Here is a 112704-nt window from a genome sequence, read left to right on the forward strand (position 1 = left end):
CGCCAACCCTGGCGCCGGGTAGGCAGTCCTTCGTTCAAGCGGTTTGATAGAGGCGGCGTTCGAGCAAGGCATGGCCTTGCAGGTGAGTGGCGCGTTTGGCCAGGGCCAGTACCCCCAGGTCGACCAGGGGTTCGAGCAGGATGACACTCAGATAGGCACCCCCGAAGCTGGTGATGGCGACCAGGTTGCTGCTGCTGAAGCCTTGGCCATAGAGCGCCCAGAAGGCCACCCAGGCGACGATGCCGGCCTGGAAGGCGGTGGACAGCGCCAGCGCCTGGCGGTACGTGAGGGCTACGTAGGGCGTACCGGGGGCGATCAGGCGCTTGGCCAGCGCCGCCGTGGCGAACAGGGGCACCAGCAGGGTGGTGACGTTCATGCCGTACTGCGGCAGATCGAAGGGGGCGAAGAACAGGCCCTGTAGCAACAGGCCCAAGGCCAGGCCCAGGGCCGCGGGCGCGGCGCCGAAGAGCAGGAACAGTGTCGAACCGAGGATGAGATGGACCTCGGAGACGCCGACCGGGTAATGCGGCAGCACCTCGAAGAAGGCGAACACCAAGGCGGTGGTCGCCAGGCTGCGTGCCAGCAGCGACACCAGGCCACGTTCGCGTAGCGTCGCTCCCAGCAGTTTCAGGCCGTAGGCGCCGGCACCGGCGGCGGTCAGGTAGCTCAGGCCGATCTTGCCGGCATCCACGAGTCCAGGTTCGATATGCATGACGATCTCCAGGCCGCCATGGGGCGGCGCAAGGGTGGGGGGAGTGCTAGTGCGCCTGGCTGACGGCTACGGGCGCGCGGCGAGGCGGGTGGTGGTGGTGCCCGGTGGCCGGCGGACAGCTGGCGTGGCTCAGGGCCACCGCCTGGCCATGGGGCGTGTTGAGATAGGCCTGGCGCCATGCTTCGGTACGCTCGGCGATGGCCGCCGCCGTGGTCAGGCCCAGGCTTTCCACCAGGCGCTCCGTCGCCAGCAACCATTGCCGGTAGTAGGCGTCGTTGACGCTTTCGGTGGCGGTAGCCGGTGCTTCCTTTATTACGACGCTGAAGATCGCCACCCAGTCCTGCCAGGGAAAGAGCCCACCGCGGTGCAGATGAACCACTAGGGAAAAGGCCTGGGCCTGCCAGGGACTGTCGAAGGTCGGGCCCTCTCCACTGGGCGACAGGGGCTGTTCGAGTACAGGAGTCGTCATACCGCCTCCAGATAGCTGTCCCACAGATCGATGCAGATGGAATCGGAGCTGTCGTTGCCCCAGAGCTCCCGGGCGCTGAAGCGCACCGCGTAGACCTGCTGCGGTTGTTCGCCCAGCCCATGGGCGACGGTGTCCGGCGTGACGAACAGCCCTTGCACCCGTTCGATGGTGCCGAGCTTGCCGCGGGCATAGCGCGGCAGGCGGGTGTGGCCCTCAGGGTTGAGATTGCGGGTGCGCACCTGATCGCCAAGCTGGAAGCGTCCCGGCTCGCCATGGGTGGTGCGGGCCGAGGCCCCGCCCAGCACCACCGGCTGGACCAGCTCGGGCGTCAGCACCGTGACCGGCTGGGTCGGCGCTGTCGGCTTGGCCTGGCCTTGCAGCTCCTCGACGCTGATCACGCCCTTTTCCAGCAGGAGCGTCTCGAAGGCGTGCAGCCAGTGTTCGTAGTAGCTCGATTCCAGGTACTCGCTGGGCGCCATGCGTTCGATGGCGTGACGGAATTCGTCGACATTGAAATAGCCGCCGACGAACAGCGAAGGAAAGAGCGCGAACACCCGCCGCTCCCACTCTGCATGGAACACCGGCTCGCTGGCGGGTGGGGCGATGGGGCCGAGGCCGTGCATGCCGCCGAGATCGTGGATACCGTTCATGGGCGAAGCTCCTCTGCTAGGCGGCCGCGGGCGTCAGTGCCAGCCCGGTGCCGATCATGGAATCGCGGGTGACCAGGGCGGCCAGTTGCTCCTCGCTCCAGCCAGCGGTGCCGTCCGGGCGCTGCGGCAGCACCAGGTAGCGCAGTTCGGCGCTGCTGTCCCAGACGCGGATCTCCCGGTCCGCGGCGATGCTCAGCCCGAACTCGGCCAATACCCCGCGCGGGTCCATGACGATGCGCGAGCGATAGGGCGCGGACTTGTACCAGACGGGCGGCAACCCCAGGGTCGGCCAGGGGTAGCAGGAGCAGAGGGTACAAACGGTCACGTTGTGCACCGCCGGGGTGTTCTCCACCACCACCATGTCCTCGCCCTGGACGCCGGAAAAGCCCAGCTCGGCGATGGCGGCGGTGGCGTCCTCCAGCAAGCGACGGCGGTACTCGGGATCGGCCCAGGCCTTGGCCACCACCTGGGCGCCATTGCGCGGGCCGATCTGGTGCTCGTAGGTATCGATCAGGGCGTCCATGGCGACCGGATCGATCAGGCCCTTCTCGAGCAGTATCGATTCCAGCGCCTTGACGCGCAGGGCGACGTCTTCCGGCGGCTCGGTGTGATCGTGGTGGGCGTCAGTCATGGCGGGTCTCTCCAAGGTTGGGTGAGCTGCTTTCTTCGCGGGTTATCAGTTCTAATCAGTCAAGAAGCGTGGGCGGCAGGATCTACCGTCATCGAGTGACTGTCCTGGACGACTCCGGCCTCGAATTCACCGGCGTGGGTGAGCCGTGTCCAGGCATCGGGGCCCGCTTCTATCTCCGTGACCTCCAGCAGGCAGGCGTCCAGTTCCTCCTTGAGCCTTGCCCAGTCGATCGCCTGCCCGATGAAGACGATCTCCTGCCGGCAATCACCGGTCTGCTCGTTCCACTTCGCCAGAATGGCCTGCCGTCGGTAGTCATCCTGCGGCCACTCTGCGGCGGCGATGAACTGCCACCAGCGTCCGACGTAGCCCCATTCGAAGCGCCCACCGCTTTGCACGAGCATGCCGATGTCCCGGTAGCGGTGGGCGAGCCAGATATAACCCTTGCAGCGCAACAGTCGGCCGTTGCGCCAGGATTTCTCCAGCCAGGCGAGGAGGCGTCCGGGATGGAAGGGCGCGCGTTCGCAATAGACCCAGGAGGCGATGCCGTAGGTATCCGATTCCGCCGGATGTTGGTCGCCAGCCTCCAGCCGTCTGTTCCAACCTGGCGCGCGGACCAGACTCGGCAGATCGAAGCGACCTGTGTTCAGGATGGCCGCAAGGTCCACCTCACCCTGCGTCATGGGCAGGATCCGCGCAGTGGGATTCAACGCCGCCAACAGGGCCTGCAAGCGGGCAAAGCCGCTGTCGCCGATCTGATCATGGCGGCTGACCAGGATGACGTTGGCATACTCCACCTGTTCGATCAGCAGATCGGACAAGGGTCGTGGTGAGCCCTCTTCGGTTCCGCCGCTGAGCACCCTGTCCGTCGAGTCCAGGAGTGTTGCGAAACGGCTGCCATCGACCACCGTGACGAGGGTGTCGAGCCGGGCCAGCTCGCTCAGGCTGAACCCGGACTGATCGAGAAAGGCGAAGGTCTCGGCCACCGGCATGGGTTCGGAGATTCCCGTGGACTCGATCAGCAGATAGTCGAAGCGCTGTTGCCGGGCGAGGGCGCTGACCTGCTCCAGCAAGTCGGCGCGCAGCGTGCAGCAGATGCAGCCGTTGCTCATCTCGACCAGTTCGTCGCGACCACGCTGCAACTCGACGCCACGTTGCACTTCGTTGGCGTCGATGTTGATCTCGCTCATGTCGTTGACGATCACGGCCACCTTCATGCCTGCGCGATTGCGCAGGACATGATTGAGCAGCGTGGTCTTGCCTGCGCCCAGGAAGCCCGAGAGCACCGTCACCGGCAGGCGAGCCGAGGCGTTTGCTCGCCTCATGCGCTCGCTTCCGATGGCTCGGTCACCTTGTCCAGGTAGCTTTCGAACAGGTCGACCACCACCAGGCCGTCGTCGGCGGCATCGCCCCAAAGATCCTTCACCCGAAACTCTACGTGGTAGGTGGGCTGGTGAGCGGCGCTGGTATCGCCATGCCCGATGGCATCGGGGAAGGGCCAGGTTTCCGTGGTCCGATGCAGAATGACGCCCTGCTTGCCACGCACGTAGCCAGGCATGCGGATGTGGCCGGTGACGTGTTCGTCGCGCACCACGACCCGATCACCGACCTCGAAGGACGGTCGGCCGGTGATGGCCGGGCGACCCTTGGAGAGTGCCGGATTGGCCAGCTTGAAGGGTGAGCCCAGGGCCTCGTCGAGTTCGGCCTGGGTCAGCACGCCGGTTTCCACCAGCAGCGAGGCAGTGGCGATAACGTAGCGTTCGTAATAAAGGGTATTGGCATGCTGGCGAACGTCGATCCGCTCGACGGCGTGGCGCACCTCATCGACACTGAATTTCTTTAGTTGATCGACACCGACGAACATCAGGCCGTAGGCCAGGTGTTCCCAGTCGTACTTGAATACCGGCTTGTAGCTCAGGGTGTTGATGGTGTGCGGAATCTTGCCGAAACCCTGGAATCCGCCGAGATCGTGAAAACCGTTCATGAAATTGTCTCCAATAGCTGAATGATGCCGGGCTGTTCTCGAGACTGATCACGCTCTGTTGTGCGTCGGCATGGCCGCCAGGTAACCCTTCTGGAGCGCCAGCCTGTCTCGCTGCCCTGGCCGTTTCCTGGGGCTGCCCAGGCTTGGCGTGTCGCTCGCAGGCGAGAGCGTGCGTTGGGTTTCAGGGTTTGCCGGGCAGGGCGACGCCGATCAGCACGTCCTTGGTCACCAGGCCGCGCAGTTGCTCCTCGCTCAGGTGCTCGGTGCCAGCGGGGCGCATCGGCAGGACCAGGTAACGCGTTTCCGCCGTGGTGTCCCAGACCTTGACGGTCATGCCCGCTGGCAGCTCGGTACCCAGTTCGCGCAGCACGGTGCGGCCCTCGCGGACCAGCCGGGCACGGAATTCGAAGCTCTTGTACCACTCCGGCGGCAGCCCAAGGACTGGCCAGTTGGTGCAGGAACACAGGCTGCAGACGATTACGTTCTTGACCGTCGGGGTGTCTTCCAACGCGACGATGTACTCACCCTGGGGGCCGGTATAACCGAACTGGGCGCAGGCGGCCGTGCCATCGCGCAGCAGCAGATCCCGATACTCGGGGTCGACCCAGGCTTTGGCCACCACGTGGGCGCCGTTGGCCGGGTCGAATTGGTTCGACATAAGGTCGTTCATGCCTTCCAGATAGCCCTCGGGAATCAGGTTCTTGTCCTTCATGACCTTGAACAGCGCCCAGGCGCGCTCACCGGGTGTGGACGTTTGGTATGCAGAGGTACTCATCGGGTCACTCCTTCGATCTACACGGTTGGGAAAAACACTTTGGTTGTGGGGTGGGGCTGCACGCTCACAGGGTTCGCCAGTCCACGCTGGCCTCGAAGGCCGCGGCGGCCTGGTAGATCGTGCTTTCGGCGTAATGCCGGCCCACCAACATCGCCCCGACCGGCAGGCCATCCACGGTGCCGCACGGCAGCGACATGGCCGGATGACCGGTGATGTCGAGGGGAGCGGTGTTGCCGATCATCTCGAAGGCGCGGGCGACGTATTCGGCCAGCGGAGCATCCGCCGGCGGCAGCGGCTGGGCGACGATGGGCAGGGTGGGTAGCAGCAGCAGGTCGTAGCGCTCCAGGGCTTGGTCATAGCCGGCCCGGGCCCGACGGGCGATGTTCTGGGCCTTGGCGTAGAAGCGCCCGCGATAGCGCTCGAGACCGTACTGGCCGACGAACATGCACAGCTTGAGGGTGGGCGACAGCGCATCGGCCCGCTCGCGCCAGGCGCTGTGGGCATCCAGCAGGCCGACGTCATAGAGACCCTTCCAGTTAAAGCCCATGCCGTTGCCGTGCATCATCTGGGCGGTAAGGCCCTCGCAGCCGATGGGCTGCCAGAGCGCGCCGGCCAGCAGGTGCTCGGGTACCGAGACCTCCTCGACCCGGGCGCCTAGGCTTTCCAGCCGCGCGGCGGCCTCTCGCACCCGGTCCGCCACCCGCGGATCCAGGTTGGCCAGCCCGAAACCTTCGCTGAGCAACCCGATGCGCAGGCCTGCCACCCCGCGTTCCAGGGCCTGGGTATAGGGGGCCACCGGCGGCGCGTACTGGCGCGGATCGAAGCCATCGGCGCCGGCGATCACTTCCAGCATCAGGGCGTTGTCGGCCACGTTGGCGGTGATGGGGCCGAGGTGATCCACGGTCGCCTCGATGGGCATGGCCCCGGTGTAGGGCACCAGGCCGTGGGTGGGCTTCATGCCATAGGTGCCGCAGAAGGCCGAGGGGATACGGACGGAGCCGCCCTGGTCGCCACCGATGGCCATGTCCACCACCCCGGCGCCCACCAAGGCGGCGCTGCCGGACGAGGAGCCGCCGGCGCTGTAGCCATGCCGACGAGGGTTGTGCACTGGCGCCGGATCCGAGGTGTGGCTGCCGCCGGACAGGCAGAAGTGCTCGCAGGTAGCCTTGCCCAGGATGGTGGCGCCGGCCTCCAGCAGGCGGGTCACCACGGTGGCGTCGTAACTCGGTACGAAGCCTTCGAGGGTGGTGGAGCCGTTCATCATCGGCACCCCGGCCAGGGCGATGTTGTCCTTGAGCGCCACGGTGCGCCCGGCCAGTTTGCCGCTGCTGGCACCCTGGACTTCGGCCCGGTAGTACCAGGCGTTGAGCGGATTTTCCGCGGCAACGGGCCGGTGGCCGGCGCCGCGGGCGAAGCGTACCGGCGGGACTTCGTCGGGGAGATCGTCGATCAGGTCGTAGGCGTCGAAACTAGCCTGCATCAGCGCCAGGTAATCCTGCGCCTGGTCGGTGCTCAACTGCATGTGCAGACGCCCGGCAAGGGCCTGGAGTTGGGCGGGAGTGGGGCGGGTGATGGCCATGTGGGTGTCCTTTAGTTGCGCCGCTACCGTCCGGCGGCGGGCTTTCGAAGAGGTTTCGCAGGCTCCGGCGAGCGGAGCGGTGAGGGTCTGGCGCTAGCCTTTCTTGCCTGGCGCTGGCCAGGTGATGCCTACGCTCTGCATGCCCTTGGCTACGTCCATTTCGGGGTGGGCCAGGACCACGTCGCGATACGACGGGCTGCCGATGACCGCCGGCTTGAACTTGGTCAGGAAGGCGTTGACCTCTTCGCGGATGTCGGCCGGCACCTTGGCGTCTTCGTAGCAGGCGTCGAGGCATTCGAAGACCGCTTGCCAGTGGACTTCGGTCAGGCCCATGCCGCGGTGGGCGGTCACCATGTCCCGACCGCGGTACTTGGCCTGGCCGCCCCAGTGCTCGGACAGGAAGTCGACGAAGTTGATGTGTTCCTTCTGGAACGTCGACTCGGACATGTGACTCCAGATATGCCCGATGGCCGGATGTTCCATGCACTTGCGCAGGATCAGGCCGGCGAAGCTATAGATGGCGTCATAGCCGCCGAGGCGTTCGTAGAGTGAAGGCTGTAGTGCGCTGGTCATGGGTTCTCTCCTAAATCGATACGGTGGGTCGTCTTCTGGTCGCCGCCCGGATTTCCGTGGCTGCATTCACACTAGGGCAGATCGAGGCGGGCAGGCTTGGCTGGGAAGGACAGGCAGTTGTCCGAGAGGGACTGCAGGTGCCCGCGAGGACCCGCTCGCCTTGTCCTGCGCTCATCAAAAAACGTGGACGTAGCGCAAGTTCATCCGGAAGTCCTCGCGGAAGCCGTTGTCGACCGCCAGGTCGCGCCCCAGCTGGAGCTGCACCTGGTCGGTGGCGGTGAGAAAGGTCGTGGCGGTGACGCGGAAATTGGTGGTTTTCGTGCGGTCGTCCTGGGCGACCCCAGCGATCCGGTTTTCACCGCCCCAGTTATGGCCGACGCCGAGCCCGAAGTTGGTGCGCGCATCGAACTGATAGCGGCCCATGAGCTGGACGGCATAGGACGTGTCCTGCTCGCGCCGCACGCCTGAAGAGCCGTAGTCGTCGTTGTCGCCGTACCAGATGGCGTCCGCGACCAGATCCATCGCCCACTTGTCGTTGAAGTGCTTGACGTAGGCGGCCTGGAGATCGAGCTTCCAGCGGTTCTCGCCAAGGTTGAGCGCGTCGTCGCGGTCATAGCTGCCCGTGGGGGCGTAGAGATAGGGCGTGATGGCGAGGATGTCGCGCGCCGGGTTGAGCCGCCAACGCAGCGGCGCGGCGAAGATGAGGTCACCGGTGCCATTGGTACTGCCCAAGGTCGCGACATCGCCGCTGGCGTCGAGATGGCCGAAAGGCAACAGCACCTGCGGATCCAGGGTGACGGTATCGCTCAGTCCGAGAACATGGACCAGACGCAGGATGCCGATGTCCGAGGTCAGTCGGGCGTCGGACTGGACCTGGTGACCCTTGGCATAGAGGCGGTCGGTGGTCGCATGTTGGTAATAGAGCACGCCCAGATTGGTACCGGCTGGGAGCTGTTCGTAGTCGCCGGGTGCCACCTCGAGCGCTTGGGCTTGGTTGGCGAGCAGCAGCGCCAGAGGCGCATAGCGGAGCGTCTTCATGGTGGAAGGTCCTTTTCGGTGAGAGGGTTGGCGTCAGGATGGGCTTCAGGCCGATAGGGGACGCGCGTCGCGCAGCATTCCCGTGGCGGGGTGGCAGTTGATGTACTCGAACTGCTGGCTGTTGCCGTCCGCGACCGACACCTCGTGGTACAGCCGCAGCTTGGAGAGGCCACCGATCACCCGGAAGAAGGTGGTGAAGATGCGCAGGTGCGTCGGATGGGACTCTGCCCAGCGCTCCAGCTTGTCCAGCGAGTGCCAGTGGCCGATGTCGTAGGCGATGTCCAGCAGATTGCCGTCCAGATCGATGTTGCGGACGAATCTGTTGCTGTAGCAGCCGAGTGCCTGGCCTTCATCGCGCAGGAAATCCATGCCCGCCTGCAGCGGCGGCAGCAGCTCATTGAAGTAGATGTCGCGCTCTTCCTGGCCGGCCTCGACCCAATCCTGGCCAGAGCGGATCAGCGTCAGGTTGTCGTGGCCGCGGATCACCACCCGTCCGCCCTGCTGGGGATCGCCGGAGATCACCTGGAGCTCGGCGTCGGGCTGCATCCAACTGGTCTGGGAGACCGGAAAGCGATCCCGCGCCGAGCCCCAATAGCCGTGTTCCTGGATATCACCGCTGATGCCATCCATCAGGGCGCCGACCCCGGGCAGATCCTCCGTGAAGGCATACAGCGTCTCGAACTGCTCGGCTCGCGGCGCTATCACCTCGCGGAAATACCCCAGGTCTTCCTGCAGGCGGGCGTCGGCCGCCCACCAGTCGGCGACCTCAGGCGAACGCAGCCAGCGACAGTAGGCGGCGGGATCACGCCAATAACCCACCACGATGAAGTTGCCGTAGCCCTGGGCATCTTCGTGATAGGTGAGATCGTGATTGCCGGGCCCGTCGGCGGCCGCGAAGCTGGCCACCAGGGTACGGAGTGCCTGCAAGGCCGCAGCACGCCGTTCCTGGCGGAACTGCACGCCTAAGTAGGCCATGACGACTTGAGTCAGGTCCTCGCCTGCGCGGGCGACGAACATGGGGTAGGGCGGCTCGTACTCGTCATGCACGCGACGACTCAAGGTACGGGGGCATTGCAGGTGCTTGGCGATGGCGGATTCCATGGTGAACTCCTCGAAACGCGGCTGGATAGGCTGTTACCAGCGAACCCTGGTTCGGCTTCTCAGCCGCAGCACCAGGTGCTGCCAGGCCGTTACGATCAGTAGCGCCATGGCTTCTTCGGCCACCAGCTCGCCGGGATGAGCACTGGCCCATTCGGCGGTTGAAAGAGGGGGAGCAGTGCTGATCATCTCGATACCTGCGGGTCTAGGTTTCGCTGGTAGCCAAGGTAAGGCGCAGCCGTCTGGACCGGCTTGTTTCAGCCGGACAGGTGCTTGACTGGGAGGGACAGCAGGAGCGATCCGCCGCGGTTTGCACCAAAGCGGAACCGGCGGGCGTGGCCGCTGCCTGCCTTGGGTGCAGCGTCGGCAAGCGGCGGATGGGCGAGAGCTAGGTAGCGATAGCCACCTGGCGGCCTTCAGGCCGTGCGGGTGGCGTGCCGAGGCAATGGCGCTAAGCCGTCTAGGCCGGGGATGGCATGGTTGTTGCCGTCTTCGTTGCCCGATGGGGTCGGTCACAATGAGGATGAGCAGCATGAGCAGCACGCGCTACTCCACCCTGGTCGTTTCTGCGGAACGGCGCTTCGAGTACTGGAAAGAAGTGGTCTGCCGGCATTGCATTCCGGCATCCAGCCGGCATGAGTCCGGACTGGACTTCGACGCCCGACTCCAGGTAACGCCGCTGGGTTTGCTGGACGTCTGCACGCTGTCCGCGCCACTGCACCACTGGCGCCGTACTGCCAACCACCTGCGGACCGGGCCCGACGACGATCTCTGGCTCGGCTTCAGCCAAGGCGGTCATGGGCAATTGGAGCAGGGCGGACGGCAGGCGGTCTTGGCGCCGAATCGCCTGTTTCTCTACGACGCCGATCAGGCCTTCGATTTCAGCCTCGGCGGCGACAACCGCCTGGTGCGCATTCCGCGCTACCTGCTCAGTACCCGGTTACCGGGTGTGGAGCGGCTTACCGCCACGGTGCTCGACGAAGCCCGGCCTGGCATCGTGCCGCTGCGGGAAATGCTGCGTCAGGCCGCCGATGGCTCGCCGGCGCTGGAAGACGAAACCTACGCCCTGCGCTTCTCCCAGACCCTGCTCGACCTGCTGGTGCTGAGTCTCGAACTGCAGGGCTCGGAGCGGGCCGTGGCTGAGCGGGATCTCTATCCCCGGCTGATGAACCATGTCCTGAGACATCTTAGCGATCCGCAACTGAATCTGGAGAGCGTCGCCCAGGCGCACCACGTCTCGACTCGCACCGTGACCCGGGCCTTTGCCCGTCATCAGAAAACCCTGATGAGCGTGATTCTCCAGGAGCGGCTCCTGGCCAGCCGCCAGGCCATGGAGCAGGGCCGTTGCCGTAGCGTGTCCCAGGCAGCGCTGGATTTCGGCTTTTCCGATTTCTCGCATTATAGCCGCGCCTTTCGCAAAGCCTTTGGGGTCGCGCCCCACTCGCTGCTACAGCGGCACTGACGCACCCTCGCGCTCAGCCGCCTGCTTGCCCGGCCGGTAGGCCAGGTGATAACCCAGGCCGACGAACACCGCGCCGCCGACCAGATTGCCGAGGAACACCGCGCCGAGATTGGGCAGCAGCTGCGCCCACTCCAGTGTCCCGGCGAAGACGGCGGCCGGCAGGATGAACATGTTCGCCACCACGTGCTGGAAGCCGATGGCGACGAAGGCCATGATCGGGAACCACATCGCCAGGATCTTGCCGGTCACGTCCTTACCGGCGAAGGCCAGCCAGACGGCGAGGCATACCAGCCAGTTGCAGCCCACCCCGGAAATGAACGCCTGCATGAAGCTGGCGGCTGTCTTCGCCTGGGCGATGGCGGTGGTCTTGGCCAGGAAGGCGCCTTCGGTGAGCCCCAGCAGGTGTCCGAAGCAGTAGGCCACCGCCAGCGCGCCGAGCAGATTGGCCAGGGTCACCCAGAAGAAGTTGCGCAGGACCGCCAGCAGGCGGATGCGCCGGGCGAACCAGGCCATGGGCAGCAGCAACATATTGCCGGTGAGCAATTCGCCGCCGGCCAGCACGGTGAGAATCAGACCCAGCGGAAACACCATCGCCCCGAGCAGGGCGCTCAGCGAGCCCCAACTGCCGGGCAGGGTGCCTATGACATGGATGTCCAACAGGAAACCCAGGGCAATGAAGGCGCCGGCGAGAAAACCCAGCACCAGCAGATTACCAATGGACAGCCGACTCTTGGCGACGCCTGCCTGCACGGCGAGAAGCGCGATTTCCTTGGGAGTATTCAGAGACATGGTGACTCGGGGGAGGGGAACGACGCGCGGACTGTAAGAAGGTTGTAACAGCAGTCACAAGGTGGCGTTGGCTATAGAGGTCATAGGCTGATGCTATGACATACCTACCCCTGCCGCTGGTCGGCGCGCACGCAAATTTCGTGACTCCGCCGCTTTGCGCGGCGTAGGTTTGCGGCCACAATCTCGAAACTACTTTAAGTTCGCTTGCGCTGCGGCTCTGGCCGGGGCGCTGGATTCACTCGTCCTCCGGCTCGCCGATGGGAAACTTTGCATGAAGCTGATCAAATCCACCACCCTTATCCTCTGCATGGGCGTATCCGCCTGCAGTTCCTTCCAAGGTCATGGCGACCAGGCTGCTACGCCTGCCAAGCCCGCTAACGCCCAAGCCAGCAACGCTGCCAGCGGCAGCCACTGGTGGTGGCCCTTCGGCGGTAGCGAGAAGCCTGCCGAGCCGGTCAAGCCGGTAGCCAAGGCCGAACCCAAGGTCACGGCCAAGGCGCCAGCCGCCAAGCCCGAGCAGGCCGCGGCGGCCGACACCAAGGGTGGCCACTGGTGGTGGCCGTTCGGCGGCGATGACGTCAAGCCCGTCGCCCAGGCGGAAGCCCTTAAGCCGGTACCGGTCAAGGTCAGCAAGGCCTGGCTGGATGAGCACGAGCAGAAACTGCGCGTCGCCGTGGCTGGCAGCAACGTCAGGGTCGAGCGTCGTGACGACGCCCTGGTACTGGTGACCCCGGTGGACGGCTCCTTCAACCCGGATCGCGCCGAGCTGCTGCTGCCGGCGATGCTCGGCCCGCTGTCGCGCTCCGCCAAGTCGGTCAGCACCGACGACGACAGCGCCGTCATCGTGCTCGGCTTCAGCGACAGCACCGGCGCCGCGGCGCTCAACGACAAGATCAGCCTGCAGCGTGCGCAAGCCGTGGCAGCGATCTTCCGCCTCAGCGGCTACAGCGGCAATCGCCTGATCGTGCGTGGCCTGGCCGCTGCCCATCCGCGTGCCGACAACGCCACCGCGGCCGGTCGCGCTGCCAATCGTCGCGTCGAGGTGCTGATCCAACCGCGCGCTACCGTATTGGCCAGCCTGCAGTCCCTGGCCGCACGCTAGTTCGGCAAAGCTTGTCCTGAAGCAGGCGACCGGGGCGGGACTTGGTTAAGCTAGGTCGATAACGATCCAGCAGGAGACCCACCATGTCACCGTCCCTCGCCGATATGCGTCGCGACTACACCCGCGACGGCCTGACCGAAGCTCAGGCGCCCACCGATCCCTATGCACTCTTCGGCCAGTGGTTCGAAGAGGCGGTGCGCACCGAGCAACCTCCCGTCGAAGCCAATGCCTGTTGGCTCGCCACCGTCGATGCCGAGGGGCAGCCCCACTGTCGCGTGCTGCTGCTCAAGGGCGTCGATGCCCAGGGCTTCGTCTTCTATACCAACTACGACAGCGCCAAGGGCCAGCAAATGGCCGCCCAGCCGCGCGCGGCCATGACCTTCTTCTGGCCGGCGCTGGAGCGTCAGGTACGTATCGAAGGGACGGTGGAACAGGTGTCCGGCGAAGAGTCCGACGCCTACTATCGCGTACGTCCCCTGGGCAGTCGGCTGGGCGCCTGGGCCTCGCCCCAGAGCCAGCCCATCGCCGATCGCCATGAGCTGGAGCAGCGTCTAGCCGCCGTGCACGAGCGCTTCGCCGATGGTGAGCCGAGTCGTCCTCCGTTCTGGGGTGGCTATCGCCTCAAGCCCCGGCGCATCGAGTTCTGGCAAGGGCGCTCCAGTCGCCTGCATGATCGGCTGGACTACCAGTGGGTCGAGGGCGCTTGGCAGCGCCAGCGCCTGGCACCTTAAGGGATTCGCAAGGTAGCGTCTTTACAGTCGCCGGAAACCTCCCCAGGTACTCTGGGTCAAGGGTAATGGCGATCCGCATCCTAGGGCCTGCCCAGTGCGATCCAGTGTCTTTCAACTGCCTTCGGAGTAGCGCTATGAAAAGAATCTTCCAACTCGCCGCCTCGCTGACCGCCGTCGCTCTGTTGGCCGGTTGCGTCTCCAATCAGTCCGGCGATGTCTATTCGCGCGCTGAGGCCAGGCAGGTTCAAACGGTCCGCACCGGTACTATCACCGCCTTACGTCCGGTGACTATCGAAGGCACCCAGTCGCCCATTGGCGCTGGTGCAGGCGCCGTCGTCGGCGGGATCGGCGGCAGTGCCATCGGCGGCGGTCGTGGCAGCTTCGTCACCGCCATCATCGGTGCGGTGGCTGGCGGTCTGCTGGGCGCGGCGACCGAGGAAGGCTTCACCAAGGCCAACGGCGTGGAGATCACCGTGAAGGAAGACGATGGCAGCACCCGCGCCTACGTCCAGGCGGTGAGCAAGGGTGAGATGTTCCGCGTCGGCGAACGCGTGCGCATCCTGACCGTCGACGGCACCAGCCGCGTCGCGCCCAACTGATCTTCAGGGCGTATTCACCACACAGATACGTCCACACCCTTCCAGAACGGGCGGCCGAATCGCTAGACTGCGAATCGGACGCCCGTTTGCGTTTTCGTCCGTAAATAGTTGTCGCCTGGGCGCAATGCCGCCCTAATGGCTCGTCCTACAATCCCCTTCAGTGACCGCCGTGATCGGCAGGAGTACCCCGATGTCCGCTGCTCAACCCAATGTGCAACGCGCCGCCTTCGACGAGGTGATGGTTCCGACCTACGCCCCTGCCGCGTTCATCCCGGTGCGAGGAGAGGGCTCCCGCGTCTGGGACCAGGCCGACCGCGAATACGTCGACTTTGCCGGCGGCATCGCCGTCAGTGCCCTGGGGCATGGACATCCTGCGCTTATCAATGCCCTGACCGAGCAGGCCGGCAAGCTCTGGCACGTCTCCAACATCTACACCAACGAGCCCGCCCTGCGCCTGGCGCGCAAGTTGGTGGACCACACCTTCGCCGACCGGGTGTTCTTCGCCAACTCCGGTGCCGAGGCGAACGAGGCGGCCTGCAAGCTGGCCCGCCGCTATGGCCACGATGTGAGTGGCGGCAGCCGCTACGAGATCGTCGCTGCCACCAACAGCTTCCACGGCCGTACCCTGTTCACCGTCAGCGTGGGTGGTCAGCCCAAGTATTCCGATGGCTTCGGTCCCAAGATCGAAGGCATCCGCCATGTGCCCTACAACGACCTGGCGGCCCTCGAAGCCGTGGTGTCGGACAAGACCTGCGCGGTCATCCTCGAGCCCATCCAGGGCGAGGGTGGCGTGCTGCCGGCCGACCAGGCCTACCTCGAAGGCGCCCGTCGCCTGTGCGACACCCATGGCGCCCTGTTGATCTTCGACGAGGTACAGAGTGGCGTGGGCCGTAGCGGTCACCTCTACGCCTATCAGCACTACGGCGTGGTGCCGGACATCCTCACCACCGCCAAGAGCATCGGCGGCGGCTTCCCGCTGGCGGCCATGCTGACCACCGACAAACTCGCCAAGCATTTCAGCGCCGGCGTACACGGCAGCACCTATGGTGGCAACCCGCTGGGTTGCGCCGTCGGCGCCGCGCTGCTGGACATCGTCGCCGCGCCCGAGACCCTGGGCGGCGTCGCTGCCCGGCACCAACGCTTCGTCGCGGGCCTGGAGCGTCTCAACGCCCGCTACGGTCTGTTCGAGCAGGTCCGCGGCATGGGCCTGCTGATCGGCGCGGTACTCAACGACAGCTGGAAGGGTCGCGCCAAGGACATCGTCACCGCCGCCAACGAGGAGGGCCTGATGATCCTGCAAGCCGGTCCGGACGTGCTGCGTATCGCGCCGAGCCTGATCATTCCCGAGGCCGATATCGACGAAGGTCTGGTGCGCCTGGATCGCGCCCTGGCGCGCCTCACGCAAGGCTAATCTCCGGACGCGGGACGCGTACCGCTCGCATCCAGGGATGGATCCGTACACAAGGAGTTCTCATGCTGGTAATGCGCCCTGCGCGCGCGGCGGACCTACCTTTGGTCCAGCGGCTCGCCGCAGATAGCCCGGTCGGCGTCACCTCGCTGCCCGACAACCCCGAGCGCCTGCGCGACAAGATCCGCGCCTCGGAGTCGTCGCTGGCGGCCGAGGTGGGCTTCCACGGCGAGGAGAGCTATTTCTTCGTGCTCGAAGACACTGCCAGCGGCGAGCTGCTGGGGTGTTCGGCCATCGTCGCCTCGGCCGGTTTTTCCGAGCCCTTCTACAGCTTTCGCAACGAGACCTTCATCCACGCCTCGCGCGAGCTGAAGATCCATAACAAGGTGCATGTGCTGTCGCTCTGTCACGACCTGACCGGCAACAGCCTCCTGAGCAGCTTCTATGTCCAGCGACCGCTGCTGGATACCCCCCACGCCGAACTCAACTCCCGTGCCCGGCTGCTGTTCATGGCCGCCCATCCGGAGCGGTTCGCCGAGTCGGTGGTGGTGGAGATCGTCGGTCTGTCGGACGACGCCGGCGAATCGCCGTTCTGGAACGGGGTAGGGCGCAACTTCTTCGACCTGGACTACGCCGCGGCCGAGCGCCTGTCCGGGCAGAAGAGCCGCACCTTCCTCGCCGAATTGATGCCGACCTATCCGCTCTATGTCCCCCTGCTGCCGGACAACGCCCAGGAGGCCATGGGCCAGGTGCATCCGCGGGCCCAGATCACCTTCGACATCCTCAGTCGCGAAGGCTTCGAGACCGACAACTACATCGACATCTTCGATGGCGGCCCGACCCTGCACGCCCGTACTACCGCCATCCGTTCCATTGCCGAGAGTCGTCTGGCGCCAGTCAGCGAAGGCGAGCCGGCCGCTGACGATGCGCCATGGTTCCTCATCGCCAACGACGGCCTGGAGAACTTCCGGGCGCTGGCCACGCCGCTGCGCTGGGCACCCGGCGAGACCCTTGCCCTTTCCGCCGAGCAGATCGCCGCCCTGGAAATCGCCGAAGGCGATCGGGTCCGTCTGGTAGCGCTGTAGCCGATCCTAGCGTCTTTGGAGGTCCGATGATCGTCCGTCCCATCACCCGTGCCGATGTGCCCGCGCTGCTGCAATTGGCGCAAGCGGCCGGCGCCGGCCTCACCACGCTGCCCGCCAGCGAAGAGCGTCTGCTGCAGCGGGTGGAAAATGCCGAGCGCAGCTTCCTGCAGCAGGCCCAGCCCGCCGATGCGGATTATCTCTTCGCCCTGGAAGACGACGGCGAGGTCATCGGCATCGCCGGCATCGCCGCTGCCCTGGGCCTGCGCGAGCCTTGGTACAACTACCGCGTCGGACTGACGGTGAGCGCCTCGCGCGAGCTGGACATCCACCGGCAGATTCCCACGCTGTTCCTCGCCAACGACATGACCGGCAGCTCCGAACTCTGCTCACTGTTCCTGCGCGCCGATCGCCGTGGCGGGGCTGCGGGGCGCCTGCTGTCCAAGTCGCGCTTCCTGTTCATCGCCGAATTCCGCGAGTTGTTCGCCGAGCGCCTCATCGCCGAGCTGCGTGGCATGTCCGATAGCAACGGCCAGTCGCCCTTCTGGGAAGGCCTGGGCCGGCACTTCTTCAAGATGGAATTCTCCCAGGCGGATTACCTCACCGGCATCGGCAACCGCGGCTTCATCGCCGAGCTGATGCCGCGCTTCCCGCTCTACACCTGCTTCCTCACCCCCGAGGCGCGCCAGGTGATCGGCCGGGTACACCCGGACACCGAGGCCGCGCGCCGGCTGTTGGAGGCCGAGGGGTTCAATTACCAGGGCTACGTCGACATCTTCGATGCCGGCCCTACCTTGGAAGCTGAGACCGCCAAGGTCAGAGCGATCCGCGACAGCCAGCGTCTGGTGCTGGCCGTGGGCACGCCGGGCGATGATGCCGAGGTCTACCTGGTCCATAACCGCAAGTGCCAGGACTGCCGCATCACCAGCGCCCGCGCCCGGCTGGCCGCGGGCACCCTGGTGGTGGACCTGGCCACTGCCCGCGAGTTGCGGCTGATGGCCGGCGCCCAGGTCCGTGCCGTGCGGCTGATGCCCTGAGGAGACCCTATGGACAGCCTGTACATTGCTGGACAATGGCGCCCCGGCCAGGGCGCAGCCTTTTCCTCGGTCGACCCCTATGAGGGCGTCACGCTCTGGCAGGGCGCGGCGGCCGACGCGGCGGATGTCGATCAGGCCATAGCGGCGGCACGCCAGGCCTTTCCCGCCTGGGAAAGACGCGGCCAGGCCGCGCGACTGGAAATCCTCCAGGCCTTCGCCCAGGTGCTGCAGCAGCGTCGCCCCGAGCTGACCCGCGCGCTCGCCGAGGAAACCGGCAAGCCGCTCTGGGAAGCCGATACCGAGATCGGCAGCATGATCGCCAAGGTGGCCATCTCCGCCCAGGCGGAGGAGGCCCGTAGCGGCGAGCGATCAGCCGCCATGGGCGATGCCCGCAGCGTGACGCGCCATCGCCCGCACGGGGTACTGGCGGTATTCGGTCCCTACAACTTCCCCGGCCATCTGCCCAATGGCCATATCGTGCCGGCGCTGCTGGCCGGCAATACGGTGGTGTTCAAGCCCAGCGAGCTGACGCCGCGCTTCGCCGCCCTGACCCTGGACTGCTGGATCGCCGCCGAGCTGCCGGCCGGAGTGCTCAATCTCGTCCAGGGCGGCCGCACCACTGGCGAAGCCCTAGCGGGCCACGCCGGCCTGGACGGCATCCTCTTCACCGGTTCCAGTGCCACGGGCGCCGCCCTGCATCGGCTCAACGCGGAGCGTCCCCAGCGGCTGCTGGCGCTGGAGATGGGCGGCAACAATCCGCTGGTGGTGGCGCCGGTAGCCGATCTCGATGCGGCCGTGCTGACCATCGTCCAGTCCGCTTTTCTTTCCGCCGGGCAGCGCTGCACCTGCGCCCGGCGCCTGCTCGTGCCCCAGGGTGCCTGGGGCGATGCGCTACTTGCGCGCCTGGTCACGGTCAGCGCCGGGCTCAGGGTCGGGCGCTTCGACGCCGAGCCGGCCCCCTTCATGGGCACGGTCATCTCCCTGGCGACCGCCGAGGCCCTGCTGCGCACCCAGGCCCAGCGCCTGGCGCAGGGTGGGCGGGCGCTGCTGGAGATGCGTCAGCCGGAAGCGGGTCGCGCGCTGCTCACGCCGGGGATCCTAGAGGTATCGGAAATCGCTGAGCTGCCCGATGAAGAGGTCTTCGGTCCGCTGTTGCAGGTCCAGCGCTATGACGACTTCGACGATGCCCTGGCACTGGCCAACGCCACCCGTTTCGGCCTGGCAGCCGGGCTGCTGGCCGACGATCCGGCCACCTACGAAAGGTTCTGGCTGGGCGTACGCGCCGGCATCGTCAACTGGAACCGTCCTCTTACCGGTGCGGCCAGCGCGGCACCCTTCGGCGGTGTCGGGGCCTCCGGCAACCATCGGCCCAGCGCCTACTACGCGGCGGATTATTGCGCCTTTCCAGTCGCCTCGTTGGAAAGTGAAACCCTGCGTCTGCCCGCCCAACTGCCTCCAGGACTATCGCTATGAGTCACGTCGCCCCCGCTGCTCGGGAGGTCAACTTCGACGGCCTGGTCGGCCCGACCCACAATTATGCCGGGCTGTCCTACGGCAACGTCGCCTCCCAGGCCAGCAAGCAGCAGCGCTCCAATCCGCGTGAGGCCGCGCGGCAGGGCCTGGCCAAGATGCAGGCGCTGATGGAGCTGGGCTTCGAGCAGGGCGTCTTGGCGCCTCACGAGCGGCCCGACATCGCCTCGCTGCGGCGCCTGGGTTTCGCCGGCAGCGATGCCCAGGTACTGGAAAGCGCCGCTCGCGAAGCCCTGCCGCTGCTGCTCTCGGCCAGTTCGGCCTCGGCTATGTGGACGGCGAATGCCGCCACCGTCAGCCCCAGCGCCGACACCCGCGACGGCCGGGTGCACTTCACCCCCGCCAACCTAGCCTGCAAATTCCATCGCAGCCTTGAGCCCAGCACTACGGCGCGCATCCTCCAGGCCATGTTTCGCGATCCTGCGCATTTCCAGCACCACGTACCGCTACCCTCGGTAGCCCAGTTCGGTGACGAAGGCGCGGCCAACCACACGAGATTCAGCCGCGATCACGGCGCCCCGGGCGTGGAATTCTTCGTCTTCGGTCGCAGTGCCTTCGATCCGCGCTATCCCGAACCCCATCGCTACCCGGCGCGGCAGACCCTGGAGGCTTCCCAGGCCATCGCCCGGCTGCATGGGCTGAGCGAGGAGGGGGTAGTCTTCGCCCAGCAGAATCCGGCGGTGGTGGACCAGGGCGTCTTCCATAACGACGTCATCTCGGTGGGCAATGCCCAGGTGCTGTTCCATCACGAGGATGCCTTCCTCGACAGCGATCGGGTGCTGGACGAACTGGAACTCAAGCTCGGACAGCGGGGCGGCCGGTTGCAGCGTCTCTGCGTGCGCCGCAGCGAGATCAGCGTCGGTGATGCCGTACGCTCCTACCTGTTCAATAGCCAGCTGCTGGATCGTCCGGGGCAGGGCGCCCTCTTGGTGGTGCCCGACGAATGCCGACAGAACGCCGCGGTCTGGGACTACCTGCAAGCCCAGGTGAGCGGCCAGGGGCCGCTGGGCGAGGTCAAGGTCTTCGATCTCAAGCAGAGCATGCAGAACGGCGGTGGGCCGGCCTGCCTGCGCCTGCGCGTTGCGCTCAAGGCCGACGAGCTGGCTGCGGTTAATCCAGCGGTACGCTTCACACCGGCGCTGCATGCCCAGTTGCTGGACTGGGTGGATCGCCACTACCGTGATCGCCTGGAGCCGGCCGATCTCGCCGATCCGCAATTGCTGGGTGAGGTCCGTACCGCGCTGGACGAACTGACCCAGTTGCTGGGCCTCGGCTCGGTTTACCCCTTTCAACTTTCCTGACGCCCGGAGTCTCCATGAGCGACCGCCTCGACCTCATCCTCGAATCCAACGCCGACCAGCAACAGGAGGTCCAGGTCCAGCGCCTAGCTATACGCCTGGCTGGCCGCGACCTCTGGCTGGAGGCCGATGGTGTGGGTGGTCTGAATATCTTCGCCGACTCCCAGGACGACGAAGAGCAGACGCCGGTGCTGGTATTACGGCCTCAGGCCCTGAATGCCCTCGGTCTGACCATCGCCCTGGAGACCTTCGCCGACGACGGCGATGAGAATCATGTGCATGACGCCGATTGCGGTTGCGGCCACGATCATTGAGTATCTAGCCCCGACACGTCGCTCAGTGGAGTAGAGCATGGCTGCATCTGAACGTTATCGGTTGGCGCTTGGCCGCCTGCTGGACCTGACCCTGGCCGGCCGTGAGCCGACCGAGAAGATTCAATTGACCGCCGACGGTACCCGTCTCCATTGGCTCGCCGAGGGGGTGTTGGAAGTCACCCCGCCGGTCGCGCGCGACAACCAGATGGACCTGCTGCTCTCGGCCGGCATCCATGGCAATGAAACCGCGCCCATGGAGTTGCTCGACGAACTGCTCGGCGGCATCGCCAGCGGCGCCCTGCGTCCTGCCAGCCGCCTGCTGTTCCTGTACGGCAACCCCGACGCCATGCGCCGCGGGACCCGCTATATCGAGCAGGACCTGAATCGCCTGTTCAATGGGCGCCATGCCCAGGCCGAAGGCCCCGAGGCCCAGCGCGCCAACGATCTCGAGCGGCTGTCCGCGCAGTTCTTCAGCAAGCCGGATCGCGCCCGCCTGCATTACGACCTGCACACCGCCCTGCGCGCCTCGGCGCTGCCGCGCTTCGCCCTCTATCCCTGGAGTGCCGGTCGCCAGCATTCCGAAGCCGAGCTGCAGCGCCTCGAAGCCGCCGGGATCGAAGCCGTACTGCTCTATGACAAACCAGGCATCACCTTCAGCGCCTATACCTATGCCGAATGCCAGGCCGAGGCCCTGACCCTGGAGCTGGGCCAGGCGCGACCCTTCGGCGAGAATAGCGAACTCGATCTGAGTCGCCTGCGCCTGATGCTCGAAGCCCTGATCGAGGGCCGTGAAGCCGAGTTGCCGCCGCCCGAGTCGTCGCTGCTGAGATTCCGCGTGGCGCGCCAGGTCTTCAAGTCCAGTTCGCGTTTCCAGCTGCACCTGGCGGATGACGTGGCCAACTTCTCGCCGCTGCGGCAGGGTTCACTGCTGGCCGAGGACGGTAGCGAGCGCTGGATCGTCGACGAGGCCGAGGCGCGCATCATCTTCCCCAATCCCAAGGTGGCCGTGGGGCTGCGGGCCGGGCTCATCGTAGTCCCGGCATGAGAGGCAACTCGTGATCGATCTGCGCAGCGACACCGTCACCCGTCCCACCCAGGCGATGCGCCAGGCCATGCTGGACGCCGAGGTCGGGGACGACGTCTATGGCGAAGATCCCACCGTCAGCCGTCTGGAACAACGGCTCGCCGGCGATCTCGGGCTGGCGGCCGGGCTCTTCGTGCCCAGCGGTACCATGAGCAATCTGCTCGGTCTGCTGGCGCACTGCGAGCGCGGCGACGAATACCTGGTCGGGCAGCAGGCCCATACCTACAAGTACGAGGGCGGTGGTGCCGCCGTGCTCGGCTCGATCCAGCCGCAGCCCATCGAGATGGAGGCCGACGGCAGCCTGGATCTCGAGCGGGTACGCAGCTACATCAAGGCCGACGATTTCCACTTCGCCCGCACCCGCCTGCTGGCGTTGGAAAACACCATGCACGGCAAGGTGCTGCCGCTCGACTATCTCGCCGCGGCGCGGGTCTTCACCCGCGAGCACGATCTGGCGCTGCACCTCGATGGCGCGCGGCTGTACAACGCCGTGGTCAAGCTCGGTGTCCCGGTGCGCGAGATCACCCGGCATTTCGATTCGGTGTCGGTTTGCCTGTCCAAGGGCCTCGGCGCTCCGGTCGGCTCGGTGCTCTGCGGTGATGCCGCGCTCATCGCCAAGGCGCGTCGCTGGCGCAAGGTGGTCGGCGGTGGCATGCGCCAGGCCGGCATGCTGGCGGCGGCAGGGCTGCATGCGCTGGATAACCACGTCGAGCGGCTGGCCGAAGACCATCGCCATGCCGCGCAGTTGGGAGCCGCCTTGACCGAACTAGGCTTCCAGGTGGAGCCGGTGCAGACCAACATGGTCTACCTCGCCATGGGCGACGAAGCCCCCGCTCTGCAGGCCTTCCTGGCCGAGCACGGCATCCGCATCAGTCCGGCGCCACGCCTGCGGCTGGTCACCCATCTGGACGTCAGTGCGGCCGATATCGACGCGGTGATCGCCGCGTTCGCCGCCTACCGCCGCCGTTAGGCCTGCCGACGGCGTTTTTTCCTGCGCAACCGGGCGACAGCTGGGCGCGGGCGTCGATATACTCCCGAACATGCGTGTCCGTTTTCCGCACGTGCCGCGTCTGCGGCGCCCGCTCCGTTCGTCTCGTCTGCGATCCAGTCGGATGCCCGTCACGCGCGTCGAAAAGCCCATTGTCTGGAATGAATATGAAAAGCGCCGAAATCCGTGAAGCCTTCCTCCGCTTCTTCGAAGAGAAGGGGCACACCCGGGTCGCCTCCAGTTCGCTGATCCCCGCGAACGACCCCACTCTGTTGTTCACCAATGCCGGGATGAACCAGTTCAAGGACTGCTTCCTCGGCATGGAAAAGCGCAGCTACACCCGCGCCGCCACCAGCCAGAAGTGCGTCCGCGCCGGCGGCAAGCACAACGACCTGGAGAACGTCGGCTACACGGCGCGTCACCACACCTTCTTCGAGATGCTGGGCAACTTCAGCTTCGGCGACTACTTCAAGCGCGATGCCATCCACTTCGCCTGGGAATTCCTCACCTCGCCGCAGTGGCTGGGTCTGCCCCGGGAAAAACTCTGGGTCACCGTCTATGCCACCGACGACGAGGCCTACGACATCTGGACCAAGGAAGTCGGGGTGCCGGCCGCGCAGATGGTGCGTATCGGCGACAACAAGGGCGCGCCCTACGCCTCGGACAACTTCTGGACCATGGGCGACACCGGTCCCTGCGGTCCCTGCACCGAGATCTTCTTCGACCACGGTCCCGAGATCTGGGGTGGCCCGCCTGGTTCGCCGGAAGAAGACGGTGATCGCTACATCGAGATCTGGAACAACGTCTTCATGCAGTTCAACCGTACCGCCGATGGCGTCCTGCATCCGCTGCCGGCGCCCAGCGTCGACACCGGCATGGGCCTGGAGCGGGTGAGCGCCGTGCTGCAGCACGTGCACTCGAACTACGAGATCGACCTGTTCCAGAATCTGCTGGCGGCCTCCGCCGAGGCCATCGGCTGCGCCAACGACGAGGCTCCGTCGCTCAAGGTAGTGGCCGACCACATCCGCTCCTGCAGCTTCCTGATCGCCGACGGTGTGCTGCCGTCCAACGAAGGCCGTGGCTACGTGCTGCGCCGCATCATTCGTCGCGCCTGCCGCCACGGCAACAAGCTGGGCGCCAAGGGCACCTTCTTCCACAAGATCGTCGCCGCCCTGGTGGCCGAGATGGGCCAGGCCTATCCCGAGCTGGTCCAGCAGCAGGCACACATCGAACGCGTGCTGCGCACCGAGGAAGAACAATTCGCCAAGACCCTGGAGCAGGGCCTGAAGATCCTCGAGCAGGATCTGGCGCAACTCCAGGGCGACACCATTCCCGGTGACGTGGTGTTCAAGCTCTACGACACCTACGGCTTCCCGGTGGACCTGACCAACGACATCGCCCGCGAGCGCAACCTCACCCTCGACGAGGAAGGTTTCGAGCGCGAGATGGAGGCCCAGCGCGAGCGTGCCCGTTCCGCCAGCGCCTTCGGCGTGGACTACAACAGCCTGGTCAAGGTCGAGGGCGAGACCCGCTTCCTCGGCTACGACACCACCAGCGCCTCGGGCACCATCGTCGCCCTGTATCGCGCCGGTCAGCCGGTGGACAGCCTGGCCGAAGGCGAGGAGGGCGTGGTCATCCTCGACCAGACGCCGTTCTACGGCGAGTCCGGTGGCCAGGTGGGCGATACCGGTACCCTGGAGAGCGCCGGCGTCAGCTTCGCCGTGCGCGACACCACCAAGACCCAGGGTGCCTTCCTGCACCACGGCGTGGTGACCAAGGGCAGCCTCAACGTCGGCACCGCCCTGCTGGCCCAGGTCGACGCCGGTCGTCGTCAGGGCATCGCCTTGAACCACTCCGGGACCCACCTGCTGCACGCTGCGCTGCGTCAGGTGCTGGGTGACCACGTCCACCAGAAGGGCTCCCTGGTCAACGACCAGCGTCTGAGATTCGACTTCAGCCACTTCGAGGCCATCAAGCCCGAGGAGCTCAAGCGCATCGAGGCCATCGTCAACGAAGAAATCCGCAAGAACAGCGCCGTGACCACCGAAGTTATGGCCATCGACGAAGCCAAGGCCCGGGGCGCCATGGCGCTGTTCGGTGAGAAGTACGGCGACGTGGTGCGCGTGGTCGGCATGGGCGGTGAATTCTCCGTCGAGCTGTGCGGCGGCACCCATGTGGCCCAGACCGGCGACATCGGCTTGCTCAAGCTGGTCAGCGAAGGCGGCGTGGCCTCCGGCGTACGCCGCGTGGAAGCCATCACCGGCACCGCGGCCCTGGCCTACCTGAACGGCGCCGAGGAGCAACTGCGCGAAGCCGCCAGCCTGCTCAAGGGCAGCCGCGACAACGTGCTGGACAAGCTGGCCGCGCTGGTCGAGCGCAATCGCCAGCTGGAAAAGGAAATCGAGCAGCTCAAGGCCAAGGCCGCCAGTGCCTCCGCCGGTGACCTGGTCAACCAGGCGGTGGACATCAAGGGCGCCAAGGTCCTCACCGCGCGCCTGGACGGTCTCGATGGCAAGGCCTTGCTGGCCCTGGTCGACCAACTCAAGAACAAGCTGGGCAGCGGCATCATCCTGCTGGGTGGCGAAGCCGAGGGCAAGGTGGTACTGGTGGCTGGCGTCACCGCCGACCTGACCGCCAAGCTCAAGGCCGGCGAGCTGATGAAGCGCGCCGCAGCCGTGGTCGGTGGCAAGGGCGGCGGTCGCCCCGACATGGCTCAGGGCGGCGGCACCGATGCCAGCCAGCTCGAAGCGGCCCTGGCCTGTGCCGGTCAGTACGCCGAGGAAGTCCTTTAACGCCTGCAAGGCGAGGTCGGGTCGCCGGGGAGGGCGGCCCGACACCTCATCCAACAATGTAAATCAGATTTTTCTGCGGACGGGCAGCAAGCAATGGCATTGATCGTACAGAAATTCGGCGGTACCTCCGTGGGTACGGTAGAGCGTATCGAACAGGTCGCCGAGAAGGTGAAACGCTTCCACGAAGCGGGTGACGAGATCGTGGTGGTGGTATCGGCCATGAGTGGCGAGACCAATCGCCTGATCGGCCTCGCCAAGCAGATCATGGAACAACCCGATCCGCGCGAGCTGGACGTCATGGTCTCCACCGGCGAGCAGGTCACCATCGGCCTGCTGGCCATGGCGCTGCTCAAGCGTGGTGTGCAGGCGGTGTCCTACACCGGCAGTCAGGTGCGCATCCTCACCGACAGCGCCCACACCAAGGCGCGTATCCAGCAGATCGACGACGCCCGTATCCGGGCCGACCTCAAGGCCCGCAAGGTCGTGGTCGTGGCCGGCTTCCAGGGCGTCGACGAGCAGGGCAACATCACCACCCTGGGCCGCGGTGGCTCCGACACCACCGGCGTGGCCCTGGCGGCCGCGCTGAAGGCCGACGAGTGCCAGATCTACACCGACGTCGACGGCGTCTACACCACCGATCCGCGCGTTGTGCCCCAGGCGCAGCGCCTGGACAAGATCACCTTCGAGGAGATGCTGGAAATGGCCAGCCTCGGCTCCAAGGTACTGCAGATCCGCTCGGTGGAGTTCGCCGGCAAGTACAACGTGCCGCTGCGTGTGCTGCACAGCTTCCAGGAGGGTCCGGGTACCCTCATTACCCTTGATGAAGAGGAATCCATGGAACAGCCGATCATCTCCGGCATCGCCTTCAACCGTGACGAAGCCAAGCTCACCATTCGCGGTGTGCCGGATACCCCCGGCGTGGCCTTCAAGATCCTCGGCCCGATCAGCGCCGCCAACATCGAAGTCGACATGATCGTGCAGAACGTGGCGCACGATAACACCACCGACTTCACCTTCACCGTGCATCGTAACGACTACCAGAGCGCCCTGGAGATCCTCAAGCGCACCGGCGTCGAGATCGGCGCCCGTGAATCCGTGGGCGACACCAAGATCGCCAAGGTCTCCATCGTCGGCGTCGGCATGAGATCCCACGCCGGGGTGGCCAGCCAGATGTTCGAAGCCCTGGCCAAGGAGAGCATCAACATCCAGATGATCTCCACCTCCGAGATCAAGGTGTCGGTCGTCATCGAGGAGAAATACCTCGAGCTGGCCGTACGTGCGCTGCATACCGCCTTCGAGCTCGATGCACCGGCTCGCGGCGCCGAGTAATCAATGAAGCGAGGTCTCTGCCACAGGGACCTCATCTATCGCCCTGGCTGCGGAACTTTACTTGCCTGCAGACAGGTCAATAGCGACTAGAGGGTCCATTCAGGGATCGTTCCGGTTTATACATGCAGACTGAGTTAAAGCTGAAGGAGAATGGAATGCTTATTTTGACTCGTCGGGTTGGTGAGACCCTGATGGTGGGTGACGAAGTCACCGTGACGGTGCTGGGAGTCAAGGGCAACCAGGTCCGGATCGGCGTCAATGCACCCAAGGAAGTCGCGGTTCATCGCGAGGAAATCTACCAGCGCATCCAGAAGGAAAAGGACCAGGAACCAAACCACTGATTTTTTTTGAATTTTTCTCTTTGCAAACGGGCAAACCTTCGATATAGTTTCGCCCCGTTGCGGTGAGGTGGCCGAGTGGCCGAAGGCGCTCCCCTGCTAAGGGAGTACACCTCAAAAGGGTGTCGAGGGTTCGAATCCCTCCCTCACCGCCATTTGCAAGACCTGGCTCCGCTGTACTGACCTACGAAGGTAAGTACCTGATAAACAAGCAAATTTGCTTGACAGATCAGAAACGGTAGCTAGAATACGCAGCTTCAACGCACTCGTAGCTCAGCTGGATAGAGTACTCGGCTACGAACCGAGCGGTCGGAGGTTCGAATCCTCCCGAGTGCGCCAAATCGACGAAGCCTCTGGCTTCAGCAGTACCAGCGGTGTTCTGGTTAAACTCACCGAAACGCACTCGTAGCTCAGCTGGATAGAGTACTCGGCTACGAACCGAGCGGTCGGAGGTTCGAATCCTCCCGAGTGCGCCAAAAAGTGAAAAGGGCCTGCAGCGATGCAGGCCCTTTTTCGTTTGGGCCGTTTTCCTGGCTTGGAGGTGCACGATCATGCAGTGGGACAGACCCGAGCCCCATACCCTGGCGCTGGCCGTCACGGCCGAGCACATCGATGGCCTCGGCCATGCCAACAACGCGGTCTATGTCGCCTGGCTCGAACGCTGCGCCTGGCAGCACTCCAGCGCCCTGGGCCTGGACCTGGCCACCTTCCAGCGCCTGGATCGGGCCATGGCGGTAGTGCGCCACGAGATCGATTACCTGGCCAGCGCCCGCCTCGGCGACGAATTGGTGCTGGGCACCTGGCTGGTGGACTGGGATCGGCGTCTGCGCATGACCCGCCAGTTCCAGCTGCTGCGCCCGGCCGATGGCGCCACCCTGGTTCGCGCCACCACCACCTTCGCCTGCATCGAGCTCTCCAGCGGCCGCCCAAGGCGCATGCCGGCCGAATTCCTGGCTGGCTATGGTCAGGCCTTGCCCGATTAGGAAAACGCCCATGCAGATCGCTCTGGCCCCCATGGAGGGGCTCGTCGACGACATCCTTCGCGAATTGCTCACCGAGGTGGGTGGGGTGGACTGGTGTGTCAGCGAATTCATTCGCGTGTGTGACCGGCTGCTGCCGGCCAACGCCTTCACCAAGCTGGCCCCCGAGCTGGCCCGTGGCTCGCGCACTGCAGCGGGTACGCCGCTGCGTCTGCAACTGCTCGGATCCGATCCCGCCTGCCTCGCCGACAACGCCGCCTTCGCCTGTACCCTGGGCGCTCCGGTGATCGACCTCAACTTCGGCTGCCCGGCCAAGACCGTGAACAAGTCCCGCGGCGGGGCGGTGCTGCTCAAGGAGCCGGAACTGCTCAACCGCATCGTCGAGAGCGTGCGCCAGGCCGTGCCAGCGCATATTCCGGTGACCGCGAAGATGCGTTTGGGCTACGACAGCCCGAATGCGGCTCTGGCCTGTGCCGAGGCCCTGGCCGAGGGTGGCGCCGCGCAACTGGTGGTGCATGCGCGGACCAAGGTCGAGGGCTACAAACCGCCAGCGCATTGGGAATGGGTGGCGCGGGTGGCGGAGCGGGTACAGGTGCCGGTACTGGCCAATGGCGAGATCTGGTCCCTGGAGGACTACCATCGCTGCCGTAGCGTCAGCGGCCAGGCATCGGTGATGCTCGGTCGGGGTCTGGTGTCACGCCCTGACCTGGCCCGGCAGATCGCTGCCGCGACCCGTGGCGAGGCCGTACAGCCACTGGCCTGGCCGGCCATCCTGGAGTTGCTGCGCCGCTTCTGGCTGCTGGCCCGGCGCAAGTTGGCGCCGCGCTATGCGCCGGGGCGCCTCAAGCAGTGGCTGGGCATGTTGACGCGCAGCTATCCGGAGGCGGAGCTGCTGTTCGCCCAGATCCGACGCGAATCCTCCTGTGCCTTGATCGATGTTCTGCTCGGTTTCGCGCCGCTGGATGCCGTGGGCATTGATCTGGATCAAGGTGTGGAATCCAGGCTGGCCTAGGCTGGTTACCCATGGAGGCAGCAAAGGCTTGCCTCCATCTCGAGCACGCAAGGCACTTCAGGCGACCTCCGGGTCGCCTTTTTTCGTGGCTCGGGCTGGAACTTCCGGAATAGACGGGTAGCCTATGCGGGTTTGCTCAGGACCCGTAATCCTCGTGCGTCTACCCTGGACGGCTTTTCTCGCACCTTCTTCCGCCGCGCTGCAGTTCGCGTGCAAGACGCTGTTCGCGGCGGGGCTCGCGTTGTGGCTGGCCTATCGCTTCGATCTCGAACAGCCGGCCTGGGCCTGTATGACGGTGATCGTGGTGTCTCAACCGCTGTCAGGCATGGTCGTGGCCAAGGGCCTTTTTCGCTTGCTGGGGACCCTGGTCGGTACCAGCATGGCAGTGGTGCTGATGGCGCTGTTCGCGCAAACGCCCTGGCTGTTCCTCGTCGCCCTGTCCCTTTGGTTGGCCCTTTGCACTGCGGCTTCAACGCTGCTGCGTAACCATGTCGCCTATGGCTTCGTGCTGGCGGGCTATACGGCGGCCATCATCTGCCTGCCGTCGATCGCCCAACCGCTGGACGTCTTCGACCATGCCATCGCCCGCTGCACCGAGATCTGTCTGGGGCTGCTGGTCGGCTCTGCGGTGCATGCGCTGCTCTGGCCGCAGCGGGTCGAAGCGAACCTGTTCGCCGAGGCGACCAGGACCTGGCGCCAGGCGGTAACCGCCGCTCGGGCGGAGCTGGCGGGGACGGAGAATGCCGTCCAGGGCCTGTTGGCGCTGCTGGGTCAGATGGTCGCCATCGATTCGCAGCGCGACCATGCCTGGTTCGAAGGTTATCGCGGGCGCCAGCGTGCCCGCGCCTTGCGCCTGCTGTCACGGGACCTGCTCAGCGTCTTGCGCACCGCACGCGGCGCTGCCCGTCAGGTGCGCAATCTCGAAGAGTCGCAACGGCCGCTCGTACAGCCGTGGCTGGACGCGGTGCTCGCGACGCTCAACGAGCCGGACCGCGAGCAGCTGGAGGCGCTCACGTACAGACTGCGCGAGGCGGTTGCCGCTGAACCGCTGGATAGCGATCAGCGCTATCTACTGACGCGTCTGGCGATCCTGTTGGATAAGATCGCCGCCGCGCGCCAGTCGCTGGAGAGCGTCGATACCACCCGCCTTGAGGCGGCCGCGCCTTCCGCCCTGGCCCATCACCGCGACGTGCAGACGGCCTTGCTCTATGGTCTACGCAGTGCCTTGGCGCTGCTGGGGCTCGGTCTGTTCTGGATGGGCAGCGCCTGGCCGGCGGGGCCGGGCGCCATGCTCATTGCGGGTGTGGTCTGCAGCCTGTTCGCCAATCGTGACAACGCCTTCGCCGTGGGCCTGGGTTTTCTCCGGGGGATTTTCTACGCCTGTTTGGTCGCGATTCCGATCTCGCAGTTACTAATGCCGCAGGCAGATAGTTTTCCCTTGCTGTGCCTGGTACTAGGCGGACCCTTGTTCTTCGCCACCCTGGGTATGGCCGGTCCGCTGGCCGGCAGAGGGACGGCGACCGCCTTCGCGCTGTTCTTGCTATCGCTGACCGTGCCCCGTAACGAGGTCATGACCGAGCTGGATACCTTGCTCAATAAGGAACTCGGCCTGTTGATCGGTGCGGGCTGGGCGGTACTGATGTTTCGGCTGTTCACCTTGAGCGCACCACGGCGGACCACCAAACGCATCCTTGAGGCCACGCTCTATGACCTGCAGCGGCTGACGTCGCTGCCGCTGCGCAATGCCGAGCCCTGGTTCGGTGGGCGCATGGCCGACCGTCTACTGTTGCTGGCGCGCCACGTCGACCTGTTGCCATCCCACGAGCGGCATCGCTGGGCGCTGGGCTTGCTCGCCCTGGATCTGGGCAATGAACTCCTGCACCTGCGTGCCTGCCTGGCCCAGGCCAAGGGAGAGCTCAGAAGCGCGCAGGAGGCCCTTCTCGGGCGTTTCGCCGAGAGCCTGGCCGAAGGGGTGGACGGATTACAGCCGAATCGGCTGGACGACGCGGGAGAGCGCCTGCGTCACGCCCTGATCGAAGCCGCGGATGGCGAGTCCAATCGGCTGGCCTGGAGCGCGGTAGGGCAGCTCCAGCAAACCTGGCGTAGTTTCTGTCTGGAACGGGAGGCGAGCAGTGTATCTGCATGAGTGGTCGCTGGGCGGGGTCTATGTCAGTCCCCTGCTGATCTATTGCCTGTTAGCCCTGGTACCTACGGCCTTGTCGCTGTGGTTGCTGCAATGGAGTGGCCTGATGCGTTACCTCTGGCACGACACCCTGTTCGCCTGCGCCCTCTTTGTTATCTGTCTGGCCGGGATCGTCGGCCTGCTCGCCACCTGATTTAAGTATCCGCTGCAAGGAACGACGACAATGCCCAAAGCCCTGCGCGTGGCCCTGACCCTGCTGGTGGTGTTGCTGGCCGTGCTGGCCGGTACCTGGCTCTGGCACTTCTATCTCTACACGCCATGGACGCGCGATGCGCGCATCCGCGCCGACGTGGTGGTGATCGCGCCGGACGTCTCCGGCTGGGTCACGCGCCTGGCGGTACAGGACAACCAATTGGTGCACCGGGGCGACCTGCTGCTGCAGATCGATCAGGAGCGCTACCAGGCCGAGCTGGCCCACGCCCAGGCGGTGGCCGCCACACGCCAGGAGCAGTTGCGTCAGCGTGAAAGCGAGGCCGCCCGGCGCCTGCGCCTGGGCACCAGCGCCATCAGCGCCGAGGATCGCGAAACCGCCCAGGTCAACGTGGCCATCGCCCGCAGCCAATACCAGGAGGCGCTGAGCGACGTCCGCCTGGCGCAGATCAACCTGGACCGTAGCCACGTTGTGGCGCCGCGCGAAGGGCGGATCACCAATCTGCAATTCGCCCAGGGCAACTATGTGCGTAGCGGCCAGGCGGTCACGGCACTGGTCGATACCCGGTCCTTCTACGTGCTGGCCTATTTCGAGGAGACCAAGATCCCGCACATCCACCCGGGCGACGCGGTGCGGGTCCGCCTGATGAATCGTTCCGAACCCCTGAAGGGCAGGGTGGCGAGTATCAGCAGCGGCATCGCCGATCTGAATGACACGGATAATGCCCTGTTGCTGGCCAAGGTCGCGCCGACCTTCAACTGGGTGCGCCTGGCGCAACGCATTCCGGTACGCATCGAACTGCTGGAGGTGCCTTCGGAGGTACACCTGAGCGCCGGCATGACGGCCAGCGTCTCGGTGATCGATGCCGAGGGTCATCAGCCGCTGGCCGGGTGGCGACGGATCTGGGATTACTGAGCCAGCGCCGGGGCGGGTCGTTACGACTAAAGTCGTCTGGAAGCTGCACGGGGCGGGCCTAGAGTAGAGTTCGACGCTCCCGTCACGCTGTAAGGAACAACAATAATGAATGACAGCACCTACCGGCGGATTGAAGCCAGTCCGCGTTTCAAAGAACTGGTGGCCAAGCGCGAGCGATTCGCCTGGACGCTCTCCGCCATCATGCTCGGGCTCTACGCCGCCTTCATCCTCCTGATCGCCTTCGCGCCCAAGGTCCTCGGCACCCGCATCCATGCGGAGACGGCCATGACCTGGGGGATTCCGCTGGGCGTCGGCCTGATCCTCTCGGCCTTCATCCTGACCGGCATCTATGTGCGGCGGGCCAATGGCGAGTTCGATCGGCTCAACCAGGAAATTCTGCGGGAGGTGCAGGTATGAGACGTCTACTCGTAGCTACCGGGCTGCTCGCGCTCGCGCCGTCACTCTGGGCCGCCGATGCCATCAGCGGCGCGGTGCAGCGCCAGCCGTTGAACGTGCATGCCATCCTCATGTTCGTGGCCTTCGTCGGGGCCACCCTGGGCATCACCTATTGGGCCTCCAAGCGCAATCGCTCGGCGGCGGACTACTACGCGGCGGGCGGTCGTATCACCGGCTTCCAGAACGGCCTGGCGATCGCCGGCGACTACATGTCGGCGGCTTCCTTCCTGGGTATTTCCGCGCTGGTGTTCAGCTCGGGCTATGACGGCCTGATCTACTCCATCGGCTTCCTGGTGGGCTGGCCAATCATCCTGTTCCTGATCGCCGAGCGCCTGCGCAACCTGGGCAAGTACACCTTCGCCGATGTGGCATCCTATCGCCTCAAGCAAAAGGACATCCGGACCCTGTCCGCCTGTGGCTCCTTGGTAGTGGTCGCCCTCTACCTGATCGCCCAGATGGTCGGTGCCGGCAAGCTGATCCAGCTGCTGTTCGGCCTCGATTACAATGTCGCCGTGGTGCTGGTAGGCATCCTCATGGTGCTCTATGTGCTCTTCGGCGGCATGCTGGCCACCACCTGGGTGCAGATCATCAAGGCGGTGCTGCTGCTGTCCGGCGCCAGCTTCATGGCCTTCATGGTGATGAAGCACGTCGGGTTCGACTTCAACCGGCTGTTCGCCGAAGCCATCGCCGTGCATCCCAAGGGCGAAGCCATCATGAGCCCCGGTGGCCTGGTGAAGGATCCGATCTCGGCCTTTTCCCTGGGTCTGGCGCTGATGTTCGGCACTGCCGGCTTGCCGCACATCCTGATGCGCTTCTTCACCGTCAGCGACGCCAAGGAAGCCCGCAAGAGCGTGTTCTACGCGACCGGCTTCATCGGCTACTTCTACATCCTCACCTTCATCATCGGCTTCGGTGCCATCCTGCTGGTCAGCACCAATCCGGCCTTCAAGGACGCCGCCGGCGCCTTGCTGGGTGGTAACAACATGGCGGCGGTGCACCTCGCCAATGCCGTGGGCGGCAGCGTCTTCCTGGGCTTCATCTCGGCAGTGGCCTTCGCCACCATCCTGGCGGTAGTGGCTGGCCTCACCCTGGCCGGCGCTTCGGCGGTGTCCCATGACCTCTACGCCAGTGTGATCAAGAAGGGCCACGCCAACGAGAAGGACGAGATCCGCGTCTCCAAGATGACCACGGTAGCGCTGGGCGTCGTGGCCATCGCCCTGGGTATTCTCTTCGAGAAGCAGAACATCGCCTTCATGGTGGGTCTGGCGTTCTCCATCGCCGCCAGCTGCAACTTCCCCATCCTGCTGCTCTCGATGTACTGGAAGCGTCTGACCACCCGGGGTGCCATGATCGGTGGCTGGCTCGGCCTGATCACCGCGGTGGCCCTGATGGTGCTCGGTCCGACCATCTGGGTGACCATCCTCGGTCATGCCAAGCCGATCTACCCCTATGAATACCCGGCGCTGTTCTCCATCGCCGTGGCCTTCATCGGTATCTGGTTCTTCTCCATCACCGACAAGTCGGCGGCGGGCGAGGAAGAGCGTGCACGCTTCTATCCGCAGTTCGTGAGATCCCAGACCGGTCTGGGTGCCAGCGGCGCCGTCGCGCACTGATAGCCTGAGCGGTAAGACAAAGCCCGGATCGAGTCATCGATCCGGGCTTTTCATTGGGCGCGAAAAAGAGTGCCAGCGAGGATTCCATGCGTGGGGTAGAACAACGGGATTTTTCTACCCGGAATGCAGGTCCATTAAGGAAGCCCGTCGCTTCGTATCGTGATGTTACGGCGGCGGCCGATCTTTGGACTTCATGGAGAATGGCAGATGACTCTTTCGACCATCCTGGTTCTGGTACTGCTGGTCCTGCTCATCGGCGGACTTCCGGTGTTTCCTCATTCGCGCAGCTGGGGCTACGGCCCGTCCGGCATCGTCGGCGCCATCCTGGTCGTCCTGCTGGTGCTACTCCTGCTCGGCATGATCTAGCCTAAAATGCCCCGAAATGGTGCTCTAGACAAAGTTCTTGCCCATAGCGGTGCATAAGAGTAACTTCAGCTCTACGGCCTGCCTTGCCGAGTGATGTAAACAAAACCGGAGTCTGCGTGAGCAGACTCCGGTTTTGTTTTTCCGGCTCAGTTGGCCGAGCCGTCCTGGCGACTGCGCTGATAGAGGTCCATGACCACTTCATCCAGGATGGACGAGGCGCCCCAGGGGCGGTTGCTGTTGAGGATGGCAACCACCACCCAGCTGCGCGCGTTCGCATCCCTGACGAAACCCGCCAGCGCTCGTACGTTGTTCAGGGTGCCGGTCTTCATGTGCGCCTGGCCGGTCAGTGGCGAATTCTTCATACGCTTGCGCAGGGTGCCATCCATGCCCGCCAGCGGCAGGGAGGAGATGAACTCCGGTGCGTACGGACTCTGCCAGGCCGCTCTCAGGATCTCCGCCATCTCGCGCGCGCTGACGCGCTCCGTGCGCGACAGGCCCGAACCGTTCTCCATGATCAGGTGACTGGCATTGATGCCCTTGCGCGCCAGCCACTGGCGAATCACCCGCAGCGCCGCCTTGCCATCGTCCGCATCCGCCGAGGTGCGGAATTGCGCCCCGATGGAGAGGAACAGCTGTTGCGCCATGGTGTTGTTGCTGTACTTGTTGATGTCGCGAATGATCTCGACCAGGTCGGGCGAGAAGGCCCGCGCCAACAGCTCGGCATTGCGCGGTACGCTGCCTTCGCGGGTGCGGCCCTTGATGGTGCCGCCCAGTTCTTGCCAGATGGCCCTGACCGCGCCAGCGGTATAGGCGGGATGGTCGAGCAGCGACAGATAGCTCTGGGCATTGCAGCCATCCGGCAACTGGCCACTGACCACCAGGCTGGTGCTGCCATCGGCCTGGGGCACCGGGTTGAAGCGAACGTCAGGCCAGGCCGGGCAGCCACTCTTGCCGGTCGCGCGCATCTGGTTGTCGATGTTGACGTTGGTCAGTGGCGGGTCCATGGACACGCTGACCCGGCCATCCGCCGAGCGCACCACCATGCGTACCGATTTGAGATTCACCAGCAGCGAATCCGGGCCTACCAGGAAGGTCTTGTTTTCGTCTTCGCCGTCATCGTTGAAGGCGGGTAGTTCAGGCTTCACGAAGCGGCCGCGATCCAGGACCAGGTCACCGGTGACTTCCAGCACGCCGTTGGCGCGCAGATCCCGCATGAGCAGCCACAGCCGCTCCATGTTCAGCTTGGGATCGCCACCGCCCTTGAGATAGAGATTGCCGTTGAGGATGCCGTTATGCACGGTGCCATCGGTGTAGAACTCGGTCTTCCACTGGTAGGTGGGCCCCAGTAGTTCCAAGGCGGCGTAGGTGGTGATCAGCTTCATGGTAGAGGCCGGATTCACCGAGACGTCGGCGTTGTAGTAGTCATTCTCGCCCGGGCCATCGAGCGGCAGCATCACCAGTGACAGATCGTTATTGGGGATCTTGTTGGTTTGCATGGCCTTGTCGATCCGTGGCGGCAGGAAGGACATATCGGCATGGACGGGCAAGGCAAAACCCAGGGCGCAGCAACTCAGCAGCAGGCCCAGGGAACGGAAAGGATTTCGCATCGGGACACACACCTTGGCAGGGTACCGGCCTAGTTGAAGAGAAAAGGGGCCGATAGACGTCGGAGTGTGGGCATTATGCAGTAAGGAGGGAGTACCGAGCCAACCCCTCTGGGCGTGGCTCCGTTAAAGAAACGACCGCCAGGGCGGTCGTTCGCAAAAGCGTGGGATCAGTTGTAGCCCGTGGCGTCCTTGGTGCGGTCCGGACTGTTGGGCGAAGGCGGATCGCGTCCGTCATCGGTCTTGGCGTGCTCACTGCGCACGGGCTTCTCATCCTTGGGCAGTTTGCGTTCGTCGGCTTTGCGCTGTTCTTCGGCCATGGAATCCTCGTCTGCGTGATTACCGGTCAAGGTGTGACCTGGGCCGGTGTTTCGCCGTTCCCCTGGGCCGAGGAGCGGTCAGCGAAGGCGCCGTCGGCCTGTAGCTGTTTCAGGACATCGTTGACCTGGCGACGGAAGGTTTCTTCGATGGCGGTGCCGGCCGAATGGCTGGCGGCCAGCGGCAGGAACCAGATGCCCATCCAGGTGCGTACCGAGGCGGCGTTCTTGGCGCGTAGGGGTGTTTGGCTGGCGGGTGGGAGCCATTCGGCGGTCAGCACGTAGTCGTCCTTGGCCGTGCCCGGGACGAGAAAGAAGGTGGCGCCGGTGATCAGGCCGCTGGCGATGGCGGCGGCGTAGGAGGTGCTGTTGTAGAGCTTCAGGCGGAGCAGGGCGTCATCGGGTTGGCCGATTGCGGGTACCAGGGTGATACGGTCGAAGAGGCCGGAGCGCTCGAGCACCTGGCGCAACGTGGGCTTCAAGCCTTCACGGGCCACGGCGATGGAGGTGGCGTCCTTGTCCTGGGCTTCACCGCGATAGAAGTTGAATTCCACCAGAACGTTGGGGCGATGCTGTTGCTCGCTGGCAGGGGCGCGGAAGGGTTGGGAGGAAAGTTCGTCACCCGGAAAGGCGGCGCAACCGGCGAGCAGGAGCAGGCAGAGCAGAGCGGCTAGGTTTTTCACGAAACGCACCTCATCCCTAAGTGGCGATAGCGAATCTGGCTACAATCTGACCAAAAAAAAGCCCAACCTGGGGTTGGGCTTTTTCGAGAAGGCGGGTGATTAGATCACCTGCACCTCATCGGCCTGCAGGCCTTTCTGGCCTTGCACGACCAGGAAGGAAACAGCCTGGCCTTCTTGCAGGCTCTTGAAGCCGTTACCCTGGATGGAACGGTAGTGAACGAAAACGTCCGGGCCGCTCTGGGGGGTGATGAAGCCGAAGCCTTTCTCGTCGTTGAACCACTTGACGGTGCCAGTTTGGCGAGTAGACATGGATTTCTCCTTGAACAAAGTTGGACAACGGCACTGGACCGCCCAGGCCGCGACTGAGTGCAAAGAGTCAAAGAACCGAGCCGTAAGTGGATCGAGACGAACCAGGTCGATTTTCGGTACACGAGCAACACAGTGCGGGCACTCTAACCCTTTCCGTGGCCCTGTGCGACTGTTTTTACGGTGAATTTTACCTATCAAGACAGCGGCTTTGATGCTCGCGGTAAAATGGTTCGCTTTTCACAGGAGTCTTAATTCATGGCCTTGTTGGGTCGCTTCAACAGCTTGCAGATCTTACGTAATACGCCCATCGGTCTGTTCCTCGATGCCGGCAGCGATGGCGAAGTCTTGCTGCCACGTCGCTATGCCCCTCGCGACGAACCCTGCGCCGAAGGCGACTGGCTCAACGTCTTCCTTTATCTGGACAGCGAAGACCGCTTGATCGCCACCACCGAGAAGCCACGGGTACAGGTCGGCGGTTTCGCCAGCCTGCGGGTGGTGGAGGTGGGCCGGGTGGGGATCTTCCTCGATTGGGGCCTACCCAAGGACCTGCTGTTGCCGCATTCCGAAGAGAAGCGGCCGTTGCAGGTGGGTGATCACTGCGTGGTGCACGTCCACCTGGATGCCCGTACCCGGCGGATCGTCGCCACCGCGCGGCTGGATCGCTACCTGGACCGCGAGCCACCGCGCTACAAGGCTGGCCAGCCGGTGCCCCTGCTGGTGGTCGAGCAGACCGACCTCGGCTACAAGGTGATCGTCGACAACAAGCACTGGGGGCTGGTGCATCGGAACGAGGCGTTCAAGCCACTACGTCCGGGGCAACGCGAGCGTGGCTTCATTCGCGAAGTGCGCGCGGACGGCAAGATCAGCCTGACGCTGCAACCCCAGGGCGCCGCGGCAGGGGCCGATCTGGCCGAGCAGATCCTCGGCCTGGCGAAGGCCCGCGGCGGCGTGCTGGAGGTCAGCGATGCGAGTCCGCCGGCGCTGATCCATCAGCTGTTTGGCGTGAGCAAGGGCAACTTCAAGAAAGCCATCGGCCATCTCTATCGCCAGGGCCGCATCGTCATCGAGGACGACCGGATTTCTGTACGCGAGGACGCCGCGGACTAGCGGAGCGCCGTGGGGTGAGGTCGCTATCGTGGGTCGGCTGTACCAGGGATTCGGGGTCGAAGGCGCGGGCGCGCTCGTCCGGGCCGGCTTCGCGTTCCAGGTCGCCGACCAGGCGGGTGATGCGGTCGGCCAGCTTCTCCGAGCTCAGGCTTTCGCGTAGGCGCTCGACCATGAGCGGCAGGGCGAAGGGCGAGGGACGCTCCAGGGCCACCAAACGCAAGGGCAGAGCGCCGGTGCGGATCAGCGTCTGCTGGAGCCGGTCCGCATCGAGTTCCTGGCGCAGGACTTCGTTCTGCGCCTGGCCGAGCAGCAGGTTATCCGGGTCGTATTGGCGGAAGACCTGGTAGAAGAGGCTGCTGCTGGCCTGCAGTTGACGGTTGCTCTTGTGGGCGCCGGGATAGCCGGAAAAGATCAGCCCGGAAATACGCGCGATCTCGCGAAAGCGCCGCTGGGCGAGTTCGGCAGCGTTGAGGCTGGCGAGCGTATCGCTGAGCAGGTCGTCAGTGCTGAACAGGCTGGCGTCGAGCAGTTGTTCCCATTCCAGGCTGACCGGGGAGACCAATTCCAGGCCATAGTCGTTGACGGCGATGGAAAAGGTACAGGGTCGCCGCTGCGCCAGGCGCCAGGCCAGCAGACTGGCCAGCCCCAGGTGGGCGTGACGACCGGCGAAGGGATAGAGGAAGAGATGCGAGCCCTCACGGGATTCGAGGGTTTCGGCGAGCAGGTAATGAGCGCTGGGTAGCGCCGACCATTGCCGCTGGATGTCCAGCAGCGGTTGCAGCAGGCGCATTTCCGGACTCTCGTAGCGATTGGCCTCGGCGTCTTCGAGCAGTGTCAGGACATGCTTGGCGAGGGTGTCCGACAGCGGCATGCGGCTGCCGCTCCAGCGCGGGATGGCGGCCTTGCGCCCGCTGGCGCGCCGCACGTAGACCGTCATGTTTTCCACCCGCACCAACTCCAGGGTGCGGCCGGCGAAGAGGAAGTGATCGCCGGGTCGCAGCCGGGCGATGAAGCCTTCTTCGATGTTGCCCAGGCGATTGCCCCCGCCGCCCTTGGACCAGAACTGCACGTTGAGGCTGGTTTCGCTGACGATGGTGCCGATGCCCAGTCGATGGCGCTTGGCCAACTGCTTGTCGGGGACACGCCAGATACCCTCGGCATCCGGTTCGGCGCGGCGGTAATCCGGGTAGGCGGACAACGAGGCGCCGCCATTGCGGACGAACGCCAGGGCCCAGGCCCATTCGCCTTCGCTGAGGTCGCGATAGGCCCAGGCGCTGCGGACCTCCGGCAGCAGGTCGTCCGGTTGGAAGCCGCCGCCCAGGGCCACGGTTACCAGATGCTGCACCAGGACATCCAGCGGCTTGAGCGGCGCGCTACGGGCCTCGATCTCGCCGGCGGCTATGGCATGGCGCGTGGCCGCGGCATCCAGCAGGTCGAGGCTGTAGGTAGGCACCAAGGTGGCGCGCGAGGCGCGTCCGGGCGCGTGGCCGCTACGGCCGGCCCGTTGCAGCAAGCGCGCGATGCTCTTGGGCGAACCGATCTGCAGCACTCGTTCCACGGGCAGGAAATCCACGCCGAGGTCCAGGCTGGAGGTACAGATCACCGCCTTGAGCTGGCCATTCTTTAGGCCGGCCTCGACCCATTCGCGGGCCTGTTTCTCGATGGAGCCGTGGTGCAGGGCGATCAGGCCGGCCCACTCGGGGCGGGCCTGCAGCAGCGCCTGGTACCAGAGTTCGGTCTGGGCGCGGGTGTTGGTGAAGACCAGGGTGGTGGGGCTGTCTTCCAACTCGCGGATCACCTGCTGCAGCAGGCGCATGCCCAGGTGACCCGCCCAGGCGAAACGCTCGACCCCGCCCTCGGGTAGCAAGGTATCCACCTCTAGGCGCTTGTCCTGCCGGCCCTGCACCAGATGGCCGGGGGCGCCGGCTAGCAGCACGTCGAGCGCATGAGCCTGGTTGCCCAGAGTCGCCGACAGGCCCCAGGTGAGCAATTCCGGATTCCAACGGCGCAGGCGGGCCAGGGCGAGTTGCGTCTGGGTGCCGCGCTTGTTGCCGAGCAGTTCGTGCCATTCATCGATCACCACCAGGCGGATGCTGCCCAGGGTTTCCTCGGCATCTTCGCGGGACAGCAGCAAGGAGAGGCTTTCTGGAGTAGTGACCAAGGCGGTCGGCAGGCGACGATTCTGTTTGGCTCGCTCACTGCTACCGGTATCGCCGGTACGCAGGCCCAGGGTCCACTCCAGCTCCTGGTCGAGCACCGGACGCTCCAGGGCGCGCAGGGTATCCGCCGCCAGGGCGCGCATGGGCGTCAGCCACAGTACGGTGAGCGGTGGCGGAGCCTGCTTGCGCTTGCTGGGCAGACCCTTGGCGGTCATCGGCTTGGGGGCGACGAAGGCATCCAGGGCGGCGAGCCAGACCGCATAGGTCTTGCCCGAGCCGGTGGTGGCGTGGAGCAAGCCGGATTCACCTGCGGCGATGGCCTTGGCCACCTCGCGCTGGAAGGGAAAGGCCTTCCAGCCCTGGGCCGCCAGCCAGCGGCTGCCAGGGCCTTTGCGCGTTCGTGTAGCGGTGGCCATCTGCACTCCTCAGACCGGACTGGAGCGCCCGGTCATCTCGGCCGCCATGGCGGTGGCGTAGCTGTCGGTCATGCCGGCGATGAAGTCGATCACCCGCATGAAGGCCTGGTGCAGCGTCCACGACGGATCGGGCGCGCTGTTACCCAGCAGGTCGAGGATGCGCCGACTCTTGAACGAGGGTTCGCGGCCACGATGCTGTTCCAGGGCGGCACCGCAGAAGGCATTGAGCAGGATCTCCAGGGTGGTGTAGGCACCGATCTCGTGCAGTGTCTTGCGCTTGTCGTGGAAGATCTTTTCCCGGGCCAGGGCCTTGGCCCGCTGCACGCAGAGCTTGGCCGGGCCGTCCATGTGCTCGACCAGGTCATCACCGAGGGTGCCGGCGAGCAGGGTGTCCTGCTGCTGGACGAAAGCCCGGGCGGTGGCATTGGTCAGGTGTTCGATGGCCTTGCCGCGCAGGATCGCCAGCTTGCGCCGCCGGGAGTCGCGCGGACCCAATTGCCGATAGGTCTCCGGCAGGTCATCGCCGACCAGGCCCAGCAGCAGTGCCTCGACCTCGGCGTAGTCCAGCAACTCCATTTCGAGGCCGTCTTCCAGGTCGATGAGGCCGTAGCAGATGTCGTCGGCGGCTTCCATCAGGTAGACCAGGGGGTGCCGGGCCCAGCGCTCGGGGCCTAGCAGGGGCAACTCGAGCTTTTCGGCGATCTGCTCCAGCAAGGGCAGCTCGCTCTGGTAGCAGCCGAACTTGTGCTTCTTGTAGCCGGGGGCCGCCGCATAGCGCGAGGTCCAGGGATACTTGAGGTAGGTGCCGAGGGTGGCGTAGGTCAGGCGGGTGCCGCCGTCGAACTGGTGATATTCCAGCTGGGTGAGTACGCGGAAACCCTGCGCGTTGCCTTCGAAATGCAGGAAATCCTGGCGTTCCGGTTCGCTCATGTCGTCCAGCCAGCCGCGCCCAGCGGCCTGGGTGAACCAGTAGCGGATGGCGTCTTCGCCGGAGTGACCGAAGGGCGGATTGCCGATGTCATGGGCCAGGCAGGCGGACTGGACCACCATGCCGAGGTCGCTCGGGTCGCACCAGTCGGGCAGGGCGCCCCTGAGGCTTTCGCCGACCCGCATGCCCAGGGAGCGGCCGACGCAGCTGACCTCCAGGCTATGGGTCAGGCGGGTATGGATGTGATCGTTGCTGGTGACGGGATGCACCTGGGTCTTGCGGCCCAGCCGGCGGAAGGCACCGGAGAAGATGATGCGGTCGTGGTCCTTGTGAAAGGGGCTGCGCCCCAGTTCATCCGGGCTGTGCAACGGTTTGCCCAGCCGTTCGCGGATAAGAAGTGTCTGCCAGTCCAAGGCCGTCCTCGAGCTATCACCGGTAAGGGGAGCGCCGACGGAGGCCGTGCGACGCTTATGCGTTCTGACCTCGGCAACATACGATCATCACCGCTTACTTGGCAAAGCCCGGTAGCAGACTGGCATCCAGGTCGATGAGCAGCAGGCGCTGGCCGTTTTCCATGAACTGGCTGGCGGTCAGGCAGTACTGGTTGGTGGTGGCGTCGCGATAGACCGTCGAGAGCGTCAGCCGGCGTTCGTTCCAACCTTCGGCCAGCAGCGCATAGAAGTAGGGCCGCCACGACCAATTGTGGTTGAGGTAGCGGCGATTCTCGCGCCAGAACATGCCGTTCCACTCCAGATTGGGCGTGATCTGGGTGCCGGCGCGATCGCATTGGTAGATCCGCAGCAGGCCGGGGAATTCATGGGGGTCGGGCAGGGCGCTCAGGGGGCCACCCTGTTCCGCCCAAGGCTTCAAGCGCGTGACGAAGTCCGCCAAGCGATGACGCAACTCCAGCAGTTGGGTCTGCTGCGCCAACTTGCCATCGACGAAGCGACTGCGCAGGGCGGCGAAACGGTCTTGATACTGATTGCTCGGAGCCAGCTCGTAGGTCGCCTGGGCGAAGAGGAAGCCCTGGATATAGCGCGCACCGCACTCCAGGGCGAAGTCGAGTTCGGTCTCGGTCTCCACCCCCTCGGCGATGAGCCAGCAGCCGGTCTTTTCCGCCATCTGTGCCAGCGCCTTGACCACGTCACCGCGGGCGCCCCCGCGCGCGGCCGCCTGAAACAGGCGCATGTCCAGTTTGAGGATGTCGGGTTGCAGGTCCAGGACGCGATCCAGTTGCGAATAGCCGGAGCCGAAGTCGTCGATGGCGATACGGATGCCCATCTCACGATAGCGCGCGACGGCGTCGATGAGACGCGGCAAATCTCCTGCCGCTTCGGTGATCTCGTAGACGATGCGCTCGGGAGCGATACCCGACTGCTCCAGTTGCGACAGACTCGGCAGGCTCGCACCGGGCTCAAGCTGGCTGATCCAGCGGGGGGAGAGATTGATGCTCAGAAACCAGTCGGCGGGAGCATTGGCGAAGCGGCGCAGGGCGTCTTCGCGCAGGGTCCGATCCAGGCTCAGCAAGGCGGTGGTCGGGGTATCCGGATCGGCGAACAGTGGACCGACGGAAACATGGGAGCCATCCGCCTGACGCAGACGACCGAGTGCCTCGACCCCAGCGATGCGACCGGTAGCCGTATCGATGAAGGGTTGAAAGAAGGCAACTGGCTGGCCTTGCAACACGTTGGAATCCTTATCTTTGGCAAAGGCGATTGCCCAGAGGCAAACAAGGAGCCATGCGAGAAGAATGCCAGAAACCAGAACGGCTCCCTGGGGAGCCGTTCGCGGTCAACGCGGAGGCGGCAGGGGGTGGTCCGTCTGTTGCTGTTCGCGATGTCTGGTCTGCAGGCGATTGACTAGAGGGTAGAGTGCCAGGCCAATGCGGGCGAGTCGACCTACGGCGCCCAGTCGTTTGCCGAACAGCGACAGAAACACCGTGGCGCCCAGCATCAGCGGCTTCTTCGCGGAGCTGGCGACCTTGTCCTTATTGGGGCGCATCAGGTCACCGATGAGGCTGATGGGGTTGTGCAGCGGCTGGGCGTTATAGATCAGCTGCTGGCGGTACATCTCCATACGCAGCCTAACCAGCTCCTTGCGCTTCTCGCGACTCGTGGCGGACGTCAATGGCTGATTCATGGCAGTAGACGCTCCCGGTTGCGATTCAACTCTTCCAGGGTGGCATGGAAGGGGGCTGCGCCCTTCACCAGGCTCAGGGCCCGCACGATGCAGATCACCAGCGCCAGGGCATAAAAGGCACAGAGCGCCAGGGTCGCGGTCATGCGGTGGGTATCCCAGAAGGCGATGATGATCGCCGCCGAAACTCCGACCAGCACCAGCAGGCCGAAAATAAGGCTCAACCCGGTGAAGAGGAACAGCTGGAAGGTACGGACCTTCTCTTCCTGAACCTCGATGCCCAGCAGTTCGAGATGGCTCTGCAGCAATCCAACCACAGCACCGGCCAGACGCTTGACCGAAGGCTTGGGCGCCTCGTCAGGCAGCTCCCGTGGAGGTGAGGTGTCCATGGTGTTCCCCCAGCCTTAGCGGCGCGAAGCCAAGAGGCCGATCAGGAAGCCGACACCGGCCGCGATTCCCAACGCCTTGAAAGGATTGTCGACCACATACTCTTCGGTGGTCTCCTTGGCTGCGACGCCTTGGCGGTAGAGGTCTTCATGCTTGCTCTTGAGGACTTCGCGCGACCGCTCCAGGCTGGAGCTCAATTTGGCTCGCAGTTCGTCCGCCTGCTCGCCGGCCATGCTCGCGGTGTGCTTGAGCAACTGCTCGGCATCGGCCAGCAGGGTATGGAATTCATCGGTCAGCGCCTGCTCGGCTTCGCCCAGGTGACGACGAACCCGCTCAGCATTGTGCTTGTGTGCCTGCTGGTCGATGTCAGCGGCCAGTTCATCTTTGATGACGGGGGGAGTTTTGTCGGTCATGGCGTGCTCCTATGAGGCGATGGGTATCCGTTTCAGGCCTTTCGAGTGACCTGCCAGATCAAAGGTTCCACGTTTTAGAGCTGTCCGTGCAAGACCTGGCGAGGCGGCGTCGAGTCTGGAATACACCTCTGTCCAGGCTCGAGAGGCGACGAAGTGTCTTCGATGGAAAGTTCCGCGGTCGTCCTCAGGAAATGAGGTCGCTCACAAAACAGAGCGGTAGCGCCATTAGTCGCCTTATTCAAGTAGTGGCTTAGAACTTTGCTGTTTCTATCACTGTCAGTTGCGTCGTATTTACTCATCCACGCACTTCTAGACAAATAAAAGGGGGAAAGATGGAAAACGCCATAGATAGACTGACAGCCGCTTTCAGTACCTATAAATGCTCGGTCACGGCGCCTCGCCCCGACGGTAGCATCGTACTGACGGTACAGGATCGGCAATGCGATGACGCCCGGGTCAATCGCGTGATCAGCGCGCGTCAGCTGGGCGAAAGCCAGTTGTTGAAAACGGTGATCGATGAGGTGCGCAAGGATGTTTCGCTGCGTGCCGGTGCGTTGGCTCCGCAATCGATGGCCGTGTTGCGTGCCACCGGCGCCAACATGTTGAGATATTCCGAGTAGGATTGCCCGTTCGGGTAACGTTCAGATCGAGACTTGCAGTACGGATGCGCCCGCATTCGTTGGTCTCGAATGCTGAACAATAGAGATACAGATCAGTTAATTAAGGATTCTTTGAAAGCGCTCATGTCAGCCTTTGCACTTCAATAGGCGACAGTTTGCGCAAGGCAATTGTTTGGCTGGCAACTCGTACATGGGGCAGGCTACCTCTGCTACACCCCAGGACGGAAAGCCTTGTCCTGCCTGAGTGGCTGCGAGTCGAGCACTGGCGATCACGCCGTTGAAGAGGTCTTCTTCGCGATACAGTGCCTGGCGCAAAGCCGGCGAGCGATAGAGGATGCGACCACAGCGGTCGAGTAGCGTGAAACAAAATCGCCCTGTGCGATCCGGCAAGGTTGGCCAGACCTTGAGCGGCGCCAGTGCCTCATCGAGTCGGGCACAAGCCAGTTGATACGGCGAGACAATGGCGGATTGCGCGATCGGGGCCGGGTTCAATCCATCGAATAGCGTGGCCGGGCTCACTGCGGACGGTGCTGGCGACAACAGATTGGCAATCACGCCTTCCACGGTGCCTGCCTCCCTGGTCTGGTTCAGTTGGCAATGGACAGGCGATTCAGCGAATTCCCGCCGCTGGCCAGCAAAGCTGTGACGCCATGGCCTTCGTCAATGGCGATCCCCAGGCGAATGCTGTCGATCAAGCGGGCGAGACGGGCCTGGTCATGCAATTGTTGCTTGCTGATCAACCGCTTCACCTTGATCCCCGTATCGTCTGACAGCGTGAGGCTGACGCTGCCGTCGAGGCGCTCTATGCGGAAATTGACCCGAAAGTCCTGCTCGAAGGCCGCGGCGATGAGTTGGAAAGGGTTGTTCATGGCATACCTGACTGGCGTGAACGGGGTCAGAGCCATTGACTTCAAGGGGGCGGGGGAGTTCTGAGCTTTGCTTCAGAAGTATGACCGACGGCCCGTTTCAGCTCCCAACCTGACTTGGCTGCTCATCCCAGCACTGGGCGAAAGCCGCTTGCCATTCGGGCAGCGGTTGTCCGAGGACGGCAGCGAGCTTGTCGGTGGACAGCCGGGAATTGCTCGGTCGATAGGCCGGCGTGGGATAGGAGCTGCTGGGAATAGGGTTGAGCCGAGCCTTGAGCCGGCCTTGTTCGCGCAGCCGCTGGGCGATCTGCTCGGCGAAGCCGAACCAGGAGGTGGCTCCATTGGCGGTCAGGTGATAGGTACCCCAGAGGTCATCCCGTTGACGACTACAGGCCAGCAGTCGCTCGGTGGCCTCGGCGATGGTCCGGGTCCAGGTCGGCGCGCCCACCTGGTCGTCGACGATGTTCAGCTCGTCTCGCTCGCTGAGCAAGCGGACCATGGTGCGCAGGAAGTTGTTGCCCTGCCAGGAGTAGACCCAACTGGTCCGCAGGATGAGGTGCCGTTCGACGCCTTCGCGCACGGCATTCTCACCGGCCAGCTTGGTGCGGCCGTAGACGTTGAGCGGGCAGGTGGGGGCGTCTTCCCGATAGCGGCCTTCCTGGGTGCCATCGAACACGTAATCGGTGGAGTAGTGAACCAGGGGAATGCCCAGGTGCTGGGCGGCCTGGGCGAAGACGCGGGGCACGCTCTCGTTGATCAAGGTCGCGGTCTCGGCGTCGCTTTCGGCGGCATCGACGGCGGTGTAGGCCGCTGCATTGATGATGACATCGGGGCGCGCGGCCAGGACGCGTCGGTAGAGTTCATCCAGTTGGCTGAAGTCCACCTGGGCACGTCCGACGACGGTTACCTGGGCCTTGGTGGCCAGTAGCGCCTGTAGCGCCTGTAGCGCCTGAGAGAGTTGTCCGTGTTGACCCGCGATGAAAACGTTCATGTGACCGAGTTATTCCAGAAGGGCTGGCGTGTCCGTGCCTGAGTGACCGGTGGGCGTCGCCATGACAGCCCTGAACAAAAGGGGCTCAGTCTAACCGATGATCGGTGTAGAACAAGGATAGCGATTGGCCTGCCCTTGCCGGATAGCCAGGGCTCTAATCCGCGGCCCTGCGGGTAAGCGTCGACTAGCGGTTGGGCAGAAAAAATTTATTTTACGAATACTTGACAACTGAGCTGTGGATGACAGGTTTCCGTTGGTCATTTGCCTCTAGAGTTGTGCACAACCTGTGCTAGCGGTTGTCAAGTCCTCCATGAGACCGCTTTGGCAACGCCCAAAACCGCACTTTTGAATTAAGTTGTTGATTACGTTGAACTTATCAAAGTGTTCAAAAAATGATCAACTTGTTTGCGGGGCCCGCAGAGCAAGGCTCCCGGTTCTTTTCCACCACGTTTTCAACAAAGTTATCAACAGAAGCTGTGGATTGTTCCGGAAAGCCGCGTCCCTGCAAGCTTAATCGCGGCTGAACGAAAGCCACTCGAAGAGACGGCGTCCAGGCGCCATGGACGCTCACCTGCCATTCAACCCGAGAGCGCTAACTGGCGGCTCAACAAGGCCCGTAGCGAGGCCGGCTTTACCGGTTTGGGCAGGAAGTCCAGGCGGGCCTCGCGCACCTTGGCCAGGCATTCTGGACGACCGTCCGCACTGATGACGATGCCCGGAATTTCCCGCCCCAGGCGCTGACGAATCCATTCGGCGACATCCGGACCGGTGTCCGCGTCGCTGAGGTGGTAGTCGACGATGAGCAGCCGCGGCGCCACGCCCTGCTCGAGCAGGGCGGCGCATTCCTCGCGACTGCGAGCGGTCCAGACCTGGCAGCCCCAGCGCCGCAGCAGGCTGCTCAGACCCAGCAGGATGCTGTCTTCGTTGTCGATGCACAGCACGGGATCGCCCGGTAGCGGCTGGTTGGCTTCGCTGGCCGCAGCGGCCTGGATGGCCAAGGGCGGGGCCAGGGGCACCTTGACGCTGAAGACGCTGCCGTGACCCGGCCAGGAGCGTACCGACAACTCGTGACCCAGCACCCGGCAAAGACGGTCGGCGATGGCCAGACCCAGCCCCAGGCCCTTTTCTGCGCGGGTCTGGTGGCTGTCCAGGCGCTTGAATTCCTCGAAGATCAGCTCGAGCTTGTCCGGCGGGATGCCGGGTCCGCGGTCCCAGACCTCCAGGCTCACGCTCTGAGCCTGGCGCCGCACGCCGAGCAGCACGCGACCGTCGGCGTATCTCAGGGCGTTGGTGAGGAAATTCTGCAGCACCCGGCGCAGCAGCTTGCTGTCGCTGTTGACGACCAGCCGGCTGTTGCGAATGCGCAGGGACGTGCCCTGGTCTTGCGCCAGGGCCTTGAATTCGACGCCCAGGGCGTCGAACAGCGTCGTCAGGGGGAAAGGTGCCGGGGCGGCGAGGATACGGCCGTTCTCCAGCCGCGAAATGTCCAGCAGGTCGGCGATGAGGTCTTCGCTTGATCTCAGGGCGCTGTCCATGTTGCGCACCAGTTCCTGGGCTTCCTGAGCCAGGCCGTCCTGGTGGGCGAGGGCGGCGGTGAACAGCCGGGCGGCACTGAGCGGCTGCATGAGGTCATGGCTGACCGCGGTGAGGAAGCGGCTCTTGGACTGGTTGGCCGCCTCGGCGTGGGCCTTGGCTTCCACCAGCGCCTGGTTGAGCTGGGACAATTCGCGAGTCCGCTCCTCCACGCGCTGCTCCAGCCTTTCGTTGGCTTCGCGCAGGGCACGTTCGGCATCGCGGAAAGCGGTGATGTCGGTGAAGCTCATGACGAAGCCACGCCCCGGCATGGGGCTGCCGATCAACTCGATCACCCGGCCGTTGGGAAAGGTGCGCTCCGAGGTGTGGGGGATGCCCTGGCGCATCCGCTCCACCCGGCGCGCCACGTGCTCGTCGGGATCACCCGGGCCGCAGAGGCCGCGCAGGGCGTTGTAGCGGATGATCTCGGCGATGGGGCGGCCCACCTGGATCATGCCGTCGGGATAGTCGAACAACTCCAGGTAGCGCTGGTTCCAGGCCACCAGGCGCAACGATTGGTCGACCACGCTGATGCCCTGGGAGATGTTCTCGATGGCGCCCTGCAAGAGCGCCCGGTTGAATTCGAGCACCTCCGAGGCTTCGTCGGCGATGCGTACCACGTCGTCGACCTGCATGTCGCGCCCTTCGATGGCTGCCTTGACCACGGCCCGCGCCGAGGAGGCACCGATGACGCCGGCGAGCAGGCGCTCAGTCTGGGCGATCCATTCGCTGTTGGCATTGCTGCCGGGGCGGTAGGTCAGGCCGCTCTGTTCGGCGAAGCGACTGAAGCTCAGACGCGCACGCTCGTCACCGACGAAACGGGCGGCGAGCAGGCGCAGGTCCTCCAGCTTCACCGCCAGCAGCGCGCGGTTGCGCGGTCGGGGCAGGGCGTACTGGGCGATGAAGCGACCGGCCTGCCAGTATTCCGCGACCCGGGTGCGCGATAGCAGGGACACCAGGGCGAACAACAGGAAATTGCCGGCCAGGGGGACCAGAGCGCCGACCGCGGTGGGTTGCAGCATACGGTCGCTGCTGGGTTGTTCGAACCAGGCGAGGCCCGGGAAGGCGTCCAGCGGCCATTGCAGGCTGACGGCGACCACTGGCAGCACCATGAGATAGCCCCACAGCAGCGCCCCGGTGGTGAGGCCGGCGAAGACGCCGCGGCGGTTGGCGGCTTTCCAGAACAACGCCCCGACCATGGCCGGGCCGAGTTGGGCGATGGCGGCGAAGGCGATCTGGCCGATGGTGGCGAGACTGGCGCTGGAGCCGAGCAGGCGATAGCTGCAATAGGCCAGGGCCAGGATCACCACGATGCTGACGCGGCGCACCGTGAGCATCCAGTGGCTGAACACCTCGTGGCCGCTCTCCACCTGGCCGCGCCGCTTGAGCAGCCAGGGCAACACGATGTCGTTGGAGACCATGGTCGACAGGGCCACGCAGGCGACGATCACCATGCCGGTGGCGGCGGAGGCGCCGCCCAAGAAGGCCAGCAGCGCGAGCCAAGGCCGGTGCTGGTCCAGCGGCAGGCTGATGACGAAGGAGTCGGGCAGCACACCACCTGGCAGATGCAGCTGGCCCGCCAGGGCGATGGGAATGACGAACAGGGCCGCCAGCGCCAGATAGAGGGGGAAGACCCAGCGCGCCAGGTTGATGTCGTGGGTATGGGTGTTTTCCACCACGGTGACGTGGAACTGGCGGGGCAGGCACATCACGGCGATGAAGGCGATCCCGGTCTGGATCAGCAGGCCGGGCCAGTCCAGCGTCTCGCGCCAGTATTCCTGCAACTGGGGCGCCTGTTGCGAGCGACTGAGCAGATCGGCGAAACCATTGTGGAGATCGTAGGTGACCCAGAGACCCACGGCGAGAAAGGCGGCGAGTTTGACCAGGGATTCGAAGGCGATGGCCAGCATCATGCCGCGATGATGCTCGGTGACGTCGAGGTTGCGGGTGCCGAACAGGATGGCGAACAGCGCCAGTATGAGGGAGACGAAGAGGGCGGTGTCCTGGGCGCGAGTACCCTGGGTTTCGGCATTGATGCCGGTCAGCAGGTTGACGCCGATGACGATGCCCTTGAGTTGCAGGGCGAGGTAGGGCAGGACGCCGACCAAGCAGATCAGGGCGACCACGACGGCCAGGGTCTGCGACTTGCCGTAGCGCGCCGCGATGAAGTCGGCGATGGAGGTGATGTTTTCCTGCTTGCTGATCAAGACCATCTTCTTGACCAGTTGCGGCGCCAGCAGCAGGAAGAGGATGGGGCCCAGGTAGATGGGCAGGAACGACCAGAGCTGGTCGGCGGCCTGGCCGACCGCGCCGAAGAAGGTCCAACTGGTGCAGTACACGGCCAGCGACAGGCTGTAGACCCAGGCGCGCAGGCGTGGCTTGAGCGGCGGGCGGCGGTCGCCATAGAAGGCGATGGCGAACAGCAGGGCCAGGTAGCCGAAGGTAACGCTGATGATGAGTCCGCTGGGCAGGGACATGATGACTCCCGACGTTCCAGGCGCCCGTCGCGCCGGGGCGAAGTGTCGCACCTCGGCATGCCGGACGTCAGGTGTCGTACTGTGGACGCCGCCACGGGTTGAGCCACGCCGCCAGCCCTGTTAGGTTGGCGGGCTGATTCGAGTGAGAGAGAGTGCCATGTTTCAAGCGCAGCCCATTTCCCTGCAACGTGGTGCGCTGCGCCTGGACCCCCTGGCGGAAGGCGACGTCCTGGAGCTGGTCGGCTTGGCCGAGCGCAACCGCGAGGCGTTGCACTACCTGAGCGGTCCGTTGCGACCGGACTGGTATCGTCAGGCCTTGGCCGAGCAGCGCGAAGGACGGGCGCTGCCCTTCGCCGTGCGCATAGCGGATCGCCTGGTCGGCACCACCCGCTTCGCTGACTTCTTGCCGGCGCTGCCCGCGGCCGAGATCGGCTGGACCTGGCTCGACGGCGAACAGCATGGCAGCGGTCTGAATGGCACCATCAAGTACCTGATGCTCAGGCATGCTTTCGAGCACTGGCAACTGGTGCGGGTCCAGCTCAAGACCGCGGCGACCAATCTGAGATCGCAAGGCGCCATCGAGAAGCTCGGCGCGGTGCGCGAAGGCCTACTGCGCAATCACCGACGCCTGGCGGACGGGCGCCTGGACGATACCGTGATGTACAGCATCACCGACCGCGAATGGCCTGAGGTGAAGGCGCGATTGGAGGCGTCCTTCAGCTGATCCGGTAGCTGTTCCTGCCGTTCGTCGGCGGACGAACAGCAGGGAAAATTCTGGGTGGGTCTACGTCGCTACTTTGGCGCCGGTATTCCAACCGCCCCCTTTTTGCGATCAACAGTTTTGCGCAGGACGGTCGACATGCTTGCCAACTGGCAAGAGTTCGCCTGCATTTACCTGCGGATCGCTGTATGTCTTCAACCTCGCCCTCTTCTGCGCTACGCACGCTCAAGGTCGTCTGGCCCTTCGTCATCCTCCTGTCATGCCAGGCGCTGGTGGCCATCGTCAGCCTGCAACTGCTGTCGACCGTAAGAGCCTATGTCACCGCGGAAAGCCTGTGGAGCAAAAGCCTGGGAAATGCCCTGCTGTCGCTGGGTGCCTATCTGGACGAAGGGCGGGCCGAGTCTTATCAGGAATACCTCGCCTCGATCAGCGTCAACGAGCTCGACCGCCGGGCGCGCGAGGAGCTGGACGGGGGCGGCAGCCGAGCCGAGGCCGCGCGACTGCTGCGGTTGGCGGGCAACAGCCCTGACGATATCGATGGCCTCATCAGACTCTTTCTGCTGGCTCGTCACAGCGAGCCGTTTAAGGGCGTGATCACGCGTTGGCAGATCACCGATCCCTACATGGATGAGTTTCAGACGCTGGCGCGTACCAGCTTTTTCCTGATCAAACAGCAGGGGCCGGGACCGGCGCTGGTGCCCTTGAAACGGCAGCTGCTGGATTTGCACGACCGGATGATGCCGGAGACGGTGGCCTTCTCGGAGCGGCTTGGCCAGGCCTCCCGGCAATTGGTCAGGGTGTTGCTCATCGCCAATATGCTGGTCGGAGCGCTGCTGGTGCTCTTGGCCGTCTGGCGCATGCACGGTCTGGTGCAGCAACGCTGGCGCTCCGAGCGGGCATTGCAGGCCGAGAAGGAGCGGGTGCAGGTCATCCTCGCCTCCATCGGGGATGCCGTGCTCGCCCTGAACGCCGAGGGGCGCCTGCTCTACCACAATCCAGCCGCGGAGCGGTTGCTCGAGCGATCAGGGCTTGCCGCCGGTACGCCCGTCACCCAGCTCTTCGACATCCAGTCCGAGGATCTGCCGGGGTCAGCCAAGCCCCTGGCCGAGCGGCTGCTGAGCGAAGACTGGCTCGCCAGCAATGAATCCCTGGGTCATCAACTGGTGCGTGCGGACGGCGCCTGCATTCCCGTGGCCCTGACCGTGACGGCGCTGCCCAGGGGCGAGTCGGGAACTGGCGTGGTGCTGGTGATGCACGACCAGACCCGCGAGCGCGCCTTCCTGCGCGATCTCGCCTGGCAGGCCAGCCACGATGCCCTGACTGGCCTGCTCAACCGCCGCGAATTCGAAACCCGCCTGGAGCGCCTGCTGGCCCGGGAAGGGCTGGCGCAGGCGTCGCTGCTATTCATCGATCTGGATCAGTTCAAGATCGTCAACGACACCTCCGGGCACTGCCATGGCGACCGTCTGTTGCGCCAGCTGTGCGAGCTACTGGCCAGCCAACTGGACGAGGACGACTGCCTGGCGCGGCTGGGCGGCGACGAGTTCGGGGTGCTGCTCGAAAGGCGCACGCCAGACGCGGTCGAGGCGCTGGCGGAGCGGCTGCGTCTGTGCGTCTGCGCGTTGCAATTCGAAGCGGCGGGCCAGGGCTTTCGGGTCGGCCTGAGTATCGGCGTGGTCCACCTTGGTGGCCAGGCGCTGACGCCCGAGGAGGCCCTGCGCCTGGCGGATCTGGCCTGCTATGCGGCCAAGGACAAGGGCCGCAATCGCGTTCAGGTATTCGCGCCGGGTGATATGGAGCTGGACCGGCGCCATGACGAGATGACCTGGGTGCAACGCTTGCATCGGGCGCTGGGCGAGGACAGGTTCCGGCTGTACCTCCAGCCGATCCTCGGCTTGGGTAGCCGGACCGCGGCGGATCGCCATGTGGAGGTGCTGATGCGATTGGAGGAGGAGGGCAAGCTGATCGCCCCAGGTGCCTTCATTCCCGCCGCCGAGCGTTACGGCCTGATGGCAGATCTGGATCGCTGGGTGATCGCGGCGGCCCTGGCGCGCTTCGCCGAAATACCGGGTGGGCTGCTCGATACCCTGGCCATCAACCTCTCGGGTCACTCGCTCGGCGAGGCGGGCCTGACGGTGTTCGTCAAGGAGCAACTGCAGCGCTGGCGGATCGCGCCGGCGCGTATCTGTTTCGAGATCACCGAAACCAGCGCCGTGGCCAACCTGGATGCGGCGCGGCAGTTCATGGAAGAGTTGCGTGGCCTGGGGGTACGGTTTTCCCTGGACGACTTCGGTGCCGGCATGTCGTCCTTCACCTACCTCAAGCACCTGCCGGTGGACTACCTGAAGATCGACGGCAGCTTCGTCCGTCACCTGCTTGAAGATCCGGTGGACAGTGCCATGGTGGAGGCGATCAACCGGCTGGGGCATCTCACCGGCAAGAAGACCATCGCCGAATTCGCCGAGAACGAGGCAGTGGTGGCCGCCCTGGGGGCGCTGGGGGTCGACTATGCCCAGGGCTACGGCATCGCCCGGCCGCAGCCCTTTACCGCAGAAACCTGCCGGGCCTGGAGCCGGCAGGTGTGGCGCGCGGGATCAGGGACGGGGCTCGCCGTCCTTGAAGCGCCGGAAGACGGTCGCCAGTAGCGCACCGGAGATGTTGTGCCAGACGCTGAACAGGGCGCTGTGCCCGCTGTACTTAACTTTAATTCCTGATTCATAGGCTGCGCGCTTTGGCCAATGCGTAGCGCGGCGGGGATTTTGTAGTGGCTAGTGTTTAGATGTTATTGAGCATATCAGTACATTGTTTTGGTGAAAATTAGCCTAAAGAAGCATAGGTCAATCGGGTTCTATCAATTGCGAAAATAAACGAATAAACCATAAGCTAGTCCAATAATAAAGACGGCTACGGATAGAGTGTTTATGTAATTCAAGCGCCTGCGGGCCTTATCTATGAGGTTCAGAAGCTCTTCTTTTGCAGCTTCGGCTGATACTCTGACATCTTGTTCATTTTTTATAATCTCATAGCGATTCAGTGATCTTTTGATTTGTGAGCTCAACGCATTATAGGCTTCGCATTGGATATTGTTTGCTACAATAGTTAAGAACGATACGCTTAGTAATCCGAAACAGATCAGGATCATGGATAAGAGGTCTGCACTTTTTAAAAGTGCAGCAATTGCTATTAGTGCGCCTGGAATGGCAAAAGCTTTTCCTTGGCTAGAAGAAACCGAGTCATTTATTTTTGCTATATAGTCTGTGGATTTTTCTTCTATTTCAGCAAGTAATTTGTTTACTGAAAATTTGTGAAGATAAACATCGTAATTTTCTTGATACTTTTTCTTTAGTTTAACAGTTTGCGTTATTAGCCATTTAGCCGTTGATTCAGAGTGCTCTTCCTCCAAGATTTCTGCTAGTGAGGTTCTCAGAGTGTCTTTGCGTTCTGACTGGTGAGCATCATCCAGGCTTATCAAGCCATTGAGTTTTTCTAGTGCCCTATGATGTTCAAGGCTGATATCTGTTTTCTGAATAACTTCATATGTTATATCTCTAGGGTTTATTTCATATTTTTTTGCACCTTTTTCAGTTCCTATGAATAGTATTATTCGAGGATTCTGAGCTTCACCTCCATGGTCCTTCAGTGAGTTTATAAACTTTAGCCAATCAACATAAAATTCAAATTTCTTCAGAATTTTATTGGAAGAGCCCCCGCTGTAATGATTTCCCTCCATTACAAAATAGTTTTCTGGGATTCGCTGCTTTTTCTGGATGTCGGCCCACAGCTCAGAAAGATTTCGGTAAAAAGGTGGGTTTCCGGTCCAAGAGTCGGCAGATAGGTCAATCGAAAATCCTACAAGCGCCGCGGTGCTGTGGATAAGATTCATATCCCCACTAAAGCCGAGGCGCCTAAAGCCTTCCTCAAGAGCATCCTTGGACGTCGAGCTACAGGTGATAGCTAAAAAGCCTGCATCCCATTCAAGTTTAGAGCTTTTCAGAATTTCAGCTATCGTCAGTATCTGATTCATCTGGATTGCCTATCGTAGCGCGAATTAGCTCCCTGTCGTCATCCGTTAAAGGAATCATCAGATAGGCTAGATCGGTATCAACAATAACTGGCTTTTCTGAGCCTTCATAACCAATCGAGCTGGCTTTCACGGATAGCGCGTAGTTTCGCTTATCGTCATTTATTTTTAGTGAGATGCTTGACTCAAGAGCGGTTCTAGTGGCTTCGAATACCGCGTTTATTTGATATCCGTGAGTATTGGAGAACTCAGAGAAACTTCCTGTTGATGCATGTCCGGGTGGAAGCTCTTTGTCAATAACATGTTGTATGTCGCTTATGGGGACCTGTTTTCCAATATTATCCCTAATATGCTCGGCTACCTTTTCTTTTATTTTCTCGGTTACAGCTCTGTTTAAGTTGTGCGCAAGTGAAAATGCGGCAATAGCTAAGAAAATATTTGAAACGCTTTGCTTGTTTGAGATAGAGCTATCGCAGCCTAGAGCCTCTTTGAAGAAGTCTGATTTGGATTTTCCTTCAATGAAGTGGAGGTAGGTTTCGCCATCTTTATTAGGGTATATCGTTTGGAAAAGCGTCAAGTCGAACATTGCCGCTTGTCTTAAAGCATCTGTATCAACTGGGTTCAGCTTTCTCGGTTCCAGCTTTTCGTCAAATTCAAAAGCGCCTTTTAAGTCAACCATCACTATAAGGAGTCGTCCAGAATCATCTTCGTCGTCTTTGGTTTTATAGTGTATAAAGACTAAGTTTCCGCCTCGAAGAGATTTTCTACTTTGCTCATTAGCTGATTGCGTGATTTGAATAATTTGCGATTTCGCAAGCTCGACGAATTCTATTGTGCCAGCTAGGTAATTTTGAATAGGGCTGACATTCGACGGTAGGCCTGAAAAGTAGCTATGAAACTTGTTTTTTCTATCGAATTTTCTCTCGATCTGGTCAATGAAATCAGTAGCGGCTTTGTTTCCCAGATTCCAAGAATTGCCGATTTTGTACTTAAATGGATTGCCTGTCAGTGTGGTATCACGTTCCAGCGAGCCCGTTATCGCTGCAACAGCGACAAATTTTCCAGACGTCGCTAATGACTCGTCTAACTCTTCATCCAATTCAAGCTCATCGCTTGGATTTTCGTTGACAGCTGAGTCATTCATTCGGTTTACCTCTACGCCATTGGTGATCGTCTGTAATGAAAAAGACGTGGAAGCATGGAGGGTCAACGTCCATGCCGACGCACCAGTATAGGACGCTTGGCTTGGCACTGCCGTGTTTTCGTGACCCACGTCCCATTGCGGCTCAGATCGGCTAGATACGCATGGGGTAGTGTACATGCATACAGTAATGATTCAAGGGCCCCTGTCTAAACAAAGAGGTGGGTTAGTCCCCGCGTGGCGGTTCTATCAGCTATAAAGCCATGATATGAAGCTTTAGCCAGCGAGGCGGTTGCCGCCTGCTATTCAACCCGGTACTGACGCGGTAACCGAGCAAGCGTTGAGTGATTGGGCAAGGGCAAATGGGGGGGCGACTATGCCCAAGCCTACGGCATCGCCCGGCCGCAGCCCTTCACTGAGGACACCTGCCAGGCGCTAGTCCGGCAGGTGTGGCACGAGGCTTCAGGGGCGCGCGTCGTCGTTCTTGAAGCGGCGGAAGAGGGTGGCGAGTAGCGCGCCCGAAATGTTGTGCCAGACGCTGAACAGGGCGCTGGGCACCGCCGCCAGCGGCGAGAAGTGCGCGGTGGCCAGGGCCGCACCGAGGCCGGAGTTCTGCATGCCGACTTCCAGCGCCAGGGATTTGCGCTGGGCCACCGGCAGTTTGCAGAACTTGCCGGTGAGGTAGCCGAGCAGGAAGCCGAAGCCGTTGTGCAGGATCACCACTGCCATGATCAACAGGCCGGACTCGGCGATGCGCGCCTGACTGGCGGCCACCACGGCGGCGACGATCACCACGATGCTGATCACCGAGGCCAGGGGCAGCACCTCGACCACGGCGCCGACGCGATTGCCCAGTACCCGCTGGGCGATCAGCCCCAGGGCGATGGGCAAGAGCACCACCTGCAGGATCGACCAGAACAGGCCGGCGAAGGAGATCGGCAGCCAGGTGGAGGCCAGCAGCCAGATCAGCGCCGGGGTCAGCAGCGGGGCGAGCAGGGTGGTCACCGCGGCGATGGCCACCGACAGCGCCAGGTCACCCTTGGCCAGCCAGGTCATGACGTTGGAGGCCGTCCCGCTGGGGCAGCAGCCGACCAGGATGACGCCCACGGCGATCTCCGGCGGCAGGTGGAACAGCTGGCACAGTGCCCAGGCCACCCCCGGCATGATGACGAAGTGGGCCACCACGCCCAGCAGCACCCGCCAGGGATGCCGGCCGAGGGCGGCGAAGTCTTCCAGCTTGAGGGTCAGGCCCATGCCGAACATGATCACCCCCAGCAGCGGCACGATGGCCACGCTGAGGGGCTTGAACACTTCGGGAGCGAAGAACGCCAGCAGGGCGGCGAACAGCACCCAGAAGGCGAAGGTATTGCCGACGAAGCGGCTGAAGGCGGCCAGGGCACGCATGGCAAACTCCTTTTCAAGTAGGCAGAAAAAAGGCCGGTCTGCGCCGGCCTGGATTTGGGCTTACAAGCCCTGGGGCAGCTCTTCGCCGCCGAGGGCTTCGATCAGCTGTGGCAGGAATTCCGCCAGGGTCATCATCATCAGTACGAAGCTGGCGTCCTGCTGGCCGAGGGCGTCTTCGCCACCGTCCTGCTCGGCCTGATCCTGCAAGAGGTCCTCGAACTTGAGGCGCTTGATGGTGACCTTGTCGTCCAGCAGCAGGGCCAGCTTGTCCTGCCAGGCCAGCGCCAGCTTGGTGACCAGCTTGCCGGCACCCAGGTGGTTCTGGATCTCTTCGCTGGTGAGGTCCTGGCCTTTGCAGCGCACCACGCCGCCGTCTTCGCCGGCATCGCGCAGTTCGCACTCGTCGAGGATATAGAGGCCATGGGTGGCGTCACCGGCCTTGACCCAGTCGGTGAAGGTGGCCATAGGCGCCTGCTTCACGCCCAGCGGGCGTACCGGCAGCGAGCCCAGGGCATCGCGCAGGGTGGAGAGCAGGTCTTCGGCGCGCTTGGCACTGGAGGCGTCCACCAGAATCCAGCCCTGCTTGGGATCGATGGCGGCATAGGTGGTCTGGCGACGAATGAAGGCGCGCGGCAGGAAGGCCTGGACGATCTCGTCCTTGATCTGCTCCTTTTCCTTCTTGTAGACCTTGCGCATCTGCTGGGTCTCGATCTCGTCGACCTTCTCCTGCACGGCTTCCTTGACCACGCTGCTGGGCAGGATGCGTTCTTCCTTGCGCGCGGCGATCAGGAAGAAGCCCTGGCTTTCGTGCACCAGTGGCAGGTCCGGGCCCTTGCCGAAGGGCGCGACGAAACCATAGGTGGACAGCTCCTGGCTGGCACAGGGACGCGCCGGCTTGGCGGCGAGGGCGGCTTCGAGAGCTTCGGTCTCGAAGGCGACTTCCTGGGTGAGACGGTAGACGAGCAGATTACGGAACCACATGGTGTCACTCCCAAAAACGAAGCGCGCATTATCCGCGCCGCCTGCCCAGGAGGCCAACCCCGGATCGCGGTGGTCGTCGGGAATGCCCGCTCGGGCACGCTTTCTCCAGGGGTCGAAGGGGCAGCGCTAAGCCTTTGGAAGTGCTGGGAAATTTTTTTTCAAAAAGGGGTTGCCAGGTAGGGAACCCCTCCGTAGAATGCGCCCCACTTCGAGAGCAAACGGGTGATTAGCTCAGCTGGGAGAGCATCTGCCTTACAAGCAGAGGGTCGGCGGTTCGATCCCGTCATCACCCACCACTCGAGGTAATGCGCAGCGGTAGTTCAGTCGGTTAGAATACCGGCCTGTCACGCCGGGGGTCGCGGGTTCGAGTCCCGTCCGCTGCGCCATTTAAAGGTTGTTTGGTCCTGAACGCCAGCAGCCATCGAGAAGCGGCCCTGGTGGCCGCTTTTTCGTTTGGGCGCGATTTTTTCCGCTGCGCTCTGCGTGATTCCCTTCCTTCTATTAGTGCCTGCGTCGTCCGACGCGCTAAGCGCTGCCTGGTGATTTCCTTTTTGAGCTATCCGTTGATGGCTTGGTATGGGCTGTTGGGCTTCGACGATGGAGCCGTCTCAACCCAACCTACGAAGCGGGTACGCACTGTAGGTTGGGTTGAGCGCAGCGAAGCCCAACAGGGAGGTCAGAGCCGTAGCGTGGAAAACGGCGCAGCCTTTTCCACTGGAGACTTTTCGGCGGGGGCGCCCTCACCCCAACCCTCTCCCGAGGGGAGAGGGTGCTATCCGAGCAGGCGTTCAATTACATCAGCCCGGCGGAATCGCGATAAACCGTCGTGCCTCCACCTGTATGAGTGGCCGCATCGGCGGACTGCCAGGGTTGCGCTAAGGAATTGTCCGGCTCAGCGGATATCAGCCCCGCACCGCATCCAACACCGCCTCCAGCGGATGGCGCAGGCGGCGGTCGTCGAGGCGTTTGACCTGGCTGCGGCAGGAATAGCCGGTGGCCAGGGCTTCGCCTTGTTCGGCGGGGACGGCGACGGCGCGGGCCCAGGATTGGTCGTAGATGGTCTTGGAGGTCGCCAGATTGCGCGCTTCGTGGCCGTAGGTGCCGGACATGCCGCAGCAGCCGGTGCTCTCCGGCTTGAGGCCCAGACCCAGGCGTTCGAACACCTGCTGCCACTGGCTGACGCTGGCCGGGGCGTTGGTCTTCTCGGTGCAGTGGCCGAGCAGGCGGTAGACCTTGTCGCCGACTACCTTCTGCTCTTTCGGCAGCACCTGCAGGAGCCACTCCTGGGGCAGGAGCACCTCGGGCATCCGGGCGATGCCGGGGACCTTGGGGTACTCCTGGCGATAGACCAGGGTCATGGCCGGATCGAGGCCCACCAGCTTGATGCCGAAGCCCGCCAGGCTGGCGAGCTGGGCCGCATTGCGCCGCGCGGTACTCTCGAAGGCGCCGAGGAAGCCCTGCACCTGCAACGGCTTGCCGTTGGCGCGATAGGGGGCGAGGAACACCCGCTGGCCGAGGCGCGCGGCGAGTTCCAGGAAGGCCGCGGTGAGCGGAGTCTCGAAGTAGCGGGTGAAGGCGTCCTGCACCAGCACGATGGTCTTGGCGCGTTCTTCATCGCTCAGGGCCAGCAGCCGCTCGGGGGTGGCGATCTGCACCTGCCACTGGTGCATGACTGGCACCAGGTCGAAACGGCTGAGCAGGGGGCTGTCGACCATGCCGATGCGCTCGGCGAACAGCCGCTGGATCGGCGTCGCGCCCATCACGGTGTTGTAGAGGCCGGGCGCCCGGGCGAACAGCGGCAGGCTGAATTCCAGGGAGCCGATCAGGTAGTCGCGTAGCGGGCGCAGGTAGCGTCTGTGGTAGAGCTCGAGAAAGCGCGAGCGGAATTCCGGCACGTTGACCTTGATCGGGCACTGGCCCGCGCAGGACTTGCAGGCCAGGCACCCGGCCATGGCGTCGTAGACCTCATGGGAGAAGTCCGCTTCGGCGGCACGACCATTGCGCCAACGCTGGGGCAGGGCCTTGAGCCAGTTCAGGGCACCCCGGGGGGCCGGAGCCAGGACATCGATACCGGCCTGGCCCTGCAGGCGCAGCCATTCGCGGATCAGCGAGGCCCGACCCTTGGGCGAGTGGATGCGCTGGCGGGTGGCCTTCCACGAGGGGCACATGGCGTCGTCGGGATCGTAGTTGTAGCAGGCGCCGTTGCCGTTGCAGTGCATGGCGGTGCCGTAGCTCTGCCAGACCCGCTCGTCGAGGGTACGGTCCAGTTCGCCGCGGAGGGTCACGCCGTCGATCTTCAGCAGTTCGGCACCGCTGGCCAGCGGGGTGGCGATCTTGCCGGGGTTGAGTTGGTTGTGTGGATCGAAGGCGCCCTTGAGCGCCTGCAGGGCGGGGTAGAGGTCGCCGAAGAAGGCCGGCGCATATTCCGAGCGCACGCCCTTGCCGTGCTCGCCCCACAGCAGGCCGCCATATTTCTGGGTCAGCTCGGCCACCTGGTCGGAGATCGGGCGCACCAGTGCCGCCTGGCGCGGGTCCTTGAGATCCAGCGCCGGGCGCACGTGCAGCACCCCGGCGTCGACGTGGCCGAACATGCCGTATTGCAGGTTGTGGCCGTCGAGCAGGGCGCGGAATTCGGCGATGAAATCGGCCAGGCGCTCCGGCGGCACCGCGGTGTCCTCGACGAAGGGCTGCGGACGGATCTCGCCCTGAACGTTGCCGAGCAGGCCCACGGCGCGCTTGCGCATGGCGTAGACGCGGGTCACGGCGCTGCGGCCCACGGCCAGGGTATGGCCCAGGCGTTCCACGGTGGCGTCCTGGCGCAGGTGGTCGAGGAAGCCCTGGACGCGGGCGTCCACGTCCTCAGGATCGTCGCCACTGAATTCCACCAGGTTGATGCCCAGGGTGGGACGCTCAATGTCTTCGGGGAAGTATTCCGCCACGCTGTGCCAGACGATGTCCTGCATGGCCAGCAGCAGGACCTTGGAGTCCACCGTCTCGATGGAGAGCGGCTTGAGTTCGATCAGGGCGCGGGCGTCGCGCAGGGCGTCCATGAAGCTGCCATAGCGGACGTTGACCAGCACCGAATACTTGGGAATCGGCAAGACGTTGAGCTTGGCCTCGGCGATGAAGGCCAGGGAGCCCTCGGCGCCGCAGAGCACGCTGTTGAGGTTGAAGCGGCCATCGGGCTCGACCAGGTGCGCCAGGTCATAGCCGGTGAGGCAGCGGTTGAGCTTGGGAAAGCGCGCCTCGATCAGCTCGGCCTGGTTCGTGGCGATGTCCCGCGCACAGCGGTAGACGGCGCCGGTGCGGTCCGGCCGGGCGCAGAGGGCGTCCAGCTCGGCACTGTCCACCGGGCGGCTTTCCAGGCGTTCGCCGCCGATCAGGTAGGCGTCCAGTTCCAGCACATGGTTGCGTGTCTTGCCGTAGGTCACACTGCCCTGGCCGCTGGCATCGGTGTTGATCATGCCGCCGATGGTGGCGCGGTTGGAGGTGGACAGCTCCGGGGCGAAGAACAGCCCATGGGGCCGGAGCGCGGCGTTGAGCTGGTCCTTGACCACCCCGGCCTGGACCCGCACCCAACCCTGCTCGGCATTGATCTCGAGGATCTGGTTCAGGTGGCGGGAGAGGTCGACCACGATGCCGTCGGTGAGCGACTGGCCGTTGGTGCCGGTGCCGCCACCGCGCGGGGTGAGCACTACGCCCTGGAAGCGCGGCTCGCCCATCAGCTGGGCCAGGCGCTGGATGTCGGTGCTGTCCTTGGGGAAGACCGCCGCCTGGGGCAGGCGCTGGTAGATGGAGTTGTCGGTGGCCATGACCGTGCGGCTGGCGTAGTCCGGTGCGATCTCGCCCTGGAAGCCGCTGGCGGCGAGGGCGGTGAGGAAGTCGGTGTAGGCGACGGCGAGGGGCGCCGGGGCCGGCAGGCGGGCGATCATGTTCATCAGGCGGGCTCTTTGGCAGCGGACGGCCATCTCCTTCGGGGAGCGAAGGAATGGCGTCGACCTTTTCTGGCTATAGTAGGCATTCTCACCACAGCGCGCCGGGGCCACAACCGAAGATTCCGCCGCCTATGCCGGAAGAACATGAATGAATCACCGTCGGCTGACGCCGTCCATGTCGCTGCTGCTGGCCTTCGAGGCGGCGGCACGCCACGAGAGCTACACCCGGGCGGCGGAAGAGTTGTCGCTGACCCAGAGCGCCGTGGGTCGCCAGGTGCAGGCGCTCGAACAGTTGCTGGGGCTGACGCTGTTCCGGCGCGAGGGCCGGCAGATCGTGCTTACCGACGTGGGGCGGGCCTACAGCCGCGAACTGGGCCTGGCCCTCGGGCAGATCCGCAGCGCCACGCTGCAGGCCATGGCCTTCGCCTCGGGCCAGGGTACCCTGCGCCTGGCGGTGCTGCCGACCTTCGGCTCCAAATGGCTGCTGCCGCGCCTGGGCAGCTTCTATGCCGCCCATCCCGGCATGCTGGTGCACCTGCATTCGCGCATCCAGGCAGTGGACTTCGCCGCCAGTGAGATCGATGCCGCCATCAGTGTCGGCAGTGGCGACTGGCCTGGGCTCCGTGCCCATCCGCTGCAAGCCGAACAACTGGTCGTGATCGCCAGTCCGGCCACCCTGGCCGACTTGCCGGACGCGACCCCGGCCACCCTGGCCGGGCAACTGCTGCTCGGCGTGGCCAACAACCCCCAGGCCTGGGGCGAGTGGTTCGTCCATCACGAATTGCCGCACCGGGCGATGCGGCCGGGACCGAGTTTCGAGCTGACCTCGCACCTGATCCAGGCGGTGCGCGCCGGCATCGGCATCGGCCTGGTGCCGCGAGTACTGGTGGAAGACGAATTGGCCCAGGGTGACCTGCTCGCCTGCGGTACGCCCCTGGTCAGTCGCCGCAGCTATTACCTGGTCTATCCGCCGCGCAACGAGGGACTGCCGTCGCTGCAGGCGTTTCGCCAGTGGCTGCTGGCCGAGATCAATGAAGGAGAGGCCCAGCCATGAGCAAGCCGGGACAGCGGGTACTGGCCGCGCTACGGCAGATGATCCTGTCCGGCGAACTGACGGCGGGCGAACGGCTGGCGGAGATTCCCACCGCCGAGCGCTTCGCCGTGTCGCGCATGCCGGTGCGGCTGGCCTTGCGCACCCTGGCCCAGGAGGGCTTGCTGGAAAGTAGTGGCGCCCGTGGCTATCAGGTGCGGGCGCTCACGAGCGCGGATCTAGAAGGCGCGGTGGAAGTGCGCGGCGTGCTGGAAGGCCTGGCTGCGCGCCAGGCGGCCGAACGCGGCCTCGATGAGGCGACGCGGACCGTGCTGGAAGACTGCCTGCGCCGTGGCGATCGCCTGTTCGCCAAGGGGCATGTGCTGCTGGAGGATCTGGAGGAATACCACGACCTCAATCGCGGCTTCCACCAGGCCATCGTCGCGGCCAGTGGCAATCCGGCCATCGCCGTGGCCCTGGGGCGCCATGAGCATCTGCCCTTCGCCTCGGTGAGCGCCCTGGCGGTGGATGCGCAGAATCTCGAGCGCGAATACCGCCGCTTCAACTTCGCCCACCTGCAGCACCATGCGGTCTTCGACGCCCTGGTGCGCGGCCAGGGTGCGCGGGCCGAGGGCATCATGCGCGAGCATGCCCAGGCGACCCTGGGCTATGCGCGGTGGTTTGGTGGGGAAGAGGGGGCGGCGGGGGAGGTTAAGGTGTTGGTGTGAGGCTAAGCGGCCCTCACCCCGGCCCTCTCCCTGAGGGAGAGGGGGAGGTTAGGTGTGCTTGGGGCGTCAGAGATCCAGCACCAGGCGCTCGCCCTTGGCGCGGGAGCAACAGGGGGTGAAGCGGTCGTTGGCGGCGTGCTCGGCCGCGGAGAGAAAGAGGTCGTGGTGCTCGGGTTCGCCAGCCAGTACCGGGGTCACGCAGGTGCCACAGAGGCCCTGGCCGCAGGACACCGGCAGGACGATGCCGAGGTCGGCCAGCACCTGGACCACGCTGCGCTCGGCCGGTACCTGGACGCAGCGTCCGCTACGCGCCAGCTCCACCTCGAAGGGCCGCTGTTCGCCCTGAGCGGCGGGATCGGCGGCGAAGAATTCGCGATGGATCTGTCCGGGTTGCCAGCCCTGGGCCTGGGCGGCCTCGACCACGGCGGCCATGAAGCCGGCGGGACCGCAGACATAGAGGTGGTCGTCCGGCGCCGCCGGACCGAGCAGGTGCTGGAAGTTGGGTCTCAGCGCCGGCTCCTGTTGGTCGAAATGCACCTTGACCCGGTCGGCATAGGGACGCGCCTTGAGCCAGGGAATGAAGGCGGCGTGTTCGCGATCCCGCACCAGATAGCGCAGCTGGAAATGGGCGCCCTGCTGGTGGAGCTGTTCGGCCATGGCCAGGAGCGGGGTGATGCCGATGCCGCCGGCCAGCAGCTGGGTACGGCGCGCGCTCGGGACCAGGGCGAACAGATTGCGTGGCTCGCTTACCTGCAGGCGGTCGCCCACCTGCAAGCTATGCATGGCCTGGGAACCTCCGCGAGAATCGGGCACGAGCAGGACGGCGATGCGATAGCGGGTGGGTGCCGGTTCGGGCGTGATGCACAGGGAGTAATGACGGATCAGGCCGTCGCCCAGGGTGACTTCCAAATGGGCACCGGCCGTGAAGCCGGGCAGGGGGCTGCCGTCGGCGCGGGCCAGGTCGAAGGCCAGGATGCTGGGCGCCTCGCGCTGCACGGCAGTGACGATCAGATCGAGCATGAGGCGTCTCCTAGGCGATCTGCCGGACCGGGATGCCGGTGGCGGCCTGTTCCGTGGCCAGCAGGCGGTCGATGATCTGCCGCGATTGCACGCCGCCGGCATCGATATTGAGCTTGAGCAGGCCACGTTCCGGATAGCGCAACAGGTTCTGCTGCTGGCGTTCGAGCATCTCCAGGTCTTCGCTGAAGATCTTGCCCTGGCCTTCGCGGATGCTGGCGGTGAGTTCGGCATCCTGCGGCTTGAAGTTGCGCGCCATGCCCCAGAAGTACCAGATGGAGGTCTCGGTCTCGGGGGTGATGAAGTCCACCACCACGCTGGCCGCCTTGACCGCCGCCGGGGCGTGGTAGCCGCCATGGCCGGCATGGGCCACGCCCACCTCGATCATCACGTGGCTCGGCGGGGTGAAGCGGCAGATCTGCCAGCGATCCACCGGGACGTCGTCGGCCAGGCCGTTGCCGCGCAGGGCCATGCGCCAGAAGGGCGGGGCGGAGATATTCTCCATGTGCCGGCTGGTGATGACCTCGTCGCCCTCGACGCGGGTGGCGGGTGGCGCCTCGTCGATCTCCTTCTGGCCGATGCTGGAGGCATGGACATAGGTCTCGTGGGTGAGGTCCATGAGGTTGTCGATCATCAGCCGATAGTCGCACTGGATGTGGTAGAGACCGCCGCCATAGGCCCAGTCGGGGCTCTCGGCCCATTCGAGGTAGGGAATCAGCGCCGGATCGGCCTTGGCCTGGTCGCCTGGCCAGACCCAGATGAAGCCATGGCGCTCGACGGCGGCATAGGCGCGCACGGCGGGAAAGACGCCGACCCGCTGGCCGGGCATGCCCAGGGTCTTGCCGCCGCAGCCCATCTCCAGGCCGTGATAGCCACAGACCAGGGTGCCTTCGCGCAAGAAGCCCAGTGACAGCGGCGCACCCCGGTGTGGGCAGAAGTCTTCCAGCGCCACTACCTGCCGGTTGGCGTCGCGGTAGAACACCAGCGGCTCGCCGCAGATCTGCCGGCCGAGGGGCTTGTCGGTGAGTTCGTCGGGGGTGCAGGCGACGTACCAGGCGTTCTTCGGGTACATGATGGGATCTCTTGTTGTTATCTATTGGATCCAATAGTTATGAGGGTTAACTATGACTGTCAATGCGATTTTGTGTGGAGCAGGCCATAAAGGACGAATGGTTGGGTGAGCGATCCCGGATTCCTGTTCGATTGGATCCCATCGAGGGTAAAGCCGCTATCGTTCATCGAACTCGTACAAGGCCGATAAAATAGTTAATTGACGTAACTAATTTCGCGGCGTAGCTTCTTGTCCATACCCCAAACAACAAGAGGCACACGCCATGGGCAGCTACGACGGACGCTGGCAGACGGTCAAGGTGGATATCGAAGACGGTATCGCCTGGGTGACGCTCAACCGGCCGGAGAAACGCAACGCCATGAGTCCCACCCTCAACCGTGAGATGGTCGAGGTGCTGGAAACCCTGGAGCAGGACGCCAGCGCCGGCGTGCTGGTCTTGACCGGTGCCGGTGACGCCTGGACTGCCGGGATGGACCTCAAGGAATACTTCCGCGAGACCGATGCCGGCCCGGAGATCCTGCAGGAAAAGATCCGCCGCGAGGCCTCCCAGTGGCAATGGAAGCTGCTGCGCATGTACGCCAAGCCGACCATCGCCATGGTCAACGGCTGGTGCTTCGGCGGTGGCTTCAGCCCGCTGGTGGCCTGCGACCTGGCCATCACCGCCGACGAGGCCACCTTCGGCCTGTCCGAGATCAACTGGGGCATCCCGCCGGGCAACCTGGTGAGCAAGGCCTTGGCCGATACCGTCGGCCACCGCACCGCCCTCTACTATGTGATGACCGGCAAGACCTTCAGCGGGCCCGAGGCGGCCGCCATGGGGCTGGTCAATCAGAGCGTGCCGCGCGCCCAATTGCGCGAGGTGACCACCGCCCTGGCTCAGGAACTGCTGCAGAAGAATCCGGTGGTGCTGCGCGCCGCCAAGGTCGGCTTCAAGCGCTGCCGCGAGCTGACCTGGGAGCAGAACGAGGACTATCTCTACGCCAAGCTCGACCAGTCGCGCCTGCAGGATCCGGAAGGCGGTCGCGAGCAGGGCATGAAGCAATTCCTCGACGACAAGAGCATCAAGCCCGGTTTGCAGACCTACAAGCGCTGAAGCGCCAGGACTTGTCGAACGGTCGCCGAGCGTAGCTGCCGTTCAGACGAGCCCGGTTCCCATAAAGACAACAATAAGAGGTAGCGTCATGGTCGAGGTATCCCTGCTCATTGGCGGTGCCAGCCGCCCAGCCGGCGACGGTCGCAGCTATCAGCGGCGCCATCCGGTGACCGGCGAGGTGGTCTCCACGGTAGCTGCCGCCACCCTGGAGGATGCCGACGCCGCCGTGGCAGCCGCCCAGGCCGCCTATCCCGCCTGGGCGGCGCTGCCGCCCGGCGAACGCCGGCGTCGCCTGCTGGCCGCCGCCGATGGCCTGACAGCGCGCAGTGGCGAGTTCATCGCCCTGGCCGGGGAGACCGGGGCCATGGCCAACTGGTATGGCTTCAACGTGCACCTGGCGGCCAACATGCTGCGCGAGGCGGCGGCCATGACCACCCAGATCCAGGGCGAGGTCATTCCCTCCGACGTCCCCGGCAGCTTCGCCATGGCGCTACGCCAGCCCTGTGGCGTGGTCCTCGGCATCGCGCCCTGGAACGCCCCGGTGATTCTCGGCACCCGCGCCCTGGCCATGCCGCTGGCCTGCGGCAATACCGTGGTGCTCAAGGCGTCGGAGCAAAGTCCTGGCGTACACCGGCTGATCGGCCAGGTGCTGCAGGATGCCGGCCTGGGCGACGGCGTGGTCAACGTGGTCACCAATGCGCCGGAGGATGCCCCGGCCATCGTCGAGCGGCTGATCGCCAATCCGGCGGTGCGGCGGGTCAACTTCACCGGCTCCACCCGGGTCGGTCGGATCGTCGGCGAACTGTCCGCCCGCCATCTGAAGCCGGCCGTGCTGGAGCTGGGTGGCAAGGCGCCGCTGCTGGTGCTGGAAGACGCCGACCTGGACGCCGCCGTGGCCGCGGCGGCCTTTGGTGCCTACTTCAACCAGGGGCAGATCTGCATGTCCACCGAGCGCCTGCTGGTGGACAGCCGCATCGCCGACGCCTTCGTCGAGCGCCTGGCGGCCAAGGTGCGCACCCTCAAGGCTGGCGATCCGAGTGCGCCCGATTCGGTACTGGGTTCCCTGATCGACGCCAGCGCCGGAACCCGCATCAAGGCCCTGATCGACGACGCCGTGGGCAAGGGCGCGCGGCTGGTCTGCGGTGGTGGACTCGATGGCAGCATCCTGCAACCGACGCTGCTGGATGGCGTCACCGCCGAGATGAAGCTCTATGCCGAGGAGTCCTTCGGGCCGGTGGCGGTGGTGATCCGCGCCGAGGGCGACGAGGCCCTGCTGCGCCTGGCCAACGATTCCGAATTCGGCCTCTCGTCGGCCATCTTCAGCCGCGATACCGCCCGCGCCCTGGCGCTGGCCCAGCGGGTGGAAAGCGGCATCTGCCACATCAACGGCCCCACGGTGCACGACGAGGCGCAGATGCCCTTCGGTGGCGTCAAGGCCAGTGGCTATGGGAGCTTCGGCTCACGGGCCTCCATCGAACATTTCACCCAGTTGCGCTGGGTGACACTGCAGACGGGGCCGCGCCACTACCCGATCTAGCCAGCGCCGTTTCCATCGCTTCTGACGCAACAAGAATAAGAGGCGCCTCTGGGCGCCAGCCCAGAGGAGAATTCAAGGTGAGCCATGTCACGCAAACCCGTGCGCCCGCGGATCGGCCGCTGCGCTATCGACCGGTGGCCCTGGGGCAACCCGGCGTCACCGTGGAAGAGCGGGGTGGGCTGCTCTACATGGCCTCCCAGGAGCGCCTAAGTCCACCGCCGCCGCGACTGCTGGATCGCCTGCTGCACTGGGCCGAGGCGGCACCCGACCGTACCTTTTTCGCCGCGCGGGAAGCCGGCGGCGCCTGGCGCGAGTTCTCCTACGGCGAGATGTTGCAGCGGGTGCGCCAACTGGCCGCCGCGCTGCTGGAGTTCGGTCTGTCGGCCGAGCGCCCCCTGGCGATCCTCTCCGGCAACGATCCCGAACACCTTCAATTGGCCCTGGCGGCGCTCTATGCCGGCATTCCCTTCTGCCCGGTATCGCCCGGCTATTCGTTGCTGTCCCAGGACCATGCCAAGTTGCGCCACGTCTGCGGCCTGCTGCAACCGGGGCTGGTCTTCGTCAGCGATGCGCCGGCCTACCAGAAGGCGCTGGACGCCGTGCTGTCGGCCGACGTGCCGGTGATCGCGACCCGCGGTCAGGCGCAGGGACGCATTACGCTGGCCTTCGAGGCGCTGCTTGCCCGTGGCGAGCTGGCCGCAGCCGACCAGGCCTTTACAACCACCGGGCCGGATAGCATCGCCAAATTTCTCTTCACCTCTGGCTCCACCAAGCTGCCCAAGGCGGTGACCACCACCCAGCGCATGCTCTGCGCCAACCAGCAGATGCTGTTGCAGACCTTTCCGGTGTTCGGCGAGGAACCGCCGGTGCTGGTGGACTGGCTGCCCTGGAACCACACCTTCGGCGGCAGCCACAACCTGGGCATCGTGCTCTACAACGGCGGCAGCTTCTACCTGGATGACGGCAAGCCGACGCCCCAGGGCTTTGGCGAGACCCTGCGCAACCTGCGCGAGGTCTCGCCCACGGCCTACCTGACGGTGCCGCGCGGCTGGGAAGAACTGGCCAATGCCCTGGAGCGCGACGCCGAGCTACGCGAGCGTTTCTTCGCACGCATGCGGCTGTTCTTCTTTGCTGCGGCGGGGCTGTCGCAAAGCGTCTGGGATCGCCTGGATCGCATCGCCGAGGCCCACTGCGGCGAACGCATCCGCATGATGGCCGGCCTGGGTATGACCGAGGCCTCGCCCAGTTGCACCTTCACCACCGGTCCGCTCTCCGTGGCCGGCTACGTCGGGGTGCCGGCGCCGGGCTGCGAGCTCAAGCTGGTGCCGGTGGACGGCAAGCTGGAAGGGCGCTTCCGCGGTCCGCACATCATGCCCGGCTATTGGCGTGATCCGGTGCAGACCGCCGCCTGTTTCGACGAGGAAGGTTTCTACTGCTCCGGCGACGCCCTCAAGCTGGTCGATCCGGCCAATCCGCAACTGGGCCTGATGTTCGATGGCCGTATCGCCGAGGATTTCAAGCTGTCCTCCGGGGTGTTCGTCAGCGTCGGTCCGCTGCGCAATCGCGCGGTGCTGGAGGGTACGCCCCTGGTGCAGGACGTGGTGGTGGCGGCGCCGGATCGCGAGTGCCTGGGCCTACTAGTTTTTCCGCGCCTGGCGGATTGCCGGCAACTGGCGGGGTTGGACGAGGCCGCTGATGCAGCAACGGTATTGGCCAGCGCGCCGGTGCAGCGCTGGTTCGCCGACTGGCTGGGGCGCCTGAATCGCGACGCCTCGGGCAACGCCAGCCGCCTGGAGTGGATCGCCCTGCAGGAAGAGCCGCCGTCCGCCGACCGTGGCGAGATCACCGACAAGGGCTCGCTCAACCAGCGCAGCGTCCTGACCCATCGCGCGGAACGGGTCGCGGCCTGTTATGGCGGGACGGCGCCACTGCTGATTCGGGCCTAGCGGCGGGAGTTGGGCTTCCCTTACCCCAGCCCTCTCCCGGAGGGAGGGGGCATTGAGTGCCACTGCACGACTTCCGTTGGTTGCGGTTGAGCGTAGCGAAGCCCAACAAAAACGCCACCTCTATAAGCGTAGCCTGGCCAAGCCTTCTTACCCCAGCTCCCCATTGAGCTTGCGCAACAGCCGCAGCAACTCGGCACGCTCGGCATCGTCCAACGGAGCGCTGGCGGCGCGGTCGCTGGCGGCGGCGCGCGTCTTGAGTTCGCCCACCAGGGCGCGGCCTCGGTCGGTGAGGTACAGGGCATAGGCGCGGCGATCCTGGGTGCCACGCACGCGCTCGGCCAGGCCCTGGCCTTCGAGTTTGTTCAGCAGCAGCACCAGTTGCGGTGGCTCGATGGCCAGGCGGCGCGCCAGGTCGGCCTGCATCAGGCCCGGCTCCTGTTCGAGGATCACCAGGGCGGTGAACTGGGCAGGGCGCAGGTCGTATTCGGCCAGGCTATCGACCAGGTGCTGGAACATCTTCATCTGGGCACGGCGCAGGGCATAGCCTACGGCGGTGTCCAGCCAGGGGGCGGCGGTGTCCAGGGGCGCGGCGTCGTTGAGTGAAGTCATCGGCGGGAAGGGCTTCCGTCGGATAGGGCGGGAGTAGGGCTCTGAGCCTTCATTCTAGTCCAGATCCCGTCTGGCGCGCTGATGACGATAGGCGAATTGGGCGCGGCTCAGACCCAGCAGCCGCGCCGCGGCGGCGACGTTGCCACGGCTGAGTGCCAGGGCTTCGTCCAGCAGCTCGGCTTCCAGCGCGCCCAGGTGCAAAGGGCGCTCGACATCCACGCCCAGGCGTTGCAGCCAGCCTGCCGCCGCCGGTGCCTGTTCCACGAGATCGGTCGGTAGCGGTTCGCCACGAAACAGGTGGGGCAGGTCGATGAGTTCGCCGGGATCGCTGGCGATCACTCCGCGCTCCACCAGATTCTGCAATTCACGCACGTTGCCGGGAAAGTCGTAGCGCAACAGTGCCTTGAGGGCGCGCATGGTCAGGCCCACCGGCGGCCGGTCGTAGGCTGCGCAGAAGCGCCGCAGGAAGAGATCTACCAGCAGCGGGACGTCATCACGGCGATCACGCAGCGGTGGGATGCCGATGGGATAGACGTTGAGGCGATAGAAGAGGTCTTCGCGAAAATCACCACGGCGTACCGCCTGGCGCAGGTCCAGGTTGGTGGCGGCGATCACCCGCACGTCCACCTGGAGGGTGCGGCTACCGCCGACCCGCTCGATCTCGCGTTCCTGCAGGGCGCGCAGCAGCTTGCCCTGGCCGGGCAGGCTCAGGCAGGCGATCTCGTCGAGGAACAGGGTGCCGCCCTGGGCGCGTTCGAAGCGTCCGGCGCGCGACTGGTTGGCACCGGTGAAGGCGCCGCGCTCCACGCCGAACAGCTCGGCCTCGATGAGGTTTTCGGGGATGGCCGCGCAATTCAGCGCAACGAAGGGGGCGTCGGCACGCTGGCTCAGGCGATGCAGGTGACTGGCGAACAGCTCCTTGCCCACCCCTGATTCGCCGGTGAGTAGTACCGTAGCCGGGGTAGGGGCGACTCTTTGCAGCGCCTGGAAGGCACTGTTGAAGGCGGCCGAGGCGCCCACCAGCGGTTGCTGACCGTCGACGGCGTGGGGCAGGGGCGCGGGCAGGCGTTCGGCGGCGCTGGTCTCGGCGGTGCCATCGCCGGCGGCATTGAGATAGCGCAGGTCCTCCGCCACATCGGGCCAGCGCTCGGCGTTGCGGCCTTCGACCCGGCACACGCCATGGCCCATGGCGCGGCATTCCACCTCGCGAAAGATCACTAGGCGGCCGAATAGGCTGCTGACGTAGCCGATGGCGTAGCCGGTTTCCATCCAGCAGGCCGGGTCGCTGCCCTGGCCATGGGCGATCAGGTGCTCGTCGCATTCGGCGGAATGGTGCCAGAGGAATTCGCCGCCGTAGCGACCCTGGTCGACATCGAATTCGAAATGCAGCGGCTCGACGCGCACCAGGCCTTCCAACCCGTGCAGACGGGTGCCGGCGGCGAAGATGGCCGCGGCATCGGCCTGCGGCCAGCGCTTGCGTACCAGCTCGGCATCGCGCACCCCGGAGAGATAGCCGACCCGGGTCAGGAGTCCGCGGGCGCGCTCCTGGCCCAGGGCGCCGATCAGTTCGCGGCGCAGGGCGCCGAAGGCGGAGGCGTGCATCAGCAACATGCGCTGGTCGTTGAGCCAGATGCGCCCATCGCCGGGGGAGAAGAACAGGCACTCGGCCAGTTCCGCCTGGGTCGGGGTGACACTGCCGTCCAAGGCCCGGCTGTCGCCACTGTGCAAACCCGCTGTGCCCTGTTGCAGATCAGTGAGAGACAGGCGCTCGGCCATGGCACGACTCCGCGAGAGTTGCGCAAATGCGCAATCGAGGAAATGGTTATATCTCATAACTTTATCTTTTGAGCAGGGCTTTCGCGATGCGAGCGCCCGGCGCTCTCCCTGTCTCGTCCCTAACTACTTGACCAGGCAGGTCTTTCTCCGCGTTGGCGCGCTTGGGCACAGGCCTTGCTCCCCTGCTGTTGCCCCCGAGGCCCTACAACAATAAGGAGAAGGCTATGAGCGAACACCCGATCCCCTTCCTGAACGCTGCGCCCTGGCGCGAGCGGCTCTTCGATGGCGACTGGATCGCCGCCCAGGGTGGCATCCTGGAGGTCACCGAACCCGCCACTGGCCGGCTGTTGCATCGCACGGGGCTGGCCAACGCCGCCGACGTCGACCAGGCCTGTACCAAGGCCGCCCAGGCGCAACCCTATTGGGCAGGGTGGACCGCGCGGCGGCGGGCGGCGCTGTTTCTCGCCGCCGCCGACCGGCTCGCACGGCACCACGCCGAGCTGGCACCGCTGATCGCTCGCGAGACCGGCGGCATCCTGCCCAAGGCCGAGCTGGAACTGCGCGAGGCCGGGGTCATCCTGCAACAGGTCGCCGGCCAGCTGCTGCAGCCCCATGGCGTGGTCTTGCCCAGTGAGCGTGGTGCCCTGTCCTATGCCCGCCGACTGCCCCATGGCGTGGTGGGCGTGATCTCGCCCTTCAATTTCCCGCTGATCCTCTCGCTACGTGCCGTGGCGCCGGCGCTGGCCTGCGGCAATGCCGTGGTGCTCAAGCCGGATCACCAGACCCCGCTGAGCGGCGGGGTGCTCATCGCCCGGCTGTTCGAAGCGGTCGGCCTGCCCAAGGGCGTGCTGCAACTGGTGCCGGGGCCGGCTGAGGCGGGCGCGGCTCTCTGTGCCCATACGCGGGTACGCATGATCGCCTTCACCGGGTCGACCCAGGCCGGGCGCCAGGTGGCCGAAGCCGCCGGGCGGCATTTGAAGAAGGTGGCCCTGGAACTGGGCGGCAAGAATCCGCTGATCGTGCTGGACGACACCGATCTCGACCGCGCGGTGGGCTGCGCCGCCTGGGGCAGCTTCCTGCACCAGGGCCAGATCTGCATGGCCACCGGCCTGATCCTGGTACAGCAGGATGTCGCCGCGGCCTTCACCGAGCGCCTGGCGATCCGCGCCGCAGGCCTGCGGGTAGGCGATCCGCTCAGCCCCGGTACTCAACTCGGCCCGCTGATCAACGCCCGGCAGTTGCAACGGGTGCAAGCCATCGTCGCGGACAGTCTGGCCGCCGGTGCCCGGCTGGAGCAGGGCGGTAGCCACGAAGGCCTGTTCTATGCCCCGACCGTGCTGAGCGGCGTGCGCCCCGGCATGCGCGCCTTCGATGAAGAGATCTTCGGGCCGGTGGCCAGCGTGGTGACCTTCACCGACGAGGCCGAGGCCGTCGCCCTGGCCAACCGTACCCCCTACGGCCTGGCCGCCGGGGTGCTCTCCGGCTCCCTGGCCCGCGCTCGTGCCCTGGGCGCGCAGCTCAACTGCGGAATGCTGCACCTCAACGACCAGACGGTGAACGACGAGGTGGTCAACCCCTTCGGCGGCCGCGGCCAGTCCGGCAATGGCGGCAGCGTCGGCGGCCTGTGCAACTGGGACGACTACAGCCAGTGGCAGTGGGTGACGGAGCACGAGGAGCCGCCGCGCTATCCCTTCTAGCCCGCTTCATTCCATCAATAACAACAAGAGGAAAATCCCATGACCCTGAATGGCAAGACGCTGGTGATCACCGGTGTGGCCTCCGGTATTGGTGCCGAACTGGCGCGCCTGGCCCGCTTCCACGGCGCCCTCGTGATCGGCGTCGACCGCAATCAACCCCAGCTCAGTCTGGATGAATTCCACCAGGCCGACCTGGGCGATCCGGACAGCATCGCTACCCTGGTCGGCCGTCTACCGGAGCGCCTGCACGGTCTCTGCAACATCGCCGGGGTACCGGGCACGGCGCCGGCAGAGACGGTGGCGCGGGTCAACTACCTCGGGCCGCGCCTGCTCAGCCAGCAACTGGTCGAGCGATTGGGGCAGGGCGGGGCCATCGTCAACGTCGCCTCCATCCTCGGCGCCGAATGGCCGCAGCGCCTGGAGCGGCACCGCGAGCTGGCGCGGATCGCCGACTTCGCCGAGGCCCGGGCCTGGCTGGCGGCGCACCCGGTGGAGCAGGCGACCTGCTACCAGTATTTCAAGGAAGCGCTGATCGTCTGGAGCTTCGTGCAATCCCAGACCTGGCTGCGCGAATTCGGCGTGCGTCTGAATTGCGTGGCGCCGGGACCGGTGTTCACGCCCATCCTCGGCGACTTCGTCAGCATGCTCGGCGAGGAGCGTGTCGCCCGCGACAGCCAGCGCATGCTGCGCCCGGCGCTGGCCGACGAGGTGGCCGAGGTGATCGCCTTTCTCTGCAGCGATGCCTCGCGCTGGATCAACGGCGCCAACCTGCCGGTGGATGGCGGTCTGGCCGCCAGTTACGTCTGACCCCGGTCGCCGCGCTCGTCTGGGCGCGGCGATCACGTTCTCCCACAACAAGAACAATCCAAGGATGACGTCATGCGCAAAACCCTTAGCCTCGGTCTGTTGGCGGCGGCCAGTCTCTGTTCCACCCTGGCCCAGGCCTACGACCTGCCCGGTCTCAACCTCGGTTCCACCAGTTTCTACGATGGCACGCCCGCGCCGGACGGCCCAGGTTGGTACCTGTCGGAATACCTCCTCTATGGCAAGACCAGTCGCTTCAACGACCAGGATGGCCGCAAGCTACCGTTGCCCACGCAGGAACTGACCACCTTCGCCCCGGTGACCCAACTGATCTATGTTGGCCAGCCGCTGGCCAATGGCGCCATGCCCGGTTTCACCGCCATCCTGCCCTGGCTGGCCAAGGCCGATGTCGACGACGGCCTCGGTGGCCAGGCGCTGAGTTCACGCGAAGGGGTGGGCGACCTGACCCTGGGCGCCTTCTTGCAATTGCCCACCAGCCTGCGGCCGGACGGTGGGCCGCGCCTGGCCCAGCGTGTGGAGGTCGACATCCTGGCGCCCACCGGCCGCTACGACCGGGAGCGGGCGATCAATCCGGGCAGCAACTTCTGGTCGTTCAATCCCTACTACGCGGCGACCTACTGGCTGACCCCCCAGTGGTCGGTATCGGGGCGTTTCTACTATCTGTGGAATGGCAAGAACGACCAGCCGCTACGCAGCTTCGGCGATGTCTCCGACACCCAGGCCGGCCAGGCGCTGCATGCCAACCTGACCACTCAGTACGCGCTGAACGAGCGCCTCAGCGTCGGCCTGAACGGCTATTGGCTCAGGCAGATCACCGATTCCCAGGTAGATGGCCATGACGTGAGCGGGCGCCGCGAGAAGGTCTGGGCCTGGGGGCCGGGCCTCACCTACGCCTTCTCCAAGCAGAACCTGATCACCTTCAACAGCTACTTCGAGCAGGATGCCGAGAACCGCACCGAGGGACGCAAGTTCGTCATTAACTTCTTGCACAAGCTGTAGTGAAAGACCCGATCGACCGTACCTAGCGGTCGATCGGGATACCCGGGCTCGGCGGCGGGGGCGGGGGTTGCATGGCCTGGGGATGAGGCACCATGTGCCAGGTCTCGTGGCGCGGCCGTTCGATGTACACCGGGTAGGGCTGGTAGATCACCCTGGGCCTCTGTGTCTCTATTCCCTGCTGGTGCAGAGTCGAGGAAGAAGAAAAGGAGGAAGAAGAGGAAGACCCGCCAACGATGGTGATGTCGTCGGCCGGACGCGGCGCCTGGGGGATCATGACGATGTTCTGCTGGGGCGCCACGGTTGCCGGTGGCGTATTGGCCGGGGGCGGGGCCATATTGAAGCCGTTGGAGGAGGGCTGCAGCGGAATGACGCTGACCTGGCTACCCGCGGGGCAGGCGCCCTGGGTGTAGGTAGTCTGGCCTTGGGTGTCCACGCATTTGAAGACATCCTGAGCCATGGCGGTACTGGTGATGGCGAGCAACAGGCAACACAGCAAGGACCGCATGGCGAGGATGACTCCGACGCATGTTCTCGTAGCTGGCAGAATACTGGAGCCATGGCTCTAGTCCCAGTGATCGACCTTCCCTGACTATGGAAGGATAGCGACTGCTCAGCAAAAAGGCAGACTGTAAAGACTGGGCCTTGGCTTAAGGGAGGCGTATAACATCCGGATACATTTACTTTTCGGGATCGCGACACGTGAAGTGGCTCGTACTGGCACTGTTTTTTCTGTGTGTTCTCTATGTGCATTTCCGGGGTCGGGTGCGCCACAGGTTCCTGCGCCAGCTGAGTGACCATTCGACCTTCCTGGCGCCGCTCAACACCTTCATGTTTCTCACCTCGCGGGTGCCCAATGCGCCCTATCACGAGGTGGCGCGCTTCCCCGAGCTGCAGGTGCTGCAGGACAATTGGCCGCTCATCCGTGACGAAGCCCTGAATCTGTTGCGCGCCGGCCAGATCAAGAAATCCGCCGAGCACAACGACGCTGGTTTCAACTCCTTCTTCAAGAGTGGCTGGAAGCGCTTCTATCTGAAGTGGTATGGCGACAGCCATCCCTCCGCCATGCAGCTCTGCCCGCGCACCACCGAATTGCTCAAGGGCATCGGCACGGTCAAGGCGGCCATGTTCGCTGAGCTGCCGCCTGGTTCGCGCCTGGTCCGGCATCGTGATCCCTACGGCGGTTCGTTGCGCTACCACCTGGGCCTGGTCACCCCCCAACGATCCGCGCTGCTTCATCGAGGTGGACGGCCAGCGCTATCATTGGCGCGATGGCCAGGCGGTGGTGTTCGACGAAACCTTCATCCACTACGCCGAGAACACCACCGACCAGGATCGCATCATCCTGTTCTGCGACGTGGAGCGGCCCTTGCGTTATCGCTGGGCCGGCGCCTTCAATCGCTGGGTCAGCGGTACCCTGCTGGCCTCGGCTGCCTCGCCCAACGACGCTGGCGACAAAACCGGCGGGCTCAATCGCGCCTTCAAGCATCTCTATCGCATTCGCCAGCGCGGCAAGGCGCTGAAGAAGCGCAATCGCTTCCGCTACTACCTCGAGCAGTGGTTGCTGCTGGCGGTACTGGTCGGCGTGATTATCTGGATCTGAACGAACGACGCTCGTCAGCCGGCTCTGACGTTCGACTTGACCCCGGCCTGGATCACCGTCAATACTGATACTGTATAAATATACATATCAGGGCGATGGCCATGGACAATATCCTTGCGAGTTCGGCGGCATGAGCGGCGGCGCCAGCCTGGCCCGGCTGTTCGAGGAGCGGCGCCTCTGGAGGGGGCAGACCAGCCCCGAGGCCCGGCGCAGTGGGCAGCCCACGGGCGTCGCGGCGCTCGATGCCCATCTGCCCGGCGGCGGGTGGCCGGAAGCGGCCCTGACCGAATTGCTGCTGGCTGGGCCCGGCCACGGTGAATTGCGTCTGCTCTGGCCGACGCTGGCCCGGCTGAGCCAGGCCGCCGAGCGCATCGCCCTGATCGCTCCGCCACTGCTGCCCTATCCACTGGCCTGGCAGGCTGCCGGGGTGGCGCTGGAAGCCCTGGTGGTGATCCGCGCCCAAGGCGCCGAGGTGCTCTGGGCTGCCGAGCAATGTCTGCGTTCCGGCTGCTTCGGCGCGGTGCTCTGTTGGCCCGAGCGGGCCGACGATCGCCAATTGCGGCGCCTGCAGGTCGCCGCCGAGAGCGGTCGTACCCTGGCCTTCGCCCTGCGGCCAGCCGCGGCCCTGGACAATCCTTCACCGGCGGCCTTGCGCCTGGAACTCAAGGCGCCCCTCGAACGGGTGCACATCCGCAAATGTCGGGGCGGTCAACCCGGTCTCCTCAGTCTGGCCGGCGGCGTTTGAGCGGGCCATGCGCTGGGCCTGCATCCTCTTTCCGCAACTGGCGCTGGATGCCGTCTTGCGGCGCCATCCGGAGCCGGAGCGACCCCTGGTGCTGCTCGCCGGGCCGCCGCAGCGACGGGTGTTGCAGGCGGTCAATCCAGCCGCGCGAGCCCTGGGGCTGCGTCCTGGCCTGACGCTCGCCGCGGCCCAGGCGCTGAGCCGCGACTTCGAACAGCAGGAACACGATCCGGCGCTCATCGAGGCCGCCGAGGCGCTGCTGGCGGCCTGGGGCTACGGCTTCAGCTCCCAGGTCAGTCGCCACTATCCCCGAGCGCTGCTACTGGAGGTGCAGTCCAGCCTGCCGCTGCTGGGCCCCTGGCCGCGCCTCGAGCGACGCCTGCGCGACGAACTCCAGGCGTTGGGCTTTCGCCATCGCCTGGCCCTGGCGCCCAATCCGATAGCGGCGCGGATGCTGACCAACGTCGCCGATGGCCTGGTCGCCTCCCTCGATGACCTGCCGCATCTGCTCGCCCGTCTGCCCGTGGACCGCGCAGGCTTCGCTCCACAGCAGGCCCAGGCTCTGGCACGCATGGGCATCCGGCGGTTGGAGCAACTACTGGCCTTGCCCAGGGCCGCCCTGGCGCGACGCTTCACCCCGGAGTTGCTGCAGCAGCTGGATCTGTTGCGCGGCAGCCGCAATCTGGCGCTGGAGTTCTACCGGCCGCCGGATCGCTTCGTCACGCGGGTGGAGCTCAACTTCGAGGTGGAATCGCACCAGGCCCTGCTGTTTCCCTTGCGGCGTCTCACCGCTGACCTGGCCGTCTGGCTGGCCAGTCGCGACCGTGGGGTGCAGCGTTTCCTGCTGTGGCTGGAGCACCGCCAGGGCCCGGCCACCGCGCTCACCATAGGGCTGCTGGCCCCCGAGCGCGATGCCGCCTTGCTGTTCGAATTCGCCCGTGGCCGGCTCGAACAGTTGCAGGTGGTGGCTCCGGTCCTGGCGCTGCGCCTGGAAAGCGAAGAGTTGCCGCTGTTCGTACCCGAACGCCATGGCCTGTTCGACGAGCGCTCGGCCCAGGCCGTGGGCTGGGAGGTGCTGCGCGAGCGCCTACGCGCGCGCCTCGGCGAGGAGGCGGTGCTCGGTCTCGGCATCCAGGCCGATCACCGGCCCGAACGGGCCCTGGTCTGGCGGCACGAGCGACGGCTGGAGGCCAGGCTGCCCGCGGTACGTCCGGGCTGGCTGCTGAGCGAACCGCGTCCGCTCGACGGCCAACCGAGCCGCATCCTCGCCGGACCCGAGCGTATCGAAAGCGGCTGGTGGGACGGCGATGATCAGCGGCGTGACTACTATCGCATCGAGGTGGCCGATGGGCGCCAGGCCTGGGCCTTCCGCCGCTATGGTGAAGAGACGCCCTGGTGGGTCCAGGGCTGGTTCGCATGAGCGGCTATGCCGAGCTGCACTGCCTGTCGAACTTCAGTTTCCAGCGCGGTGCCTCCAGCGCCCTCGAGTTGTTCGAGCGGGCCAAGGCGTTGGGCTACGCGGCGCTGGCCATCACCGACGAATGCACCCTGAGCGGTATCGTACGGGCCTGGCAGGCCGCGCGGCAGGTCGGCCTGCCGCTGCTCGTCGGCAGCGAACTGACCCTGGACGAGGGTCTGCGCCTGGTACTGCTGGTGGAGAATCTGCAGGGCTACGAGAGCCTCTGCGCGCTGATCACCTGCGCCCGGCGACGCGCGCCCAAGGGCCGCTATCAGCTGACCCGGGCGGATCTGACCCAGCCCTTGCCGGGCCTGCTGGCGATCTGGCTGCCGGGTAGCGAACCGGCAGACGAGGAGGGGGCCTGGCTCAAGAGCACCTTCGTCGAGCGCCTCTGGATCGGCGTGGAATTGCTGCGCAGCGTCGACGACAGCGCTCGGCTCGCCCAGCTCCAAGCCCTGGGCGAACGCCTCGGCCTGCCCGGCGTGGCCTGTGGCGACGTGCACATGCACAGCCGCGGTCGTCGTGCCTTGCAGGACGTGCTCACCGCCATTCGCCATCATCTGCCGCTGGCCGAGGCCGGCTATCGGCTGCACCCCAATGGCGAACGCCACCTGCGCCCCCTGGCTGTGCTCGAAGACCTGTATCCCGTGGCATTGCGCGCCGCAACCCTGGAGATCGCCGCCCGTTGTCGCTTCGATCTGGCCGAGCTGCGCTATCAGTACCCCCACGAGGTGGTGCCCGCCGGCGAGACGGCCACTTCCTGGCTCGCCGAGCTGACCCGTCGTGGGCTGGCCTGGCGCTGGCCGGAGGGCGTACCGGACACGGTCGCCAGCAGGGTGGCCCTGGAGCTGGCGCTGATCGCCGAGAAGGGCTACGAGAACTACTTTCTCACCGTGCACGACATCGTCGACTACGCCCGTCGCCAGCATATCCTCTGCCAGGGGCGCGGCTCGGCGGCCAACTCGGTGGTCTGCTACGCCCTGGGCATCACCGAGCTGAGTCCCCTGACCGGCAACCTGTTGTTCGAGCGTTTCATCTCCCGTGAGCGCGACGAGCCGCCGGACATCGACGTGGATTTCGAGCACGAGCGGCGCGAAGAGGTCATCCAGTACGTCTTTCGCCGCTACGGTCGCGAGCGGGCCGCGCTCACCGCGGTGGTCAGCACCTACCATGCCGCCGGTGCCCTGCGCGATGTCGGCAAGGCCCTGGGCCTGCCGGGCGACCAGCTCAATGCCCTGTCCGGCTGCGCCGGGCGCTGGACCGATGAGATTCCCGGCCCCCAGCGTCTGCGCGAGGCGGGCTTCGATCCGGACAGCCCCCTGTTGCAGCGGGTGCTCATCCTCGCCGGCCAATTAATCGGCTTTCCCCGGCATCTTTCCCAGCATCCCGGTGGTTTCGTCATCTCCGAGGCGCCCCTGGCGACGCTGGTGCCGGTGGAAAACGCCGCCATGGCCGAGCGCACCCTGATCCAGTGGGACAAGGACGACCTCGACGCCGTGGGCCTGCTCAAGGTCGACATCCTCGCCCTCGGCATGCTCAGCGCCTTGCGCCGCTGCTTCGACCTGGTCGCCGACTGGCGTGGCCAGCGCTGGACCCTGGCCAGCCTGCCCCAGGAGGATAAATCCACCTACACGATGATCTCCCGCGCCGATACGGTCGGGGTATTCCAGATCGAATCGCGCGCTCAGATGGCCATGCTGCCGCGCCTCAGGCCCCAGACCCTCTATGACCTGGTGATCGAGGTAGCCATCGTGCGCCCCGGACCGATCCAGGGGGACATGGTGCATCCCTACCTGCGCCGCCGTAACGGGGAGGAAGAGGAGGAGTATCCCCATGACGAACTGCGCCCGGCGCTGGAGCGCACCCTGGGGGTGCCGCTGTTCCAGGAGCAGGTCATGCAGATCGCCATCATCGCCGCCGAATACACGCCGGGCGAGGCCGACCAGTTAAGGCGCTCCATGGCTGCCTGGAAACGCCATGGCGGCCTGGAGCCCCATCGTAAGCGGCTGCACGACCGGATGGTCGAGCGCGGCTATGAACCGGAATTCGCCGCGCGACTCTTCGAGCAGATCAAGGGTTTCGGCAGCTACGGCTTTCCCGAGTCCCATGCCGCCAGCTTCGCCCTGCTGACCTATGCCAGTTCTTGGCTCAAATGCCATGAACCGGCCGCCTTCGCCTGCGCCCTGGTGAACAGCTGGCCGATGGGTTTCTACAGCCCGGACCAGGTGTTGCAGGACGCCCGTCGCCATGGCGTCGAGGTGCGCGCCGTGGACGTGCAGTGCAGCGACTGGGACTGCCGGCTGGAGGCGGGAGGAGGCCCGCAGCCAGCGATTCGCCTCGGGCTACGCCTGGTGCAGGGCTTGGCGGAGGCGATCGGACGGCGCCTGGTGGCGGCCCGGGGCGCGAGTCGCTTCAAGGATGTGGAAGACCTGTGCCGGCGGGCCGACCTGGATAATCGCGCCCGAGGGCAACTGGCCGATGCCGGAGCCCTGGCGGATCTCGCCGGTGATCGCCACCAGGCGCGTTGGGCCATGGCCGGCGTGGAGCGCCAGCTACCGTTGTTCGCGGCGGCTAGCGCGGCCGCCGAGGAGCGCCCGGAATTGCCTGTCCCCAGTGTCGCGGAAGAGGTTCACGCCGACTATCGCACCCTGGGCACTACCCTGGGGCCTCATCCGTTACTGCTGTTGCGCGGTGAACTACAGGCACGGCGTTGCCGGGATTTCAGCCAACTGAGCGATGTCCAGCCGGGGGCCTTGGTCCGGGTCGCCGGACTGGTGCGGGGACGGCAGCGACCGGGCACGGCCAGTGGCGTCATCTTCGTGACCCTGGAAGACGAGCACGGCATGCTCAATGTGGTGGTCTGGCGCGCCGTGGGCGAGCAGCAGCGACGACCCCTGTTGCAGGCACGCCTGTTACAGGTCGAAGGGCATCTGGAGCGGGAAGCGGGGGTACAGCACCTGATCGCCGGTCGGTTGACCGATCTGACTCCGCTGCTCGACGAACTCATGGTGTCGAGTCGGGATTTTCACTGAGGGCGTACGGGGAAGAAGGGGAAGGGTGCAGCGGGAGGGCTGTCTTCCGAAGCGCTCGAGAGCGCCCGGAAGACAAGAATCGACCAGACAGCCTTAGCTGACGGCGTCTTTCAGGCCTTTGCCGGGCTTGAAGCCGGGCAGCTTGGCAGCGGCGATCTTGATGGTGGCACCGGTCTGCGGGTTGCGGCCTTCGCGAGCAGCGCGCTCTTTCACTGCGAAAGTTCCGAAACCGACCAGGCTAACGCTGTCGCCTTGCTTCAGGGCGTCGGTCACCGCAGTGGTGAAGGCGTCCAGGGCTTTGGCAGCGGTGGCCTTGGGCAGGTCGGCAGACGCGGCAATGGCGTCGATCAGCTCAGCTTTATTCATGTAAAAACTCCATGTGTGAGTATTGGCCAGGCAGTATAGCGGCAGCTTTGCCTTGCGTAGAGCCTTTGTGAGCCTCTACGTGGCCGGTTGAAGCAGCCTAGTTGTTCGGCGCTACAGGATACGCATAGCGGGCGAAAGAGCGATAGGGTATTCCATGATGCAGGGGCGTGAAAACCTGATCCGTACTGCATTTTCCAAGCTTTACAGCCCAACCGTCGCCTTTTTGGGCAGCGGCAGGGGCCGTTTGGTTTCCTTTAGGCGACTCGGTCCGGCGAAAGATGGGGCTGCAGCGGCGGCGTCAAGGGCGGCAGGCCATGGGCCGCACGGGCGGCATCGCAATGGGGATTGGGCTCGCCGTTTTCCCAGGCGGCCATGAATTCCCGGCAGGTACTGGAGCGATTCTCATAGATGGTGCAGCGGGTGCCGCAACCGACCTCGCCCAAGAGCGCCGCACAGCGCGCGGGCTTCTGCTCCGTGCCCTGCATCGCCACCAGGTGGGGCGTGACGGCCACGGTGAGGTTGTCGGGGACCAGGCCGCCTGCCGATTGGCATTCGCCCCAGTAGAAAGACACGCGGAAATAGGCGCAACAGGCGCCACAGCTCAGGCAAGGATTCTCGGTCGACATGCACGAAGGCCATCGCAGAAACCGGCGGCGCCGGCGGGACAAGGGCGGATTCTAGGCAAGCCCCAGCAGCCTGCGAAGCCCCCGGCAACGACCGTTCGGCGGCGACCTACGGCACTCTCGTCCCGGGACCGGGGGTGACCAGATGCCGCTGTAGCCAGGCGATGAACACCCTGACCTTGGCCGGCACCAGTCGGCGGTGCGGATAGACCGCATGGATGGCGATGGCCTGGGTGTGCCAAGTGGCGAACAGTCGCGCCAGGCGGCCACTGGCGATGTCTTCGCCGACCAGGAAATCCGGCTGGCGGATGATGCCGTGCCCGTCCAGCGCCGCCTGGTGCAGCACGCTGCCGTTGTTGGCGCGCAAAGGGCCGCCGACCTTGACCTGCAGACGTTCGGTGCCACGCTGGAATTCCCAGTCATCGCCGTCGCTGGCATAGCTGTAGAGCAGGCAGCGGTGCTGCCGCAACTCGCTTGGATGCTCCGGGTGGCCATGCAATTGCAAGTAGGTAGGCGCCGCGCAGACGAACAATTCCACCGCCCCCAATGGCTGCGCCACCAGGCTGGAATCGCTCAGCTCGCCGATGCGCACGGCGAGATCGAAGCCTTCCTCGACCAGCCGTACCTGGCGATCGCTGAGTTCCAGGTCGATGGAAACGTCCGGGTATTCCTGCAGGAAGCTGCTCACCAGCGGTGCCAGGTGGCGTACGCCGAAGGTAAGGGGGGCGCTGACCCGCAGCCGGCCCCGGGGGCGCTCGTGGCCTTCTTGCAGACGCTGTTCGAGGGCATCCAGATCACCCAGCAGGGGCACGATGCCTTCGTAGAGGGTACGGCCGGCCTCGGTCAGGCTCAGGGTACGGGTGGTGCGCTGCAACAACCGGGTGCCGTAGTGCCGTTCCAGCGCCGCCAGGTGCTTGGTGAGGGCCGAGCGTGACAGCTCCAGACGCTCGGCCGCGGCGGTGAGGCTGCCCAGTTCGACGATCCTGACGAAGGCCTCCAGCGCACGCAGGGTATCCATGCCTTGTTTCCTATTCGTGCACAGTGCATTCGCAGTTTGCTGCTTTATTCGCGTTATGGAAACAGGACAATGAGCCTATCTTCCCTGAACGAGTGCCATCATGAACGACCGTACCGCTCCTTACGCTGCCCTGTTGCTGCGCATCGCCTTGGGCGTGATGTTCCTGGCCCACGGCCTGACGAAACTGCTGGTCTTCACCCTGCCAGGCAGTGCCGCCTTCTTCGCTTCGGTGGGTTTTCCCGGCTGGTTGGCCTATCCGGTCACCTTCTTCGAGCTGGCGGCCGGTATCCTGTTGCTCTTGGGTGCCTGGGTCCGTCCCGTGGCGGCGGTCGCCGCCGTCCAGTTGTTCGTCGCCGCGACCGTCCATTTCGGCAATGGCTGGTCGTTCACCAATCCCCATGGTGGCTGGGAATATCCGGTTTTCCTCGCCGTCACCGCCGCGGCCCTGGCTCTGTTGGGCGCCGGTCGGCTGTCCTGGGATGCCCGCAAGCACGCCTGATTCTGCCTTCGAGAGGTAACCGCCATGTCGCTTCCCACCCTGTTCGTTTCCCACGGCTCGCCCATGGAGGCGCTCGACGCCGGTGCGGCGGGAGAGGCTTGGCGGCGCCTGGGGCAGACGCTGCCAACGCCTGCGGCCATCGTCGTGGTGTCGGCGCATTTCGATACCCAGGTGCCGGTGTTCGGCCGCGCCGAGCGCCCGGCCACCATCCATGACTTCTACGGCTTTCCCGACGCCCTCTACCAACTGGACTATCCCGCGCCCGGTGCCCCGGCATTGGCCGAGCAACTGGCTCAAGGACTGCGTGACCAGGGCTGGGAGGCGCGTACCGGCGAGCAGGGCCTGGATCATGGTGCCTGGGTGCCGCTGCGCTATCTCTATCCCGAAGCAGAGATTCCGGTGGTGCCCCTGTCGATGAGCGCGGCCCGTGGGCCGGAGTATCACTTCGCCCTGGGCCAGGCGTTGGCGCCCCTGCTGCCGGCGGACACCCTGCTGATCGGCTCGGGTAGCCTTACCCATAACCTGGGTGATTTCCGCCGGGGTGGCAGTGAATCGCCCGGCTATGTGGCGGACTTCCAGCAGTGGATGCAGGGCCGTCTGCAGGCGCGTGATCTCGCGGCCCTGCTGGATTACCGCCGCCAGGCACCTGGTGCCCGCCAGGCGCATCCCACCGACGAGCACCTGCTGCCGCTATTCGTCGCCCTGGGCGCCGCGGACCCGGAAGGGGACTTCGCCATCCATCACGACGGCATCGCCCATCGCATCCTGGCGATGGACCTCTACGGTTTTTCCCGCCACTGATGCACAACGAAGGCCCGGCTCCCTTGGTGAGCCGGGCCTTTTTCAGGGGAACATCCTGCCTCAGCCGAACAGCTGCGGACCGTAGCCCCACATCAGTACCGTGGTCGCCATCAGTACCTCGAGCACCAGCACCCCGATGGCCAGCGTCGAGCCGGACATGATGAAGCCTTCACGCTGGTCGATATTGAGGAAGGACGGAATGCCGGTGTAGAGCAGGTAGGCCGAATAGGCCAGGCCGACGATACCGGCGATGGCACACAGCCACACCAGCGGATAGAACCCCACCAGCCCGCTAAGCAGCATCGGGGTGGCCACGTAGCCGGCGAACAGGATGCAGCGATTGGCACTGGGTCGATCCGGATAACGCCGCGCCAGCCAGTGGATCACATGACCCATGGCCACCACTGCGGCCATGATCAGCGCATAGCTGATGACCGCCAGCACCACGGCGGTGGGTAGATCCAGTACATGGGCTTCGCCACCGCCGAAGCGCCAGCCGAAGGTGGTGGTGCCGACCAGGGACGCCACGACCGGAATGGCCGCCAGGAAGGCGACATGATGGGCGAAGAAGTGCCCGACGGATTCCCCTTCGCGACGAATCTGTTGCCACTCGCGATCGGGATGGGCCAGCAGGCCCCAGACATGATTGATCATGATCCTGCTCCTCACCCGCTGTGGTCGCCGCAAGCGGGCCTCTAGGTGATGGCGAATGCTGGACTAACGCATCTGGCGACTACCTTATGAGTATAGAAGGGCTCTGGAATGCGTCATGCGAGCCGACGAAGGGTCGCCTGCTTCGAAACGAAGCGACCAGCGGCGCCCAGGCACCAGCCTGGTGCGTTTTCTGCCGAGCTTTACTGCGTTGTGCGCCGATTTTCCAATACCTGACCACTTGGACAGGTTTTTGCTTGGTCAGGGCATCTGTTACCGCCAACGAGGCCTGTCATGCCAACTCTCGACATCATCATCGCCGGTGCCGGCATGGGCGGGCTCAGCGCCGCCCTGGCACTCCAGCAAGCCGGCCACCGCGTACGGCTGTTCGAGCGTGCCATGGAGCTGGCGCCCATCGGCGCGGCCATCTCCATCTGGCCCAATGGCGTGAAGGTGCTGGACCGCCTGGGCCTGGGGCCAGCCATCGCCGCCGTGAGCGGCGACATGCGCACCATGAGCTACCACGATCAACAGGGGCAATTGCTCACGCGCTTCAGCCTGCTGCCGCTCTATGAGGCCGTCGGTCGCCCTGCACAGCCAATCGCCCGGGCCCAGTTGCAGCGCCTGTTGCTGGACGCGGTGGGCGCGGAGCGGGTAACGCTCGGTGTTGGCTGCGAGGGTTTCGCGCAAGACGAGCACGGGGTGACGGTAACACTCAGTGACGGTCGCCAGGAGCGGGCCGACCTGCTGGTCGCCGCCGACGGGACCCACTCGCGGCTGCGGGACCGGGTGGTGGGGCAGTCGATCACCCGTGACTACTGTGGCTACGTGAACTGGAACGGACGGGTGAAGATCGCGCCGGACCTGGCCGAAGAACACGAGTGGGCGCAGTTCGTGGGTAATCACCAGCGCGTCTCGCTGATGCCCATGGGCGGCGGCGAGTTCTACTTCTTCTTCGATGTGCCGCTGCCCAAGGGGACGCCCAACGACCGTAGTCGTTACCGCGAGGAGCTGGCCGGGCATTTCGCCGGCTGGGCACCGCCGGTGCAGCGCCTCATCGAGCGCCTGGATCCCCAGGGGGTCGCCCGGGTCGAAATCCACGATACCCGACCGCTGACCACCCTGGTGCGTGGGCGAGTGGCCCTGCTGGGCGATTCGGCCCATTCCATGGCGCCGGACCTGGGGCAGGGTGGTTGCCAGGCCATGGAGGATGCCTGGGTGCTGGCGCGTTGCCTGGAAGTCGAAGCCGATCCCTTGGCAGCCTTGCAGGCCTACGAGCAGGCCCGCGTCGAGCGGGTCGCTGGCATCGTCGAGCGGGCGCGCAAGCGCTGCGAGATCACCCATGGCCAGGCTCCCGAAGCTACCCGCGCCTGGTACGCCGAGCTCGCCGAGGAAACCGGTGAGACGGTGATCGCCGGGTTGCGCAAGACCGCTGACGGCGGCCCGCTGTGAAATAGTCGGGGCGGGACGAACGGCAGTGTCTGGGGTATAAATCCCTATTTGGCTTATCAGAGATTCTGCCCATGCGTCTACGTCTCGCCCTAACCCTCGTCAGTTCTTTCGCCCTGGCTCCGCTGGCCTTCGCCGCCGAGAGTGGCTGCCCTTATCCGCAGACGGTGAAGTTCGCCGGACCCAACTGGGAGAGCGGCATGTTCACCACCGAGGTCCTGCGCCTGCTGGTGGAGAAGGGCTATGGCTGCCAGACCGACGCCGTGCCCGGTAATACCGTGACCCTGGAGAACGCCCTGGCGCAGAACGATATCCAGGTCACCGGCGAGCAGTGGGCCGGTCGCAGTCCAGCTTGGCGCGCGGCGGAGCAGGCCGGCAAGGTCTTCGCCGTGGGCGAGACCGTCAAGGGTGCCACCGAGGGCTGGTGGGTGCCGGAATACCTGGTCAAGGGCGATCCGGCCCGGGGCATCAAGGCCAAGGCACCGGACCTCAAGAGCGTGGCCGACCTGCCGCGCTACAAGGATTTGTTCCGCGATCCGGAAGAACCGGGCAAGGGCCGTTTCCTCAATTGCCCCACCGGCTGGACCTGCGAAATCGTCAACACCCAGAAGCTCAAGGCCTACAAGCTGACCGACAGCTACACCAACTTCCGTACCGGCACTGGCCCCGCGCTGGATGCTGCCATCGCCACCGCCATGCGTCGGGGCGAGCCGGTACTCTTCTACTATTGGTCGCCGACCCCGCTGATGGGTCGCTACAAGCTGGTCCAGCTGGAAGAGCCGCCCTTCAGCGAAAAGGCCTGGGAGACGCTGTCGGACCCGAAGAATCCCAATCCACTGCCGTCGCGGTCGCTGCCGGCCAAGATCACCATCGGCGTTTCGCGCGACCTGCACGACAAGGCGCCGGCCCTGGTGGCCCTGTTCGAGAAGGTGCAATTCCCCCTCGACCAGTTCAACGGCATCCTCGCCGAGATGGCGGAGAAGCACGAAGACGCCCAGGTGGTGGCCAAGCGTTTCCTCAAGGAGCACCCGGAGGTCTGGGCGTCCTGGCTGCCGGCGGAAAACGCCGAGCGGGTGAAGGCGGCGCTCTGAGAGCCCGCCCGGGCGGGTGATGGGCGATAATGGTGGTTTCCTCTATTGGAGCCATCCATGACCGTCGCCGCCCTCACCATGTACGTCGAGCCCGCCGAGGTACGAGCCGCCTATCGTCAGCTGGCCGACGCCGTGGCCCGGCGGTTGGACGTAGAACTCGCGCCCGCCCCCGAGGATCTGCCGACGCTCTGGAGTCATCCCGATCTGCTGCTGGCCCAGACCTGCGGCTATCCCTGGGCGACCCGCCTGCGCGGCCAGGTCCGTCTGGTCGCCGCTCCGCGGTATGACTTCGAAGGCTGCGCAGGGGCCGAGCACTGCGCCTTCATCCTGGTGCCGGAAACGCTGGAGGCGGAGAGCCTGGCCGACCTGCGCGGCAAGCGCGTGGCCCTCAATGGCCTGGACTCCAACACCGGCATGAACCTGTTGCGCCACGCCGTGGCCCCCCTGGCCGAGCGCGGCCGCTTCTTCGGTGAGGTCATCGTCAGCGAGAGCCACGCCAACAGCCTGGCCCTGTTGCAGCAGGAGCATGCCGATGTAGCCGCGGTGGATGCCGTGACCTATGGCTATCTGCGTCGCGCCGAGCCTGGACGCGTCGCGGGTCTGCGTCTGCTGCAACGCACCCGGCCGAGCCCGACGTTGCCCTTCATCACCGCGGCCAGCCGGTCCGATGCCGAGGTGGACGCCTTGCGTGCTGCCTTGAACGACAGCCTTGCGGCTGACCCCGAGCTGGGTGGCATCTTGGCCATCGAGGGCATTACCGCAGTGGACGAGGCCACCTATCTGCCGCTGCTGGACTGGCGCCGTGAGGCGGTGGAAAAGGGTTATCCGGTCATCGCCTAGGTTGGGCTGAGACGATTCCACTGTCGAAGCCAAACATTGGGAAGCCGGCCTGGGAATGTTGGGCTTCGCTGTGCTCAGCCCAACCTAAGGTGACGGCTCTTGGCGTAGGTTGGGTTGAGACGGCTTTATCGTCGAAGCCCAACATGGGGAGTGTGGCCTGGTCACTGTTGGGCTTCGCTGCGCTCAACCCAACCTACGGTGTCCCTGCCTGCAACCGCCGCAACTCCACCAGATCATGGCTACAGAACAGCGTCAGCCCCAGGTCCTGGCGCAGGGAGAGTTCGCGTAGCCGGGCCTGGTTGTCCAGGCGGCTGGTGCGGTCGGCTTCCATCAGCCGCTGGTAGAACCTCAGTCCTGGGGTACAGCGGCGTTCGGGATGGCCCATCTCCTCGCGGTAGAAATAGGCGTCGCCGGCGTGCAGCAGCCAGCCGCCGTCATGTTGGATGGCGATCCCGGCATGACCCGGGGTATGGCCGGGCAGGGGGATCATCAGGATTTCCGGTGGCAGACCGGGCAGGTCGCGGACGGCGGCGAAGCCCTGCCAGGCTTCGCCCTGCGGCTCATGGAAGTGCCAGTGGCGGATGCCTTGCCACTGCGCCGGGCTGTAGCGACGGCGGCCGATGAAGCCGTGGCGCTGCCGCTGGGCCTCCCACTCGCGCTGCAGCACATGGACCTGGGCCTGGGGAAAGTCGTCCAGTCCGCCGGCATGATCGAAATCCAGGTGGGTCAGCACGATATGGCGCACATCGCCGGGCCGAAAGCCCAGCCGGCGGACCTGCGCCAGGGCGCTGAGTTCGGGGTCGTACTGGATGCGATTCATCAACCGGAAGAAGGGGCTCAGCCGCCGACCGCGTTCCTGCAAGTCGAGTTCGCCGAAGCCGGTGTCCACCAGCACCAGTCCGGAATGGTCGGTCTCTACCAGCAGACAATGACAGGCCAGGTGGGCGGCGAGACCGCGGCTGAAACCGTCATACAGCGCCCCGCCCAGGGGGCACATGCAGCCGCAATTGATGTGATGGATACGCATGGCGGGCTCCGCGAGGGTGACCTGCGGTAGAAGAGGCGAGGGCGGGCAAAGTTCGAGCGCAGCGGCCGTTCGTGCGGGTCCGCAGCCGGTGGGGGGGCGGCGGGCCGGGGCGGCGACGATTGACCGACCGGAGCACGATCTCGGGTTAAGCGCCGGTGAGGCGGGTAAGGGCAGTGCCACGGCCTCTGGCTGAACCCTGAGCCGTCGGTGCTGACCAAGCTAGGATCGCCAGCGGACCGGCTCTGCCGCCCTGGCCCGCCCAGCGCAGACGGAGCCGTCCATGCCAATAGCCTTTCCCCGCCGTTCCCTCCTGGCCGCCGGCCTGTCCCTTGGCCTGCTCGCCGCCGGCAGTGCCCAGGCGGCCGACTGGTGCGCCAGCAAGTCCGTGAAGTTCGCCGGGGTGAACTGGGAGAGCGGCATGCTACTCACCGAGTTGATGGGCTTCGTCCTGCAGCATGGCTATGACTGCAAGGTGGATAGCATCCCCGGCAATTCCATCACCCTGGAACAGGCGCTGGCCAATGACGACATCCAGGTGTTCGCCGAGGAGTGGATCGGCCGCAGCGAGGCCTGGAACAAGGCCGCCGCGTCTGGCAAGGTAGTCGGCGTGGGTGCGCCCATCGAAGGAGCCACCGAAGGCTGGTACGTGCCACGCTACCTGGTGGAAGGCGAGGACGCCAAGGCGCCCAAACTCAAGACCATCGCCGACCTCGGCCAATACGCCGAGCTGTTCCGCGACCCGGAAGAGCCGGGCAAAGGCCGCTTCCACAATTGCCCGGCCGGTTGGACCTGCGAGCTGGAGAATACGCAGATGCTACAGAGTTACGGTCTGGCTGACCGCTACACCAACTTCCGCCCCGGCACCGGGCCGGCACTGGATGCAGCCATCGTTTCGGCGACCAAACGCAAGCAGCCGATCCTCACCTACTACTGGTCGCCGACGCCGCTGCTAGGCCGGGTCGATCTGGTCCAGCTGAGGCCCCGCGATGGCGAGGAAAAACGCATCCAGGTACAGGCCGGCCTGTCCAAGCCGTTTCACGATGGCGCTCCAGAACTGGTCGCCGTGCTGAGCCGGGTCAACGTGCCCATCGCGCTGCTCAACCGCACCCTGGCCCAGCAGGCCGAGGCCAAGCAGGATGCGCCCACCACCGCCAAGGCGTTGCTCAAGGCCCATCCCGAACTGTGGCAGGCCTGGGTGACCGACGCCGACGCCCGCAACAAGATCCAGGCGGCGCTCTAGGATGTTTCCCGAAGGCCTGACCTTTTCCTTCGCCGATGCCGTGAATCGCGGCGTCGACTGGCTGGTGACCCGCTACGGTGATGTCTTCCGCGCCATCTCCGACACCCTGCTGCAGGCCATCGTCTGGCTGGAAGGCCTGCTGCGCGGTACGCCCTGGTGGGCCATCCTGCTGATCGTCGCGGCCCTGGCCGGCCACGCCACCCGCCGGGTAGTGCCGACGCTGCTGATCACCGGCCTGCTGTTCCTGGTCGGCGCCCTGGGGTTGTGGGACAAGCTGATGCAGACCCTGGCCCTGGTGCTGGTGGCCACCGCCATCGCCGTGATCATCGGCGTGCCCCTGGGCATTCTCTGCGCGCGCAGCACCCGACTGCGCCTGGTGCTGATGCCGCTCTTGGACATCATGCAGACCATGCCCAGCTTCGTGTACCTGATCCCGGTGTTGATGCTGTTCGGCCTGGGCAAGGTGCCGGCGATCTTCGCCACGGTGATCTATGCCGCGCCGCCTTTGATCCGCCTCACCGATCTCGGCATCCGCCAGGTCGACCGCGAGGTGATGGAGGCGGTCAACGCCTTCGGCGCCAGTCGCTGGCAGCAACTGTTCGGCGTGCAACTGCCGCTGGCGCTGCCGAGCATCATGGCTGGCATCAACCAGACCACCATGATGGCGCTGTCCATGGTGGTGATCGCCTCCATGATCGGCGCGCGCGGCCTCGGTGAGGAGGTGCTGGTGGGCATCCAGACCCTGGACGTGGGCAAGGGCCTGCAGGCGGGCCTGGCCATCGTCATCCTCGCCGTGGTCATCGATCGCATCACCCAGGCCTATGGTCGCCAGCGTCATGAGGTGGAGCGATGAAGATCGTCGTCGAGCGGGTTTCCAAGATCTTCGGCAAGCGCGAACAGGCGGCCTTGGCGCTGCTGCGCGAGGGGCACGACAAGGCCGAGATCCTCGCCCGCACCGGTTGCGTGGTGGGGGTGGATGATCTCTCCCTGGAGATCGCCGAGGGCGAGATCTTCGTCATCATGGGGTTGTCCGGTTCGGGCAAGTCGACCCTGGTGCGCCACCTCAACCGGCTGATCGACCCCAGCAGCGGGCGCATCCTCATCGACGGCCAGGACATCCTCCAGCTACCCCTGCCGGCCCTGCGCGACCTGCGCCGCCAGCGCATCAGCATGGTGTTCCAGAGTTTCGGCCTGTTGCCGCATCGGCGGGTGGTGGACAACGTCGCCTACGGCCTCAAGGTGCGCGGCGAGCCCAAGGCGGTCTGCCGCGAGCGGGCGCTGCACTGGCTGGAGGTGGTCGGCCTGAGCGGTTACGAGCGCAAGTGGCCGCACCAGCTCTCCGGAGGCATGCGCCAGCGCGTCGGCCTGGCGCGGGCCCTGGCGGCGGATACCGAGATCATCCTGATGGACGAAGCCTTCTCCGCCCTCGATCCGCTGATCCGCGCCGAGATGCAGGACCAGCTGTTGGAACTGCAACAGCGCCTGCACAAGACCATCGTCTTCATCACCCACGACCTGGACGAGGCGCTGCGTCTGGGCAATCGCATCGCCATCCTGCGCGATGGGCGTCTGGTGCAGGTGGGCACGCCGGCGGACATTCTCGGCCAGCCCGCCGACGACTACGTGGCGCGCTTCGTCCAGCGGCGGAGCGTTGCGACAGTTTGAAACAATTGCGGCAAGGCCCTTCACGAGCATTTCACAGGGCCAAGGCTCTGATGGTGAGACCTGTGGCCTGACCTCGCGCCAGGCCTTTTTTCTACTACTGGAACCGCGCCGCAATGGACTATCTGCTACAACTCGCCGCCGACCCTACCGTCTGGATCGCCCTGGCCACCCTGATCGTCATGGAAGTGGTGCTCGGCATCGACAACCTGATCTTCATCTCCATCCTCACCAACAAGCTGCCCGCACACCAACAGCAGAAGGCCCGCCGCCTCGGCATCGGCCTGGCGTTGGTCATGCGCCTGGGTCTGCTCGGCACCGTGGCCTGGATCGTCCAGCTCACCGAACCCATCATCGAGCTCTTCGGCAAGGGCTTTTCCTGGAAGGACATCATTCTCATCGCTGGTGGCCTGTTCCTCTTGTGGAAGGCGACCAAGGAGATCCACCACAACGTCGATCCCGAGCCGGACAGCGCCCTGACCAAGGGCGGCGAGGTGGCGACCCTGGCGTTCGGTTCGGCCATCGTGCAGATCCTGCTGCTGGACCTGGTGTTCTCGGTGGACAGCATCATCACCGCGGTGGGCATGACCGAGCACCTGCCGGTGATGGTGATCGCCGTGGTGGTGGCGGTGACCGTCATGTTGCTGGCGGCCAACCCCCTGGCCAACTTCATCAACCACAACCCCACCGTCGTGATGCTGGCGTTGGGTTTCCTGATCATGATCGGCATGACGCTGATCGCCGAGGGTTTTGGCGCCCATGTGCCCAAGGGCTACATCTATGCGGCCATGGCCTTCTCCGCGCTGATTGAGGGGCTGAACATGCTGTCGCGGCGCGCTAAGCGGCGCCAGCAGGCGGCGGGCAAGTAAGGGCGGGGCGTGCCGGAAAAGGCTTTGTTACATTCCGGCACGTCTATTGCTAACAATTCCTTACGAGTCTAGGCACTATCGGTCAAGACCCTTGTCATAGCAGCGTCACACGCGAGGTTTACAACTAGAAGTCATGAACATTCAAACCCAAGCCCAAAACGCCATGCATGCCCTCAGCGCCGCCTTCGCGCCGATGAGCTGCGTCATCGACGCCCCCAGCAAGCGTGGTTTCTCCTTCATCGTCGTCAACGAGCATGGCGTGGCCAAGCACACCCGCCGGATCTATCGCGACGAATACAGCAACCCAAGCCGCCTGCAGGCCATCATCGACAGCACCCGCCTGGCCATCGCCGGCTGAGATCCAGCCGGCTCCCGCTTCACCCCTCCCGCTTTACCGTCTGCGCCCCACCCGAGCTACGGGTGTACCGGCGGCAGATAGGCCAACGTTCCCCCCAACAGCCACAGCAGCACCAGCACCAGGGGTGCATGGACCAGCAGCTGCACGAAGGAAAAGCCGACCAGGTCGCGCGCCTTCAGCCCCAGCACGCCCAGTAGCGGCAGCATGTAGAAGGGATTGATCAGATTCGGCAGCGCCTCGGCGGCGTTGTAGATCTGCACCGCCCAGCCCAGGTGATACTGCAGGTCGTTGGCCACCTGCATCACATAGGGCGCCTCGATGATCCACTTGCCCCCACCCGAGGGAATGAAGAAACCCAGCAGCGCCGAATAGACGCCCATCAGCAGGGCGAAGGTGTCATGCGTGGCGATCTGAGTGAAAAACGCTGCAATATGGTGCGCCAGGGTCTGGCCATCGGCGCCGTTGACCTTGGTCAGGATGGCGGCGATGGAGCCGTACAGCGGAAACTGGATCAGCACCCCGGTGGTGGCCGGCACGGCGCGGGCCACGGCGTCGAGGAAGTGCCGCGGCCGCCAGTGCAGCAGGGCGCCCAGGCTGAGGAACAACAGGTTGTAGGTGTTCAGCCCCGAGATGGCCTCGATGGCCGGCTTGCTGGCGAATTCTTGCACCAGCCACCCGGCGGCCAGCAAGACCAGCAACACGATCAGCACCGGACTGTATTCCAGCCATTCGCCCGGACGGGCCGGCGTGGCCGCAGGCTGGGGCGCCGGGGTGAGGTCGACGCCGCAGGCGCGGGCATCGCGAGCACTCTCAGGCCCCGGCGCGGTGACGTAGGCGATCACCGCCGAGACCACCAGCAGCACCAGCAAGAGGGCGCCGGATTGCCAGAGGAACAGCGTCTGGCTGAAGGGAATCACCCCGGTGATGGCCAGGATCGACGGCGGCAGGCTGGCCGGATTGGCCTGCAACTGCGCCGCCGAGGACGACAGCCCCAGCGCCCAGACCGCGCCCAGGCCCAGGTAGGCGGCGGCCCCGGCGGCGCGATAGTCCATCTTGAGTTCTTCGCGGCGGGCCAGGGCGCGCACCAGCAGGCCGCCGAACACCAGGCTCAGGCCCCAGTTGAGCAGCGAGGCGAGCATGGCCACCAGGGCCACCCAGCACACCGCGCCACGCCCGGTGCGCGGCACCCGCGCCAGCCGCTCGATCAGTCGCGCCGCCGGCCCGGAGCTGGCCACCACGTAGCCGCCGATGACCACGAAGGCCATCTGCATGGTGAAGGGAATCAGACTCCAGAAACCGTCGCCAAAGGCCTTGGCGGTCTTGGCCGCCGGCGCGCCCATGCCCAGAGCGGCCAGGGCCACCACGGCCACGGCGAGCACGGCGAACACCCAGGAATCGGGAAACCAGCGTTCGGCCCAGTTGGAACAGGCCAGGGCGAACCGCGCGCTGCGCGAATCGCGGGAGGGGGTGGAGGTCATGGAGGGATCCTTTTGTTGTTGTTTTTTGTTGGGGTGTAGTGCGAGGCGGTGATGCATTGATCGCGGCCATGGGCCGCTCCTACGGTGTGTCCGTATCTGTAGGAGCGGCCCATGGCCGCGATTAAAAGCTTGCTACCGCCGCTCCACCGCCAGGGCCACGCCCTGGCCACCGCCGATGCACAGGGTCGCCAGGCCACGCCGACCCTCGCGCCGCCGCAATTCGTGCAGCAGGGTCACCAGCACCCGGCACCCCGAGGCGCCGATGGGATGGCCCAGGGCGATGGCGCCGCCGTTTACGTTGACCTTCTCATCATCCCAACCCAGTTCCTGGCCCACGGCCAGCGCCTGGGCGGCGAAGGCTTCGTTGGCCTCGATCAGGTCCAGGTCGCCCAGCTGCCAGCCGGCTTTTTCCAGGGTCTTGCGGGTCGCCGACACCGGGCCGATGCCCATGATTGCCGGGTCCACCCCGGCACTGGCATAGGCGGCAATGTGGGCCAGCGGTTCAAGGCCCAGGGCGGTGGCCTTGGTCGCGCTCATCACCAGCACCGCGGCAGCGCCGTCGTTGAGGCTGGAGGCATTGCCGGCGGTGACACTGCCGTCCTTGGCGAAGGCCGGCCGCAGTCTGGCCAGGCCCTCGGCAGTGGTGTCGGCGCGGATGCCTTCGTCGGTGTCGAACAGCAGCGGCTCGCCCTTGCGCTGGGGGATGGCCACCGGGGTGATCTCCTCGCGGAAACGCCCGGATTCCACCGCCGCCGCCGCGCGCTGCTGGGAGCGGGCGGCGAAGGCATCCTGGGCCTCGCGGCTGATCTGGTACTTCTCCACCAGATTCTCCGCCGTCTGCCCCATGTGGTAATCGTTGAAGGCATCCCAGAGGCCGTCGCTGATCATGGAGTCGACCAGCTCGGCATGGCCCAGGCGCAGGCCGCTGCGCACCTTGGGCAGCACGTAGGGCGCCAGACTCATGTTTTCCATGCCGCCGGCGATGACGATCTCGGCGTCGCCGCAACGGATCGCCTGGGCGGCCAGTTGCACCGCCTTGAGGCCGGAGCCGCAGACCTTGTTCAGGGTCAGGGCCGGCACCTCATGGGGTAGCCCGGCCTTGACCGCTGCCTGGCGCGCGGGATTCTGGCCGGCGCCCGCGGTGAGCACCTGGCCGAGGATGACTTCATCCACCTGGGTGGGGGCCACACCGGTCTGCTCCAGCAGGGCGCGGATGACGGTGGCGCCGAGTTCGACTGCGGGCACATTGGCCAGGGAGCCCTGGAAGCTGCCGACCGCGGTACGGGTGGCAGCGACGATGACGACGTCTTGCATGACTAGGGTCTCCTCTAGGCCTGGATGGCGGCGCCAGTGGCGGCGCGCAGTTCATCGAGGCTCACGCCTTCGGCCAGCTCCACTAGCTTGAGGCCCGTGTCGGTCACCTCCAGCACGGCCAGGTCGGTGATGATCAGGTCGACCACACCGACGCCGGTCAGCGGCAGGTCGCAGGCCGGCAGGATCTTGTGCGCACCCTTGGCGGTGTGCTCCATCAGCACCACCACCCGCTGCACGCCGGCCACCAGGTCCATGGCGCCGCCCATGCCCTTGACCATCTTGCCGGGGATCATCCAATTGGCCAGGTCGCCTTTCTCGGAAACCTGCATGGCACCGAGGATGGCCAGGTTCACGTGACCGCCACGGATCATGCCGAAGCTGGTCGCGCTGTCGAAATAGCTGCTGCCGGGCAGGGCGGTGACGGTCTGCTTGCCGGCGTTGATCAGGTCGGGGTCGACCGTTTCGGCGGTGGGGAAGGGGCCGATGCCGAGCAGGCCGTTTTCCGACTGCAGCCAGACATCCATGCCGGCGGGGATGTAGTTGGCCACCAGGGTCGGCAGGCCGATCCCGAGGTTGACGTAGAAGCCGTCCTGCAGCTCCCGGGCGGCGCGTTGCGCCATCTGTTCGCGGGTCCAGGCCATCTTACTTCTCCTCGCTCAGGGTGCGTTTCTCGATGCGTTTCTCGGGGTTGGCATTGACGATCAGGCGCTGCACGAAGATGCCGGGCAGGTGGATCTGGTCGGGGTCCAGCTCGCCGGTCTCCACCAGCTCCTCCACCTCGGCCACGCAGACGCGACCGGCCATGGCGCACAGCGGATTGAAGTTGCGCGCGGTCTTGTTGAACACCAGGTTGCCGGCCTTGTCGGCGCGCTGCGCCTTGACCAGGGCCACGTCGGCGGTCAGCGCCAGCTCCAGCACATGGGGCTGGCCGTTGAAGTCACGGGTTTCCTTGCCCTCGGCCACCAGGGTGCCGTAGCCGGTGCGGGTGTAGAACGCCGGGATGCCGGCGCCCCCGGCGCGCAGCTTCTCGGCCAGGGTGCCCTGGGGGGTGAATTCCAGTTCCAGTTCGCCGGCCAGGTACTGGCGCTCGAATTCCTTGTTCTCGCCCACGTAGGAGGAAATCATCTTGCGGATCTGCCGGGTCTCCAGCAGTTGGCCGAGACCGAAGCCGTCCACCCCGGCGTTGTTGCTGATGGCGGTCAGCTCGCGGGCGCCAGTGTCGCGTAGCGCGGCGATGAGCGCCTCGGGGATGCCGCAGAGGCCGAAGCCGCCCACGGCCAGGGTGATGCCGTCGCGCACCAACCCGTCGAGGGCGGCCGCGGCGTTGGGATAGAGCTTGTTCATGGCGTAGATCCTCGGGTCGTTTATTGAGCGGTCCAGCCGCCGTCCATGGTCCAGGCAGCGCCGCGCACCTGGGCGGCGGCGTCGCTGCAGAGGAACAGCGCCAGTTCGCCCAGTTGCGTGGTAGTGACGAATTCCTGTGACGGCTGCTTCTCGCTGAGCAGGTCGCGACGGGCCTGGTCCGGGTCGCTGCCACGGCTGTCCAGCTGCTGCTGGATCAGCGGGGTGAGCACGAAGCCTGGGCAGAGGGCATTGCAGGTGATGCCGGTGCGGGCGGTCTCCAGGGCGGTGACCTTGGTCAGGCCCACCACCCCGTGCTTGGCGGCGACGTAGGCGGCCTTGCCGGTGGAGGCCACCAGGCCGTGCACCGAGGAGATGTTGACGATGCGGCCCCAGTCACGCTCGCGCATGCCCGGTAAGGCCAGGCGGGTGGTGTGGAACACCGCCGAGAGATTGAGGGCGATCACCGCGTCCCAACGCTCCACCGGGAAGTCTTCCACCGGTGCCACGTGCTGGATGCCGGCGTTGTTGACCAGGATGTCCACGCCGCCGAAGTCGCGCTGCGCATAGGCGAAGAGGTCTGCGATCTCCTCCGGCTGGGACAGGTCGGCGCCGTGGAAGCCGCTGCGGCCGGACAGGCTGGCCTGGGCCGGCGCGGGATCGCCGAAGCCGTTGAGGATGAGGGTGGCACCGGCGGCGGCCAGGCGCTGGGCGATGCCCAGGCCGATGCCGCTGGTGGAGCCGGTGACCAGGGCGGTCTTGCCGGTAAGGTCCATGGCTGTCTCCTTAGACGAGTCCGGTCAGGTAGTAGAGGGCGATGACGAAGAACACCGCGGCGGTCTTGATCAGGGTGATCTTGAAGATACCGCCGTAGGCTTCGCGGTGGGTCAGGCCGGTCACCGCCAGCAGGGTGATGACCGCGCCGTTGTGCGGCAGGGTGTCCATGCCACCGCTGGCCATGGCTGCCACCCGGTGCAGCACTTCCAGGGGGATGCCCGCGGCATTGGCGGCGGCGATGAAGGTCTCGCTCATGGCGGCCAGGGCGATGCTCATGCCGCCCGAGGCCGAGCCGGTGATGCCGGCCAGCAGGGTCACGCTCACCGCCTCGTTGATCAGCGGATCGGGAATGGCCTTGAGCCCCTGGGCGAACAGCACGAAGCCAGGCAGGGCGGCGATCACCGCGCCGAAGCCGTATTCGGAGGCGGTGTTCATGCCGGCCAGCAGGGCGCCGGACACGGCGGTCTTGCTACCCTCGGCCAGCCGGCCGCGGATGGCGCTGAAGCCGGTGACCAACACCAGCAGGATGCCCGCCAGCAGGGCGCCTTCTACCGCCCAGATGCCGGTCAGCTTGGCGACTTCCTGGGTGATGGGCTTGGCCATGCCGGGCAATGCCAGAGTGCTGGTGGCGCCGTACCAGTCGGGAATCCAGCGGGTCAGCAGTCCGTTGAGTACCCCCACCAGCACCAGCGGCGCCAGGGCCAGCCAGGCATTGGGCAGCGGCAGGTCGGCGGCGGTCTCGGGCTCGTTGCGCAGCGGCACGCTGGCATAGCCTTCCTGCTCGCGCCGGGCTTTGCGCCGGGCACGCTCCAGGTAGGTCAGGCCCACGGCGATGACGAACAGCGAACCGGCCAGGCCCAGCCAGGGCGCGGCCCAGGCGGTGGTCTGGAAGAAGCTGGTGGGGATGATGTTCTGGATCTGCGGCGTGCCGGGCAGGGCGTCCATCGTGAAGGAGAAGGCGCCCAGGGCGATGGTCGCCGGGATTAGCCGCTTGGGGATGTCGCTCTGGCGGAACATCTCGGCGGCGAAGGGATAGACGGCGAAGACCACCACGAACAGCGAGACGCCGCCGTAGGTGAGCAGGGCGCAGACCGCGACGATCACCGGGATGGCCCGTTCGCGGCCGAGCAGGCGGATGGCCGCGGCGACGATGGCGCGGGAGAAGCCCGACAGCTCGATTAATTTGCCGAACAGGGCGCCGAGCATGAAGACCGGGAAGTACAGCTTGAGAAAGCCCACCATCTTGTCCATGAACACCCCGGTGAAGGCGGGAGCCACGGCGGACGGGTCGGTGAGCAGCACGGCGCCGAGGGCGGCGAGGGGGGCGAAGAGGATGACACTGAAACCCCGGTAGGCGGCGAACATCAGCAGCGCCAGGGCGGCGAGTGCGATCAGGACACTCATGGCTTCTCCTAGAGCTTCGCCTGGGGCGAAGCGGTTCTTGTTGTTATAGGGCGATGCAGGGATCGCCTGAACCTAGGAGCCAGAACCGTGCCAGATTTCTAAGTGATTGTTTTGTGTAGGCTTTTATTTTAGCGATAGCCAATCGCCGGCAAATTTTCTCAAAAGATGGACACTGTAGGTTGGGTTGAGCGAAGCGAAGCCCAACAACGGCCCAACGCCGGCCATGTTGGGCTTCGACGATAAAGCCATCTCAACCCAACCTACGGCTAGACATTGTAGGTGCGGCCCATGGCCGCGATTGACGATCTATCGCGGCCATGGGCCGCTCCTACAGATATTTCTCCAAATATAGGCTTGTCTCAATTTTGAGATGTCAGCCCCAGCGCCACCAACTTCTTGTACAGCGTAGACCGCCCCAGACCCAGGCGCCGGGCGGCTTCGTCCACCTTGCCGCCACAGGCGGCCAAGGTGGACTGGAACAGTTCCCGCTCGAAGCGCTGGCGGGCTTCGGCATAGGTTTCGCCGGTAGCGCTCGCCACGGGCTGCCTGGCTGGCAATTCGGCAGAAACGCCCAGAGCCTCCGCCAGCGCCGCGGCATCCAACTGGCTGTCGTCACCCAGCAGTACGGCGCGCTCCAGCACGTTGCGCAGCTCGCGCACATTGCCGGGCCAGGGTTGGCGCTGCAGCAGGGCCAGGCCGTCGGCGGTGAGTTCGGGAGCGGGCTGCCCAGCCACGGCGGGCAGGCCGTCGAGGATGGCTTCGGCCAGTATCGCCAGGTCGTCCAGGCGCTCCCGTAGCGGCGGGATGCGGATCGGCAGCACGTTGAGCCGGTAGTAGAGGTCGGCGCGGAAACGTCCCTCGGCCACTGCGGCCTCCAGGTCGCGGGAGGTGGCGGCGATCATCCGCACATCGCAGGCCAGTACCTCGTTGGAGCCCAGCGGCTCGTATTCCTTCTCCTGTAGTACCCGCAGCAGCTTGGCCTGCAGTGCCAGGGGCATGTCGCCGATCTCGTCGAGAAAGAGGGTGCCGCCCTGGGCGATCTGCAGCTTGCCCGGGCGCGCCCGGCGCTCGGCGCCGGTGAAGGCGCCCGGCGCGGTGCCGAAGAATTCCGCTTCCAGCAGGCTTTCCGGAATGGCCGCGGCGTTGATGCTGACGAAGGGCCGCCCGGCGCGTGGCGAGGCGCCGTGGATGGCATGGGCCAGCAACTCCTTGCCGGTGCCGGTCTCGCCCAGCAGCAGCACCGCGGCCGCGCTGGCGGCGGCGCGGCGAGCACGGCGCTTGACCTCCAGGCTGGCCGGACCGCTGCCGACGAAGTGGCCGAAGCCGTACTTGGCGGTACGCGCGTGCTGCAACGAGCGCCGGGTGGTGGCCAGCTCCTCCTGGATGCGTAGGTAACGGGTCACCAGGGGCGCCAGCTGCTGCAACTGGTCGAACAGGGCGAAGCCGATGGCGCCGATCAATTCGCCCTCGTCGGTATGGATCGGCAGGCGCATCACCACCAGGGGGCCGCTGCGGGTCTCCAGCATGTCCAGCAGGATCGGCTGGCCATTGCGCGCCACCTCGCGCAGCAGGCTATGGGGGATGATCTGCTCCACCGGCTGGCCGATGGCCGCGGCGGCATCCGGCAGGCCGAAGTGCTGGGCGTATCTCTGGTTGATCCAGACGATGCGCGCCTCGCGGTCGACGATCACCGTGCCGTTGCTGGTCTGCTCGATGATCTCGAACAGCGAGCGGATCGCCCGCTGGCGGATGCCGGCATAGTCGTCCAGGCCCGGCAGGCCGGGTGGCGTGGCGCTCATGGCTTCAGCGCATGGCGCAGCTGGTGCAGGCGCCGCTGGACGATACGCTCGCGGCGCGCCGCATCCCAGTCGTAGAAGCCCGCGCCGCTACGCAGACCGGTACGGCCGGTGGCCACCTGGTCTTCCAGTACCTGTAGCGGGGTTTCATCCCGCGCCAGGGTGGGCCAAAGATGGCTGGCGATGTCGCGAAAGGTGTCCAGCCCACCCATGTCCGCCGCTTCCAGCGGACCGACCATGGCATAGCGTCGACCCAGGGAGGCGCGCATCACCCGGTCCACCGTCTCGGCATCGGCCGCGCCGCTCTGCACGATGTGCAGGGCCTCGCGCAGCAGGGCGAATTGCAGGCGATTGCCGACGAAGCCGGGAATGGCCCGCTGCAACACCACGGCTTCCAGTTCGGCGGCTTCCAGCAGTAGGCGCACGGACTCCAGATGGGCGGGCAGGGTGGCACTGCCAGGCACCAACTCCACCAGGGGAATGAAGTGCGGCGGATTCCAGAAGTGCGCGATCAGCAGCCGCTCAGGGTGGCGCAGGTGGGCGGCCAGTTCGTCCGGTGGCAGGCCGCTGGTGTTGCTGGCGATCAGGGCGTCGGGCCGCAGCACGGCTTCGAGCTGGGCATAGAGGCGGTGCTTGAGTTCCAGGCGTTCGGGCACGGCTTCGAACAGCAGGTCGCAGTCGGCGAGGTCGGTAAGCTCAGTGGTGGTAGTCAGACGGTCGATGACGGCCTTGGTGTCCACCGCGATCCCGGCCTCGACCAGTTCGGCGAGCAGGGTACGAGCCGTGGCCGGTACCTCGGCGAGGCGGGCGGGGTCGACGTCCTGCAAGCGCACGGCATGGCCGTGGCGCGCGAGGTGCACGGCGATACCTATGCCCATGAGACCGGAACCCAGGACGGCGAGGCGTGGCATGGTCATGATCTTTTCCTTGTGATACAGCCGCGGCAACCGTCTCACACTTGACCGCCCCCGGCCAAGGCACAGGGCGTGGCGGTGCACCATGGTCGGGCTCCGGCGTCCGGGCCACGGCCGAGCGGAAGGCTCTGCAGCGCCCTTCGACGAGCCCTGGCACGAGCACTGCTACAGGACAGGCACGCCCATCCCGAGGAGTCCGTCATGAGCAATGCCGCCGGCAACGACTATCCCCTGAGCGAAGTCCCGCCCCATGCCCGCAAGGGCCTGGCCTCCCTGGCCATGGTGCTGCTGGGGTTCACCTTCTTCACCGCCACCATGTTCGCCGGCGGCAAGCTGGGCGTGGCCTTCGGCTTCGCCGACCTGCTGCTGGTCATCGCCATCGGCAACCTGCTGCTGGGTCTCTATGCCGCCGCCCTCGGCCATATCGCCTGTCGCAGCGGCCTCAACTCGGTGCTCATGGGGCGTTTCGCCTTTGGCGAGCGCGGCAGCAAGCTCTGCGACCTCATCCTCGGCTTCACCCAGATCGGCTGGTACGCCTGGGGCACCGCCACCGCTGCGGTAGTGCTGGGCAAGTACTTCGGCCTGGAGCAGGGCGCGGTGCTGGCGCTGATGGCGGTGTTCGGCCTGGGCTTCTGCGCCACCGCCTATGTCGGCTATCGCGGCCTGGAGATCTTTTCCTGGATCGCCGTGCCGGCCATGGCCGTGCTGCTGGTGCTGTCCATGAGCGTGACGACCAGCAAGGCCGGCGGCCTGGACGGCCTGCTGGCGATCCAGCCCAGCGCCAGCCTGGACCTGTCCACCGCCATCACCCTGGTGTTTGGCACCTTCGTCAGTGGCGCCACCCAGGCCACCAACTGGACGCGCTTCGCCCGCTCTACTCGGGTGGCAGTGCTCGCCAGCCTGATCGGCTTCTTCATCGGCAACGGCCTTATGGTGCTGATCGGCGCCTACGGCGCCATCGTCTATCAGCAACCCGACGTGGTGGAGGTGCTGATGCTGCAGGGCTTCGCCACCGCCGCCCTGGCCATGCTGCTGCTCAATATCTGGAGCACCCAGGACAACACCATCTACAACTTCGCCGTGGCCGGCTGCAACCTGGTGCGCACCGACCGGCGCAAGACGGTGACCCTGGCCGGCGCCCTGATCGGCACCGCCCTGGCGTTGCTGGGCATGTACGACCTGCTGGTGCCCTATCTGGTGCTGCTCGGCACCGTGATCCCGCCCATCGGTGGGGTGATCGTCGCCGACTACTGGTTGCGCCATCGCGGCCGCTATCCGCTGCTCGCCGAGGCCCGGCTGCCGCGCTACAACTGGCCGGGGCTGGCCGCCTACGGCCTGGGCACCGTCGCCGCCTTCGGCTCTCCCTGGGTGGCACCCCTGGTGGGTATCGGGGTGGCGGCACTGGCCTATGGCGTGTTCAATGGGCTGATTCGGGGGCGCACTACCGCCCCTGCCTCGCTGTAGGGAGATCGACCATGCGCATCCTCAACGCCCGCCTGCGTGACCGCGAAGGCCTGTACGACATCCGCATAGACGGCGGGCGCATCGCCGCCATCGCCGAACAGTTGATGCCGCCCACGGTAGGCCCCGACGACATCGACGCCGCCGGCAACCTGGTGGTGCCGCCCTTCGTCGAGCCGCACATCCACCTCGACGCCACCCTCACCGCCGGCGAGCCGCGCTGGAACATGAGCGGCACCCTGTTCGAAGGCATCGAATGCTGGGGCGAGCGCAAGGCCACCATCACCCAGGAAGACACCAAGACCCGCGCCAAGCGCACCATCCGTGCCCTGGCCGCCCATGGCATCCAGCACGTGCGCACCCACGTGGACGTCACCGATCCGTCCCTCGCCGCGCTCAAGGCCATGCTGGAGGTGCGCGAGGAGACCGGCCACCTGATCGATCTGCAGATCGTCGCCTTTCCCCAGGAGGGCATCGAGTCCTTCAAGAACGGGCGCGAGCTGATGGAGGAATCCATTCGCCTGGGCGCCGACGTGGTCGGCGGCATCCCGCACTTCGAGTACACCCGCGACCAGGGCGTGAGTTCGGTGAAATTCCTCATGGACCTGGCCGAGCGTACCGGCTGCCTGGTGGACGTCCATTGCGACGAGACCGATGATCCCCACTCGCGCTTTCTCGAAGTGCTCGCCGAGGAGGCGCGCAGCCGCGGCATGGGTTCGCGGGTCACCGCCAGCCATACCACCGCCATGGGCTCCTACGACAACGCCTACTGCGCCAAGCTGTTCCGCCTGCTGACCCATGCCAGCATCAACTTCATCTCCTGCCCGACCGAGAGCATCCACCTGCAGGGCCGCTTCGACACCTTTCCCAAGCGCCGCGGGGTGACCCGGGTCAACGAACTGCTGGAGGCCGGCCTCAACGTCTGCTTCGCCCAGGATTCCATCGTCGATCCCTGGTATCCGCTGGGCAACGGCAACATCCTGCGGGTGCTGGAGGCGGGCCTGCACATCTGCCACATGCTCGGCTATCGCAACCTGCAATCGGCGCTGGACCTGGTCACCGTCAACAGCGCCAAGGCGCTGTCCCTGGGCGACCGCTATGGCCTGGAGGAGGGGCGGCCAGCCAACCTGCTGGTGCTGTCCGCCGACAGCGACTACGAGATGGTCCGCAGCCAGGGCCTGCCGCTGTATTCCATCCGCCACGGCAAGGTGTTGATGCAGCGCCGGCCGGCGCAGGTGGAATTGGCGGATTTGTAAGGGGGTGGGGGCAACCGCCTCTCCGAATGGGACGCACCCTGATTCCGGCGATCTTGCCGGAGCTGGGGGTGCTGAAGGCCTGCTCGTTTAACTCCCTCTCCCCCTGGGAGAGGGCCGGGGTGAGGGCGCGCCTCACCGCTAAGCCCCCAGCGGAAAAGGCTGCGCCGTTTTCCACGCTACGGCTGACAAGGTCGCGGCACGGTAGGAGCGGTCGCTACGGCGCACCGACATGGCCGCGATCCGCGTAGGTTGGGTTGAGACGGCTCTATCGTCGAAGCCCAACAGTGCGGTGTTGGGCTTCGCTAACGCTCAACCCAACCTACGGGAGCCTACCGGCCGCTTTCCGCGAAATCGCGCAGCGCTGTGCCATCCAGGCGATAGCGCACCCACTCATCCTGCGCCTTCGCGCCGAGGCTTTCGTAGAAGTCGATGGCCGGGGTGTTCCAGTCCAGCACGCTCCACTCCAAACGACCGCAGTCGTTGGCCACCGCCTCGCGGGCGAGTTCGCGCAGCAGGCCCTTGCCCAGGCCGGTGCCGCGGGCGCTGGGGCTCACATAGAGGTCTTCCAGGTAGATGCCGTTGCGGCCCAGCCAGGTGGAATAGCTGTAGAAATACACGGCGTAGCCCACCACCTGGCCGTCGTGCTCGGCGACCAGGGCACGGGTCGGCGTAGCGGCGGCGAACAGCGTCGCCTCGATCTGCGCCGGACTGGCCAGCACTTCATGAGCGGCCTTCTCGTAGTCGGCCAGTTCGACGATGAGGGCATGGATACGGGCCGCGTCTGCGCGACGGGCGGGGCGAATCTGGGAAGTCATAAGGTCCTTGCTGAGTCGATGGCGCGCGGGCGACCCTAGTGTGGTGTTTCAAAAGTTATCTACGCAATTTTGGCGGCGCTTTTTGTCCGCAGCGGCGGACCGCCCTGGGCGGCGTTGCCACTCCTCGCCATAGCCCTGCTATGACTCGTCCTGGCGCCTGGTCCAAGAACAAAAATCACTCGCCAATTCTTGCGCGAACTTCTGAAACACCACACTAGGAGGGCGCCGTCACCCGCCGGGCTGACCCGGACAGCATGGTGGCCACCTGCGCGGCCAACTGGTCCAGGGTGAAGGGCTTGGTCATGAGCTCCATGTTACCACCCAGGAAAGCCGTTCTACTCAGGGCGCCCTCGGCATAGCCGGTCAGGAACAGCACCGGCAAGCGTGGCCTGAGCTGCTGGATCACCTCCGCCAGTTGGCGGCCATTCAGGCCCGGCAGGCCGACATCGGTCACCAGCAGGTCCAGCTGGGGCAACTGCTCCACCAGGCGCAGCGCGGCCTTGCCTTCGGCCGCACTCCAGACCCGATAGCCCAGAGCTTCCAGCGCCTCCTGGTTGACCAGGCGCACGGCATCGTCGTCTTCCACCAACAGGATGGTCTCCCCGGCGCCCTGGGTGAATTCGCTAGGCGCGACGCGCGGCGACTCGCGGCGCTGCTCCGCCGTTGGCAGATAGACGCAGATCCGCGTCCCCGTCGCATCGCTGGCGATGGTCAGGCGGCCGTTGCTCTGCCGGGCGAAGCCATAAACCATCGACAGGCCCAGGCCGGTGCCCTGGCCCTGGGGCTTGGTGGTGAAGAAGGGTTCGAGCACCTTGTCCAGCAACCGCTCCGGGATACCCGTCCCGGTATCCCGGACTTCGATGCAGACATAGTCGCCCGGGGCCAGGGCATCGTCCTCGGGACCCTGTTCGCTGCAGGTGACCAGGGAGGTCGCGAGGGTGACGAGCCCGCCGTCCGGCATGGCATCGCGGGCGTTGATCACCAGGTTGAGGAGGGCGTTCTCCAGCTGATTGGCATCGGCCAGGATCCAGGGCAGGTCGGTGCCCAATTCCAGCGTCACCGAGATCTGCTCGCTCACGGTGCGTTGCAGCAGATCGTGCAGCGCCAGGATCAGTTCGTTGGCGGACATCGGCCGCGATTCCAGCGACTGCCGACGCGAGAAGGCCAGCAAGCGCTGGGTGAGGGCCGCCGCCCGGTGCGCCGAATGCTGGGCCGCTTCCATGTAGCGCTCCAGCCCTGCCAGTTGGCCCTTGCCCTTGATCCTCATCAGATCCAGAGCGCCCAGCACCCCGGTCAGCATGTTGTTGAAGTCGTGGGCGATCCCGCCGGTGAGCTGACCGACCGCTTCCATCTTCAGCGATTGGCGCAACTGCTCTTCGGCGCGGCTGCGCTCGGCGGTTTCCCGTTGCAGCTCGCTGAGCGTGAGCGCCAGGGTCCGGGTGCGCTCCTGCACCTGGACCTCCAGCTCTTCGTTGAAGCGCCGCAAGGCCAGTTCGGCCCGCTTCTCGTCGCTGATGTCGGCGATCACCGTGGTCGCCCCGATGATCTGCTGGGCGTCGTCATGCAAGGGCACCGCGCTCACGCGCAGCCAGGATTCCGCACCGTCGGCGGTGGTGTGATAGAAGTCCTGGCCCCTGACGCGCTCCCCCCGCAAGGCCCGCGCGCCCGGAAATTGATCGGGCGGCAGCAGTTGCCCGGTACTGTCGAGCGCTGCCCAGCGCGCCGCTTCCCGGGGTTGCCGGGAGGGGATGCGCTGCCCCGGTACATGCTGCTCGTAGAAGGGATTGCTGACTAGGGTGCGGCCTTCTCGGTCCATGAAGCACACCCCGACCGGCAGGTTCTCCAGCAGGGTCTGCATGCGCTCGCGCTCCTGGGCGAGTTCGCTGAGGCGATCACGCATCTCGAACTGACGCAGGCGCGAACGCCAGGCGGCGGCAACGCTGCTGAGCAGGGAAGCGCCGCTCAGGGGGCGTTCCAGGATGACCACGTTGGTCGCCGCCGCGGGCAACTGCCGGCGCAGCAGATCGTTGCCCCGGCCCGAGCGTTTGGCGTCGGAGGCCAGCAGCACCAGCGGGATGTCCGACCAGGTCGGCTGTCGCTCCAGCGCCCCGCTCAGGGCACCCATGTTCTGCCGCAGGGCTTCCTCGGTGAACACGATGATCCCGGTCTCGTCGCCGAGGGCGGCCGCCACCTCGTCGAGGCTGCTCAGGTAGCGGGTG

At 65.3% G+C, this 112704-nt stretch carries 101 protein-coding genes, 5 tRNA genes and 2 pseudogenes (1 of these 108 cut by a window edge); 56 read left to right on the plus strand and 52 right to left on the minus strand.

From position 1 onward, the window contains the following. Positions 1–34: 34 nt before the first annotated feature. The 12 genes from CCZ28_RS00640 to CCZ28_RS24345 form a co-directional block, all read right to left on the minus strand. On the minus strand, positions 35–712 hold the full coding sequence (locus CCZ28_RS00640; protein ID WP_140215061.1) for an energy-coupling factor ABC transporter permease: 678 nt from the start codon (positions 710–712) through the stop codon (positions 35–37). Between the two features lie 46 nt (positions 713–758). After that, positions 759–1181: a nitrile hydratase accessory protein gene (locus CCZ28_RS00645; RefSeq protein ID WP_140215062.1), complete on the minus strand. Its 423-nt coding sequence runs from the start codon at positions 1179–1181 to the stop codon at positions 759–761. Beyond that, complete coding sequence (nthB, locus tag CCZ28_RS00650) at positions 1178–1831, minus strand: nitrile hydratase subunit beta (RefSeq protein ID WP_140215063.1); 654 nt, start codon at positions 1829–1831, stop codon at positions 1178–1180. The genes CCZ28_RS00645 and nthB (CCZ28_RS00650) overlap by 4 nt, the downstream gene beginning before the upstream one ends. A 16-nt stretch (positions 1832–1847) precedes the next feature. Beyond that, positions 1848–2462: a nitrile hydratase subunit alpha gene (gene nthA, locus CCZ28_RS00655; RefSeq protein WP_140215064.1), complete on the minus strand. Its 615-nt coding sequence runs from the start codon at positions 2460–2462 to the stop codon at positions 1848–1850. A gap of 59 nt (positions 2463–2521) precedes the next feature. Next, a complete protein-coding gene (locus CCZ28_RS00660; RefSeq protein ID WP_140215065.1) occupies positions 2522–3784 on the minus strand; it encodes a GTP-binding protein in 1263 nt (420 codons plus the stop codon). Then, positions 3781–4443 carry a nitrile hydratase subunit beta gene (gene nthB / locus CCZ28_RS00665; protein WP_140215066.1) on the minus strand — a complete coding sequence of 221 codons (663 nt, stop codon included), beginning with the start codon at positions 4441–4443 and terminating at the stop codon, positions 3781–3783. The genes CCZ28_RS00660 and nthB (CCZ28_RS00665) overlap by 4 nt, the downstream gene beginning before the upstream one ends. 181 nt (positions 4444–4624) lie before the next feature. Continuing rightward, positions 4625–5218 carry a nitrile hydratase subunit alpha gene (nthA, locus tag CCZ28_RS00670; RefSeq protein ID WP_140215067.1) on the minus strand — a complete coding sequence of 198 codons (594 nt, stop codon included), beginning with the start codon at positions 5216–5218 and terminating at the stop codon, positions 4625–4627. Positions 5219–5282: 64 nt separating this feature from the next. Next, on the minus strand, positions 5283–6797 hold the full coding sequence (locus CCZ28_RS00675; RefSeq protein WP_140215068.1) for an amidase: 1515 nt from the start codon (positions 6795–6797) through the stop codon (positions 5283–5285). Between the two features lie 93 nt (positions 6798–6890). Continuing rightward, on the minus strand, positions 6891–7370 hold the full coding sequence (locus CCZ28_RS00680; RefSeq protein WP_140215069.1) for a group I truncated hemoglobin: 480 nt from the start codon (positions 7368–7370) through the stop codon (positions 6891–6893). Positions 7371–7544: 174 nt separating this feature from the next. Next, positions 7545–8408, minus strand: coding sequence for a transporter (locus tag CCZ28_RS00685; RefSeq protein ID WP_140215070.1), 864 nt, complete (start codon positions 8406–8408; stop codon positions 7545–7547). Positions 8409–8453: 45 nt separating this feature from the next. Then, positions 8454–9509 (minus strand): aliphatic aldoxime dehydratase, encoded by a 1056-nt coding sequence (oxdA, locus tag CCZ28_RS00690; RefSeq protein ID WP_140215071.1) that lies wholly within the window; start codon positions 9507–9509, stop codon positions 8454–8456. 33 nt (positions 9510–9542) lie between these two features. After that, the gene (locus tag CCZ28_RS24345; protein WP_167509189.1) at positions 9543–9695 is read right to left on the minus strand and encodes a hypothetical protein; all 153 of its coding nucleotides are present in this window, start codon (positions 9693–9695) and stop codon (positions 9543–9545) included. 343 nt (positions 9696–10038) lie between these two features. On the opposite strand from CCZ28_RS24345, the gene CCZ28_RS00695 reads away from it, so the two are divergent. Then, positions 10039–10968: a helix-turn-helix domain-containing protein gene (locus CCZ28_RS00695; protein WP_140215072.1), complete on the plus strand. Its 930-nt coding sequence runs from the start codon at positions 10039–10041 to the stop codon at positions 10966–10968. Here the strand turns inward: CCZ28_RS00695 and CCZ28_RS00700 are convergent. Further along, positions 10954–11757 (minus strand): formate/nitrite transporter family protein, encoded by an 804-nt coding sequence (locus CCZ28_RS00700; protein WP_140215073.1) that lies wholly within the window; start codon positions 11755–11757, stop codon positions 10954–10956. The two genes, CCZ28_RS00695 and CCZ28_RS00700, sit on opposite strands and share 15 nt — an antisense overlap. A 271-nt stretch (positions 11758–12028) precedes the next feature. Between CCZ28_RS00700 and CCZ28_RS00705 the strand changes: the two genes are divergently transcribed. The 25 genes from CCZ28_RS00705 to CCZ28_RS00825 all read left to right on the plus strand — a co-directional run bounded on the left by CCZ28_RS00705 (position 12029) and on the right by CCZ28_RS00825 (position 35085). Beyond that, a complete protein-coding gene (locus CCZ28_RS00705) occupies positions 12029–12859 on the plus strand; it encodes an OmpA family protein (protein ID WP_140215074.1) in 831 nt (276 codons plus the stop codon). Positions 12860–12942: 83 nt separating this feature from the next. Beyond that, the gene (gene pdxH, locus CCZ28_RS00710) at positions 12943–13590 is read left to right on the plus strand and encodes a pyridoxamine 5'-phosphate oxidase (RefSeq protein ID WP_140215076.1); all 648 of its coding nucleotides are present in this window, start codon (positions 12943–12945) and stop codon (positions 13588–13590) included. 134 nt (positions 13591–13724) lie between these two features. Next, on the plus strand, positions 13725–14189 hold the full coding sequence (locus CCZ28_RS00715; protein ID WP_140215078.1) for a hypothetical protein: 465 nt from the start codon (positions 13725–13727) through the stop codon (positions 14187–14189). A gap of 190 nt (positions 14190–14379) precedes the next feature. Then, positions 14380–15600: an aspartate aminotransferase family protein gene (locus CCZ28_RS00720; RefSeq protein ID WP_140215080.1), complete on the plus strand. Its 1221-nt coding sequence runs from the start codon at positions 14380–14382 to the stop codon at positions 15598–15600. Between the two features lie 62 nt (positions 15601–15662). Further along, the gene (gene aruF / locus CCZ28_RS00725; RefSeq protein ID WP_140215082.1) at positions 15663–16682 is read left to right on the plus strand and encodes an arginine/ornithine succinyltransferase subunit alpha; all 1020 of its coding nucleotides are present in this window, start codon (positions 15663–15665) and stop codon (positions 16680–16682) included. A gap of 26 nt (positions 16683–16708) precedes the next feature. Beyond that, a complete protein-coding gene (astA, locus tag CCZ28_RS00730) occupies positions 16709–17716 on the plus strand; it encodes an arginine N-succinyltransferase (RefSeq protein ID WP_140215084.1) in 1008 nt (335 codons plus the stop codon). A 9-nt stretch (positions 17717–17725) separates the two neighbouring features. Further along, positions 17726–19189 carry a succinylglutamate-semialdehyde dehydrogenase gene (astD, locus tag CCZ28_RS00735; protein ID WP_140215086.1) on the plus strand — a complete coding sequence of 488 codons (1464 nt, stop codon included), beginning with the start codon at positions 17726–17728 and terminating at the stop codon, positions 19187–19189. Further along, on the plus strand, positions 19186–20547 hold the full coding sequence (gene astB / locus CCZ28_RS00740) for an N-succinylarginine dihydrolase (protein WP_140215088.1): 1362 nt from the start codon (positions 19186–19188) through the stop codon (positions 20545–20547). Before astD ends, astB begins: the two co-directional genes overlap by 4 nt. A 14-nt stretch (positions 20548–20561) precedes the next feature. Continuing rightward, entirely contained in the window at positions 20562–20858 is a 297-nt protein-coding gene (locus CCZ28_RS00745; RefSeq protein ID WP_140215090.1) for a GTPase, read from the plus strand. A 37-nt stretch (positions 20859–20895) separates the two neighbouring features. Next, positions 20896–21903, plus strand: a complete 1008-nt coding sequence (gene astE, locus CCZ28_RS00750) for a succinylglutamate desuccinylase (protein ID WP_140215092.1) — start codon at positions 20896–20898, stop codon at positions 21901–21903. Positions 21904–21913: 10 nt separating this feature from the next. Then, positions 21914–22912: a low-specificity L-threonine aldolase gene (gene ltaE, locus CCZ28_RS00755; RefSeq protein ID WP_140215094.1), complete on the plus strand. Its 999-nt coding sequence runs from the start codon at positions 21914–21916 to the stop codon at positions 22910–22912. 185 nt (positions 22913–23097) lie between these two features. Further along, entirely contained in the window at positions 23098–25722 is a 2625-nt protein-coding gene (gene alaS, locus CCZ28_RS00760; RefSeq protein ID WP_140215096.1) for an alanine--tRNA ligase, read from the plus strand. Between the two features lie 93 nt (positions 25723–25815). Continuing rightward, positions 25816–27051, plus strand: a complete 1236-nt coding sequence (locus CCZ28_RS00765; protein WP_074529654.1) for an aspartate kinase — start codon at positions 25816–25818, stop codon at positions 27049–27051. A gap of 155 nt (positions 27052–27206) precedes the next feature. Beyond that, positions 27207–27392, plus strand: a complete 186-nt coding sequence (gene csrA / locus CCZ28_RS00770; RefSeq protein ID WP_007159101.1) for a carbon storage regulator CsrA — start codon at positions 27207–27209, stop codon at positions 27390–27392. A 61-nt stretch (positions 27393–27453) separates the two neighbouring features. After that, positions 27454–27544: transfer RNA gene (locus tag CCZ28_RS00775), tRNA-Ser, on the plus strand. A gap of 107 nt (positions 27545–27651) precedes the next feature. Then, positions 27652–27728, plus strand: a tRNA-Arg gene (locus tag CCZ28_RS00780). Between the two features lie 60 nt (positions 27729–27788). Further along, positions 27789–27865: transfer RNA gene (locus tag CCZ28_RS00785), tRNA-Arg, on the plus strand. 75 nt (positions 27866–27940) lie between these two features. Beyond that, positions 27941–28372, plus strand: a complete 432-nt coding sequence (locus CCZ28_RS00790) for an acyl-CoA thioesterase (protein WP_140215098.1) — start codon at positions 27941–27943, stop codon at positions 28370–28372. Positions 28373–28382: 10 nt separating this feature from the next. Beyond that, positions 28383–29381, plus strand: a complete 999-nt coding sequence (locus CCZ28_RS00795) for a tRNA dihydrouridine synthase (RefSeq protein WP_140215100.1) — start codon at positions 28383–28385, stop codon at positions 29379–29381. 154 nt (positions 29382–29535) lie between these two features. Further along, complete coding sequence (locus CCZ28_RS00800) at positions 29536–31527, plus strand: FUSC family protein (protein WP_140215102.1); 1992 nt, start codon at positions 29536–29538, stop codon at positions 31525–31527. After that, complete coding sequence (locus CCZ28_RS00805; RefSeq protein WP_140215104.1) at positions 31514–31717, plus strand: DUF1656 domain-containing protein; 204 nt, start codon at positions 31514–31516, stop codon at positions 31715–31717. Before CCZ28_RS00800 ends, CCZ28_RS00805 begins: the two co-directional genes overlap by 14 nt. A 30-nt stretch (positions 31718–31747) precedes the next feature. Then, entirely contained in the window at positions 31748–32650 is a 903-nt protein-coding gene (locus tag CCZ28_RS00810; RefSeq protein ID WP_140215106.1) for an efflux RND transporter periplasmic adaptor subunit, read from the plus strand. 105 nt (positions 32651–32755) lie between these two features. Further along, positions 32756–33067: a DUF485 domain-containing protein gene (locus CCZ28_RS00815; RefSeq protein ID WP_058762340.1), complete on the plus strand. Its 312-nt coding sequence runs from the start codon at positions 32756–32758 to the stop codon at positions 33065–33067. After that, entirely contained in the window at positions 33064–34719 is a 1656-nt protein-coding gene (locus CCZ28_RS00820) for a cation acetate symporter (RefSeq protein WP_140215108.1), read from the plus strand. The genes CCZ28_RS00815 and CCZ28_RS00820 overlap by 4 nt, the downstream gene beginning before the upstream one ends. 207 nt (positions 34720–34926) lie before the next feature. Beyond that, a complete protein-coding gene (locus tag CCZ28_RS00825; protein WP_007159093.1) occupies positions 34927–35085 on the plus strand; it encodes a DUF3309 family protein in 159 nt (52 codons plus the stop codon). 146 nt (positions 35086–35231) lie between these two features. Here the strand turns inward: CCZ28_RS00825 and dacB are convergent, their stop codons facing one another. The 4 genes from dacB to CCZ28_RS00840 all read right to left on the minus strand — a co-directional run bounded on the left by dacB (position 35232) and on the right by CCZ28_RS00840 (position 37998). Continuing rightward, complete coding sequence (gene dacB / locus CCZ28_RS00830) at positions 35232–36692, minus strand: D-alanyl-D-alanine carboxypeptidase/D-alanyl-D-alanine endopeptidase (RefSeq protein WP_140215109.1); 1461 nt, start codon at positions 36690–36692, stop codon at positions 35232–35234. Positions 36693–36859: 167 nt separating this feature from the next. Continuing rightward, on the minus strand, positions 36860–37009 hold the full coding sequence (locus tag CCZ28_RS24350) for a hypothetical protein (RefSeq protein WP_167509191.1): 150 nt from the start codon (positions 37007–37009) through the stop codon (positions 36860–36862). Between the two features lie 26 nt (positions 37010–37035). Next, positions 37036–37689: a hypothetical protein gene (locus CCZ28_RS00835; protein WP_140215111.1), complete on the minus strand. Its 654-nt coding sequence runs from the start codon at positions 37687–37689 to the stop codon at positions 37036–37038. Positions 37690–37788: 99 nt separating this feature from the next. Continuing rightward, positions 37789–37998 carry a cold-shock protein gene (locus tag CCZ28_RS00840; protein ID WP_007159089.1) on the minus strand — a complete coding sequence of 70 codons (210 nt, stop codon included), beginning with the start codon at positions 37996–37998 and terminating at the stop codon, positions 37789–37791. A 255-nt stretch (positions 37999–38253) separates the two neighbouring features. On the opposite strand from CCZ28_RS00840, the gene CCZ28_RS00845 reads away from it, so the two are divergent. Then, the gene (locus CCZ28_RS00845) at positions 38254–39105 is read left to right on the plus strand and encodes a CvfB family protein (RefSeq protein ID WP_140215113.1); all 852 of its coding nucleotides are present in this window, start codon (positions 38254–38256) and stop codon (positions 39103–39105) included. On the opposite strand, the gene CCZ28_RS00850 is transcribed toward CCZ28_RS00845, so the two are convergent. From CCZ28_RS00850 to CCZ28_RS00875, 6 genes are all read right to left on the minus strand, one after another. After that, on the minus strand, positions 39059–41680 hold the full coding sequence (locus CCZ28_RS00850) for a ligase-associated DNA damage response DEXH box helicase (RefSeq protein ID WP_140215115.1): 2622 nt from the start codon (positions 41678–41680) through the stop codon (positions 39059–39061). The two genes, CCZ28_RS00845 and CCZ28_RS00850, sit on opposite strands and share 47 nt — an antisense overlap. 9 nt (positions 41681–41689) lie before the next feature. Beyond that, positions 41690–43021: a deoxyguanosinetriphosphate triphosphohydrolase gene (locus CCZ28_RS00855; RefSeq protein WP_140215117.1), complete on the minus strand. Its 1332-nt coding sequence runs from the start codon at positions 43019–43021 to the stop codon at positions 41690–41692. A 94-nt stretch (positions 43022–43115) separates the two neighbouring features. Beyond that, positions 43116–44294 carry an EAL domain-containing protein gene (locus tag CCZ28_RS00860; RefSeq protein WP_140215119.1) on the minus strand — a complete coding sequence of 393 codons (1179 nt, stop codon included), beginning with the start codon at positions 44292–44294 and terminating at the stop codon, positions 43116–43118. A gap of 105 nt (positions 44295–44399) precedes the next feature. Further along, positions 44400–44747, minus strand: coding sequence for a hypothetical protein (locus tag CCZ28_RS00865; RefSeq protein WP_140215121.1), 348 nt, complete (start codon positions 44745–44747; stop codon positions 44400–44402). Continuing rightward, positions 44744–45133 (minus strand): phage holin family protein, encoded by a 390-nt coding sequence (locus CCZ28_RS00870; RefSeq protein WP_058762332.1) that lies wholly within the window; start codon positions 45131–45133, stop codon positions 44744–44746. The genes CCZ28_RS00865 and CCZ28_RS00870 overlap by 4 nt, the downstream gene beginning before the upstream one ends. Positions 45134–45148: 15 nt before the next feature. After that, positions 45149–45544 carry a DUF883 family protein gene (locus tag CCZ28_RS00875; RefSeq protein ID WP_140215123.1) on the minus strand — a complete coding sequence of 132 codons (396 nt, stop codon included), beginning with the start codon at positions 45542–45544 and terminating at the stop codon, positions 45149–45151. Between the two features lie 332 nt (positions 45545–45876). Here CCZ28_RS00875 and CCZ28_RS00880 point away from each other — a divergent pair, with 332 nt between their 5' ends. After that, positions 45877–46164 carry a DUF3509 domain-containing protein gene (locus tag CCZ28_RS00880; RefSeq protein ID WP_058762330.1) on the plus strand — a complete coding sequence of 96 codons (288 nt, stop codon included), beginning with the start codon at positions 45877–45879 and terminating at the stop codon, positions 46162–46164. A gap of 126 nt (positions 46165–46290) precedes the next feature. Here the strand turns inward: CCZ28_RS00880 and CCZ28_RS00885 are convergent, their stop codons facing one another. The 4 genes from CCZ28_RS00885 to CCZ28_RS00900 form a co-directional block, all read right to left on the minus strand. Next, on the minus strand, positions 46291–46728 hold the full coding sequence (locus CCZ28_RS00885) for a hypothetical protein (protein WP_140215125.1): 438 nt from the start codon (positions 46726–46728) through the stop codon (positions 46291–46293). A 23-nt stretch (positions 46729–46751) separates the two neighbouring features. Beyond that, positions 46752–47033 (minus strand): DUF3509 domain-containing protein, encoded by a 282-nt coding sequence (locus CCZ28_RS00890; RefSeq protein WP_140215127.1) that lies wholly within the window; start codon positions 47031–47033, stop codon positions 46752–46754. A gap of 97 nt (positions 47034–47130) precedes the next feature. After that, positions 47131–48021 (minus strand): dTDP-4-dehydrorhamnose reductase, encoded by an 891-nt coding sequence (gene rfbD / locus CCZ28_RS00895; protein WP_140215129.1) that lies wholly within the window; start codon positions 48019–48021, stop codon positions 47131–47133. Between the two features lie 578 nt (positions 48022–48599). Then, the gene (locus tag CCZ28_RS00900; RefSeq protein ID WP_140215131.1) at positions 48600–52070 is read right to left on the minus strand and encodes a hybrid sensor histidine kinase/response regulator; all 3471 of its coding nucleotides are present in this window, start codon (positions 52068–52070) and stop codon (positions 48600–48602) included. A 157-nt stretch (positions 52071–52227) separates the two neighbouring features. Here CCZ28_RS00900 and CCZ28_RS00905 point away from each other — a divergent pair, with 157 nt between their 5' ends. Beyond that, the gene (locus tag CCZ28_RS00905; RefSeq protein WP_140215132.1) at positions 52228–52794 is read left to right on the plus strand and encodes a GNAT family N-acetyltransferase; all 567 of its coding nucleotides are present in this window, start codon (positions 52228–52230) and stop codon (positions 52792–52794) included. Between the two features lie 854 nt (positions 52795–53648). Continuing rightward, positions 53649–55316, plus strand: a pseudogene (locus tag CCZ28_RS00910) (EAL domain-containing protein); the annotation flags it as partial. A 326-nt stretch (positions 55317–55642) separates the two neighbouring features. Here the strand turns inward: CCZ28_RS00910 and CCZ28_RS00915 are convergent. From CCZ28_RS00915 to rdgC, 4 genes are all read right to left on the minus strand, one after another. Next, entirely contained in the window at positions 55643–56815 is a 1173-nt protein-coding gene (locus CCZ28_RS00915) for a hypothetical protein (protein WP_140215136.1), read from the minus strand. Continuing rightward, a complete protein-coding gene (locus CCZ28_RS00920; protein WP_167509192.1) occupies positions 56790–57956 on the minus strand; it encodes a nucleoid-associated protein in 1167 nt (388 codons plus the stop codon). Before CCZ28_RS00920 ends, CCZ28_RS00915 begins: the two co-directional genes overlap by 26 nt. 459 nt (positions 57957–58415) lie before the next feature. Further along, positions 58416–59357 (minus strand): bile acid:sodium symporter family protein, encoded by a 942-nt coding sequence (locus CCZ28_RS00925; RefSeq protein ID WP_140215140.1) that lies wholly within the window; start codon positions 59355–59357, stop codon positions 58416–58418. Between the two features lie 60 nt (positions 59358–59417). After that, positions 59418–60338 carry a recombination-associated protein RdgC gene (rdgC, locus tag CCZ28_RS00930; RefSeq protein WP_140215142.1) on the minus strand — a complete coding sequence of 307 codons (921 nt, stop codon included), beginning with the start codon at positions 60336–60338 and terminating at the stop codon, positions 59418–59420. A gap of 220 nt (positions 60339–60558) precedes the next feature. On the opposite strand from rdgC, the gene CCZ28_RS00935 reads away from it, so the two are divergent. Beyond that, positions 60559–60634: transfer RNA gene (locus CCZ28_RS00935), tRNA-Val, on the plus strand. Between the two features lie 13 nt (positions 60635–60647). Further along, positions 60648–60724 (plus strand) — tRNA-Asp (locus CCZ28_RS00940). A 516-nt stretch (positions 60725–61240) separates the two neighbouring features. Here the strand turns inward: CCZ28_RS00940 and ydiJ are convergent. Further along, entirely contained in the window at positions 61241–64270 is a 3030-nt protein-coding gene (gene ydiJ / locus CCZ28_RS00945) for a D-2-hydroxyglutarate dehydrogenase YdiJ (RefSeq protein WP_140221254.1), read from the minus strand. A 151-nt stretch (positions 64271–64421) separates the two neighbouring features. Here ydiJ and CCZ28_RS00950 point away from each other — a divergent pair, with 151 nt between their 5' ends. Both CCZ28_RS00950 and CCZ28_RS00955 read left to right on the plus strand, forming a co-directional pair. Then, positions 64422–65327, plus strand: coding sequence for a LysR substrate-binding domain-containing protein (locus tag CCZ28_RS00950; protein WP_140215143.1), 906 nt, complete (start codon positions 64422–64424; stop codon positions 65325–65327). Continuing rightward, positions 65324–66031 (plus strand): GntR family transcriptional regulator, encoded by a 708-nt coding sequence (locus tag CCZ28_RS00955; protein WP_140215145.1) that lies wholly within the window; start codon positions 65324–65326, stop codon positions 66029–66031. The genes CCZ28_RS00950 and CCZ28_RS00955 overlap by 4 nt, the downstream gene beginning before the upstream one ends. Before the next feature lie 66 nt (positions 66032–66097). Here the strand turns inward: CCZ28_RS00955 and CCZ28_RS00960 are convergent, their stop codons facing one another. Both CCZ28_RS00960 and CCZ28_RS00965 read right to left on the minus strand, forming a co-directional pair. Continuing rightward, positions 66098–67051, minus strand: a complete 954-nt coding sequence (locus CCZ28_RS00960; protein ID WP_140215147.1) for a PDR/VanB family oxidoreductase — start codon at positions 67049–67051, stop codon at positions 66098–66100. Between the two features lie 10 nt (positions 67052–67061). Next, complete coding sequence (locus CCZ28_RS00965) at positions 67062–68120, minus strand: aromatic ring-hydroxylating dioxygenase subunit alpha (RefSeq protein WP_140215149.1); 1059 nt, start codon at positions 68118–68120, stop codon at positions 67062–67064. 262 nt (positions 68121–68382) lie between these two features. Here CCZ28_RS00965 and CCZ28_RS00970 point away from each other — a divergent pair, with 262 nt between their 5' ends. The 3 genes from CCZ28_RS00970 to CCZ28_RS00980 all read left to right on the plus strand — a co-directional run bounded on the left by CCZ28_RS00970 (position 68383) and on the right by CCZ28_RS00980 (position 72696). Then, complete coding sequence (locus CCZ28_RS00970; protein ID WP_058764786.1) at positions 68383–69213, plus strand: p-hydroxycinnamoyl CoA hydratase/lyase; 831 nt, start codon at positions 68383–68385, stop codon at positions 69211–69213. Between the two features lie 88 nt (positions 69214–69301). After that, complete coding sequence (locus CCZ28_RS00975; protein ID WP_140215150.1) at positions 69302–70750, plus strand: aldehyde dehydrogenase; 1449 nt, start codon at positions 69302–69304, stop codon at positions 70748–70750. 77 nt (positions 70751–70827) lie between these two features. Next, positions 70828–72696 (plus strand): feruloyl-CoA synthase, encoded by a 1869-nt coding sequence (locus CCZ28_RS00980; protein ID WP_140215152.1) that lies wholly within the window; start codon positions 70828–70830, stop codon positions 72694–72696. 147 nt (positions 72697–72843) lie between these two features. Here CCZ28_RS00980 and CCZ28_RS00985 read toward each other — a convergent pair whose 3' ends face one another. Further along, positions 72844–73305 (minus strand): MarR family winged helix-turn-helix transcriptional regulator, encoded by a 462-nt coding sequence (locus tag CCZ28_RS00985; protein WP_140215154.1) that lies wholly within the window; start codon positions 73303–73305, stop codon positions 72844–72846. 54 nt (positions 73306–73359) lie between these two features. Beyond that, a complete protein-coding gene (locus CCZ28_RS00990; protein ID WP_140215155.1) occupies positions 73360–75081 on the minus strand; it encodes a sigma-54-dependent Fis family transcriptional regulator in 1722 nt (573 codons plus the stop codon). A gap of 224 nt (positions 75082–75305) precedes the next feature. Between CCZ28_RS00990 and CCZ28_RS00995 the strand changes: the two genes are divergently transcribed. The 3 genes from CCZ28_RS00995 (at position 75306) to CCZ28_RS01005 (ending at position 78602) form a co-directional block, all read left to right on the plus strand. Beyond that, a complete protein-coding gene (locus tag CCZ28_RS00995) occupies positions 75306–76778 on the plus strand; it encodes a benzaldehyde dehydrogenase (RefSeq protein WP_140215157.1) in 1473 nt (490 codons plus the stop codon). Between the two features lie 39 nt (positions 76779–76817). Then, entirely contained in the window at positions 76818–77585 is a 768-nt protein-coding gene (locus CCZ28_RS01000; protein WP_140215159.1) for a coniferyl-alcohol dehydrogenase, read from the plus strand. 72 nt (positions 77586–77657) lie between these two features. Then, positions 77658–78602: a SphA family protein gene (locus CCZ28_RS01005; protein WP_140215161.1), complete on the plus strand. Its 945-nt coding sequence runs from the start codon at positions 77658–77660 to the stop codon at positions 78600–78602. 22 nt (positions 78603–78624) lie between these two features. Here the strand turns inward: CCZ28_RS01005 and CCZ28_RS01010 are convergent, their stop codons facing one another. Beyond that, a complete protein-coding gene (locus CCZ28_RS01010; protein WP_140215163.1) occupies positions 78625–79107 on the minus strand; it encodes a DUF4124 domain-containing protein in 483 nt (160 codons plus the stop codon). A 194-nt stretch (positions 79108–79301) separates the two neighbouring features. Between CCZ28_RS01010 and lpxO the strand changes: the two are divergent. From lpxO to CCZ28_RS01030, 4 genes and pseudogenes are all read left to right on the plus strand, one after another. Beyond that, a pseudogene (gene lpxO / locus CCZ28_RS01015) lies at positions 79302–80202 on the plus strand (lipid A hydroxylase LpxO). Between the two features lie 130 nt (positions 80203–80332). Continuing rightward, positions 80333–80947 (plus strand): translesion DNA synthesis-associated protein ImuA, encoded by a 615-nt coding sequence (imuA, locus tag CCZ28_RS01020; protein WP_140215164.1) that lies wholly within the window; start codon positions 80333–80335, stop codon positions 80945–80947. Positions 80948–80954: 7 nt separating this feature from the next. After that, positions 80955–82364 carry a Y-family DNA polymerase gene (locus CCZ28_RS01025; protein WP_140215166.1) on the plus strand — a complete coding sequence of 470 codons (1410 nt, stop codon included), beginning with the start codon at positions 80955–80957 and terminating at the stop codon, positions 82362–82364. Further along, positions 82361–85435, plus strand: coding sequence for an error-prone DNA polymerase (locus CCZ28_RS01030; RefSeq protein WP_140215168.1), 3075 nt, complete (start codon positions 82361–82363; stop codon positions 85433–85435). Before CCZ28_RS01025 ends, CCZ28_RS01030 begins: the two co-directional genes overlap by 4 nt. 93 nt (positions 85436–85528) lie before the next feature. Here the strand turns inward: CCZ28_RS01030 and CCZ28_RS01035 are convergent, their stop codons facing one another. The 3 genes from CCZ28_RS01035 to CCZ28_RS01045 all read right to left on the minus strand — a co-directional run bounded on the left by CCZ28_RS01035 (position 85529) and on the right by CCZ28_RS01045 (position 87442). Next, complete coding sequence (locus CCZ28_RS01035; RefSeq protein ID WP_007159052.1) at positions 85529–85801, minus strand: HU family DNA-binding protein; 273 nt, start codon at positions 85799–85801, stop codon at positions 85529–85531. 254 nt (positions 85802–86055) lie between these two features. Further along, the gene (locus CCZ28_RS01040; protein ID WP_140215170.1) at positions 86056–86427 is read right to left on the minus strand and encodes a YkgJ family cysteine cluster protein; all 372 of its coding nucleotides are present in this window, start codon (positions 86425–86427) and stop codon (positions 86056–86058) included. A 106-nt stretch (positions 86428–86533) separates the two neighbouring features. Beyond that, complete coding sequence (locus CCZ28_RS01045; protein ID WP_140215172.1) at positions 86534–87442, minus strand: LysR family transcriptional regulator; 909 nt, start codon at positions 87440–87442, stop codon at positions 86534–86536. 97 nt (positions 87443–87539) lie between these two features. Here CCZ28_RS01045 and CCZ28_RS01050 point away from each other — a divergent pair, with 97 nt between their 5' ends. Next, positions 87540–87941, plus strand: a complete 402-nt coding sequence (locus CCZ28_RS01050; RefSeq protein ID WP_140215174.1) for a DoxX family protein — start codon at positions 87540–87542, stop codon at positions 87939–87941. 24 nt (positions 87942–87965) lie between these two features. Further along, complete coding sequence (locus tag CCZ28_RS01055; RefSeq protein WP_140215176.1) at positions 87966–88742, plus strand: DODA-type extradiol aromatic ring-opening family dioxygenase; 777 nt, start codon at positions 87966–87968, stop codon at positions 88740–88742. A gap of 60 nt (positions 88743–88802) precedes the next feature. Here CCZ28_RS01055 and CCZ28_RS01060 read toward each other — a convergent pair whose 3' ends face one another. Beyond that, positions 88803–89396 carry a Yip1 family protein gene (locus tag CCZ28_RS01060; protein WP_140215178.1) on the minus strand — a complete coding sequence of 198 codons (594 nt, stop codon included), beginning with the start codon at positions 89394–89396 and terminating at the stop codon, positions 88803–88805. 291 nt (positions 89397–89687) lie between these two features. Here CCZ28_RS01060 and hpxO point away from each other — a divergent pair, with 291 nt between their 5' ends. From hpxO to CCZ28_RS01075, 3 genes are all read left to right on the plus strand, one after another. Then, positions 89688–90845, plus strand: a complete 1158-nt coding sequence (hpxO, locus tag CCZ28_RS01065; protein WP_140215180.1) for an FAD-dependent urate hydroxylase HpxO — start codon at positions 89688–89690, stop codon at positions 90843–90845. A gap of 71 nt (positions 90846–90916) precedes the next feature. Further along, a complete protein-coding gene (locus CCZ28_RS01070; protein WP_140215182.1) occupies positions 90917–91933 on the plus strand; it encodes an ABC transporter substrate-binding protein in 1017 nt (338 codons plus the stop codon). A gap of 57 nt (positions 91934–91990) precedes the next feature. Next, positions 91991–92773, plus strand: a complete 783-nt coding sequence (locus CCZ28_RS01075) for a phosphate/phosphite/phosphonate ABC transporter substrate-binding protein (RefSeq protein WP_140215184.1) — start codon at positions 91991–91993, stop codon at positions 92771–92773. A 193-nt stretch (positions 92774–92966) separates the two neighbouring features. Here CCZ28_RS01075 and CCZ28_RS01080 read toward each other — a convergent pair whose 3' ends face one another. Further along, entirely contained in the window at positions 92967–93800 is an 834-nt protein-coding gene (locus CCZ28_RS01080) for an MBL fold metallo-hydrolase (RefSeq protein WP_140215186.1), read from the minus strand. Between the two features lie 280 nt (positions 93801–94080). Between CCZ28_RS01080 and CCZ28_RS01085 the strand changes: the two genes are divergently transcribed. From CCZ28_RS01085 to CCZ28_RS01105, 5 genes are all read left to right on the plus strand, one after another. After that, positions 94081–95040 carry an ABC transporter substrate-binding protein gene (locus CCZ28_RS01085; protein ID WP_140215188.1) on the plus strand — a complete coding sequence of 320 codons (960 nt, stop codon included), beginning with the start codon at positions 94081–94083 and terminating at the stop codon, positions 95038–95040. A gap of 1 nt (position 95041) precedes the next feature. Further along, the gene (locus CCZ28_RS01090) at positions 95042–95893 is read left to right on the plus strand and encodes an ABC transporter permease (protein ID WP_140215190.1); all 852 of its coding nucleotides are present in this window, start codon (positions 95042–95044) and stop codon (positions 95891–95893) included. After that, positions 95890–96705 (plus strand): quaternary amine ABC transporter ATP-binding protein, encoded by an 816-nt coding sequence (locus tag CCZ28_RS01095; protein WP_140215192.1) that lies wholly within the window; start codon positions 95890–95892, stop codon positions 96703–96705. Before CCZ28_RS01090 ends, CCZ28_RS01095 begins: the two co-directional genes overlap by 4 nt. Positions 96706–96818: 113 nt before the next feature. Beyond that, positions 96819–97571 (plus strand): TerC family protein, encoded by a 753-nt coding sequence (locus CCZ28_RS01100; RefSeq protein ID WP_140215194.1) that lies wholly within the window; start codon positions 96819–96821, stop codon positions 97569–97571. 133 nt (positions 97572–97704) lie between these two features. Next, entirely contained in the window at positions 97705–97929 is a 225-nt protein-coding gene (locus CCZ28_RS01105; protein WP_058761044.1) for a hypothetical protein, read from the plus strand. Positions 97930–97985: 56 nt separating this feature from the next. On the opposite strand, the gene CCZ28_RS01110 is transcribed toward CCZ28_RS01105, so the two are convergent. The 8 genes from CCZ28_RS01110 to CCZ28_RS01145 all read right to left on the minus strand — a co-directional run bounded on the left by CCZ28_RS01110 (position 97986) and on the right by CCZ28_RS01145 (position 106956). Beyond that, positions 97986–99407 (minus strand): short-chain fatty acid transporter, encoded by a 1422-nt coding sequence (locus tag CCZ28_RS01110; protein WP_140215196.1) that lies wholly within the window; start codon positions 99405–99407, stop codon positions 97986–97988. 132 nt (positions 99408–99539) lie between these two features. Continuing rightward, the gene (locus CCZ28_RS01115) at positions 99540–100721 is read right to left on the minus strand and encodes an acetyl-CoA C-acetyltransferase (RefSeq protein ID WP_140215198.1); all 1182 of its coding nucleotides are present in this window, start codon (positions 100719–100721) and stop codon (positions 99540–99542) included. A 14-nt stretch (positions 100722–100735) separates the two neighbouring features. Beyond that, on the minus strand, positions 100736–101362 hold the full coding sequence (locus tag CCZ28_RS01120; protein ID WP_140215200.1) for a CoA transferase subunit B: 627 nt from the start codon (positions 101360–101362) through the stop codon (positions 100736–100738). Position 101363: 1 nt separating this feature from the next. Then, a complete protein-coding gene (locus CCZ28_RS01125; RefSeq protein WP_140215202.1) occupies positions 101364–102065 on the minus strand; it encodes a CoA transferase subunit A in 702 nt (233 codons plus the stop codon). 20 nt (positions 102066–102085) lie between these two features. Further along, positions 102086–102838, minus strand: coding sequence for a 3-hydroxybutyrate dehydrogenase (locus CCZ28_RS01130; RefSeq protein WP_140215204.1), 753 nt, complete (start codon positions 102836–102838; stop codon positions 102086–102088). Between the two features lie 10 nt (positions 102839–102848). After that, positions 102849–104243, minus strand: a complete 1395-nt coding sequence (locus CCZ28_RS01135) for a GntP family permease (protein WP_140215206.1) — start codon at positions 104241–104243, stop codon at positions 102849–102851. Between the two features lie 359 nt (positions 104244–104602). Beyond that, on the minus strand, positions 104603–106042 hold the full coding sequence (locus CCZ28_RS01140) for a sigma-54 interaction domain-containing protein (protein WP_140215208.1): 1440 nt from the start codon (positions 106040–106042) through the stop codon (positions 104603–104605). After that, a complete protein-coding gene (locus tag CCZ28_RS01145) occupies positions 106039–106956 on the minus strand; it encodes a 3-hydroxyacyl-CoA dehydrogenase family protein (protein ID WP_140215210.1) in 918 nt (305 codons plus the stop codon). Before CCZ28_RS01145 ends, CCZ28_RS01140 begins: the two co-directional genes overlap by 4 nt. Positions 106957–107154: 198 nt before the next feature. Here CCZ28_RS01145 and codB point away from each other — a divergent pair, with 198 nt between their 5' ends. Together codB and codA are read left to right on the plus strand one after the other, a co-directional pair. Further along, the gene (gene codB / locus CCZ28_RS01150; RefSeq protein ID WP_140215212.1) at positions 107155–108417 is read left to right on the plus strand and encodes a cytosine permease; all 1263 of its coding nucleotides are present in this window, start codon (positions 107155–107157) and stop codon (positions 108415–108417) included. A gap of 11 nt (positions 108418–108428) precedes the next feature. Beyond that, positions 108429–109670 (plus strand): cytosine deaminase, encoded by a 1242-nt coding sequence (gene codA / locus CCZ28_RS01155; RefSeq protein ID WP_140215214.1) that lies wholly within the window; start codon positions 108429–108431, stop codon positions 109668–109670. Positions 109671–109999: 329 nt separating this feature from the next. Here the strand turns inward: codA and CCZ28_RS01160 are convergent, their stop codons facing one another. Beyond that, the gene (locus CCZ28_RS01160; protein WP_140215215.1) at positions 110000–110485 is read right to left on the minus strand and encodes a GNAT family N-acetyltransferase; all 486 of its coding nucleotides are present in this window, start codon (positions 110483–110485) and stop codon (positions 110000–110002) included. A 214-nt stretch (positions 110486–110699) separates the two neighbouring features. Continuing rightward, positions 110700–112704, minus strand: partial view of a response regulator gene (locus tag CCZ28_RS01165; protein WP_140215217.1) — the 3' portion only. 98 nt of this gene lie beyond the right edge of the window; the window shows 2005 of its 2103 coding nt (coding positions 99–2103); the start codon falls outside the window, past its right edge; the stop codon is at positions 110700–110702.

The sequence above is a fragment of the Pseudomonas oryzihabitans genome (genome assembly GCF_006384975.1).
Classification (GTDB): domain Bacteria; phylum Pseudomonadota; class Gammaproteobacteria; order Pseudomonadales; family Pseudomonadaceae; genus Chryseomonas; species Chryseomonas psychrotolerans_B.

What these genes read in the sequence shown, in the direction of transcription:
- CCZ28_RS00640 (WP_140215061.1), bottom strand. Translation starts at nt 712, where the DNA reads ATGCATATCGAACCTGGACTCGTGGATGCCGGCAAGATCGGCCTGAGC.
- CCZ28_RS00645 (WP_140215062.1), bottom strand. Translation starts at nt 1,181, where the DNA reads ATGACGACTCCTGTACTCGAACAGCCCCTGTCGCCCAGTGGAGAGGGC.
- nthB (WP_140215063.1), bottom strand. Translation starts at nt 1,831, where the DNA reads ATGAACGGTATCCACGATCTCGGCGGCATGCACGGCCTCGGCCCCATC.
- nthA (WP_140215064.1), bottom strand. Translation starts at nt 2,462, where the DNA reads ATGACTGACGCCCACCACGATCACACCGAGCCGCCGGAAGACGTCGCC.
- CCZ28_RS00660 (WP_140215065.1), bottom strand. Translation starts at nt 3,784, where the DNA reads ATGAGGCGAGCAAACGCCTCGGCTCGCCTGCCGGTGACGGTGCTCTCG.
- nthB (WP_140215066.1), bottom strand. Translation starts at nt 4,443, where the DNA reads ATGAACGGTTTTCACGATCTCGGCGGATTCCAGGGTTTCGGCAAGATT.
- nthA (WP_140215067.1), bottom strand. Translation starts at nt 5,218, where the DNA reads ATGAGTACCTCTGCATACCAAACGTCCACACCCGGTGAGCGCGCCTGG.
- CCZ28_RS00675 (WP_140215068.1), bottom strand. Translation starts at nt 6,797, where the DNA reads ATGGCCATCACCCGCCCCACTCCCGCCCAACTCCAGGCCCTTGCCGGG.
- CCZ28_RS00680 (WP_140215069.1), bottom strand. Translation starts at nt 7,370, where the DNA reads ATGACCAGCGCACTACAGCCTTCACTCTACGAACGCCTCGGCGGCTAT.
- CCZ28_RS00685 (WP_140215070.1), bottom strand. Translation starts at nt 8,408, where the DNA reads ATGAAGACGCTCCGCTATGCGCCTCTGGCGCTGCTGCTCGCCAACCAA.
- oxdA (WP_140215071.1), bottom strand. Translation starts at nt 9,509, where the DNA reads ATGGAATCCGCCATCGCCAAGCACCTGCAATGCCCCCGTACCTTGAGT.
- CCZ28_RS24345 (WP_167509189.1), bottom strand. Translation starts at nt 9,695, where the DNA reads ATGATCAGCACTGCTCCCCCTCTTTCAACCGCCGAATGGGCCAGTGCT.
- CCZ28_RS00695 (WP_140215072.1), top strand. Translation starts at nt 10,039, where the DNA reads ATGAGCAGCACGCGCTACTCCACCCTGGTCGTTTCTGCGGAACGGCGC.
- CCZ28_RS00700 (WP_140215073.1), bottom strand. Translation starts at nt 11,757, where the DNA reads ATGTCTCTGAATACTCCCAAGGAAATCGCGCTTCTCGCCGTGCAGGCA.
- CCZ28_RS00705 (WP_140215074.1), top strand. Translation starts at nt 12,029, where the DNA reads ATGAAGCTGATCAAATCCACCACCCTTATCCTCTGCATGGGCGTATCC.
- pdxH (WP_140215076.1), top strand. Translation starts at nt 12,943, where the DNA reads ATGTCACCGTCCCTCGCCGATATGCGTCGCGACTACACCCGCGACGGC.
- CCZ28_RS00715 (WP_140215078.1), top strand. Translation starts at nt 13,725, where the DNA reads ATGAAAAGAATCTTCCAACTCGCCGCCTCGCTGACCGCCGTCGCTCTG.
- CCZ28_RS00720 (WP_140215080.1), top strand. Translation starts at nt 14,380, where the DNA reads ATGTCCGCTGCTCAACCCAATGTGCAACGCGCCGCCTTCGACGAGGTG.
- aruF (WP_140215082.1), top strand. Translation starts at nt 15,663, where the DNA reads ATGCTGGTAATGCGCCCTGCGCGCGCGGCGGACCTACCTTTGGTCCAG.
- astA (WP_140215084.1), top strand. Translation starts at nt 16,709, where the DNA reads ATGATCGTCCGTCCCATCACCCGTGCCGATGTGCCCGCGCTGCTGCAA.
- astD (WP_140215086.1), top strand. Translation starts at nt 17,726, where the DNA reads ATGGACAGCCTGTACATTGCTGGACAATGGCGCCCCGGCCAGGGCGCA.
- astB (WP_140215088.1), top strand. Translation starts at nt 19,186, where the DNA reads ATGAGTCACGTCGCCCCCGCTGCTCGGGAGGTCAACTTCGACGGCCTG.
- CCZ28_RS00745 (WP_140215090.1), top strand. Translation starts at nt 20,562, where the DNA reads ATGAGCGACCGCCTCGACCTCATCCTCGAATCCAACGCCGACCAGCAA.
- astE (WP_140215092.1), top strand. Translation starts at nt 20,896, where the DNA reads ATGGCTGCATCTGAACGTTATCGGTTGGCGCTTGGCCGCCTGCTGGAC.
- alaS (WP_140215096.1), top strand. Translation starts at nt 23,098, where the DNA reads ATGAAAAGCGCCGAAATCCGTGAAGCCTTCCTCCGCTTCTTCGAAGAG.
- CCZ28_RS00765 (WP_074529654.1), top strand. Translation starts at nt 25,816, where the DNA reads ATGGCATTGATCGTACAGAAATTCGGCGGTACCTCCGTGGGTACGGTA.
- csrA (WP_007159101.1), top strand. Translation starts at nt 27,207, where the DNA reads ATGCTTATTTTGACTCGTCGGGTTGGTGAGACCCTGATGGTGGGTGAC.
- CCZ28_RS00790 (WP_140215098.1), top strand. Translation starts at nt 27,941, where the DNA reads ATGCAGTGGGACAGACCCGAGCCCCATACCCTGGCGCTGGCCGTCACG.
- CCZ28_RS00795 (WP_140215100.1), top strand. Translation starts at nt 28,383, where the DNA reads ATGCAGATCGCTCTGGCCCCCATGGAGGGGCTCGTCGACGACATCCTT.
- CCZ28_RS00810 (WP_140215106.1), top strand. Translation starts at nt 31,748, where the DNA reads ATGCCCAAAGCCCTGCGCGTGGCCCTGACCCTGCTGGTGGTGTTGCTG.
- CCZ28_RS00815 (WP_058762340.1), top strand. Translation starts at nt 32,756, where the DNA reads ATGAATGACAGCACCTACCGGCGGATTGAAGCCAGTCCGCGTTTCAAA.
- CCZ28_RS00820 (WP_140215108.1), top strand. Translation starts at nt 33,064, where the DNA reads ATGAGACGTCTACTCGTAGCTACCGGGCTGCTCGCGCTCGCGCCGTCA.
- CCZ28_RS00825 (WP_007159093.1), top strand. Translation starts at nt 34,927, where the DNA reads ATGACTCTTTCGACCATCCTGGTTCTGGTACTGCTGGTCCTGCTCATC.
- dacB (WP_140215109.1), bottom strand. Translation starts at nt 36,692, where the DNA reads ATGCGAAATCCTTTCCGTTCCCTGGGCCTGCTGCTGAGTTGCTGCGCC.
- CCZ28_RS24350 (WP_167509191.1), bottom strand. Translation starts at nt 37,009, where the DNA reads ATGGCCGAAGAACAGCGCAAAGCCGACGAACGCAAACTGCCCAAGGAT.
- CCZ28_RS00840 (WP_007159089.1), bottom strand. Translation starts at nt 37,998, where the DNA reads ATGTCTACTCGCCAAACTGGCACCGTCAAGTGGTTCAACGACGAGAAA.
- CCZ28_RS00845 (WP_140215113.1), top strand. Translation starts at nt 38,254, where the DNA reads ATGGCCTTGTTGGGTCGCTTCAACAGCTTGCAGATCTTACGTAATACG.
- CCZ28_RS00850 (WP_140215115.1), bottom strand. Translation starts at nt 41,680, where the DNA reads ATGGCCACCGCTACACGAACGCGCAAAGGCCCTGGCAGCCGCTGGCTG.
- CCZ28_RS00865 (WP_140215121.1), bottom strand. Translation starts at nt 44,747, where the DNA reads ATGAATCAGCCATTGACGTCCGCCACGAGTCGCGAGAAGCGCAAGGAG.
- CCZ28_RS00870 (WP_058762332.1), bottom strand. Translation starts at nt 45,133, where the DNA reads ATGGACACCTCACCTCCACGGGAGCTGCCTGACGAGGCGCCCAAGCCT.
- CCZ28_RS00875 (WP_140215123.1), bottom strand. Translation starts at nt 45,544, where the DNA reads ATGACCGACAAAACTCCCCCCGTCATCAAAGATGAACTGGCCGCTGAC.
- CCZ28_RS00880 (WP_058762330.1), top strand. Translation starts at nt 45,877, where the DNA reads ATGGAAAACGCCATAGATAGACTGACAGCCGCTTTCAGTACCTATAAA.
- CCZ28_RS00890 (WP_140215127.1), bottom strand. Translation starts at nt 47,033, where the DNA reads ATGAACAACCCTTTCCAACTCATCGCCGCGGCCTTCGAGCAGGACTTT.
- rfbD (WP_140215129.1), bottom strand. Translation starts at nt 48,021, where the DNA reads ATGAACGTTTTCATCGCGGGTCAACACGGACAACTCTCTCAGGCGCTA.
- CCZ28_RS00900 (WP_140215131.1), bottom strand. Translation starts at nt 52,070, where the DNA reads ATGTCCCTGCCCAGCGGACTCATCATCAGCGTTACCTTCGGCTACCTG.
- CCZ28_RS00905 (WP_140215132.1), top strand. Translation starts at nt 52,228, where the DNA reads ATGTTTCAAGCGCAGCCCATTTCCCTGCAACGTGGTGCGCTGCGCCTG.
- CCZ28_RS00915 (WP_140215136.1), bottom strand. Translation starts at nt 56,815, where the DNA reads ATGAATCAGATACTGACGATAGCTGAAATTCTGAAAAGCTCTAAACTT.
- CCZ28_RS00920 (WP_167509192.1), bottom strand. Translation starts at nt 57,956, where the DNA reads ATGAATGACTCAGCTGTCAACGAAAATCCAAGCGATGAGCTTGAATTG.
- CCZ28_RS00925 (WP_140215140.1), bottom strand. Translation starts at nt 59,357, where the DNA reads ATGCGTGCCCTGGCCGCCTTCAGCCGCTTCGTCGGCAATACCTTCGCC.
- rdgC (WP_140215142.1), bottom strand. Translation starts at nt 60,338, where the DNA reads ATGTGGTTCCGTAATCTGCTCGTCTACCGTCTCACCCAGGAAGTCGCC.
- ydiJ (WP_140221254.1), bottom strand. Translation starts at nt 64,270, where the DNA reads ATGATCGCCCGCCTGCCGGCCCCGGCGCCCCTCGCCGTCGCCTACACC.
- CCZ28_RS00950 (WP_140215143.1), top strand. Translation starts at nt 64,422, where the DNA reads ATGAATCACCGTCGGCTGACGCCGTCCATGTCGCTGCTGCTGGCCTTC.
- CCZ28_RS00955 (WP_140215145.1), top strand. Translation starts at nt 65,324, where the DNA reads ATGAGCAAGCCGGGACAGCGGGTACTGGCCGCGCTACGGCAGATGATC.
- CCZ28_RS00960 (WP_140215147.1), bottom strand. Translation starts at nt 67,051, where the DNA reads ATGCTCGATCTGATCGTCACTGCCGTGCAGCGCGAGGCGCCCAGCATC.
- CCZ28_RS00965 (WP_140215149.1), bottom strand. Translation starts at nt 68,120, where the DNA reads ATGTACCCGAAGAACGCCTGGTACGTCGCCTGCACCCCCGACGAACTC.
- CCZ28_RS00970 (WP_058764786.1), top strand. Translation starts at nt 68,383, where the DNA reads ATGGGCAGCTACGACGGACGCTGGCAGACGGTCAAGGTGGATATCGAA.
- CCZ28_RS00975 (WP_140215150.1), top strand. Translation starts at nt 69,302, where the DNA reads ATGGTCGAGGTATCCCTGCTCATTGGCGGTGCCAGCCGCCCAGCCGGC.
- CCZ28_RS00985 (WP_140215154.1), bottom strand. Translation starts at nt 73,305, where the DNA reads ATGACTTCACTCAACGACGCCGCGCCCCTGGACACCGCCGCCCCCTGG.
- CCZ28_RS00990 (WP_140215155.1), bottom strand. Translation starts at nt 75,081, where the DNA reads ATGGCCGAGCGCCTGTCTCTCACTGATCTGCAACAGGGCACAGCGGGT.
- CCZ28_RS00995 (WP_140215157.1), top strand. Translation starts at nt 75,306, where the DNA reads ATGAGCGAACACCCGATCCCCTTCCTGAACGCTGCGCCCTGGCGCGAG.
- CCZ28_RS01000 (WP_140215159.1), top strand. Translation starts at nt 76,818, where the DNA reads ATGACCCTGAATGGCAAGACGCTGGTGATCACCGGTGTGGCCTCCGGT.
- CCZ28_RS01005 (WP_140215161.1), top strand. Translation starts at nt 77,658, where the DNA reads ATGCGCAAAACCCTTAGCCTCGGTCTGTTGGCGGCGGCCAGTCTCTGT.
- CCZ28_RS01010 (WP_140215163.1), bottom strand. Translation starts at nt 79,107, where the DNA reads ATGCGGTCCTTGCTGTGTTGCCTGTTGCTCGCCATCACCAGTACCGCC.
- imuA (WP_140215164.1), top strand. Translation starts at nt 80,333, where the DNA reads ATGAGCGGCGGCGCCAGCCTGGCCCGGCTGTTCGAGGAGCGGCGCCTC.
- CCZ28_RS01025 (WP_140215166.1), top strand. Translation starts at nt 80,955, where the DNA reads ATGCGCTGGGCCTGCATCCTCTTTCCGCAACTGGCGCTGGATGCCGTC.
- CCZ28_RS01030 (WP_140215168.1), top strand. Translation starts at nt 82,361, where the DNA reads ATGAGCGGCTATGCCGAGCTGCACTGCCTGTCGAACTTCAGTTTCCAG.
- CCZ28_RS01035 (WP_007159052.1), bottom strand. Translation starts at nt 85,801, where the DNA reads ATGAATAAAGCTGAGCTGATCGACGCCATTGCCGCGTCTGCCGACCTG.
- CCZ28_RS01040 (WP_140215170.1), bottom strand. Translation starts at nt 86,427, where the DNA reads ATGTCGACCGAGAATCCTTGCCTGAGCTGTGGCGCCTGTTGCGCCTAT.
- CCZ28_RS01045 (WP_140215172.1), bottom strand. Translation starts at nt 87,442, where the DNA reads ATGGATACCCTGCGTGCGCTGGAGGCCTTCGTCAGGATCGTCGAACTG.
- CCZ28_RS01055 (WP_140215176.1), top strand. Translation starts at nt 87,966, where the DNA reads ATGTCGCTTCCCACCCTGTTCGTTTCCCACGGCTCGCCCATGGAGGCG.
- CCZ28_RS01060 (WP_140215178.1), bottom strand. Translation starts at nt 89,396, where the DNA reads ATGATCAATCATGTCTGGGGCCTGCTGGCCCATCCCGATCGCGAGTGG.
- hpxO (WP_140215180.1), top strand. Translation starts at nt 89,688, where the DNA reads ATGCCAACTCTCGACATCATCATCGCCGGTGCCGGCATGGGCGGGCTC.
- CCZ28_RS01070 (WP_140215182.1), top strand. Translation starts at nt 90,917, where the DNA reads ATGCGTCTACGTCTCGCCCTAACCCTCGTCAGTTCTTTCGCCCTGGCT.
- CCZ28_RS01075 (WP_140215184.1), top strand. Translation starts at nt 91,991, where the DNA reads ATGACCGTCGCCGCCCTCACCATGTACGTCGAGCCCGCCGAGGTACGA.
- CCZ28_RS01080 (WP_140215186.1), bottom strand. Translation starts at nt 93,800, where the DNA reads ATGCGTATCCATCACATCAATTGCGGCTGCATGTGCCCCCTGGGCGGG.
- CCZ28_RS01085 (WP_140215188.1), top strand. Translation starts at nt 94,081, where the DNA reads ATGCCAATAGCCTTTCCCCGCCGTTCCCTCCTGGCCGCCGGCCTGTCC.
- CCZ28_RS01090 (WP_140215190.1), top strand. Translation starts at nt 95,042, where the DNA reads ATGTTTCCCGAAGGCCTGACCTTTTCCTTCGCCGATGCCGTGAATCGC.
- CCZ28_RS01095 (WP_140215192.1), top strand. Translation starts at nt 95,890, where the DNA reads ATGAAGATCGTCGTCGAGCGGGTTTCCAAGATCTTCGGCAAGCGCGAA.
- CCZ28_RS01100 (WP_140215194.1), top strand. Translation starts at nt 96,819, where the DNA reads ATGGACTATCTGCTACAACTCGCCGCCGACCCTACCGTCTGGATCGCC.
- CCZ28_RS01105 (WP_058761044.1), top strand. Translation starts at nt 97,705, where the DNA reads ATGAACATTCAAACCCAAGCCCAAAACGCCATGCATGCCCTCAGCGCC.
- CCZ28_RS01110 (WP_140215196.1), bottom strand. Translation starts at nt 99,407, where the DNA reads ATGACCTCCACCCCCTCCCGCGATTCGCGCAGCGCGCGGTTCGCCCTG.
- CCZ28_RS01115 (WP_140215198.1), bottom strand. Translation starts at nt 100,721, where the DNA reads ATGCAAGACGTCGTCATCGTCGCTGCCACCCGTACCGCGGTCGGCAGC.
- CCZ28_RS01120 (WP_140215200.1), bottom strand. Translation starts at nt 101,362, where the DNA reads ATGGCCTGGACCCGCGAACAGATGGCGCAACGCGCCGCCCGGGAGCTG.
- CCZ28_RS01125 (WP_140215202.1), bottom strand. Translation starts at nt 102,065, where the DNA reads ATGAACAAGCTCTATCCCAACGCCGCGGCCGCCCTCGACGGGTTGGTG.
- CCZ28_RS01130 (WP_140215204.1), bottom strand. Translation starts at nt 102,838, where the DNA reads ATGGACCTTACCGGCAAGACCGCCCTGGTCACCGGCTCCACCAGCGGC.
- CCZ28_RS01135 (WP_140215206.1), bottom strand. Translation starts at nt 104,243, where the DNA reads ATGAGTGTCCTGATCGCACTCGCCGCCCTGGCGCTGCTGATGTTCGCC.
- CCZ28_RS01140 (WP_140215208.1), bottom strand. Translation starts at nt 106,042, where the DNA reads ATGAGCGCCACGCCACCCGGCCTGCCGGGCCTGGACGACTATGCCGGC.
- CCZ28_RS01145 (WP_140215210.1), bottom strand. Translation starts at nt 106,956, where the DNA reads ATGACCATGCCACGCCTCGCCGTCCTGGGTTCCGGTCTCATGGGCATA.
- codB (WP_140215212.1), top strand. Translation starts at nt 107,155, where the DNA reads ATGAGCAATGCCGCCGGCAACGACTATCCCCTGAGCGAAGTCCCGCCC.
- codA (WP_140215214.1), top strand. Translation starts at nt 108,429, where the DNA reads ATGCGCATCCTCAACGCCCGCCTGCGTGACCGCGAAGGCCTGTACGAC.
- CCZ28_RS01160 (WP_140215215.1), bottom strand. Translation starts at nt 110,485, where the DNA reads ATGACTTCCCAGATTCGCCCCGCCCGTCGCGCAGACGCGGCCCGTATC.